The sequence below is a fragment of the Sagittula sp. S175 genome, from assembly GCF_049800975.1.
Classification (GTDB): domain Bacteria; phylum Pseudomonadota; class Alphaproteobacteria; order Rhodobacterales; family Rhodobacteraceae; genus Sagittula.
Window position 1 is genome coordinate 1 of sequence record NZ_JBNAGB010000009.1, and the last position, 115343, is coordinate 115343.

Below are 115343 nucleotides of genomic sequence, written 5' to 3' on the forward strand. Positions count from 1 at the left end.
CGAACGAGGCGATCGGCAGCGTCACCGCAGACGGTGCGTATGATACCCGCAAATGCCACGACGCCATCGCTGACCGCGGTGCCCATGCCGTCATCCCACCCCGCAAAAACGCTAAGTCGTGGAAGGCCGTCACCGCGGGTGCGGTGGCCAGAAACGAGGCCCTGCGAACTTCGAAATACCTCGGCCGCGCTATCTGGCGAAACTGGAGCGGATACCACCGCCGAAGCCGCGTCGAGACCAAGATGCACTGCGTTAAACTGCTGGGGCAGCGCCTCATGGCGCGGGACTTCGACCGACAGGTCGCTGAGCTTCAGGTCCGTATCGCCGTTCTGAACGGCTACACCGCCCTTGGCATCCCTGTCACAGAAGTCGTGGGATAAATCCGTCCGGGGAAAGGGGAACTCCGCTCAGAGACGGTTTTGTGCAACAGAGTCCATCAAAGGAGCGACATCAAACCGCGACACGTCCAGCCTGCGCCGGATGCTTATGCGAGCCATTGCGATCAGCCGTTTCCATTGCCCGCGATGCTCGCGCAGTTCGGGTTCGGTGACGAGATGTGCCAGTTTGGGCCGTGACGGGTCCATGCCGTAGGTTTCGACACGCCGCAGCCAGCTGTTCGCGATGAATCGAGTTCGACCCTGTACGGATCACGCAGGCCGAGGTCGATTTTCTTGACGAGGTCCAGACCGAGCATCTTATCCTCCCTACAGCCGCTGTGTTCCAAGTTGACTATCGCCCGGGATTTGCGCCGAGAAAAGCCCGTGAACGCGAGTCCGACCCGAGCGGCCAGTGTACGGGAGGATATCAGGCGTATTGATAGCGCTGCATCATGCTGTGAAACCGCTTGGGCAGCCCTGCAATTTGTGGCTCTGATAGGGTGCGTGCCCAGCCACCTATGGAGCGCGGAGTGATCGGCTCGAGAACTGCAGCGTGGTGCTCACGGACGGTCACATCACCCAGTCGCGCCGGAACCTCGGTCAGGTAGCGCGGATCATAGTCCAGTCCGGCCCAACCAAAGATCCGTTGCATCGCCGCCTCGGGGGTCTGGACGATCTCTTCGTAGCGCATTTGCAGGCTGTTTCGCGCCGGCAGACAGCGTTCGCAGATTTCGTTGGCCTGCACCCAGCGGTGAGCGGCTTCGCCAAGATCGCGCATGTCGGCACGAAGTTGCGACGCAACCGAGTCGCGGCCGTCACGGACGAGATGAAGATAAAGCCCATCTGGATAGAAGCGGGTGATGGCCTTCAGGTGGATTGTATTCCATGGCGTCTTGTCGCCCCAACGCGCGTCGGAAAATCCGTGAGACCGTGCCATGAAGCGATAGAACCCGTCGATCAGGGCGCGCAGGTTGCGGCGCGCGGCTGGCCACTGGACGGCATCTTCGGCGAATGGCGAAAGGCTGTCCAAGTCCAATTCTGCGCGATGCGGGTGGCGGTCAAAGTAGGCACAAAACAGCCAGACCTTTTGTTTCCATGTCAGGAAGAACCAACGCGGCCAGTCCTTGATCAATTCGCCAAGCACGTAGGTTTCGGGCGGGATGTAGATCTGCCCCGAAGCCATCAAGACACGTCTCACCAGCGTATTGCCGGAGCGTGGTGCACCCACGATGATGAGCGGTTGATCGGCGGTCATGTCAATTGCTCCTGTCGGCGAAGGCGTCGCTGGAAACCGATCCACTTTCGGGCCGCGCAAAGCGGGTCGCGACTGCGATCCGTGGACAGGCTCCCGCGGGATGCGGGGGTGGTCATAAGGCGACCGAGGCGGCTGGCCGCAGCTTGTGCATCAAACTGCGCACGGCACCACTTTGATGCGCTTGTCGCCCGATCAATGTGGGGCAGGGGGGCGCTGCGGATTTGCTGCAAGATCGCTGGCACATCGTCCGGACGTGGGTACAGGGCATGCGGTCCAAAAGTCGGGCGCAGCTCTGGATCTAAAAGACACGGGACCTGCATCATCATCGCCTCTGCCACCGTGCGCCCGAAGGCTTCTCGCCACTGCGCAGAGTGAAAGTAAGAGAACACGTCCAGGCTGTCGAGAAAGGCGGCTGGTGGTTCGCTGCCGAAAGGCAGGATCTCCCAATTTCGGGTATCCACGCCCTTTTGGGCAAAGAAGGCGGGGTCGGCTCCAAGCACGCGGACATGGATGTCCGGCGCAGAGGGCAGAGTCGCTGCGATGGCCATGGCAGTGTCCGGCCACTTGGCGGGATCCGCGCGACCATGGCGGCCAATGGTCAAGGTTGGTCCCGTCAGGCGAGGACGGCTCGGTTGCCATTGTTCGGTGTCGAAACTGTTTGGCCAGTCTTCGGGCGAAAGCTTCAGCAGCGGCTGGAAACTGTTCAACTGGTGACGGACAAGGCCAGAGACGGGGAGCCACTCGAGAGAAGACCGCGCCATAAGACGACGATTGATTGCACGCGTGGTCGTCAGGGGATCGTAGCAAAGCGCCCCGTCACCAAGGAACGGGGGGTGGTGCGCGACAATGAAGGTGCGAGGAGCGCTCGGCAGTTGCAGTCGCAGGTCCATCGAAGCGAGTTGCGCCGCTCCAAAGATCTGCGGATTGTGAAGAAATAGCGCTTTGGTGCGCTGCGGCGCGCGCTCGATGCCCGGAAGATCCAATAATTCGAGAAGGGCAGGGTTGTCTGCATCGGTCGCCCGAAAAAACTGCCCGCAGTGGAAGAACATCAGCCCGACGCGGAGACCAGCGTCGAGAAAGGCCCGCACATCGGTGCGAAACGCCTGAGCGGTGCCGCCCATGAAGCGCGGGTCGGTGACGAGAGTGACGTCGGTCATCGTTGTCGTGGGCATGATGTCGTCCTCAGGGCGTATACCCCAGCAATTCGATGTCCTTGCGATACATGTGCGCCACGCGATCGTAGGTGTCGTCGTCATAGTAACTGCGCCAATCGCGGCTGCGGCTGCTGACGTTGCGCTTTGGCAGGGCAATGTTGAGGTTGAGGGCCTTCGATATCTCGGCAATATCTTCTGACAGAGACTCGAAACGCCCGATCTTTGTGACCATTTGGCGGTCATTCTCGTCAAAGAGAAAAGAGCTTTGCAGGCGCAGGAAATTTTCTTCTCTGTAAAGCACGTAGTCCCGCAGGCCGTTGAATTTTTGAACGATCTTGTGATCCGGATTGGCGCGGGTCTGCCGGGCGTAATGATAGGCGGACACCGTCCAGTCCCAAGGATTCCGGACAAAACCAAAGGAGTAGGCCTTGTCGAAGGTGCCGTCGGGCATGATGCCGCGAATATCGCGCGCCATCAGATGCTGGCCATGCACCAGATACGGCTGCCAGCCTATGTTACGCGCCAAAAGCTCAGGGCTTTCCCGCAGGAGCTTGGTTGCCACGCGGCTGCGGAACAGCGGGTCGCAATATCCGCGCAAAGCCTCGACGATGGACTCCCCAGCCGTCTTCCATACGTGGACGAAAACGAAATTCTTCGAGCTTGAATAAAGCATGTTGCATCCAGACCAATTCGTTTCGAAACCGACGATCCTTTGGCCGTCGCCTACAATGCAGCGCCATGCGGCAACTTTCGTCAAAGAAGAACCTGCCCGGATCGCTGAGGCCGTGGCTTGGCGCTGATTATTTGCGCAGGAGGTGTTTCGCATGTGCGAGATTGAAAAACATGAACTCTGCAAAGGCGAGCCGTAACATCGCGAAATACAGGGCGATTCCCAACAGGATGAGTGCCGCCAAGCGGAGTGGCGCAAAGGAGATCATCGGTTCGATCAATGGCTGGCACACCGCCAGAGCGCCGGCCATGACCAGAGACGCCACCAGTGGCGGGATCATGTGTTCGGCCTGTTGGCGAACCGTTTGCTTCAACAGGCGGGCAATTTCCACCTGGTACGGGACAAGAAGGATGACGTTGGCAATGCTGTAAAAAATCGCGAGCCATAACGTCGACTCCATCCAGACCCCAAGCACAAAGCTTGGCAGGAAAACGCAAAAGCGCAGGATCGCCCAGATCAGAAGGCGGTCGGCATGGCCGAGCACTTTGAAAACATCACCGCCGCCCGCGACGAACGCCTGCGCCAGTCCGGCAACCGCCAGAAAGGCAAAGGTCGGCGCGATGGTCACCCACTTTTCGCCGAGCAGGGTCAGGATCAGCGGCTCTGCCAGAACGCTCAGTCCGATCATCAGGGGAAAGGCGAGGAACGACATGGCGCCCAACTGCTTGAGGTAGAGCATGGACAGCCAGTTCCGATCATGCGCAACGCGGGCCATGGCAGGGTAGCTGGCGAAACCAAGGCCCTTTGCAATGACCTGGTTCGGCAACTGCATCAGTTGGAAGGCGCGGCTGTACATGCCCATCATCTCGGCGCCGAGATAGCGGCCGATCAGTATGGAATCGCTGCGGCGGTTGAGGAACGCCACGAAACTGGCACCGGTAAGGCTCAGTGAAAAGCCGAGCAGGGGGCGGACTTCATGCCAGGCGAAATGCCATGTGACGTGTCGATCGAACCGCGCGAGGCCATAGGACAGGGCAAATCGCGAGGCCCCAAGTACGAGCTGCTGGATGACCAGCGCCCAGACTCCGTAGCCTGTCAGGCCCATCCAGATGGCTATGATGCCGGAAAGCACGACAGACAGAGTTTCGGCCAGGGCGACATGCCCCAGTTTCTGTTCCCGCTGCAGCCAAGCGATGGGGATGGAACAGATGGTCTGGAACAGGATTGCGTACCCCAACACGCGGGCGAGCGGCGTGATTTCGGGCTGGTTGTAAAAGTCCGCCAGAAACGGGGCTGTGATATGGGACACCGCGGCAAAGCCCACTCCGATGAATACCGTCATCCAAAACGCCGACGTCCAGGTTTCGGAGGTACTGGAGCGGTCGCGGATAAGCGCAGGGGGCAGTCCGGCATCTCCAAAGACAGAGAGGAAGAGAAAAATCGTCATCGCCATGGCCGCAAGGCCGAAAATGTCGGGCCCGAGCACGCGTGCCAGAATGGGCACCACGACAAAGATGTTCAATCCGAGCTTGAAGAGAGTGGCGACGATGTTGATCGCTGCGCCGCGTGCGGTGGTTCTGGCCTCGCCCATCTGGGGCCTTTCCTTCTTTTTCGGCAAGCGCTTCCGAACGGCCCGCCCGGGCAGCGCTTTCCTTTGACACGATGATTTCGCAGGTGCAGCATCGGTGGCAACTGAAATCGCCCATTTTTCGGAGGCCGAGCGAGCAATGGCTCAAGTCAGTGTCATTTTACCGACCTATAATCGCGCGCATCTGATTGGAGAGACCATCGACAGCCTTTTGGCGCAGACCCGAAAGCCGGACGAGATTCTCGTGATCGATGACGGATCGGAGGATGGTGTGGCCGACGTTCTGTCTCGCTTTGGCACGTCGATCCGTCTTGTACGGCAAGACAATGCCGGAAAGGCCGCGGCGCTGAACCGCGGATTGGAAATGGTGAAAGGTGACCTGATCTGGATCTGTGACGACGATGATATCCTCCTGCCGGAGGCATGTGCGCTGCTGGCGGGTACACTGGAAGCAGATCCGATGCTGGAATTCTGCGCTGGACGTCACCTGGACTTTACGCACTATCCCGATGGTGGAGCCAAGCATTTGCGCCCGCCAGGCTACATGCGGGCGTCGCCTTCCGAAAGGATCTTCGCTGACCTGCTGGAGGGGTGCCATATTTTCCAGCCCGGGTTGATGGTTCGCCGCGAAGTGTATGAAGCCGTCGGGCCTTTCCGGAAGGATCTTGTGCGATCGCAGGACTATGAAATGCTGTTGCGTATCGCCCGTCGCCAGAAAGGCCTGCAACTGGATCAGGTGACCTTTTGGCACCGTGACCACGATGGAGTGCGCGGGCAGGCAGGGCAACATTTCTCGGCCGTTAGCAATGCGGACCGCTGGGCGGAGTACAATGCATTGATCTTTCGCGCCTTGCTCGATGATCTCGCGGATCATGAGCTTTTTGCTCGTTCGGAATGGGAGAGCATGGCCGTAGCCGAGCGACCGCGGCTGGCCCGCGTGGCGCGTGCGACTGTCGAAGCGCGTCAGCGGATGTGGGATGATGCTCTTGCTGATTTTGAACGTGCGGCACAGAGTGATCGCACCCCATTGACGGAAGCAGAACGCGCCCGCGTGGCGCGCGCAACGCTCACCAGTCTTGGTACGGGCAACCTGCTGGCTGATACCCGACTACACCATCGGCTGCGCCGGTTGGGGCATGTCAGTGTGGCTGGACGGGAAATGCGCCGAGGTATTCGCCGATCCATGCGCTGGCAGTTCCGTCAGGCTCTGGCTGCGCGGGATCGGGCAAAGTTGAAAGCGTTGGCACGATTTTACCTGGCTTCCTGACCGGCGATTCCGCCCGAGTCGACGCTCTGGGAGGGATTTCATACCGCCAAAATTCTTACCATTTGAGTGTTTTTCCTGTGCGTATGTCTGCTTTTTAATCGGACATTCTGAGCTGAAGCGGCCAAAGCGCGGGTGCTTGAAGATTGTGGTGAAAGAATGGTGGAATTCTGCAGTGCAGCGACTACCGTAGATTTTACCACAAGGGGGCCGACCGCTGACGTGATCGAGAACATCCCAGACGGGCAGTTCGAACTTGTTTATTTGGAGAAAGACATGGCAATGAATCTCTCCCGTCCAATTCAAGGCGGTCAGGACTTTTGGCGGATCGTTGCGCCTTCTGGCGAAGGCGTTTCCAAGATGTCTGCTTCGTTCCCGGTCGGTGGCGTGATAAAGCGTCTGCTTGATGTGGCAATTGTTATTTTGATTTGCGTACCGTTTTCCGTCCTTTTCGTTGGTCTGATCGTGATGATGAAGGTGACTGACAGGGGGCCTGTATTTTACGGACACAAGCGTATCGGTTTCAATGGTCGCCATTTCAGCTGCTGGAAGTTTCGGACCATGGTGGTGAATGGGGACGAGATTCTTGATGCATATCTCAATGAAAACCCGGAGCAGCGCGAGATTTGGTTGCGCGAGCGAAAATTGGAACAAGATCCACGTGTGACGCCGATTGGACGTGTCTTGCGCAAACTGAGCCTCGATGAACTTCCGCAGCTATACAATGTGCTGCGCGGAGACATGAGTATCGTCGGCCCGCGTCCCGTCGTCCTTGACGAGTTGAACAACTATGCAACCTCTCGCCAACATTACCTCAGCGCGCGACCCGGTGTGACTGGGCTGTGGCAAGTCAGTGGGCGTTCTGACACGACGTACCGCGAGCGGGTTAAACTGGATCGTTACTACGTCTCCAATTGGAATGCGCTTCTGGACATCTGGATCCTCCTGCGGACGGTGCCTGCTGTTCTCGCCTCGCGTGGCGCATGCTGACTGATCGTTGACCAAGCGGATAAAACCGCTTGGTTACCCTGATCCCGGAAAATCAAGGCCTACCGATCGCAGCGCGTGTCGGTAGGCCTTCTCTTTTGGCGCGCAAGACGGGAGCCCACGAAATCATCATTCAATTGGAAGCAAGTAGCGCTTGTCAGGCATCAGTGCTGCGGGCTTACCGCTGACGGCCTCCATCTTGTCACGCAATATGCCGCGGACAATCGGAAACAGGTTCCTGGGAGGCATGACCGCTTGCCGAGCCGCCTGAACAAGCCCTTGTTCCCATTTGGTTTCTAGGAAAGCATGCAAAAGCTGGCGGCTGCGCAACGCGCGAAGATAGTCCTTCATGGCCTGCGCTTCTGCCTCGGTGTTTTGGCATGATGCCCTCAGACTCTCAGAGGCATTGAGCAAGCAAAGAAGGTCCCGTGCGCTGTGCCGACCGGACAGGCTGTTCTGCCGTACCCGTGCCACGTAGCCGATCTGTGGCATCAGGCGGAACCGGGCACCTTTGGCGAGCATCTGGACATAGAGTTTGAAATCCTCGCCCAATCGAAGGTCCGGGTCGTAGGCCAGCCCATGCGAACGCAGGAAGTCACGTGACATCAGGGGTTTGAGGAAGCCGAGTTCTCCCCTTTGCGCATTCTTGTCGGGAATGTTGCCGCGCAGGAATTCTGCGATTCCAACTGAAGTGGTTGCAGGGGAGGTCGGCTTGTCGACCTCGGAGGACAGAAGGATAGATGCGCGGCTTTCGGGTACAAATACGATGTTGTCGGCCACGATATCCCAGTTTGCCTCCTTGAGAAGCGGGGCAAACCGGTCGGGAAGAAAGTAATCATCCGCATCCAGCAGGGCGATCAGCGGAGTTGTGCCCCGCGCAATGGCAAGGTTGCGGGCGCGTGCCGGACCGACGTTGCGGTTAAGTTGGAGGAGTACCAGGCGCGGGTCTCCCTTGGCCGCAGCCAAGGCCTGCGCCGGTGTGTCGTCATGCGACGCGTCATCGACGACAATCACTTCGCCGACAGCAGCCTGATCGAGGGCGGACCGGACGGCGATCCCGATGGACTGCGCCGCATCGTGCGCCGGGATGATGACCCCGACCGGCCGTGTTGTGTCTGTGCTCATCTTGGGCTCCCAGCGAGGTGACGTTTGACATCGAGACTCCGACGCAACACTTCCGAGGCGACGAACCTCGCATTCTCAACGCGATACCGCGCCCGCTGCGTACCGCAAAGCTCGTACAGAATCTGCCTGCGTCGCGGCCAGGGCAGGCCTGCGATCCAAGGCGTCGCAATCATCCTCTGCAGCGAGTTTTTTCCAATGTTCTCGAACGGATGAGGTGCAATCCCCAGACCGGGCGTGTCCGGAAAGAAGGCGGCCACGACGCTCAGGGCCAGACCAAGAACGTGATCCTGACGCGTCGTCTTGGCTAACTGGCCAAGCGCCGCAGTCTCGTTTTCAAGCCCGTTCAACGCCTGCCGGATGTCGATGACGGTACTCAGAACCGGCTCCCGTGCCAGGAAGGCTTTGGCCAAGGCATGGGACATCAGGAGCACGCGCCCTGCGGCGTCCGGGACTGGCATGCGCATGTCCCCCACGACCATCGTTGTTGCCGTTTCGAAGAAAATGTTCAGGTTGTGGGATAGGGGCAGGCCAGGTTGACGAAGCGCGTGATGCAGATCGATCATTGCTCCGGTTTGGGGGTGGCGGAAGTGCTGCTCGCCTAGGAACCGGGTCCACCAGAATGCGTTGTGCGGCTCCAACGTTCTGTAGCCTTCTGCATAAAGGCATTCGGCGGCAGCGCGGCGTTGGTGAGGGCGTACCAGGATGTCCGTGTCGGCGCTGGGTTTCCGATGGTAATGGCCGTACAGGGCAATCTGTTGCAGGGGGCCTTTAAGGTGCAAATGCCCTATTCCGCGCTCATTCAGCTTCCGCGTGATGTCGATACCGGACAGCAGGCCCTTGTGGTTCATCGAAGCCGTGGCCAGCGTCACTCGCGCGAGTGTGTTTTGCAGGTCGGAACAGCTGTCCGGCAACTCGGTGGCACGGGCAGGGAGCAAGGGAAGGACCTTGTTCAGCCGGGCGAGTTCGAACAGCCGTGTCGGAGATATATGACTTTCGGAAGGGTCACAGGGCTGCCGAGCGCCCACAAGAGATAGCAGGTATTCAAGCTCCGCAGCACAGTCATTATCATGTAGCAGAGAATATTCCTCTTTCGAGAATGCCACGACGACCTCTTTCTGCATGATTGCATCTCCTGCTTGGCCAAGAAATGTCTCAAGCTGGATGGAATCACTGGAAATATGAGATTCAAACTATAAACACGGGGCGAGACTAACAATTTAATGCAATCTCAAGTTGTTATGGGTTCGGAAAATTTTGAACGTGCTGCCATATTTTGAGACGGTTTGCCCAATTAGGTGGCGAACATCGACGCTTCTGCGCTCATATGATCTTTGCGAATGCGGATTTTGAAATATAAATTTCGGGTTTGTTGACTCGTGCGCCATTGCCCTCATCATCTGTTATGGCAGTCCGCCAAATCTGATTTGGAGATACGTGCATGAACAGAAAACCTTACTCTGCGCCGCAGTTGATCGCGCATGGAAAACTTGAAGATCTGACGCATGGCAGTGTGACCACGCCGAAGAGGACGGACATGGCTTTTCCGTCCGGAACGCCGATCCATTCGTTTACTTTTACGTGATTTGCGCAAGCGTCAGCGGGGTCTTTTCAAAGGAGCCTTCCGGGGCGTTGATCGCGCCCCGGATCCGAATGCGACCACTTTCGAAAGGGGGTAGCCAATGATTTATCGAGCCAGTGCACAGTCCGTGGCATGCGCCTATGGAGATGGGGTTGCGATCCTGAGTCTTAAATCCAACCGCTACTTCAGCTTGGATCCGGTCGGAACCGTTGTCTGGACGCAATTGGAAAAAGATGCGGATATCAACGGCTTGGTGGAGGCCGTTACACAAGAATTCGACGTCGAGCCTGAAGTCTGCCGAGAGGATATCGAGCAGTTGCTGGCCTCGATGCTGAATGCGGAGCTGATCGAGAGCAGGGCCTGATTGTGCTTTTCGGGCGTGGATTTCCGTCCTTACACGCTCAAAAACTGTTGCTAGAGGCCGCAATGGTGCTCGTGGCCGTTCGCCTGTTGCTGACGTTGCGGCAAATTTCCCGGTTGAACGCGCGTATCGCGCGTCTGCAGCGACAAGGGGCTGTCCCTGATCGTCGGTGGCACGATCTGCGAGAGATCGCTTGGTCAGTTCGTGCTGCATCGGTTTTGGTGCCGGGTGCCACTTGTCTGACGCAAGCCATGGCAGGCGCGTGGCTTCTGGCCCGACGCGGTCGGAATGGGGAGGTCCATTTGACGCTGCCTGCGTCCTCAGCCTTCGATGACACGGCTTTCCGACCACATGCCTGGCTTTTCTGCGGCGAAACGATTGTATTGGGCGGCACGCCTGAAGACTTCGCAGCCCACAGGCTGTTTGCGAGGCCATCGGACCGCACCCAACTTCCGCAAGGCCTTTTTTCGGTGGGGGAACCACCCGAATGACCGGATTTGCCGCTGCCCTGTCTTTCAAGCCGCGCCTCGGATCCTGTATGCACCTGTTGCGGGACCCGATGGCCGCGATGGCCTATCGAGCCACCGGCCCAAGCAAGTCCTTTTCGGATCAAGACGCGTGCTTCACTTCCTTTGATGCGTTGGCGCATGCCCGCCCCGGTGGCCCGGTCCTCTGCGGCGATCTGTTCATCCTGAACGGACCCGAGCTGGCAGCTGCAGCCGATCAGCCTTACGTCAATGACGCACACGCCATCCTGGCCGCCTATGATAAATGGGGGGCGGGCCTTGGCGACAAGATTGAAGGCGAGTTCGCCTTTGTAATCTGGGATCCGTCGCGACGGCGGATGTTGGCGCTCCGTGACCGCTTTGGCGTGAAGCCTCTGGCGTACAGCGCCACGAAGTCAGCCGTGCTGGTGGCGAGCGAAACGCGTGCCTTGGCTCGGGACGACACCGACATCGATCCTGTCTGGGTGGCGCAATACCTTGCCGCGGAAATGAATGACGCAGGCCGGACTCCTTTTCCGACGGTGCGGGCGGTGCCACCGGGGCACATGCTGATTTGCGAGAATGGGGCCGCAAAAGAACAGGAATGGTATCGGCTCCGACCGGTGACGTTGTCAGAACAAGAGGCACCCGAGGCGCTGGCAGAGGCGTTGGAGCGTGCGGTCAAGGCACGATTGGATTCAGGGACCGCGACGTTGCTGAGCGGCGGGATTGACTCCGGTTCAATCACCCGATTGGCCGCAAGCGCCTCTCCAAAGCCGCTCAGGGTTGTTTCGATGCGGTTCCCTGCCCACGCGATGTTGGATGAAGGGGCCTATATCGCGGCTGTTCGGGCAAGAGGGAATATCCTTGGTCTTGATATTCCAACGCAAGCCAAAGCGAGTTTGGACGACATAGAGTGTATGCTTCGCTGGCAAGGGCAACCTGTGTTCGCGCCGAACCATGCATTGCTCTCAAACGCGTATCGGTCAGTCGCCAGCAGTGGTGCGCGAAATCTATTGGACGGTCATGGTGGCGACGAGGTCATCGGGACCGGCGGTTGGTACTTCAGCGAGTTGGCGCACCAGCGCAGGTGGCGTACGCTGTGGCGCGAGGCGCGCCGGTTCGAGGCTGCGGGAACGGCGGACTTTCGGGCGTCTGATATCATCTTCGCCGCGCTGGCTCAGTACGGACCGCGACCCTTGCGGGGGCTGGCTGGTCGGGTGAACCGTTCCGCCGACCCGCCATGCCTCCTTTCCTTCGAAGCGCAACGTCTTCTTCAGGACGTCGGCGAGGGGGGGGCGCAATTGCGGCACGATCATCTTGAGCCTTACACTCGGGTCCACGCCCGGCTTTTGCTGAATCCCGGCACGTCGGTCGCTTTTGAATTCCTTGATCGGGTGGCAAGACGGCACGGGATCGAAGCCCGCTTTCCGTTTTACGACCGAAGTGTCGTGGAAATTTGCATCGGGCAGCCGACAGCGGTGAAGATCGCGCCGGGCCTTCCGCGAATGCTTTTGCGAAATGCCATGAAGGGCGTCCTGCCGGAAAAGGTCCGTCTCAGGCGGGACAAAACCGATTTTACGTCTGCTGTCGTGTCTGAGTTCAGGTCGGTGCAACTGCCGTTCTTGCAGGCCTACGCCAACAAAATACCCGACCGGCTGCGTCCCTACGTCGATCAAAGCAAGCTGCAACGGGTCGTGACGGATTTCGACAATCTGGAGATACAGCCAGAAGCCATGGCGCAGCTGTCGCGTGTTCTTTCCCTCAATCTTTGGTTGGCCCAGCGTGAGGGCGCAGCTGTCACGGCAAGGAGCATGGAAGCTTGAATTCCCTTGTGCACAAGACACTTGCCTACACGGCATACGGTATGCCCATCCATTCGCAGCTGGCGTTGCCCGAACTCGGCGCGCCAATGGCGCTGCGGACGAATTCAGTGCCGCTGAGAATAGTCAATGCGACGGTTGATGTCCCCGACGACAAAGTGACGCCGCACGGAGGCTACTTCTTCGATGAAACCGGGTCCACGTTCTGGTGGGACCAGGTCGGAAAGTTTCACGTTTCGACCGATGGCACCATCGTGCGGGTCGAACGGGCGGACGGTGTCTCGGACGAGCTTCTGGCGTTTCCGCTTCTTGGGCCTGTCTTTTCGGAAGTTCTGCGCTACCGCGGATTTTTCGTTCTGCATGCAAGTGCCGTGTCGATTGACGGTATCGCAGTTGCGGTGATGGCAGACAAAGGTGTGGGCAAGTCCTCTTCGGCGGCGGCCTTGTTGCGCGGCGGGGCCGCCTTGCTGGCAGATGATCTTGTCGCAGTCGATGCCGACCGTGGCGACATTGTGCCTGGGTTTGCACAGATCAAGCTGTCGGAGGGCAATCTGGGCCACCAGTTGCGCGGAACGGACTGGGTCGTGCGCCCACATGTCCACGACCAGATCGACAAGGTGCGGGTCCGGGTGCCATCCGGAACGGCTCTGAAGCACGCACCCTTGCGCCGTCTCTATGTCCTTGAGCGGGGCGAGGGGCGGTGCGCGACCTTCGTGCGTGTCCCGCCGGAGGAGGCCCTTCCGTTGCTGCTACGGTTCGCATATGCGCCGCGCTTCGGTGATCAGGCCTTGCGGGGGGAGAATGCCGCCCGCCATTTCCGCGCTGCAGTGAAGCTTTGCAGCAAGGCCGAGGTTCGTCGCCTGCAGGTTTCGCAGGGGATCGAAAAGTTGGATCATCTGATAGACGCCATCAGGGCTGATTTGGTGGCTGAGTGACAGATCTGACGGATCCCAGCGTTCAGGTGTCACGCGAGACCTCCCGACAACGGGAAGGGCGAAAGCGGCTCACGGAAGATCTGCGCGAAATATTGTCGGCGCTGCGAGACCAAGGTCCGGGGCGGCTCCGCATCGCCATGGTGCTGGTGGTCGTTGGAGGGTTTACGGAGGGCATTTCAATTCTCATGCTCCTGCCGATCCTGCACGTACTTCTGGAAGGGCAGGGCGCCGCTGAGGAGATGGGGCACCTCGAAATGCTCGCAGTTCAAGCCGGCTTGCCGGTGCTTCTGGCGGGGATGGTAGGCTTGGTGCTGGCGCAGGTTGTGTTCGCACGGGTCAAGGCGACCTATCTCAACGACCTTTTGTTCGATTTCACCAATGCGGTGCGCTTGTCCCTTTTCCGTGCGCTGGCCCGGGCGCGATGGGATCGCATCATGTGCATTCCGGGCAGCGAGTTGGAACACGCGCTGACGAGCGAGGCGGAGCGCATTTCGACCTGCGCCTATTTCATCCTTGCCATTGCTCAGGCGGTCCTGATGCTCGCGGTCTACTCTGCGCTGTGCATCTGGGTTTCCCCGCTCATGACGATCGTGATCCTTACAGCAGGTGTGACAATCCTGATCCTGATGGCTCCGTTCCGGCGTCGCGCTGCCAGATACGGCGAGCTTTTACAGAGTGCACGGCAACGCCAGTTCGCCACGGTTTCGGATTTCCTGGCGGGGCTCAAGATCGCGCGGGCCACCAACAAGGAGGACCGATTTTATAACGAATTCAAAACCCATCTGTTGGATGCAAAGCAGGACACCACGGCTTTTGTCCGGGACAATGCCGTGGGGACCGGGATCTTCCAGGTGCTTGTCACCTTGGGTGCTGCGCTGTTCATTTACGTGGCTGTGGATGTGATCCAACTGCCATTTGCCTCTCTGGTTGTCATGTTGCTTATCGCCATGCGCATTGCACCTCGGTTCATGGCTTTGCAGATGCAGATCCAGCAGCTGCTTCCGGATCTGGCGGCGTGGCGGCAGATGCAGCGACTGGAAGGCAACCTGCGACAGGCAGAAGATGCTTCGGCCCGTGAAACGCAGGAGATCGCACGCATGAAGACAGGCGTGAAACTGGAGCGCGTGAGCTACCGTTACGAAAAAGCGGCTTCCCCCGCGCTCGACGGTTTGAGCCTGGACATTCGTGCCGGGCAGGTGACAGCCCTGATCGGCACCTCGGGGTCAGGGAAGAGCACGGTCGCGGATATCGTCACAGGGCTGCTGCATCCGGCGGATGGGATGGTCCGCTTCGACGGCAGACCGCTGTCGCCGTCGGAGTTGCGCGGTTGGCGGGATCAGGTGGCGTACGTCGCGCAGGACAACTTTCTATTGAACCGGACCGTGGCCGAGAATCTGCAACTGATGGTGTCTTCGCCGGTGTCGGACGCAGAGATGTGGCGCGCACTCGAGCAGGCTGCCGCTTCGGAATTCGTTCGGGCCCTGCCGGACGGATTGCACACTGTCATCGGACGCCGTGGCGTTCAGCTGTCCGGTGGCCAACGCCAACGACTCGCGCTGGCGCAGGCCTTCATCCGCAGCCCTGCGCTTCTGGTGCTCGACGAGGCCACCAGTGCGCTGGACTGGAAGACACAGGATCAGGTGGCCCAGGCGGTGAAGGCACTGACGCGACAAGGAATGACCGTGCTCACAATCGCGCATCGCCCGTCAATGGTGTTGTTTGCTGATCACGTGTATGCGCTGCAGGGCGGAAAGGTGGTCGAGGAAGGACCATTGGATGCACTGCGTTCTCGGCCCGGCGGACTCCTGGCGAACATGCTGCGGCACGAGCAAGGGGATATCGTGCAAGAGGGTTCGATGCCCTCGGGGCAGTCCGCGACTGAAAACGGGTCAGGCGCTGTTCTCGTCCAGCGCCGGATCGATGGGACGACGAACGGCCTCGTCGTCCGCAGCCGCCGATTTCGGCGTCGCGGCTTGTTCCTTTCGAACCATGGCGGCGATCACAACCAGGTAGCAAACCTGCGCAAGGACCAGGGCGAGTAAAGCCAGCCCGAGGATCGTCCAGCCTCCGAAACCGAAAGCCCACGCCCCGACCGACTGCACGGCCAGATAGCAAATCAGCCCGACAACGAAGGATTTGAAAGTCACAGTAAGCCTCCCGATAGGGAATACTTACTGGTTCGACCTGCCGGGTGTAAACCTCAAAGCCCCTCTCAAACTGTGTCAGGCCGCCGTTTCCGGTGGTTTGGCATGACATCATCCAGAGTAGTATTCGCGGTAATCCTCACTGTAGGCCGCACTGTCGCCTTCATCGGAATAGGCACGCAGCCGCCGCAGGTTCACGCGGTTCAACACGACCCCCAGAACCTTTTCTGCGACGCGCGGATCTGAATGGATGAGCTTGTCGAGCAGCAGTTTCCGCGTTTTGCCCCACTCTGCAATCATGACGACATAGTCGATGTCGTCGATCATCGCCCGGACGTCAGATACCGCTCCCATCGGAGCCAGATCCACGATGATGAAATCGTAGAATTCCCGCAGGTCATAAATCAACTGGCCAAAAGCCGAGCTGGAGAGCAGTTCTTGGGGATGCAGGAACTCTTTCGGCATTTGGCCGGGGATCAGATCCACGCCGGTTTCGCCGACTTGCTTGCGGGCTTGCATCCAGTCCATCTGTCCGGTGAGCACTTCCAGAAGGCCGGTCCGCCGGCGTGGACCAAAGAGCCGCGACAAACCGCTGCGATGCGGGTCTGCGTCAATCAGCATGACGGAGTAGCCTCCTGCGGCGATGGATGTCGCAAGGTTGTAGGCCGTCAGCGTCTTCCCCTCGTTGGGCCGCGACGAACATATGCCCAGGACCACCGACTTCGAGCCTCGCCCAACAATCTGGCTGCTCAGTCGGATGCTGCGGAGGGTCTCCGAAAATGGCGAGCGCGGATACTTGAGCGCGTAACTCGGGGGCGTGTCGAGCACTTCGACACAGCCGTCAGTTTGGTCGGGCGAGGGTGTCAGTTCGTCCTGGATCACCGCGCGCATCCGGCTGCGTTGCGCCACGGCTGCCGCGGGAAGTTCAGGCAGGTAACCAAGAAAGCGCACGCCGATCTCATCTGTGGCCTGCTCGGCCGAGTACAGGAAACGATCGCGCCATTCACGGATCGCTGCGAGGCACAGGCCCGTTATCAGGCCGAGGATGATGCACAGCGCCAGTGCGGTTTTTGCGCTGGGGCCGGCAGCAAACTGCGGGATCTGTGCGGCATTCAGCACCCGGACATTGGAGACCGGAAAGCTCTTTTGCTGTTCGATTTCCTGAAATTTCGTCAGGAAGTTCTGATAGAGCGCGGTCAGCGTGGCGGCGCGGTCTTCCAGCGCGCGAAGATCCACCTGCATCCGGCCGGCCTCGACATCATTGCTGACCGCGTCGTTCAGACTCTCTCGCAGCGCGTTCGCCCGCGCTTCGAACAGCGAGGCTTCGCCCCGTGCCTGTTCCATCTGGATCTTGATCGCAGAGAACAGCCGTTCTGCCGCGTTCTGAACGCGGACTTCCCAGCTGCGGATCGTGGCTGGCGAGGCGTCCGGAACCCGGCGCACGCGTTCGAGGTTTGTCACCAAGTTCGTCAATTCGTTCTGGATCTGCTGGAATTCCGGATCACCAATCGGTGGCAGTCCCGCGGGAACACCGTCGCTCACGAGGGAGCCCAGGCCTCGGTCGACGACCTGTTCCAGCGCGCTGACACGTGCGCGGGCGCGGGCTGTATTGGCAATGGCGTCAGTCAGGTCCGTGTTGAGGGCAGAAACAGCGTTCTGGGACATGCTGGTGTTGTTGGTATTCACCAATCCATTCTCTGCGCGGAACGCCTCTGCCGCGCGGGCAGCCGCACGGGCATCGGACTCGAGCATGTTCAGACGGTCCTGCATCCATGTCGTCATGCGCTCCGTCGCCTCGAAGTTGGCGTTGAGCACGTCAGAGACGTAAACCTCGGCAAAAGCATTCACCACGGCGGCCGCCAGGTGTGGATCGGTCGACCGATACGTTATGGCAAAGGCCGAGCTCTGGCCGATGCGGTAGACCCAGATTTCCGATTGCAACGCCTGGATGGCCAACGCGCGCTCCTGCGCGGCGATCAGCTCCGGCGAAATATCCATTGGGGCCTGCGCGGTCGCCCCGGTCAGATCGAGGTTCGTCACCTGCTCGGATTGTGCCCGCAGCCAGACCATCGGCAGTCGGGCATAGCCGATTATCGTGCCAAGGATCTGTGCCGTCATGGAAATCGGTGGGTTCATGAAAGCTGCGTTGGTCTGCAGGTCCAGTTCGTCAACCACGCGCCCGGCAATCTGGTCCGACGCGATCACAAGCCGCGCGCTTTCCATTGTCGAGTCGGTGATTGTCAGATCGGTGGTCGAAGTGACCTGTGACAGAGTGCGCCCGATGTTGGCATCCAGCATGACCTGAACGCTGGCGTCATAATATCGCGGCGTAGTCAGGACATAGAACAGGCCAAGAAGGCACCAAACACCCACGGCACCAAGGATCGTCCAGCGGCGCCGCCTGAGCGCGTTCATGACCCGCGTCAGGTCAAGGGTCTGGCCGTTTTGGGTCAGGTCTTCGCGCAGTTCCAGCGGTCCATCGTGAAATTTCAACATATTGGTCATAACTCCGCAGGTCAGCCCTTGTCCGTTGTCGGGGCAGGCGCGGTGCCGGGAGCACCGTAGATTTGCAGGTGTTGGCCACCAAGGCAGCCGGAGATTGCGCCGACGTGAAGCGCTCCGCGCATCAGCGCGCGGTTGCGTTTGAGCGCATCCGGGGACGCCGCAGTGATAAGGCAGTAGCCTGCTTTTGCGGTGGCCAACACGGATTGCCGGATAATGCCGGCCAGCCCCAGCCCTTCGCAGATCAGCCCGCCATGCGTTTGCCCCATGCGGTAGCGGCGGCGCAGCAGCCACGACAGGCGCGCGCGATCCTCCGGGACAGTTTCCCGGACCACTGCAGCTGGGGCAAAACCAATCTGCCCGCCCGCCTTCAGGTATCGCGCGAAATAGGCGGTGTCCTCGCCGCCGCTCTGGCCTCGATCAAGGTCGAAACGCAGGGCACGCAGGCGCGCATCCGAACGGTCCAGCAGCAGGTTGCAGGTGTAGCCCGTGTGCGCGCGCGCTTCGGTGTCGATGTCCGGCTCCGTGTCATGCACGTTGCCGTGCCGCATCCACTCCGGTGCGCCGGGACCGTAGTCCGCGCGCACGGGACCGATCACGGCACCGCAACCGGTGTCTTCGTGGCAGGCCAGCAGGGCCTTGAGCCAACCGGGCGTGACAGTCTCGTCATCGTCGATGAAAGCGAGGAATTGCGGATCGACCTGCTCCGCATGGTCGAGGATCGCATTGCGCGCAACCGAGATATTGCGTTCCGGCGCATGGAGGTAGTCTACCCGGAAAGGCAGGTTGCGTGCATACTCGGTCACGCGCGTCCGCGCGACGGGGGTGGTGTCGTTGTCCGCTATCACGACTGAAAGTTCCACATTCTCCGGCAGGTCAAGCTCGGCAAGCGATGCGAGCGTTGCCCCCAATGTGTCGCGACGATAGGTGCAGATCCCGACGAGGACATTCGTGTTCATGGCGTGCCCCGCCCGGTTGCCGGTGCAAGTTTTTGCCGCCAGAATCCCGCCGACCATGACAGTTGCATGAGGCCCGCCACTGGTCCGGCCAGAATATTGCGCGGGCTGCGGCTCTCGCGGATAATCAGGACCCCCGCAGCAATACAGCCCAATATCCAGAACATCAGCGGCAAGGCAAAGACGGGATGGACCGGGGTCAGCAAAGACAGAAGCAGCGCCGGAGCCAACGCCGCCACGAGGGACTGCCTTCGGGCGGGTCTTGCGTGATGTTTGGCTAGGTTACGGGCGCGACCACGGCCAAAGCGGAAATATTGCAGCATGAGCCCGGATAGGGTTGCGCGCGGGAAGTATTCGATCCCGGTTTTTGCTGTGAGCCAGATGCGGAATCCAGCCTGACGCAAACGATAGTCCAGTTCGGCGTCTTCATTGTGGCTGAAGTCGGGATCATATCCGCCCACTTGTCGAAATGCGGCGATCCGCATCAGCGCGTGGTGCCCATGATCGACCCAAGCGCCTTTTGTCCGGTTGCGATGCGCCGAAGCGCCGTTGCCAAATCGCGAGTTCTGCGCGGCCGCAACGATGCGTTGCAGCGGTCCTTGCCCAATCGCATGCATGGTCACGACGACTGAGTCTGCCCCGGTGGTGGAAGCCTCCCGAAGCAGGACCTCGCAGAAGTCGGAGGGGTAGGCGGAATGCGCGTCGAGGCGGATCAGCATCTCGCAATTTGTGCCATGGGTCTCGACCGCGAGATTGACTGCTGCACTCTGGAAACGAAGTGGATTGTCCAGAAAGTGAAGGTGCTCTGTTTGCAAGGCGCGCTCGGTCACGATGGCACGGGTGCCGTCGGTCGACCCCCCATCCGCCACAACGATCCGCGCGTCGTGAGAGGCAGCGAAACCGGCAATCCCGTCGAGGACCGCGCCTATATGCGCTGCTTCATTGAGTGTGGGGATTACGATGAGGGTGGTCATGAGGTCGGCTCCTCGCGAAGGGAAAGCTTGCCTTTTTGCGCTTGGCTGTGCAGCGCTCCCAGCCCGCGCAAGGCGTCAACGAGCGCGTTGCATTCTTCTTTATCCGTTTGCCAAAGGCTGCGGGGGAGAGCCGCGAGGCACTCACGCATGGCGCTCAGGGTTTCGGCAGAGAGAGTTGACAGACTGGCGGTCACTGCCGCGAGCTCGGGTGTCGCGACATGCAGGCCACACCCCATATGCGCGGTGCGGCGGTCGACCTCCGTGTTGCAAAGGGTAATCGGCACGGCGCCATGCAGGCCACCTTCGTAAAGGCGATTGGGCAGCAGCCAGTCTGAATTGGCGCCTGCGTCGTATCGGTCGATCAGCCATGCCAGATCACAAGCACCGTAAATGTCAGGCAGATCTTCAGGCCAGCGGTAGGCGCCGCCGAATTCCATGTCGGGATTTGCCGCCACGACCCGGTCGAAATCGGGCAGGACATCCATTTGCGGTCGGCCCCTGAGCAAGATCCGGTATCGACCGGGCGCGGCACGGGTCAGAGCGTCCAGCGTGTGCAGCGACCAGCGGCAGCGCAGGATACCAAACCAGCCGATCGTGATCCGCCCTTTCTCGGCAGGGAGCAGCCGGGTCGTCACCACTTCGGTGGCAAACGGCTTGTTTTCCACCAGCCGCCTCGGCGTGTGCGGCAAACGGTAGGGCCGCAGGTATTGGCTGTCAAAACCGGGCGAGGAAATCCACACCTCGGCGGCGTGGCGCATCAGTCGCGCCTCAAGCCCGCGCAGCATCCGCGACGGCAGCCGGTCGCCCAGCATGACCCGATGGACATCGAGCAGCTCGTAGACCAACGCCGGTTGCGCGCTGAAGGCCTGCATGCAGGCACGCCCCAGTAGCAACATCTCGAGATTGCGCGCCAGAATGACCTGAGGGGCTGCATCGGCACAACGTTCGGCCAGGATGCGCCCGATCTTCGGCAACCAGCGGGCGACGCTGACGGCCCGTGCCACCAGCTTGCCATCTTGGGTCTGGCCAAGCGTCAACGCCTCCTCCCCGAGCGGCGCGGTCCCGCGTCGAAACCCTGCCAAGGTCACGTGCGCGCCACCTTGGCGCAGCATCCGCACCCTTCGCCAGATCGCGGCATCGTCGAGGTCATGGGCAAGGTAGAGGATGTTCATGCAACCACTCCTCGAAAGCGGACTGCGCGCGATACGGATACCGGCGGTCGCAACACGCGGCGCGCGTAGACAGCGGCCATGATGGTCAGGATTGAAACCGGCTCAAACTGTGTGAAGAACACGACCTCCGAATTCAGCAGAGCAAGCTGACGGATCATGAAACCGGCCAGAAAGAGCGATTCTGCCGACGGCTTGGCGATGGCCCAACCGATCAGAACGAAGCCGGCTCCTCCGACGATGGCGATCTGGAGGGCGACACCGATCAACCCGATCTCGACCGCGTTGGAGATCAGCGAGTGATGAAAGTGAAAGCCGATCTTTGAATCGATACCGAATTGTGTCCAAAGCGCTTCGGCCGTCGGGTTGCCAGGAACCCAGAACCCCTTGAACCCCTGCCCAAGCAGCGGATGAGCGGCGATTTCCTGAAAGGCGATGCGCCAGAGGTCAGTGCGTCCGGTCAGGGTCAGGTCCTTGCCCGTGGCTGCGAGGAATGCCCGTGTGAAACTGTCGAAAAACCCCGCAATCAGGACGATCAGGATGGCACACAACAGGGCGGCCATCAGGATGCCAAACAGTTTCTGCCAGCCGCTCAGACGACGCATCAGAGAGAAGCTTACCATCGCCAGCGCGGTCAGCATGGCCGCCAGAAGTGCCCCGGCGGACCCGGCCTTTACCAGTGACAGGACGCCCAGCGCCACGGTCAGTACCCCAAGCAAGCGCCACGCACCGCGCCAGCGAGGATCCAGCAGAACCGCCAGACCCGCGATGACGCAAACCGTGCAGAATTGTGCAAAGGCATTTTTCGATGCGTAGATCCCGACCCAATGACCTACGGGCGTCTGACGACCAATGGCCAACGACAGAAGGAGCGTCAGGAAAGACGTTACCAGAACGACCCGCAATACCGAGCTGATCGACAGTCGCGACGCCGCAGCGACAGCAATGGCAAAGGTCAGTGTCAGCTGAATGGCATTGCGAAGCGTTTGCCCCGGTGCATATGACCAAAGCGTCGACAGAAGGCACCAGAGCGCCAGCGCCCAGATCAGTCCTGCCGCCTGTGTTTCGGCCAGCAGGTTGCCGGGACGCCGCAGTACCAAGGCAAGACATGCTATGAGAAAGATCAAGGCAGCTTTTGAGCCGCCCAGCGTCACGACGTTCAACGCCATGAGCGCCACTCCCAGCCAAAGCGCCGTCGGGCGCAGCAGTATATCGCCTGTCCGGCTGGTCACGGTGCCTCGCAGGTAATCGACCCGGGGAAAACGCAACGTTGACCCAATGGCGTGAACGAAAACTGCGCCACGGTCATACGGTTTGGCGTGGCACTGGGCGCGTATCGCCCCATCCATCCGGGAAAGCTGTCACTGCCCCAATGGCTGAAATAGACTTTCATCGGATGTGTCGGGATGTGCTCGGTTTCCTCGCGGGCCAGCACGCCATCGACGTACCACCGCAGACGACCCGGTTCCCAGCTGATGGCGAGATGGTGAAATCCGTCAGCTGTCGGTTTCGCCTGATATGCCTGTCCGGCGCCCAGATCATTGCCATCCACGTAGCGGTTCAGCCAGACAAGATCCGGTGCTTTTGTCAGAAGCTCAAAGTCTATCTCGTCATGTGGCTGGTCATGGACCTGCCCGGTATACAGGAAAAACGCGGCATTCAGACCCGGCCCTGCATCGTTGGCCCGGATATGAGCCTCGAAGGTGCCGTACTGGTAAAAAGCCTTTGTCTGGAATTCGCCACACAGGGCTTCTTGTCCGTCCGCTTCCGGCAAGTATGTCAGCACCGCCCCGGTGCCGGGAACGGCCTCAATTGCCTTTCTGGACCAGGTGCAATTCTGATGGTTCCCGTTGCGCCAGCCATCTGAGACATACCATGTCTTGCGATCCAGAACGGCCAGATCGGTCCAGAAGGCTTCTGTGGATGGCGTGATGTCGGCCGCAGAAGAGGGGCCGGACGAAAGCATCAGTACACCGGCCAAAGTCGCAAAAATCGTCTTCCAGTCGTGCATCGGCAGCCCTTTGCAGCGTGTCAGGTCTGAAGGCTAACACGCGCCTTTGCTGATGCTGCATTGCAGAACGGAATGCGGTGGGTTTCCTGCCGAATTCGCCGTGGGGTGCTTAAAAACGCGCCAAATGCCTGAAAATGCGCAGGGCTTGGGGGTGAGCGAGGCTTGCCGCACACGCAAAAAGGCTGTTTCGATTCGATTGGTCTATGGAAGGGCGAACCGATGACGATCTCCGTAATCATGGCCAACTATCGTGGCGCAGCCTTTCTTGATGCGGCCATTGGCTCGGTTCTTGGGCAGACCGAGGCCGATCTGGAGTTGCTGGTGGCAGACGATGCATCTGGCGATGGCTCCGTCGACATCATAAAGGCATGGCAGGCACGCGACGCTCGTGTGATCCTGCTCGAGGCGCGGACCAATGGCGGTGCAGCTGCCGCCCGCAATCGCTGTCTGGATATCGCACGAGGGGACTGGATCGGCGTCGTGGACAGCGACGATATCCTCCATCCGGATCGCTTTCGGCGGTTGCTGATTGCTGCGGGGCGGCTGTCAGCGCAGATGATCGCCGACGACATGGTATTCTTCTCCACGGCGCCGGATGGGGCCGGCCGGACGCTGCTTCAAAGTCTGAACCTGACCGCGCCGCATTGGTTTACCGCCAATGATCTCGTGGTGTCCGACATTCCCGGTAGCGCACTTCCGCCGTTCGGCTACCTGAAACCCTTGATCGCCCGCGACCTGATTGATGACCTGCGCTACGACGAAAGCCTTCCTGTCGCCGAAGATTTCGACTTCTATCTCAAGGTGCTGGCGCGCGCGGGGAAGGCTGTTGCCTTGCCCGATCCGATGTATCTCTATCGCCGTCACTCCGCCTCGCTCTCACACCGTTTGAGCGTCGATGCCGTGCAGCGGATGATCGACGCGCAGTCGGTCATGGAGAAAGACTGCGCCCCCGAATTGGTCGCAGCCTTCCAAAGCCGGGCAAAGGCATTGCGACACAAGCTTGCATTCGAACAGCTCGTCGCGGATGTGAAGGCGCGCAATCCCGGCAGGGCGTTGTCCGAGGTGCTGCGGCGGCCCGCGTTGGGTCTTGAACTGGCGCGCAGCCTGAAAGAGCGCCTTGCACGGCGCAGCGCGACATCTGCGCCCCGGACGCCGCTTGCGCTGACGCTGGGGCATGGGCCGGCGGGCGGTGCGACCATAAGTTTCCCGCAGGTGCCAGAGCCTGACGGCGTCTGGACGACACCGGTCGCACCTTTCGCGGCTAAACTCACGTCACTCGCGGCACAGCACGAACTGGCGATCACTGCAGAAGGTCCGGAGGCTCATTGGGCGCTCTGGTTGGTTCCGGATTGGGTCAGCGTCTCGCTGACGGACGGAAGGGACGATCTGCCCCAACCGCCGCGGGAACGGTCGGATCAGGCTGCACGTTTGGAACCTAATGCGATGGCGGTGGCGTAAATCCCCGCAACCACGATCGACGCCGCAAGCATCGACAACAGCACGGCGATGGGCATCGGCCAGCCGGGAAGGGTTTGGGTCAAGAGGGCAGGCAGTTGACCGGTGGCAAGCCAGACCCAAAGCAGCCCGAGCTCGGTCAGGACGATTGTGGCCAGCGCCACTGCGGTGGCGGTCCGAATTGCAAATGGCATTCTTCTTCCGCCCAGCGCCCGCCGCAAGCTGCCCAAAGCGTGACTCGCATCTGACTGGATGACCAGAAGGGACGGCACCAGGAACAGCACGACAAAAAAACCGACCGACAATCCGTAGACCAAGGTGACCACGGTTGGCTTCAGAAACAGCGACTGGCGGCTTTCCTCGTACATCAGTGGCGCAAGGCCCAGCACTGTCGTCAAGGTCGTCAGCAGGATCGGGCGCAGGCGATCGCTGGTCCCCTGTACGACGGCCTGAACGATCGGCAGACGCTTTGCATGGTCGCGCACAGTGGTCACCAGAACGATTGCATCATTGATGATGATGCCGGACATGCCAATGAGTCCGATGATGGTGAACAGCGACATGGCAAGACCGAAATGGGCATGGCCCCAGATCGTGCCGATCAGGCCAAACGGAATGACGGCCATCACGATCAACGGCTTCAGCCAGCTGCCGAAAACCCAGGCCAGGACCATGTATATACCGAGGATGCACAGCATCACGCCGCCCATGACGTCATCGAAGAAGTCATCCTGCTGCAGCGCCAGCCCGCCGAGGTCCCATGACACGTTGTGGCGACTGGCGATGGCAGGAAGGATCTCGTCACGCATTTGGGCCGCGATCTCCGCGGCACGGACAGGGTCGTCCTCGGATAGTGCGCCGGTGACGCTAACCAGCCTGCGACCGTTCTCGCGAGTGACGGTCGAGAAGGCACCGGTACTGTCTATGTGGACGATCTCGCCAAGAGGCACCCAGTCTCCGGACGGCGTGCGCATCAGGGTGGTGTCCAGGAAATCTGCGTGCAGTTCCCCTTCGGGCAGTTGCACAGTGACCGCAGTGGTGCGCGTGCCTGCCGGGAATTCCACTGCCGTGATGCCATTCAGCCGACCAAAGAGCTCCGCCCCGATCGCTGCTGTTGTAAAGCCCAGCGCCTCGCCTTGCGGAGTCAGTTGCAGCACCATGTCGTCTTTGCCCCAGGGGAGACTGTCCTGAAGGCCTGTCACCTCGGGGTAAGCGCCCAGTGCGTTCGTCAGGTCAGTGGCCGCAGCCTTGAGCGCTCTGCTGTCGGTCCCATAGAAATTCACCGCCAGCGAGTCGCCCGACGGCCCCATGCCTTGCGTGCGAAAACTGAGCACCGCGATCCCGGCTGGCCGGTCAATCTCGGCATTGAGGTAGCGGACGAAATCTTGCGCCGAGAAATCCCGCAGATCGGCGCCAACCAGCCCGATGTCGATTGATCCAAGGGTGTCTGGGTCCATCGTCTCTTCGCCCGGGATGCCCTTGGCGGCGGTGCCGCCGACCTGTGTCAGCACATGAACAACAGGATAGATACCCGTGTCGGTCTTGATCTGTCGGGCCACTTCCGCGACCGCGCGTTCCAGTTCCTGCGCCATGGCCAGGGCATCGCTGCGTCTATGGCCCGGTAGAAAGGCAAAGTTGCCGGTGACGGAGGCGCGTTCGGGTGCCGTGTAAAATGCCCAGGGGACCTCTCCCGTGATGGCTTTTTCCGCGGCGAGGGCCAAAAGCAGCAGCATTGCCGCCACCACGGGGTAGCGTAGCCGGATGACCCAGGTCATGAGCGGTCGAAACACCGTCTGCACCATCCAGGCAAAGCCACGGTTGAACTGCCGGGATGGCCAGTCGTACCAGGCCTCCCGAGCGCCTGCATGCAAGGCGTGTCGCATGTGGTTCGGCAGGATCAGAAAACTCTCGATCAGCGAGGCTGCCAGAACGGCTGTCACCACCACGGGAATGTCACCGACAAGCGAGCCGAACTCGCCGCCGATCAAAAGAAGCGCGATGAAGGCAAGCACGGTCGTGATGGTCGAACTGAACACCGGCCCCAGCATCTTGCGCACGGCAGAAACCGGTGCCACGTCGGCGCTTTCGCCCATGGTCCGGTGCCGATAGTCCGCGTGCTCCGCCACCACGATAGCATCGTCCACAACGATCCCAAGCGTGATGATAAGTGCAAAAAGCGACATCATGTTGACTGTGTATCCTGCGAGATACATCACGCCCACGGCGGCCAGCATCGAGACAGGGATACCCATGGCCACCCAGAACGCCGTGCGGGCCGACAGGAAAAGAAACAGGACCACAAGCACGAGGATCAGGCCGGAGAATCCATTGGACATGAGGATGTTCAGACGGTCGGTGATGTCTTGGGCACGAGCGTTGATCAGGGTGATCTGCACCCCTTCCGGCAGCTCGGTCTCCATGGCGGAGGCGAGTGCGCGAACCTCCGCCTCCATCCCGATGGCATCGCCTTCGGCGGTGCGGTCCACGCGGATCAATACCGCCGGTTCGCCACCCATGTAGTAGGCCTGTCCGGCATCGCTGCGCGTCACGCTGACGGTGCCGAGGTTGCGCACGTACAATTTCGAACCGTCCGGGTTCACCTTCACCGTGATATCCCGGATGGCGTCGGCTTCGCGGGTTTCCACCCCGGCGCGCAGGCGGGCATTGGCTCCGGCGACATCTCCGGCCGGGCTCGTGTCGACCTCGCGTGCGACGGCCAACGCAATATCCTTCAGGGCCACGTCGTGACGGACCCGGGAGGCTTCTGGGACAGTGATCTCGATCTGCGGTGCGGCTATGCCTGTAACTGTCGTGCGCGTGATACCGGCGCGGAAGAGCCGGGCGACGAAGTCGTCGCCGATCCGGGCGATCTCGTCGGGCGCAGCCGGGCCGTGAATAACGACATCCGTCACCTTGTCGCGCCAGACGCCACGCCGGACGACCGGTTCCTCGGTGCCCTCGGGCAGGGTGCGCACGCTTTCGACCGCGCTTTTGACATCCTCGGTGGCGCGCGCCATGTCCCAGCCGGGTTCCAGCGTCAGGGTGATGGTGGTGGCGTCTTCCTTGCTCACGGCGGTTGAAGTCGCCACTCCTTCGACGCTCTGCAATGCTGGTTCCAGCAAGGCGACCACGGCGCTGTCCATCTCCTCCGGTCCGGCGCCGTTCCACTTGACGCTGACCGTGACAGTGTTGATGACCACGTCCGGAGAAAACTGTGATCTGATCTTGGTCGTCGCGGCAAAGCCAAGGATCAGCATCAGCACCATCACGAAACTGGCCGCCGTGCGATGCGTGGTGAAATAGCCGAGGACGCCGCCGGTCTTCTCGCTGCGCATTTACTGGCCCTCCGCCATCTTGGCTTCGAACTTCTCGACCGTGGCGGCGGGCACCAGCGGGCGGCGCATTTCCTCGAGGAACTTCTCGCGCATCTCCGGCTTCATTTGCTCCGAGCCTTCGATGAAGGCGATGATTGCGGCGCGTTTCGTGTCATCAATCTCGACACCGTCCGGTTCTGCGGCAACCTCTGGCAGAGCAGCGACTGCGCGAGCCTCAGCCTCGGTGGCGCTTATCGGCGTGACCGTGATCCCGGCGTTCAGCTGCACCGCCCGGGCGGTGACGTATGACGCCCCAAAGGGGACGTCGCCCACAATGACCCGATCACCCTGTCGTCGCAGCATGCTTGCCTGCACCTCCTCCAAACGGTTCTGGTCATCGAGCACCAACAACCGCCCATCCGCCGTAAGCGCCGAGGCGGGAATCTCCGCCACGCCGTCCATCGGCCGTTCGGGAATGCTGACCGTGACGAAATCCCCCGGACGGACCACAGTGGGATCTGCCTCGACCATCTTGGCGTAGACCAGCCGCCCGACTGTCGTCGCGTCGGTCTCGGCGCCAACACGGTCCAAGGTGGCCGAGGCCTCTATCACTTTGCGTCCCTGCTGGATGCCAATCACGGCTTCGGTCTTGCGCAGGTCCCCGGCACCATTCAACAGCCGCGCATATTGCGTCGGTGTCACGCGAAAGACGACCTCCATGTCGGTGGGATCTAGCAGAATGGCCAATTGCTCGTTTGCCGTCACCAGCCGCCCTTGCACTACTGTTACAGAGGCCAGAACCCCGGCAAAGGGCGCTGTGATCTTGGTGTCCTCCAGAGCCTTCGTCGCGTCATCGCGCTGAATGAGGCTGCGCGCCAGAGTGATGTCGGACTGGGCCAGCCTCGCTTCGGCACCCGCCACCACCTGTCGACGGTTCACAAGCGTTTGCTGTGCCGCGGCCCGCGCGAGTACAGCGCCTTCCACATCTGCCTCGGTCGCTACGCCGCGGTCCTTCAACCCTTTCTGTCGCGCCAAAGACTGGTCACGGATCGCCAGCTGATCCTCGGCGGCAGAGGCCTCCAACCGGGCCAGTTCCAGCGCCGACGCGGCTTCGGTCACCCCGGCTTTCGCCTGTGCAACGTCGATTTCGGCCATCGCCAAAGCGGTTTCGAACCGCGCCGGGTCGATGCGATACAGCAGGTCGCCTGCGGCCACCATGCCGCCGTCGCGCATCACGGGAGAAAGCTCCACGATTTGCCCCGCAAGGGCCGCGCGCAACTCCAGCACCTGACCGCTGGTGGTGTGTCCATAGACCTCGATGCGCGGCGTAACGGACGCCGCTGTCAATGTATCGACCTCGACCGTGTAGGCCTTGACCTTTGGCGTCTTCGCAGCCGCCCCGGCGGTGCCGCCATCGCGCCATGCGGTGTACGTGATGCCTCCAGCCGTCGTCAGCAAAGCCGCAGTCGTTCCTGCCAGCAAAAGGCCCACTCCGGCCCGCACCAAGGTCGCCATGCCCGGTTCTCCATTCCTGTGACGGCGCGCGCGCCGCATTTGGTCAAACCGACGGTGCGTCTTTACAGACATTCAAACAATGGACTATGTCAAAGTCCGCTCTGGCGCGACGTTCTGCCTCAGGTTGCTGCGGGACATGCACGTCTGACGTGACCTCTTGACGACCGGGTGACAGAGTGTCCTGCTTGGGTGGCTGGAGGCAGTATGGTCAGGGTCAACATCATCGGAACAGGCAAGGTCGGTCGGACCTTGATGATGCTCTTTGGGGCAAGCCAACATGTCGAGGTCATCGACGTGCTGGCTCGTACACCCGAAAACGTCGATAGGGCGGTCGCTCAGACGGGCGTGGGCAGGGCTGTCCATGACCTGGCGGACATGCGCGCCGCCGACGTCTGGATACTTTCGGTGCCGGATGATGCCATTGCCGATGTGGCACAGGGATTGGCCGAAACGGTCGTCCCGACAGAGGGCGCGGTTGCCGTTCACTGCAGCGGCTTCCTGTCTTCCGAAGTTCTGGCGCCGTTGCGCTCAGAGGGCTGGGCCATCGCCAGCTGTCACCCTGTCCTGAGCTTCGCCGACCCGGTGATCGCGGCGCGCATGTTCCCCCGCATCTGTTGCGCGGTAGAGGGCGATGAAGGGGCGGTGGCTGTCGTGTCGGACCTGGTGCGCCTGTTGGAGGCGACGCCTTTCGTCGTCGATACTGCGCAGAAGGCGCTGTATCATGCGGCGGCGGTGTTCTCCAACAACTTCACCACGGTCATGCAGGCCGTCGCGCGCGAGGCTTGGGAGGCTGCGGGCGTCTCACCGGAGATCGCGGATCGGCTGGGTTCCACGTTGCTGGACGGCACGGCAGAGGCGGTTGCGCAGTTGGGGCCCGCGGCGGCGCTGACCGGCCCGGCGGCGCGGGGCGATCGGGAAGTGATGGAGAAGCAGCAGGCCGAGGTGGCAGCCTGGCATCCGGAGGCGGGGGCGCTTTACGAGGCGCTGAGCGCGCTTGCGGTGCGGCTGAAGGCAACCGGCATGACGCGGCCCTAGCTGCCCGGTTTGCGGAACAGGCGGGTTTCCTCGAACAGGCCGTCGAGCTTTTCGAACCGTTCGCGGGTGACCGGCCATGCCTCCTCCTGCGCGGCGGCGATGAGCGCCTCGAGCAGCATCATGGTGGAGATGTTCGAATCCCAGGCCGAGGGGATTTCCACCCAGCAGTTGAAGCTGCGCGTGGCGACCTCGGCGATGGGGCTGGACCACTGGTCGGTGATGAGGATCACGTTCACACCCTTGTCGCGCGCCATCTGCGCCAGCCGCAGCAGGCTGGATTCGTAGCGGCGGATGTCGAACATCAAGAGGGTGTCGCCCTCGGCCATGTCGAGCATGTAATGCGGCCATGTGGCGGAGGAGGACGTCAGGTGGATGACGCGCGGGCGCACCGCCTGAAGATGGGTAAAGGCGTAGTCGGCCAGCGCATGGGTGATGCGCCCGCCGACGATGTAGAGCGTGTGTTCCGTGTCGGCCAGCAAATGCGCGGCGGCGTCGAAGCTGTCCGATGAGACGTTGGAAAAGGTCGTCTGGATGTTCTGCGTCACGGCCTGTGCAAAGCGGTTCAGCAGGTGACCCTCGGGCGCCTCTGACGCCCAGTTGGCGCGGCGTTCGGTCGGCCCGGAGACCTGCGCCTGCAACTCCTGCCGCAGCGCCTGATGGAACTGCGGAAAGCCCTTGAACCCCAGCTTCTGCACCATCCGCGCGATGGTCGGCGTGCTGACGCCCGCCTGTTCGGCCACGATGGTGATCGAGGCGAGGCCGGCCGCCGGGTAGTTCTCCAGCAGGGCATTGGCGACCTTGCGTTCCGAGGCGGTCAGGGCGGCGTAACCCTCGCGGATCAGCTCGCGGACGGTAGGGGTAGGTTGGGTCATGCGCGCTCCCTGCGGTCCTCTGCACAGCTCTTGGGCAGGGGTTTCCTATCGGCAACGGGAAATCACCGATACCCCCTTGAAGAGATATTGACACAACAGGGGTGGATGTGGAGAGTTTTTTACAGAACGGGGAGAAATGAATGTCTGACGGTCCGCGCGAAGACCTGGATCAGGCGGTCGAAGTGGTGAATGCACAGGGGCAGGGCGGTGTCCTGATACTGTGCGAACACGCGTCGAACGCGATGCCGGAACGCTACGAGGGGCTTGGCCTGTCCGAAGAGGTGCGCGTCAGCCACGCCGCCTGGGACCCGGGCGCGCGCGATCTGGCGGTGGTGCTGTCGGCGGCGCTCGATTCGCCGCTGGTGGCGGGGCGGGTGTCGCGGCTGGTCTACGACTGCAACCGTCCGCCAGAGTCCGAGACGGCCATGCCCGCGCGGTCGGAGGTCTTTGACATTCCCGGCAATGCGGGGCTGGACGCGGCAGAGCGGGCGGAGCGGACCGAGGCGGTCTATGTGCCGTTTTGTGCCGCCGTCGACGCGCAGGTGGCGCAGGCGCGCGCCCTGGTGACGGTGCACAGTTTCACGCCGCTCTGGCATGGCACCCCGCGCGAGACCGAGATCGGCATCCTGCACGACACGGATTCACGGCTGGCGGACGCCATGCTGACGCGCGCGCCGCAGGGCAGGGCGGTGCACCGCAATCGCCCTTACGGGCCGGAGGATGGCGTGACCCATTCGCTGAAGCTGCACGCCCTGTCGCGCGGTCTGCCCAACGTGATGATCGAGGTGCGCAACGACCTGCTGACGACCCCCGAGGACATCCAGACCGTCGCTGCCGAGCTGCTGGCGATGCTCTCCCCCGCGCTGGAGGCTATGGATGCCTAAGGCGCTGATTTCCTTCGTCCGCGCGATCGAGGCGATGAACCGCGTGATCGGGCGCATGGCCATGTATCTGATCTTTGTCCTCATCGGCGTGCTGATGTGGTCGTCGATTTCCAAGGTCGCCTTCCTGCCGTCGCTCTGGACGCTGGAGACCGCGCAGTTCGTGATGGTTGCCTATTACATCCTCGGCGGGCCGTACTCGATCCAGCTGGGTTCGAACGTGCGCATGGACCTGTTCTACGGCAACTGGTCCTACAGGACGAAGGCCTGGGTGGATGCCTTCACCGTGCTGTTCCTAATGTTCTACCTCGGCGTGCTGATGTACGGCGCGCTGGGGTCGCTGGCCTACGCCATGGGCTACTTCGGGATGCAGCCGCTGGAGTATTTTGCCGAGTTCTTCGGCGCGCTGTTCACCGGCGGGTTCGAGGCGGCGGGCGAGAAGCTGGGCTACCTTGAACGCTCGTCGACCGCATGGCGGCCCTTCCTGTGGCCGGTGAAGCTTGTCCTCGCCTTCGGCATCTTCCTGATGCTTCTCCAGACACTTGCCGAGTTGATCAAGGACATCGGCCGCATTCGCGGGGTAGACCTCTGATGTCCTATGAAATGATCGCCGTGGTGATGTTCGCGGGCATGATGCTGATGCTCATGACCGGGCAGAGGGTGTTCGGGGCCATCGGCTTCGTGGGGGCGCTGGCGGGTCTGCTGCTGTGGGGGACGGGCGGCGTGGACGTGCCCTTTGCCGCCGCGATGAAGCTGATGAAGTGGTATCCGCTGCTGACGCTGCCGATGTTCATCTTCATGGGCTACGTGCTGTCGGAATCGAAGATCGCCGACGATCTGTACAAGATGTTCCACGTCTGGATGGGGCCGGTGCGGGGCGGTCTGGCGATTGGCACGATTGGCCTGATGGTACTGATTTCCGCCATGAACGGCTTGTCGGTCGCGGGCATGGCGATCGGCGCGACCATCGCGCTGCCGGAACTGCTGCGGCGCGGCTATGACAAGATCATGGTGACCGGGGTGATCCAGGCGGGGTCAAGCTTGGGCATCCTCGTGCCGCCCTCGGTCGTGCTGGTGCTTTACGCGATGATCGCGCGGCAGCCGGTGGGGCAGTTGTGGCTGGCGGGAGTGATCCCGGGCCTGATGATGGCCGCGATGTTCATCCTGTATATCTACGTGCGCTGCCGACTGGACCCGAAACTCGGCCCGCCGCTGCCCCCGGAGGAACGCGACATTCCCCGCGCCGAGAAGTTGCGTCTGCTGCGCGCGGGGGCCCTGCCGCTGGTGATCTTCTTCGTGATGATGTTCCCCTTTGTCAAAGGCTGGACCTCGCTGGTCGAAAGCTCTGCCATCGGGGCCATGGCGGCCTTTGTCGCGGCGGTGCTGAAGCGGCGCATGACGCGCGAGGTGTTCGAGAACTCGGTGCGCAACACGCTGGCGATTTCCTGCATGTTCATGTGGATCATCCTCGCGGCGCTGGGCTTTGGCGCGATCTTTGACGGCCTCGGCGCCGTGCGCGCGATCGAGAACCTGTTTACCGAGCAGCTGGGCCTGTCCCCCTGGATGATCCTGATCCTGATGCAGCTGAGCTTCATCATCATGGGGACGTTCCTCGACGATACCGCCATGCTGGTGATCGTCGCGCCGCTGTATGTGCCGCTGGTGGGGGAACTGGGGTTCGACCTGATCTGGTACGGGGTGCTGTATACGATCACAACACAGATCGCCTATATGACGCCGCCCTTTGGCTATAACCTGTTCCTGATGCGCGCCATGGCACCGCCGCAGATCTCGTTGACGGATATCTACCGCTCCATCGTGCCCTTTGCGCTGGTGATGGTGGTGGCGCTGGCGCTGGTCATGGCCTTCCCGCAGATCGCGCTTTGGCTGCCGGATTACGTCTACGGAAAATAACCCTGAAGAGCCTCGTGACAGGGGCCGCCCCATTCAACAAGGAGAGAAGATATGACGACCTCACGCAGAAAGTTCCTGAAGACCGCCGGCGTCGGCATGGCTGCCGCCCCGCTGGCCGCCCCGGCGCTGGCGCAGTCCACCATCACATGGCGCATGCAGACCTACGCGGGCGCGGCGCTGGCCGAGCACGTGGTGAAGCCCGCCATCGACACCTTCAACGCCATCGCGGGCGACCGCATGCAGATCGAGCTGTACTATGCCGACCAGCTGGTCCCCACGGGCGAATTGTTCCGCGCCATGCAGCGCGGCACCATCGACGCGGTGCAGTCGGATGACGACTCCATGGCCTCGCCGACCGAAGTCACCGTGTTCGGCGGCTACTTCCCCTTCGCCTCGCGCTACTCGCTGGACGTGCCGGTGCTGTTCAACCAGTACGGCCTGAACGAGATCTGGGCCGAGGAATACGCCAAGGTCGGCGTCAAGCACATCAGCGCCGGGTCCTGGGACCCCTGCCACTTTGCCACCAAGGACCCGATCAACTCGCTGGCCGACCTTCAGGGCAAGCGGGTGTTCACCTTCCCGACGGCGGGCCGTTTCCTGAGCCAGTTCGGCGTGGTTCCGGTGACCCTGCCGTGGGAAGACATCGAGGTCGCGGTGCAGACCGGCGAGTTGGACGGCATTGCGTGGTCGGGCATCACCGAGGATTACACCGTGGGTTGGGCGGATGTGACCAACTACTTCCTCACCAACAACATTTCCGGCGCGTGGATCGGGCATTTCTTTGCCAACATGGGCCGGTACGAGGAACTGCCCGAGGATCTGAAGCTGCTGCTGAAGACCTGCATGGAGCAGTCGCACTACTACCGCCAGTGGTGGTACTGGGGCGGCGAGGCGTCGCTGCGTGTCGACGGGACCAAGATGCAGCTGACCTCGATCCCCGATGCGGAATGGCAGCAGGTCGAGGATGCGGCCCACAAGTTCTGGGACGAGATCGCCGCCGAGTCCGAGACCAAGGCGAAGGTCGTGGAAATCTTCAAGAAGTACAACGCGGACATGGCCAAGGCTGGTCGTCCCTACCGTTACAGCTAATATCGCGCCGAACCATGCCCCGGCGCAGCCTTTGCGCCGGGGTCCCTTGTATCTGAAAGGACACTGAAATGCCCGGCCCCCTTACCTTTGACGCCCTGAAACAGCAGGTGAGCGAAGGCACCGTCGACACCGTTCTGGTGTGCGCCATCGACATGCAGGGTCGCCTGATGGGCAAGCGATTCCACGCCCAGCATTTCGTCGACAGCGCGTGGGAGGAAACCCACTGCTGCAACTACCTCTTCGCCACGGACCTCTCGATGGCCACGCCCGAAGGGTATGCCTCGACCTCGTGGGAGAAGGGCTATGGCGACTACGTGATGAAGCCTGACCTGACCACGCTGCGCCCGATGCCTTGGCTCGACGGCACGGTGATGGTGCTGTGTGACATCCTGGACCACCACACCCACGAGGAAGTGCCGCATACCCCGCGCGCCATGCTGAAAAAGCAGGTGAAGCGGGCCGAGGCGCTGGGCTTTACCCCGATGATGGCGACGGAGCTGGAGTTCTTCCTCTTCGAAAAGTCCTTTGACGCGATCCGTAAGGGCGGGTTCCGCGACCTCGAGACCCTGTCGGGCTACAACGAGGATTACAACATCATGCTGACCTCGCGCGAGGAGCATGTGATGCGGCCCCTGCGCAACCACCTGTACGCGGCGGGCCTGCCCATCGAGAATTCCAAGGGCGAGGCCGAGACCGGGCAGGAAGAGCTGAACATCAAATACGCCCCGGCGCTGGACACGGCAGATTTCCACACCATCGCCAAGCACGCGACCAAGGAGATCGCCCACCAGCAGGGCCACGCGGCGAGCTTTTTGGCGAAATGGCACCAACACAAGGTTGGCTCGTCCAGCCACGTGCACATGTCGCTGTGGCAGGGGGATGCCCCGGCGTTCTTCGACAAGGACGACGCCCTCGGCATGTCCGGGCTGATGAAGCACTACGTGGCGGGCCTGCTGAAATACGCGCAGGATTACACGTACTTCCTTGCCCCCTACGTCAACAGCTACAAGCGGTTCGTGGCGGGGACCTTCGCGCCCACCCGCGTGATCTGGTCCATCGACAACCGCACCGCGGGCTTCCGCCTGTGTGGCGACGGGTCCAAGGCCGTGCGCATCGAGTGCCGCATCGGCGGGTCGGACCTGAACCCCTACCTTGCCATGGCGGCGCTGCTGGCGGCGGGCCTGAAGGGGATCGAGGACAAGCTGGAACTGGAACCGGCCTTTACCGGCGATGCCTATGCGGGCAATGCCGCGCGCATCCCCGGCACCCTGCGCGATGCGCGGCGGACGCTGCTGAACTCCGACATGCTGAGGGAGGCCTTCGGCGAGGAGGTGATTACCCACTACGCCCGCGCCGCCGAGGTGGAGATCGACGACTACAACCGCGTCGTGACCGATTACGAGATCGCGCGCGGCTTTGAAATGGCCTGAGGGCCGATTGTCAGAGGATACCATGACACACGTTCTGAAATGCATCTCGCCGATCGACGGATCGGAGTTTGCGACCCGCGAAACCCTGTCCCTGGATGCCGCCCGCGACGTGGCGCGGCGGGCGCGCGTGGCGCAGGCCGACTGGGCCGCGCGGCCCTTGCAGAAGCGCATCGACCTGGTGATGGCGGGCGTCGCCGCCGTGGGCGCGATGAACGACGAGATCGTGCCCGAACTGGCCCATATGATGGGCCGCCCGGTGCGCTATGGCGGGGAATTCAGGGGGTTCAACGAGCGCGCCAGCTACATGGCCGAGATCGCGGAAACCGCGCTTGCGAACATTGAGGTGGGCGAGGACGCGACCTTCAAGCGCTACATCCGGCGCGTGCCGCTGGGCGTGGTGTTCGTGATCGCGCCATGGAACTACCCCTACATGACGGCGATCAACACCGTCGCGCCCGCCCTGATCGCGGGCAATACCGTGGTGCTGAAGCACGCGACGCAGACCCTGCTGGTGGGCGAGCGCATGGTGCGCGCGTTCGTGAGTGCGGGCGTCCCTGAGGACGTGTTCCAGAACGTGTTCCTGTCGCATGACACCACGTCGGAGCTGATCGGCTGCAAGGCCTTCGATTTCGTGAACTTCACCGGCTCGGTCGGCGGTGGTGCTGCCATCGAACGCGCGGCGGCGGGGACCTTTACCGGCACGGGGCTGGAACTGGGCGGCAAGGACCCGGGCTATGTCATGGAGGACGCCGACCTCGACGCCGCCGTGGACACGCTGATCGACGGGGCGATGTTCAACTCGGGCCAGTGCTGCTGCGGGATCGAGCGGATCTATGTGCATGAATCGCTGTACGACGCCTTTGTCGAAAAGGCCGTGGCCATCGTGAAGGGCTACAAGCTGGGCAACCCGCTGGACGCCGAGACCAGCATCGGGCCGATGGCCAACGTGCGGTTCGCCGAGGAAGTCCGCGCCCAGATCGCCGAGGCCATCGACATGGGGGCCATCGCGCATATCGACACCTTCCCCGAGGATGACGGCGCGGCCTACCTCACGCCGCAGATCCTGACCAATGTCACCCATGACATGCGGGTCATGCGCGACGAATCCTTTGGCCCCGTGGTGGGGATCATGAAGGTCGCCAATGACGAGGAGGCGATTGCCCTGATGAACGACAGCGAGTTCGGCCTGACCGCCTCGCTCTGGACCGCCGATCTGGCGCGCGCGCAAGCGGTGGGCGGCCGGATCGAGACGGGCACGGTGTTCATGAACCGCGCCGATTACCTCGACCCCGGCCTGTGCTGGACCGGCTGCAAGCAGACCGGGCGCGGCGGTGGCCTGTCGGTGATCGGCTACCACAACCTGACACGTCCGAAATCCTACCACATGAAGAAGGTGACCAAATGAGCCTGACAGGGAACTGGTCCTATCCCACGGCCATCAAGTTCGGCGCTGGCCGTATTTCCGAACTGCCCGGTGCCTGCGCGCAGGCGGGCATCACGCGGCCCCTGCTGGTCACGGATCGCGGTCTGGCGAACATGCCGATCACGGTGCAGACGCTGGACATCCTCGAACAGGCGGGCCTTGGCCGCGCGCTGTTCGCCGAAGTCGATCCGAACCCGAATGAGAAGAACCTCGACGCCGGTGTCGCGGCCTACCGCGACGGGGGCCATGACGGGGTGATCGCCTTTGGCGGTGGCTCGGGTCTGGACCTGGGCAAGATGGTCGCCTTCATGGCGGGGCAGACGCGGCCCCTGTGGGATTTCGAGGATATCGGCGACTGGTGGACCCGCGCCGATGCCAGCGCGATTGCGCCCATCGTTGCCGTGCCGACCACCGCCGGGACCGGGTCCGAAGTGGGCCGCGCCTCGGTCATCACCAACAGTGAGACGCATGAGAAGAAGATCATCTTCCACCCCAAGGTACTGCCTTCGGTCGTGATCTGCGACCCGGAGCTGACCGTGGGGATGCCGAAGTTCATCACCGCAGGCACGGGGCTTGACGCCTTTGCCCATTGTGTCGAGGCGTTTTCCAGCCCCTTCTACCACCCGATGTCGCAGGGCATCGCGCTGGAAGGCATGCGGCTGGTGAAGGACTACCTGCCGCGCGCCTATGCCGATGGCACGGATATCGAGGCCCGCGCGCAGATGATGAGCGCGGCGATGATGGGGGCGACGGCGTTTCAGAAGGGCCTCGGCGCGATCCACGCCATGAGCCACCCGATCGGGGCGCATTTCAACACCCATCATGGCACGACCAACGCGGTCTGCATGCCCGCGGTGCTGGACTTCAACGCCGATGCGATCCGTGCGCGCTTCGACATGGCGGCGGCCTATTTGGGGATCGAGGGTGGCTTTGACGGTTTCCGGGCCTTTGTGCAGGAGCTGAACGACTCGCTGGGTATCCCGCGCAAGCTGTCCGATCTGGGCGTGACCGAGGAGGCCATCCCGGCGCTGGTCAAGGGCGCGATTGTCGACCCGTCCTGTGGCGGCAATCCGGTGGAACTGACCGAGGACAATCTGACGGCGCTGTTCAAGACGGCGCTTTGAGAGGCATATGTTTGGTTCGGCCCGGCCTGTGATGGGCCGGTCCTCTGCGCGGCATTGCAACCGATGTGAGGCCGCGCCACTCTGCCCTGACAGGTAGAGGGCAGGCACATGACATTCGATCTGATCGTGAAGGGCGGGACGCTGGCGGACGGCACCCGCGCCGATATTGCCATCACGGGCGACCGCATCGCAGAGGTCGCACCGGAGATTGACGCGGAGGCGCGCGAGGTGATCGACGCCTCGGGGAGGCTGGTCACACAGCCCTTCGTCGACTGCCATTTCCACATGGACGCCACGCTCAGCTACGGCACGCCGCGGGTGAATGCCTCGGGGACGCTGCTGGAGGGGATCGCGCTGTGGGGCGAGTTGAAGCAGCTACAGACGCGCCAGGATATCGTCGCCCGAGCGCTGGCCTATTGTCGGCAGGCTGTGGGCAAGGGGGTGCTGGCGATCCGGTCCCATGTGGACGTGACGGATACCTCGTTTCGCACGGTGGAGGCGCTTCTGGAGGTGCGCGAGGCGGTGCGCGATGTGTTGGACCTGCAACTCGTGGCCTTTCCGCAGGACGGCTGGTTCCGCGCCGAGGGGGCCGAGGGGCAGGTGATCCGGGCTTTGGACGCTGGTGTCGACGTGGTCGGCGGCATCCCGCATTTCGAACGCACCATGGCGGATGGCGCGGCCTCGGTCCGGGCCGCTTGCGAATTGGCGGCTGAACGCGGCCTGCGGGTGGACCTGCATTGCGACGAGTCCGATGATCCTCTGTCGCGGCATATCGAGACGCTGGCGGCGGAGACCATCCGTTGTGGCTTGCAAGGGCGGGTGGCGGGGAGCCACCTGACCTCGATGCATTCCATGGACAATTATTATGTCGCGAAACTGCTGCCCCTGATCGCAGAGGCGCAGGTGGCGGCGATCCCCAATCCGCTGATCAACATCACGTTGCAGGGGCGCATGGACACTTACCCGAAGCGGCGGGGGATGACACGGGTGCCGGAATTGCGCGCCGCCGGGGTGACGGTGGCCTTTGGGCAGGATTGCGTCATGGACCCGTGGTATCCGCTGGGCTCGGGTGACATGCTGGACGTGGCGCATATGGGGCTGCACGTGGCGCTGATGACCGCGCCCGACCAGATGCACGCGGCGTTCCAGATGGTGACGGAGACCGCGGCGCAGGTGATGGGGCTGGAGTTTGGCCTGCGGAAAGGGGCGCGGGCGAGCCTCGTGGTGCTGGACGCCGCCGATCCGATCGAGGCGCTGCGCCTGCGGCCAGCGCGGCTGGCCGTGGTGTCGCATGGCCGGGTGGTCAGCCGGACGGTGCCGGCGCAGGTCGGGGTGGACTGTGGATTTTAAACCCTCAGAAGCGCCTTCAGCGGTGCGACGTCCCCGGCGGTCAGGCGACCGTCCCGTTCGATGAAGACCCCGCGCCGCTCATGGCCCTCAAGAAGCAGGCGTTCGCCCACACGGGCGCTGTAGGCAATGTCGAAGGCGCGGCCCGACCATGTGATCGCGTCGATGCTGTAGGTCACTGTCTGCCCTTCGAGACCGGGGGAGCGGAAGGAGAGCTTGGCTTCCATCAACCCGATCCCGCGCGAGCCAAGTTGGTCACACAGCGTCGCGTGACCCCCGGCGCGATCCGCGAGGAAGGTGTGAAAGCAGGTGTCCATCCATTTGAAATAATTCGGATAATATACGATCCCCGCCGGGTCGCAATCGCCGAAGCTGATCCAGTGGTCGCGGGTGAAAAGGCTCATGTCTGTCCAATCTGGTGCACGCGCGGGGCGACGGCGCAGACCTCTTGCGCGATGTCGACCACGTGGCGGTGGTGGGTGAGATAGATCGCCTGACCGCTGCGGCCGATGCGCTCCATCAGGCGGCAGGCGGCGCGGGTGCGGTCCTCGTCGAAGGTCTCGAAGATGTCGTCGCAGAAGAACGGCAGCGTGACCCCCTGCGAAACAAGTTGTTCGTAGGCAGCGGCGCGCAGGGCAAGGTACAGCTGGAAACGCGTGCCCTTGGACAGGTCGGCCACTTGTTTCGCCGTGCCCTGGGCGTCGATCACCTGAAGCACCTCGCCGCTTCCTTCGGGACGGGCCAGAAGGCGGGCATAGGCTCCATTCGTCAGCTCGGCAAAGGCGCGCTCGGTGGCTTCCATCATTCCGCTGCGGTGCGTGTCGCGGTAGCGGCGGATGGCCTCGTCAGCGAGGCGCAGGCCGAAGTCCAGCTCGAGATAACGCCTCGCGGTGTCTTCGATTTCCAGTTCCAGCGTGGTGCGGCGTTCGACCAGAACAGCAATCTCGGCGTCTCCGGTGACGGCGTCCAGATCGCGCTGGGCGTTGGCGCGGGCGGCCGTGGCTTCGGTCATGGCCTGTTCCGCGCGTTGCAAGTCTGTGACCAGACCGGCGGCCTCCGCCTCCAGGGCTGCGGGCGTCAGGCCCTCCAGCCGGGTACGCGCGACGTCAAGATCCGGAACGGCAAAGTCCGCCAGCAACGCCCGATCGAGCTCGGCCAGCCGGGACCGTCGGTCGTTCACGTCGCGTGCCGTGGCGAGTGTACGGCGCAGATCGTCGAGCGTCTCTGTCGGCACGTCCTCGGGGAAGGACCTGGCAATGGCGCGCGCTTCCTCCGCGATGGTGCTCAGCGCCTCGCGGGCGGCATCCCGTGCCTCTGCCTGTTGGTCGCGCTGCGCTGTCAGGGACGCGCGGCGCGCCAGGGCCGCAGCCGCCGCGTCGGCCTTCTGGCGCAGGGCGTCGAACGTTTCGAGAGGAGCATCACTTGCTCCCCCGGCAAGGATCGCCATCTCCTCGGCAAAGGCTTTCTGGTCGGCCTCCATGGCCGTGATCTGGCGTTGTGCCTGCACACGGTGGGCTTCGTGTTCGCGCAGCGTCTGAAGCGGTGCCAAAGAGACAAGCAGCGTCTCGGGCCTGAGCGCACCGTTGAAACACGTCGCGACGCGCGCTTCCCAGGTGGCACGGGCGGCTTCGGCCCGAGCCTGAACGCGGTCATGCGCAGCGCGACGGGCTTCGCGGTCGGCAATGAGACGTTGCAGCCCGTCCTCGGCACTTGCAAGCCGTGTCGCATGGCTGCGCAAGTCATGGGCCAAGGCGCGCGCATGGTCCAGCGCACTGGACAGATCCGGATCGTCGAGCGGTAGCAGCGGGCGCAGGAGTGTCAGTAGCTTATCAGCGCGCTCAAGCACCGGGGCGTGATCATGGGTGACGTGCTCCAGCGCGCGTTGTGCATCGGTGGCGGTGGCGTGGTGTGCCATCCAGTCATGCAACGCCGCCGGAGCCATGGCGGGCAGGCCCGCTGTCGTACAAGCGCGGCGTATGCGCTCCGTGATGTCATCTCGCCGCGCGAGGAGCGTTGCACAGCGTTCGGCAGCCTGCCGGGCGCGGGTCTCGGCATCGACCTGTGACCGGGTGATCTCGCGCAGTTGGGCCAGGGTGTTGGCGTGGTTCAGGCGCGTGTCCGAAAGCTGGTCGTGGCGTGCCATGGCTTGTGCAAAAGCCGTGGCCGTTGCTTCTGTCAGGGCGGTGCGATGCGTGACCCAGCGCGAGTCCCGCTCTGCACGCGCAGTCTGCGCCTCGGCATCGCTGGCTGGGCCGTTGGCGGTCAATACGTCGGCCTGTGCCGCATGCCGCTCAGCGTCTTCGAGGGCGCGGAGACGGTCCTCCTCGGCGCGGTCAGCCTTGTCTGTCAAGGCCTTGTGCTCCTCTGCGAGGGCTTGGGCCGTGGCGCGGTCCATCGGGGCATCGGGGAGGGTGTCGAACCGATGCGCCCCCAGAGTGAGCGCTGTGAGGGCGTCATCACGGGTGCGTGTCGCGGCGCGCAGGGCGGCCATGGCGCTGGCATGGGCCGGGGCGAGGCGGTCGGCCTCGTAGCGGGTCAGCAGGTCGGAGACGGCCGCGTGCGGCGGGGCGCTGGCGGCCAGCGCGTCGCGTGCCTGTTGCGCTTCGGTCAGCCGCGCATCCATGTCCGCGACCTCGCAGGCCTCGCGCTCTGCGGCGGCGATGGCATCGCGCAGGTCTTCGCGCGCGGCCTCCAGCCCGGCGAGGTCGGCGGGGCTGAGGACCAACCGCTGCGGATCGGTGCCCTCGGGCGCGCCAAGGTCGCGGGCGGCGCGGGCCATGTCAGCCTGCGCGTCCGCAAGGGCTCGTCGACGCTTCGGCAAGTCAGGTGTTTCCGAGACGTGGCGGCTGCGTAGCGTGTCCAGTGCATCGAGCCTCTCTCCAAGGGCAAGGTCCGCCGTGTCCACCGTCAGCGCGTCAAGTGCGGCCTGCGTATCCGCGATCGCTGCTGACAGCCGGGTCAGGTCGGCTGCAGCGCGGGCTTGCCGCGTGGTCAGGTCAACCAGATGTTCGGGATCGAGGTCGAGCCGCTCCGGGTAGGCGTCGAAGGCCGCCAGTCCGTCGGCCAGAGTGTCCCGTTCCGCAAGCCGGGGCAGGGCCCGGCGGAGTATGGCCACTTCTGCAGCGCGGGCCTGAAGGGCATCGCGGGTGGCGCGGGCCTCGGTTTCAGCGGCCTGCGCTGTGGCCAGCGACTTCTTCAGGGCCTTCCATGCCGAGGCGGTGGTGTCCTTTTCGCGGATGCCCCTTTCAACGTCGGCGAGTTCCTTTTTCAGCGTGGCCATCGCGGTGGTGCTGGCCCGCTTGCGATACAGCGTGTCGGCCTCGCTGCGCGCCTGATCGAGCACGGCGTTCAGGTCAGCGATGCCCGCCGCGGCAGAGAACAGCAGCTTGCCTATGTCGCCGCGCGCGTTGGCGATGTCTTCGCCGCCGGTCTCGATGGTTTCGTCGTCCAGGCACAAGAGTGCACGGTAGTCCTGTTCGGTCAGCCCGCCGAGGTGGGCGGACAGCGCGCTTTCAGGGATCGGGATGCCGCTGGCGTCCAGGAGCGGTGCCTTGCGCGACGGTACGCGGGTGAAGGTCTGAGGCTTGCCATCAATGTCCAGCACGCCGGAAAGGCGCAGGTTCGCCTTCTGGTGCTGGAAGTCATAGGGGTCGCGGTGTGGAAATCCGTAAAGAAGGCGCAGCGCGGCCTCCATCGTGGTGGTCTTTCCCGCCTCGTTTGGACCGTAAATGATGTGAAAGTCGCAATCCGTGCCGTCGCCGAAATTGTAACGGCGGTCAGTAAAGTGTCCGAACAGATCAAGCGAGAGGGTGCGCAGGCGCATCACGACACCCCCTTCATGCGGGCGAGGATCGAATGCGCCCCGGCGCGGGCGATCTCGTCGGTGAGGCTCTCTGCCGTAGCGGCGTCTGGCAGCAGTGCCGCGCGGCGGCTGGCGGGAAGCTCAGAGAGCAGCGCCTCCATCTCGACGCGCAGCTGGCCTTGAAAACCGGGTTCCGCACGCAGGTCGTCCATGAGGCGCGCGAGGTCGTCGGTGGCACTGGAGGACGGCGCAGCCAAAGGGTCGGAGAGGTCGAACGCAACCTTCTCGATCCAAAGGGTGCCGGTATCGCGGGCCATCTCGCGGGCAGTCTCTTCCCAGACATCACGGTCTCGCACCATTTGCCAGCGCAGCGGCGTAGCGCCGGTAAAGGTGAGACGGAGTATCGTGATCTCTGCGTCCGAAGCAGCGGCCAATCGGCGGACGTGAGCGCGCAACGCGTCCCGAACTGCATCTGTCGTGGCGAGATCGGAGAGGTTAAAATTGTCAGCTGACAATCGTGCTATGGATGTGCTTATTTCGCTGACGCTCGTAATGCGGTTGTCGTGGTCGGAAATCTCGATCAGGGTCGCGGATTTCGGGCCGGCTTCGCCCATGTCGCGGCCTTGGGGACAGCCGGGCATGACGATCCACGGAGCCTCGGAATGCAACTGCCTTTTGTGGACATGGCCCAACGCCCAGTAGTCAAAGCCCATCGCGCTCAGGTCCGCCAAGGTGCAGGGCGCGTAGACGTCGTGTCCGGCGGCCCCTGCCAGCGAGGTGTGCAGCATTGCAATGTTCACTGCGCCGGGAACCGGGGCGGGAAATTTTGGCAAGAGGCTTTCTGGAGCGTGTTTTCCGGAAAAACTCACCCCGTGGACAAAAATGTTATGGGCAAGTTGGTCCTTTCCGCCGTGACCGGTGAAGACATGCACGTTGTCGGGCAGGGTGAGTTCGCCGGTGATGGGGTTCTCGGCGTCGTGGTTGCCCTTGATGTAGTAGACCTTGATCCCCGCCGCGCGCAGGCGGTCAAGCTGTGCGGTGAGGAAGGCGCCGGTGCGGGCGCTGCGCTCGGCCCCGTCAAAGAGGTCGCCCGCGATCAAGACGGCCGCGACCTCTTCGTCCAGCGCCGCATCGACGATGCGCGCGAAGGCTGTGCGGGTCGCGGTCATGACGTGCTCGCGCAGGTCGGGGTCGCGCAGGGCCAGCGATTTCAGGGGGGAGTCCAGGTGGACGTCCGCGGTGTGGATGAGTTTCGTCAAGGGTCTGCTCCTGGCCTCGGGCGACTATGGCGCGGGGGCGGGGCAGGTGCAACGTGTGGACGATTCGCTGCGGCGGGAATCGCCGCGTGCTCCGGGTGCCGCGCTGCGGCGGGGGCAAGGGTTGTCTGCTCAAGTTTTGCGCAGGTTTTGCCTGGGTGGGTGCGATTTTCCGAAAATCGCAGGGGTTCGGCGCGGCGGTCATTGCGCAGGCGCAGCATTCGCGGCTAACGATTCGAACAAGGCGACCGTGAACGCACAGGTCCCAGCCGCAACGGCGCGGCATCTTCCGTCAAACGCCCCTGAACGGGGTCGCAGCAATGGCGCTGCTTGTTCACCCCGAACGGGGTCTATGAGCGCGGGTCCATCCGCATCTGACTGAATTTGCCGCGAACCGCTCTGCCGGTTTCGCAAGGAACCGGAGGGACGACATGTCCAAACAGAAACTGGTCATCATCGGGAATGGCATGGCGCCGGGGCGGATGCTGGAGCATCTGTTCGAGGCGTCGGACGCCTTCGATGTGACGATCTTCAACGCCGAGCCGCGCGTGAACTACGACCGGATCATGCTGTCGCCGGTGCTGTCAGGCGAGAAGTCGTTCGACGATATCGTCATTCATGACGACGCCTGGTACGCCGACCACGGCATCACCCTGCACAAGGGCGAGAAGGTCGTGCATGTGGACCGCGAGGCGAAGACCGTGCGGTCCGAGGGCGGGATCGAGGCGTCTTATGACAAGCTGGTCTTTGCCACGGGGTCCAATCCCTTCATCATCCCGGTGCCGGGCGATCAGCTGAAAGGCGTCTGCGCCTATCGCGATCTGGCCGATGTGGACCAGATGAAAGCGGCGGCGGCCAAGGGCGGGCGCGCCGTGGTGATCGGCGGTGGTCTGCTGGGGCTGGAAGCGGCGGCGGGCCTGCGGATGCAGGGCATGGAGGTGACGGTTCTGCACCTGATGCCGACGCTGATGGAGCGCCAGCTGGACCCGGCGGCGGGCTACCTGCTGGAGAAGGAACTGGCGGGCCGCGGCATCGACATCCGCTGCAAGGCCAACACCAAGGCCATTCACGGCGTCGATCATGTCGAGGCGGTGGAGCTGGAAGACGGCACGATCATCGAGGCGTCGCTGGTGGTCATGGCCGTGGGCATCCGTCCGAACGTGGCGCTGGCGCAGTCCTGCGGGTTGGAGGTCGGGCGCGGAATTCAGGTCGGCGCGGACATGGTGACCTCGGACCCCGATATCCTGTCGGTGGGCGAATGTGCCGAGGTCGACGGGATGGTCTACGGCCTTGTCGCGCCGCTCTACCAGATGGCGCGGGTGGCGGCGGCGACGCTGACCGGGACCGAGGCGGCGTTCAAGCACAACGAGACCCCGACGAAGCTGAAGGTGACGGGGGTCAACCTCTACTCGGTCGGTGAGTTCGGCGAGGATCCGGCGCTGGAAGACATCGTCCTGCGCGATGCCAAGCGCGGCACCTACAAGCGCGTGATCCTGCGCGACAACAAGGTCGTCGGCGCGGTTCTGTATGGCGATGTGGCAGACGGTGGCTGGTACAACGAGTTCCTGAAATCGGGCGACTGTGTCGAGGAGATGCGCGAGACGCTGATCTTTGGCCAGGCGCATCAGGGGGGTGCTGCGGCGGACCCGCTGGCGGCGATTGCGAACCTGAGCGATGATGCGGAAATCTGCGGCTGCAATGGCATCTGCAAGGGGCAGATCGTGCAGGCGATCACCGACAAGGGGCTGACGTCGCTGGGGGAAGTCCGGGCGCATACGAAGGCCTCGGCCTCCTGCGGGACCTGTACCAACCTCGTCGAGGGGGTGATTGCCCTGACGCTGGGCGATGCCTTCGAGAAGAAGGTCGAAGGCATGTGCGGCTGCACCGACCTTGGCCATGGCGACGTGCGTATCCTCATCAAGTCGAAGGGGCTGAAGTCGATCCCGGCGGTGATGCAGGAGTTGGAGTGGAAGACGCCCGAGGGCTGCGCCAAGTGCCGCCCGGCGCTGAACTACTACCTCGTGTCGGACTGGCCGGGTGAATACGTGGATGACCAGCAGTCGCGCTTCATCAACGAGCGGGTGCACGCGAACATCCAGAAGGATGGGACCTACTCGGTGGTGCCGCGCATGTTCGGCGGCATGACCACCCCGGACGAGCTGCGCGCCATCGCGGACGTGGCGGACAAGTACAAGATCCCGAGCGTGAAGGTGACGGGCGGCCAGCGCATCGACCTGCTGGGCGTCAAGAAAGAGGACCTGATCCCGGTGTGGAAGGACCTCAACGATGCGGGCATGATCTCGGGCGCGGCCTATGCCAAGGGCCTGCGCACGGTGAAAACCTGCGTCGGCACGGACTGGTGCCGGTTCGGGACGCAGGACTCGACGGGTCTGGGGATCAAGCTGGAGAAATACCTCTGGGGGTCCTGGTCGCCGGCCAAGCTGAAGCTGGCGGTGACGGGATGCCCGCGCAACTGCGCGGAGGCCACCTGCAAGGACATCGGCGTGATCTGCGTCGATAGCGGGTATCAGATCGTCTATGGCGGTGCGGCGGGGCTGCACATTCAGGGCACGACCGAGTTGGGGCTGGTGAAGACCGAAGAGGACTGCATCCGCACCATCGGCGCGCTAACGCAGTATTACCGCGAGACGGGCTTCTACCTCGAACGCATCTACAAGTGGGCGGATCGACTGGGTTACGACCACATCAAGGACGTCATCTTTGACGACCTCGACAGCCGCAACGCCTATGCCGACCGCTTCGAGCACAGCCAGACCTTTGCGCAGATCGACCCCTGGGCCGAGCGCGTGCAGGGCGCGGAAGCCCATGAATTCACCCCGATGGCAGACCTGAAGCTGGAGGCCGCAGAATGAACCTTGCAGTCATGACCACATACGACTGGCGACTGATCGGACGTGTCGAGGACATCCCCCGCCAGGGCGCGCGCTGCGTCAAGAACGGCGAGATGACCATCGCGGTCTTCCGCACCTCGGACGACAAGGTGTTCGCCATGGAGGACCGCTGCCCGCACAAGAACGGGCCGCTGTCCCAAGGGATCGTGCATGCCGGATGCGTGACCTGCCCGCTGCACAACTGGGTAATCTCGCTGGAGACAGGCGAGGCCCAGGGGGCGGACGAGGGCCGGACGCAGACCTTCGAGGTGAAGGTCGAGGACGGCGAGGTCTACCTGAAGATTTAACCAATGACAGGCGCGGCAGGGAGAGGGTCGCGCCCTTGTTCTTTCATCCCAATCACCACCGCGACCCGGAGCCACGCGTTTCCGGGACCGGGACAGACTTGCCGGGCGACCGGCGCATCCAAATCAAGAAGAGGGACCAAACCATGTCATATGTCATGCCAAAGGAATTCGCGGCCAAGATGGTCGATGCCGGCGAATCCAAGATCTTCATGGCCACCAAGGACACGCTCATCCGGTCTTATATGGCCGGGGCGATCCTCGCGCTTGCGGCGGCCTTTGCGGTGACCATCGCGGTGCAGACGGGCAACTTCCTCGTCGCCTCGCTGCTGTTCCCGGTGGGCTTCTGCCTGCTGTACCTCATGGGTTTTGACCTGCTGACCGGCGTGTTTACGCTGGCGCCGCTGGCGGTGATCGCCAAGCGTCCGGGCTGCACCTGGAAGGGTGTCTTCCGCAACTGGGGCCTTGTGTTCTGCGGCAACTTTGCCGGGGCCATGACCACCGCCGTGCTTATGGCGATCGTCTTCACCACCGGCTTTTCGGCGGAACCGAATGCCGTGGGCCAGAAGATCGGCACCATCGGCGAGGCCCGGACGCTGGGCTATGCCGCTGCCGGCAGCGCTGGCCTGCTGACCGTGTTCGTCCGCGCCGTGCTGTGCAACTGGATGGTGTCGACGGGTGTGGTCGCCGCGATGATGTCGACCTCGACCTCGGGCAAGATCATGGCGATGTGGATGCCGATCATCGTCTTCTTCTACCTCGGCTTCGAGCACTCGATCGTGAACATGTTCCTCTTTCCCTCGGGCATCATGCTGGGCGGCAACTTCACCTGGTTCGACTACTTCGCCTACAACGAGATCCCCGTGGTCCTGGGCAACCTCGTCGGCGGTTTGACCTTCGTGGGCGGCATGATCTACGCGACGCACTTCCGCGAAAGCCCGAAGCGCAACGCGATCCCGGCGGCCGAAGCCACCCCGGCAGAATAAACAGACCGGAAGGCCCTGCCATGATGGCGGGGCCTTTCCCTTTCCCGGAGCCCACGCAATGCCAAAGGACACCATGGACAGGCTGACCGTCACTGTCGGACAGTATTCCTGTGCGGGGCGCAAACCGGAGAATCAGGATTTCCACGGGGTGAGCATCCCCGAAGGCGACGCACTGGCCCTGAAGGGCGTGGTGCTGGCCCTTGCCGACGGGATCTCGTCGAGCCGCATCAGCCGGGATGCCTCCGAGATCTGCGTGCGCGCGATGATGACGGATTACTACGACACGCCAGAGGCCTGGACGGTGCAAAGCAGCGCCGAGACCGTGGTGAAGGCAACCAATGCTTGGCTGCACGGGCAGAATTCCTCGGTCGATGACATCAATTCCGGGCGGGTGTGCACGCTGTCGGCCTTGGTGTTGAAGGGGCGGCGGGGGCATGTGATCCATGTGGGCGACAGCCGGGTGTCGCGGCTGGTCGGCGCGTCACTGGAGCCCTTGACGGAGGATCACCGGGTCGTGCTGTCGGCCGAGGAGAGCTACCTCGGGCGGGCGATGGGGGCGGATGCCACGGTCGAGGTGGACTACCGCGCGGTGCCGCTGTTCGTGGGTGACGTGTTCGTCCTGAGCACCGACGGGGTGCACGAGCATGTGACGGGGCGCGTGGTGCGCGAGGCGATCGCGGGTGCCGAAACGCTGGATGCGGCGGCGGAGGCTGTGGCGCAGGCGGCGCTGGATGCCGGGTCGGACGACAACCTGACGGTGCAGATCGTGCGGGTGGAGGGGCTGCCGCCCGAGGGCGAGGCGCTGGAGACCGACATGGCGCGGCTGCCGCTGCCGGTCCTTCCCAAGGCGGGGGGTATGCTGGACGGGTTTCGTATCTTGCGGCCCGTGCAGTCGACGGCGCGGAGCCACGTGTTCCTGGCGGAGGGGCCGAGCGGGCGGGTGGCGCTGAAGGTGCCGACGCAGGAGATGGCGCAGGATGCGGCGCATCTGCGGCGCTTTGCGCTGGAGGAATGGATCGCGCGGCGGGTGTCGTCGAGCCATGTGGTCGGGGCGGTCCCGTCAGGCGAGCGGACGGCGCTGTATGTCGTGACGGAATGGATCGAGGGCGTGACCCTGCGCCAGTGGATGGTGGACCACCCGCAGCCCTCGCTGGACGCGGTGCGCGGCATCGTCGAGCAGATCGCGCGCGGGCTGCGGGCGCTGCACCGGCGCGAGATGATCCATCAGGACCTGCGGCCCGAGAACGTCATGATCGACGCGGAGGGGACGGTGAAGATCATCGACCTCGGGTCGTGTTACGTGGCGGGGGTCGAGGAGGCCGCGCCGGGCACGCTGCCGCAACTGCCGGGGACCTTCCAGTATACCGCGCCGGAGTACCTCGCGGGGGATGCGGCCTCGGCCAGGTCGGACCAGTTCGCGCTGGGGGTCATCGCCTACGAGATGCTGACGGGGCGGCTGCCTTATGGCGCGCAGGTGGCTCGGGTGTCGTCACGACGTGACGTGGCGCGGCTGAGCTATGCGCCTGCGCGGGCCGAGGACAACGCCGTGCCGGACTGGATGGATGCGGCGCTGAAGAAGGCGCTGCACCCCGATCCGTTCCACCGCTACCCCGCCCTGTCCGAATTCGTCGCGGACCTGTCGCGTCCCGGCTCCGTCTACCGCGCCGGGCGGCATGTGCCGCTGGCGGAACGCAACCCGCTGCGCTTCTGGCAGGGCGTGTCGGGGGTGCTCGCCGTGCTGTGCGTGGTGCTGATCTACCTGCTCATCAACCAATAAGGAGGACTGACCATGAAAGACCTGATGACCGCCGAATACCTCGACAAGGAGGACGCCACGGCGCTGATCCTCGCGGCGAAGCGCAAGATGGGGCTGAGCTGGGAAGGCATCGGCGAAGCGATCGGCATGTCGCCGGTGTGGACGCATTCGGCCTGCATGGGGATGAACGCTTTTTCCGAGGAAAAAGCGGGGGCGCTGGTGGCGCTGCTGGAGCTGCCGGAGACGGCGGTGCCTGCCTTGGTGGAGAGCCCGACGAAGATCTGGGAACAGACCGTGCCGACGGACCCTTGCATCTATCGGTTCTACGAGATCGTGGGCGTTTATGGCCCGACGCTCAAGGCGCTGATCCACGAGAAGTTCGGCGACGGCATCATGTCGGCCATCGACTTCGACATGGAAGTGACGCGGATCGAGAACCCCAAGGGGGACCGGGTCGAGGTGAAGATGTCGGGCAAGTTCCTTGGGTATAATGCGTGGTGACGAGTGACCCTTCGGGGTATGGGTGAAGGGCCGCGCCGGGTGTTCCGGCGCGGTCTTTTCTTTGCGGGAGGACGTGGGATGGGGGCTTTGGAAGGATACGGGCCGTTGGGGCCGGAGGTGTGGCCCGAGGCGGTCGGCGACATGCAGGCGGGTTTTGCCGGGCGGCTGGATGTCTATCGGACCATGGCGCATCACCCGGCCTTGCTGCGCGCCTGGGGGCCTTTGCGCCAGCATGTGGTGCTGGACACGGCGCTGGGGGTTGAGCGGTCGGAGGTGGTGATCCTGCGCACCGGGGTCCGTTTGGGATCGGGGTACGAGTGGGCGCATCACGTGGTGCGCGGGCGGGCGGTTGGCCTGTCGGATGCGCGGATTGCGTCGTTGAGGGGGCCGTTGGAGGGGATGGCGGCGGAGGATGCGCTGCTGGCCGGCGCGGTGGATGCGTTGTTCGATGACAAGCGGTTGTCGGAGGGGCAGCTGCGCGAGGTGGAGGCCCTGGTGGGCAAGGAGGGGGTGTTCGACCTGATTGCGACCGTGGGGTTCTATTCCGTGCTGGGATTCATGCTGAACACATGCGGCACGGAGGTGGACGGTGACGTGGCGGCGGAACTGGCGGCGCGGCCGTTGAAATAGCGGTGCGCGGCGCGGCCGCGCGCTGGGTGTCTCGGCCCTTGCCGGCCTCGGGGTGCCTCCGGCGGAGGTATTTCCGAAACCAAAGAAGCAGGGGCGGGGGTCACAGGTCGTTGCGGTCGATGATGGTGACGCCGTCGCGCACGGCATCGCTTGGGTGCGTGACGATGAGGTCGCCTTCGGTCACGCCGTCGAGGATTTCGACCATGCGGCTGGAGCGGTGGCCGAGGGTGACGGTTTGTTCCCGGGCGAGGCCGTCAATGACGGTGAAGACGGCCCATCTGTCGCCGTTTCCGTCGGTTTTGCGGAAGAGGGCGCCGAGGGGGATTTGCAGGGTGGCGTCGGTTTCCCATTCCACGATGCGCAGGTAGACGGCGAAGCCATGGCCGAGGCCTGCGTGGGCTTCGATCGGTGAGGTGAAGGTGAAGATGGCGTCGACGCGCTGTTCTTCGATGCCGAGGGCGGAGACGCGGGTTTCGGCTGCCGGTTCGATGCGGTCCAGCGTGGCCTCGAGTGTTTCGGGGCCGCCCCAGCGTTCGACGCGGGCCTTGGTGCCGGGCGCGATGCGGACGGCGTCGGAGGACAGGAGGTCGGCGATGATCTCGAGGTTGTCGGGGTCGCCGATGGTCAGCAGCGATTGCCCGGCGGTGACGGGGTGTTCGCTGATCTGGGTGATGGACAGGACGACGCCGTCGGTGGGGGCTGTGAGGGTGACGCAGCATTGGCTGTCGGCCTCGGGGCCATCGGGGCCGAGGAGGGCCGCCTCGGCGCGGCTCAGCGTGCCTTCGGCCATGGTGACGGAGGCGCGGGCGGCGGTGACGGCGGCGTTGGCGAGGGTCACGGCTTGGGTGTCGGATTCCAGCTGGGTGAGGGTGGCGACGCCGCGGTTGGCCAGCGCCTTGGTGCGGTCGTATTGCATGGTGGCGAAGGTCTGCTGTTCCTCGGTGCGGGCCAGTTCGGTGCGGGCGACGTCGAGGGCGGCGCGGGCCTCGGCCACGGCGGCCTCGGCCTGGGCGCGGGAGCGGGCGTCGAGCAGCGAGGACGAGAGCGGTTGCAGGTTCGCGATGACGGTGACGCCCTGGGCCACGGGGTCGCCAACGGCGACGGGGGCGCGCTGGGCGGTGCCGGAAATGGGGGCAGAGATCTCGTAAAGGTCGCGGATGCGGGTCTTGCCGTCGGCGTCGATGGTGACGGCGAGGGGCGCGCGGGTGACGGGGACGAGGTCCACCGGGACGGGCGTGTCGCGGAAGGCGACCCATGCGAGGCCACCGATCATGGCGGCCCCGGCGGCGGAAAGAAGCGTGGTGCGCGTGGTCCAGACCATGGGTCTACTCCCTTGTTTTCATGACGGCCACGAGGTCCATCCGGTCGAGGCGGCGGCGCACGACGAGGACGGAGGCGAGGCTTGCGGCCAGCACGATCAGGCTGGCGCGGGCGAAGTTTGCGGGCTCCAGAACAAGCGGGATGCCGTAGAGGTCCGAGGTGAAGCTGTTCGACAGGGCCTGTGCGATCCACGCCCCAAGCAGCCAGCCGATGGGTTGGGCGGCGATGGCGAGGAGCATGGTTTCGGCGATGAGGACAAAGGAGACCTCGGCGCGGGTGAAACCGAGGATGCGCAGCGAGGCCAGTTCGCGGGCGTTTTCCGACAGCTGGATGCGGGCACCATTGTAGGCGACGCCCACGGTGATGAGGATGGCGATGGCGGCGTAGACGCCGTTGATGACCGAGACGTTCTGGTTGATCGTCTCCTCGAAGGCGCGGCGGTTCTCGTCCATCATGATGAGGCCGGAGAGGGCCGGGGTGTCTTGAAGGGCGGCGTGCAGTTCGGGGAGCTGCGTGTCGTCCAGCAGGAGGTTGCCGACGTTGATCTGCGGGCTGCGGCGCAGCAGGCGGTCGAGCGTTTCGGTGGCGACATAGGCGCCAAGGCCGAAGTATTGCTCGACCCGCCCCGCGACGGGCATGTCGTGGGTCTCGCGCAGGCCGGTGAGGAATTCGACCTCGATGGTCTGGCCGGTCTGCACATCGAGCGCCGTGGCGAGGCGGTCCGACAGCAGGATGCCGCCCTCGGGCGGGGTGATCGGCTGACCATCGGTGCCAAGCGCGCGGGAGAGGTCGGCCCCCTCGGGACGGGCTTCCAGCGAGACGCGCTTTTCCAGCGGGCCGTGGCGGAGGATGACGGCGTGGAACTGCTGACCTTCGACCATGAGCACGCCGGGCAGGCGGGAGAGGTCGGTCAGCGCGCTGTCGGGCACGTCCTGGGTGAACAGCACCATGGCGTCCTGACGCATGGACTGGTTGAAGGCGGTGTCAACGATCTTGCCCAAGGCATCGCCCATGAAGCCCGAGGCGATGACGGAGGCCGTCGCCGCGCCGAGGCCAGCGGCGGTCAGGGCGGACCGGATTGGCCAGCGCAGCAGGCGGCGCAGCACCATGATGGTGGTCTGCTTCAGCCGGAAGGCGGTCATCAGCACGTCGAGCAGGCTTCGGCGGAACACCGGGGGCGCGGGCGGCTGCATGGCGATGGCGGGGGCGAGGCGCGCGGCCTTGAGCGCGGCGTTCAGCGCGCCGAGCATGGTCGTCAGCAGCGCGGCGAGGCCGGAGGCGGCGTAGACCCATGCGGGGACGCGGAAGATCAGGTAGGGGAATTCGAAGAATTGCGCGTATTGCCAGGCCATGAGGCGGGCGAGCAGCGTGCCGAGGCCCCAGCCAAGCGCGATGCCGATGAAGGCGATGAGCACGGCGAGCAGTTGGTAATGGATCGAGATTTCAAGATCGGAGTAGCCGAGCGCCTTCAGCAGTCCGATTTCCGACCGTTCGAGGGCGACGATGCGGCTCATGACCATGCCGACGAGGAAGGCGGAGATGGCAAAGAAGATCGGCGGGACGACGCGGGCCATTCCCGCCAGTTGGTTGATCTCGGACGTCACGAAAGCGTCGGACATTTGCAGGTCGCGGCCATGGGCGCCCTGTCCGCCGTAGGGGTCGAGCAGGTCGTCGAGGCGGTCGAGCACGTCCGCCTGCACGGCATCGGCCGAGAGTTTCAGCGCGAGGTGGTTGAAGGCCCCGGCCATGTCGAAGGCGGCCTCCATCTGCGATTCAGGCATCCAGATCACGCCAAAGCCCTCGTTGTCGGGCATCAGCGCGCCGGGGCCGATGGTGTAGATGAACTCGGGGCTGAGGGCTGTGCCGGTGATCGTCAGGGTCCGTCTCTGGCCGGAGAGGTTGGCCGAGAACTGTGCGCCGATGTCGAAGGCATTGGCCTCGGCGAAGCTGGTCGTGACCATGACCTCGCCGGGTTTTTCGGGGTAGGTGCCGGTCTTCAGCAGGGGGACGTTGAGCAGCGGGTCGTTGTCGGCGGGCCAGGACAGGAACTGGCCCATGGCGACCTCGTCACGGTTCGGCAGGTCCAGCGTGGCGAGGCCCTGCACGCGGGGCTCCACGGCGTAGACGCCGGGGAGGGCGGCGATTTCCGGCAGCAGGCTGTTCGGCGCGCGGCGGGCGTCGGCAAAGACATCGGCAAAGCGGTTGCGCTCGTAATAGGCGGCGCGGGTGTCGGTCAGGGCGGTGTGCATGCCAAAGGCGGTGAGCAGGATCGCCACGCCGCAGGCCAGCACCACGGCGATGGCCACGCCCTGTATCCAGAGGCGTTCGAAGTCGCGCAGGAGCTTTATGTCGAGCGCCTGCATGGGGTTACCACGCGATCTCGTGCGGGGCGATGCGGGTCTCGTTGACTTCGACCCCGGCGATGCGGCCATCGGCGAACCGCACGACGCGGTGGGCCATTTTGCGGATGCCTGCGTTGTGGGTGATGACCACGGTGGTGGTGCCGAATTCGTCGTTGATCTGTTTCAGGACCTCCAGCACCTGCACGCCGGTCTTTGAATCCAGCGCGCCGGTGGGTTCGTCACACAGCAGCACCTCGGGGCGCTTGGCGATGGCGCGGGCGATGGCGACGCGCTGCTGTTCGCCGCCCGACATCTCGGCCGGGTAATGGTTCAGCCGGTGGCCGAGGCCGACACGCTCCAGCGCCTCGGCGGCGGGCATGGGGTTGGGCGCGACGTCGGTGACAAGCTGCACGTTCTCGCGCGCAGACAGCGAGGCGACAAGGTTGTAGAACTGGAAGACAAAGCCCACGTGGTCGCGGCGATAGCGCGTCAGGGCGCGGTCGCCGAGGGTGGTCAGCTCGGTCTCGCGGAACCAGACGCGGCCCGCTGTGGCGTGATCCAGCCCGCCGAGGATGTTCAGCAGCGTGGACTTGCCCGAGCCGGAGGCGCCTAGCAGCACGGCCAGTTCCCCGGCATAGAGGTCGAGGTCCACGCCGGCGAGGGCGTGCACCTGCACGGCGCCGGTGGTGTAGACCTTGGTCAGGCCTTGGGTGCGAAAGACGGTTTCGGGCATGGGGCCTCCTGTCGTCTCCCGTATCGCATAAGGCGAGTCGGCGCTGCATGATCTGGCGCAAGGTGCCTGCCTTTGGGGCGCATGGCTGCCATGCACGTTGCACTCGTTCCCCGGACGGGTGATGGTCTGCCGAACCGATTTGGAAAGGACCCTTGGACATGGCGAAACGGCACGGCGGGCGGCTTTTGGTGGAATGCCTCGTGAACCTCGGGGCGACGAAGGCCTTTGGCGTGCCGGGGGAGAGCTACCTCGCGGTGCTGGATGCCCTGCACGACACCGGGGGCGCGCTGGACTATGTGCTGTGCCGCAACGAGGGCGGCGCGGGCTTCATGGCGGCGGCCTGGGGCAAGCTGACGGGGCAACCGGGCATCTGCATGGTGACGCGCGGGCCGGGGGTGACCAATGCCTCGATCGGCATTCACACGGCGATGCAGGATTCCGCGCCGATGTTGGTCTTTGTCGGGCAGGTGGGCACCGACATGAAGGGGCGTGAGGCCTTTCAGGAGATCGACTATCGCGCGGTCTACGGGACGGTCGCCAAGTGGGCGGTGGAGATCGACCGGGTCGAGCGCATCCCCGAGATCATCGCCCGCGCCTGGGTGACGGCGACCACGGGGCGACCCGGACCGGTGGTGATCGCGCTGCCCGAGGACATGCTGTCGTCGGAAACCGATGTGCATGCGATCAGTGGTCCGGCGCGGATCGCCGCGCCTGCGGTGGCCGTGGATGCCGAGAACGATGCCCGCGATCTGCTGGAGGGGGCGAAGCGCCCGCTGATCGTGTTCGGGGGGAGCAACTGGAGCGATGTCGGGCGGCGGGCGTTGCAGTTGTTTGCCGAGGAGAACGAGATCCCGGCGGTGGCGGTGTTCCGCTACAACGACCAGTTCGACAACCACTCGCCTGCCTTTGCCGGGCACGCGGGGGTGGGGATGTGGCCCTCGACCAGAAAGCTGATCGAGGAGGCGGACGTGATCCTCGCGATCAACATCCGGTTCGGCGAGAATTCGACCATGGGGTACACGCTGCTGGACGTGCCGGAGCCGAAGCAGCGGCTGATCCATGTGCATGGCAGCGACCGCGAATTGGGCAAGGTCTACCAGCCCTTGCTGGGCATTCAGGCGGACCCGTCCGAGTTCATGATGACCATGGTCGAAGGCGGGCCGCTGGAGCGTGAGGATGACGGCTGGTACGGAGCGGCGCGCAAGGCGTTCGAGGCCGGGTTCGAGCTGCCGCCGCAGCCCTCGCCCGTGGACATGGGGCAGGTGATCGCGCATTTGCAGGAGGTGCTGCCGGACGACGCGATCCTGACCAATGGCGCGGGGAATTTCGCGGTCTGGCCGGGGTATTTCTTTCGCTTCGGGCCGAAACAGCGGCTGCTTGCACCGCAGTCGGGGGCCATGGGGTATGGACTGCCCGCGGCGATTGCGGCCAAGGTCGCGGACCCCGAGCGCTGCGTCATATGTTTTGCCGGGGACGGCGATTTCCAGATGAACTTGCAGGAACTGGCGACGGCGCGGCAGGCTGGGGCGACGCCCATCGTGCTGATCCTGAACAACGGGATTTACGGCACGATCCGCGCGCATCAGGAACGCCATTACCCGGCGCGGGTGTCGGGGACGACGATGGTCTCGCCGGATTTCGCGGCGCTGGCGCGGGCCTATGGGTTCCACGGCGAACGTGTTGAAAGCACGGCGGATTTCGCGGCGGCTTTTGCGCGGGCGCTGGAGTCCGGGACAGGGGCGGTGCTGGACCTCAATATCTCGGAAGAGGCGCTGACGCCGAGGGTGACGCTGAGCCAGATGCGCGAGGCGGCGCAGAAGGCGGGCAAGTAGATCGCCCAAGGGTTGTGGCGCGAAGCAAGTTGATTTTTTCCGCGCGACAAGTAACGGTAAAGCCAATGGCAAAGAAAAAGGTGCCGCAGGCAAGCGGCGCGGAGGACGACTGTACGCATGAGCGACGTGAAGATCAGGAATATGGAAGAGTTTGCGGCGGTCAGCGGCATCTCGCGCCCGACCGTCTCGAAATACTTCCACGATCCCGAGAGCGTGCGCCCGTCGACCCGCGCCAAGATCGAGGCGGCGCTGGAGCAGTATGACTACCGGCCCAACATCTTTGCCATCAACCAGAACCGCAAGCAGACCAAGACGGTGGGCATCCTCGTGCCCTACCTCGCCGACCCGGTGTTCGCGGAATTCGCCCGCAACATCGAACAGCGCTGCGTCGAGATGGGGTATCGGCCGACGATCTTCTCGGCCCATGGCGAGACGGCGACGGAGAACGATATCCTCGACAACCTGCGTGCGCTGAAACCGGCGGGGGCACTGCTGGCGCCCTTGGGGCGTGCCTCGGACGTGGCGGCGGTGAAGGCGTTCTGCGACGAGGTGCCGACGGTTCTGTTCGATTCCAACATCGTCGATACGGGGCTGGCCTTCGTGGGCTCGGACAACCCGCAGTTCACACGGCTGATCGTGGATTACCTGTGCCGGACGGGCGAGCCGCCCTGTTTCTTCGAGATGAAGACGCCCGCGAACCCGAACGCGCGCAAGCGTCGGCAAAGCTACATCGACGCGATGGAGAGCGTCGGGCTGGAGCCGCAGATCTTCAGCGTCGAAGGCATCGGCTGGCATTTCGAGGAGATCGGGCGGCAGGGCGGTCACCGCGTGCTGAAGTCCGGCGAAATGAAGACCAACACGGTGCTGTGCTCGAACGACCGACTCGCCATCGGTTTCTTAACCGCTTGTTATGAGTCGGGGCTTAGCGTCGGGCGAGCCGAGGGCTGCGCGATTCGAGTGGCCGGTCAGGATGACCACCCGTTCTCGCGGTATACCTGCCCCCCGCTGACGACCATCGCGCAGGACTACGACAGCGTGTCGAGGGAGGCGGTCGCCACCCTGTTCCGGGCCATCGAGGGAGAGGAATTTTCCTACGAGGTCAAGCTGTTCGAAGGCAAGCTTGTGATGCGGGAGTCCGCGTGACCTGCGGCTTGCTCATGTGAATTGCTGCGAGTGCAAAATAGAAAATTATCGCGCGTAAAAATTTTATTGACGGCGCGGCATGTCCCCGGCTAGGGTCCTTTTGTCACATCTGAACCAAAGGGAGGAGCCGGATGTACCTTCGTAACGCACTTCGTGCGGCGACTGCGCTTACGCTTATTGCGGGCGCATCTCACGCAGAGACCATCACCATCGCGACCGTGAACAACGGCGACATGATCCGCATGCAGGGTCTGACGCAGGACTTCACCGACAAGACCGGGCACACGGTCGAGTGGGTCACGCTGGAAGAAAACGTGCTGCGCCAGCGCGTCACCACCGACATCACCACCAAGGGCGGTGCTTTCGACATCATGACCATCGGCATGTACGAGACCCCCATCTGGGGTGCGAACGGCTGGCTGGTGCCGCTGGACGACCTGTCCGAAGGCTATGACGTCGAGGACATCCTGCCCGCGATGGCAGGCGGCCTGTCGCACGACGGCACGCTGTACGCGGCACCGTTCTACGGTGAATCGTCGATGATCATGTACCGCACCGACCTGATGGAGAAGGCCGGTCTGTCGATGCCCGAGGGCTCGCCGACCTGGGAATTCATCCGCGAGGCCGCAGCGGCGATGACCGACCGCGACAACGACATCAACGGCATCTGCCTGCGCGGCAAGGCCGGTTGGGGTGAGGGCGGTGCCTTCATCACCGCGATGTCCAACTCCTTCGGCGCACGCTGGTTCGACGAGGACTGGAAAGCCCAGTTCGACCAGCCCGCATGGAAAGAGACGCTGACGTTCTTCTCGGAGATGATGAACGAGAGCGGTCCGGCAGGCTATGCCACCAACGGCTTCAACGAGAACCTCTCGCTGTTCCAGCAGGGCAAGTGCGGCATGTGGATCGACGCCACGGTGGCGGCGTCCTTCGTGACCAACCCCAACGACTCGACCGTGGCGGACAAGGTGGGCTTTGCCCTCGCACCGCACAAGGACGGCGTGAACAAGAACGGCAACTGGCTGTGGGCATGGGCGCTGGGCATTCCGGCAGGCACCCAGAAGGTCGATGCGGCAAAGCAGTTCATCGAATGGGCAACCTCGAAGGACTACATCGAGCTGGTCGCCGCCAAGGAAGGCTGGGCCAACGTTCCCCCGGGCGCACGCACCTCGCTGTACGAGAACCCCGAATACCAGAAGGTTCCCTTCGCTCAGATGACGCTGGACTCGATCCTGTCGGCTGACCCGAACAACCCCACGGTCGACCCGGTTCCCTACGTCGGCGTGCAGTTCGCCGCGATCCCGGAATTCGCAGGCATCGCCACCGAGGTGAGCCAGGAATTCTCGGCGGTTTACGCGGGCCAGCAGTCCGTTGACGAAGCGCTGGAGAAGGCGCAGGCCATCACCACCGACGCAATGGAAGCAGCCGGATACTAAGGGCTCCTCCCGGGCCGGGGGGCGGCAGGTCTGCCCCTCGGCCTTTTCTATTCCGCATGGGTAGTGACGGTGTTCATCGCCTGTGTGAAGACCACGGAGACCCGGTGCCGCGCACCGCTGCGCTCCGGTTCATTCGAAAACAGATCAAACCTTTGAAGGCGGGCGTGCAAGGTCCGTCAACAGGGAGGAAGCCCCCGATGGCCACCCAGCATTCCCGCTCGGCCGCCCGGCTGATGATGGCCCCCGCGGTCATCCTGCTGCTCGGTTGGATGCTCGTCCCGCTTACCATGACTTTGTATTTCTCCTTCAAGAAATACCTGCCGCTGCGCGGCGGCGACCTCGGGTGGGTGGGCTTTGAAAATTACGTCCGGTTCGTGACATCCTCGGCCTTCTGGCCCTCGATCCAGACGACGCTGGTGATCGTCGGCGGCGTGCTGATCATCACCACGGTGCTGGGCATCCTGCTGGCGCTGCTGCTGGATCAGCCGATGTGGGGGCAGGGGCCTGTCCGCATCCTGGTGATCGCGCCGTTTTTCGTCATGCCCACCGTGTCGGCGCTGGTCTGGAAGAACTTCTTCATGGACGCCAACTACGGCCTGTTCGCACACCTGTGGACCTTCTTCGGCGCGCAACCGGTGGAATGGGTCAGCCAGGCGTCGTTGCAGTCGATCATCCTGATCGTCAGCTGGCAGTGGCTGCCCTTTGCGACGCTGATCCTGCTGACCGCCATCCAGTCGCTCGACAGCGAACAGCTGGAGGCGGCGGAGATGGACGGCGCGCCGTCGCTGAAGCGGTTCTGGTACATCATCCTGCCGCACCTTTCGCGCGCCATCTCGGTCGTCATCCTGATCCAGACGATATTCCTGCTGGGGATCTTTGCCGAGATCTTCGTCACCACGGGCGGTGCCTTTGGAACCAAGACGCTGACGTACCTGATCTTCCAGCGCGTGCTGGAAAGCCAGAACGTCGGACTGGGGTCCGCGGGCGGTGTCTATGCCATCATTCTCGCCAACATCATTGCCGTCTTCCTGATGCGCATCGTCGGCAAGAACCTGGACAACTGAGGTAGACCATGGCTCGTTCCGTTACGACACAACGCAAGGCGGTCAACACCGTCATCGCCTGGGGGATCGGCCTGCTGATCTTCTTCCCGATCCTCTGGACCATCCTGACCTCGTTCAAGACCGAGGCCGTGGCCATCGCCGATCCGCCGGTGTTCTTCTTCTTCGACTGGACGCTGGAGAACTATTCGGTGGTCATGGAACGGTCGGACTACGGCAAGTTCCTGTGGAATTCGATCGCCATCGCCGGTGGGTCGACGCTGCTGGGGCTGATCATCGCGGTGCCCGCCGCCTGGTCGATGGCCTTCGTGCCCTCGCGCCGGACCAAGGACATCCTGATGTGGATGCTCTCGACCAAGATGCTGCCGGCGGTGGGGGTTCTGTATCCGATCTACCTGCTGTTCATCAAACTCGGGCTGCTGGACACCAAGCTGGGCCTGATCGTGGTGCTGATGCTCATCAACCTGCCGATCATCGTCTGGATGCTGTATACCTACTTCAAGGAAATCCCCGGCGAGATCCTCGAAGCGGCGCGTATGGACGGGGCCGGTCTGAAGGAAGAGATCCTTTACGTGCTGACGCCCATGGCACTGCCGGGCATCGCCTCGACGCTGCTGCTGAACCTCATCCTGGCGTGGAACGAGGCCTTCTGGACGCTGAACCTGACGGCGGCCAAGGCAGCACCCCTGACGGCATTCATCGCCTCCTACTCCTCTCCCGAGGGGCTGTTCTTCGCCAAGCTTTCGGCGGCGTCCACCATGGCCATCGCGCCGATCCTCATCCTTGGCTGGTTCAGCCAGAAGCAACTTGTCCGCGGCCTGACATTCGGCGCGGTGAAATAAGGGGGAATTGACCCATGGGACGCATCGTACTTGAGAAAGTGGTCAAGCGCTTCGGCGAGGCCGAGGTCATCCCGCCGCTGGACCTGACCATCGAAGACGGCGAATTCACGGTCTTTGTCGGCCCGTCGGGCTGCGGTAAATCCACGCTTTTGCGGCTGATCGCGGGGCTGGAGGACACCACCGACGGGCGGATCGTGATCGACGGCACGGACGCCACGGCGCTGCCGCCCGCAAAACGCGGTCTGGCCATGGTGTTCCAGTCCTATGCTTTGTATCCGCATATGTCGGTCCGCAAGAACATCGCCTTTCCGATGAAGATGGCGGGCATGGACCAGGCAGAGCAGGACCGGCGCATCGCCAAGGCGGCCGAGGCGCTGAACCTGACCGACTACCTCGACCGCAAGCCGGGGCAGCTGTCCGGGGGCCAGCGCCAGCGGGTCGCCATCGGGCGCGCCATCGTGCGCGAACCGCAGGCCTTCCTGTTCGACGAACCGCTGTCGAACCTCGACGCGGCGTTGCGGGTGGGGATGCGGCTGGAGATTTCCGAGCTGCACAAGCGGCTGAACACGACGATGATCTACGTGACGCACGATCAGGTGGAAGCCATGACCATGGCCGACAAGATCGTCGTGCTGCGCGCCGGTCATGTGGAGCAGGTGGGCAGCCCGCTGGAGCTGTACCGAACGCCGCGGAACACCTTTGTCGCGGGCTTCATCGGGTCGCCCAAGATGAACCTGATCGAGGGTGCAGAAGCGGCCAAGCACAATGCGCATACCATCGGCATCCGCCCCGAGCATATCGACGTCTCGGGCGAAAACGGGCTGTGGTCGGGGGTCGTGGGCGTGGCCGAGCATCTGGGCAGCGACACGTTCTTCCACATCCACGAGACGGGTTTGGCAGAGACCATCACCGTGCGTGCCGATGGCGAGGTCGGTCTGAAGCACGGCGACCGGATCTACCTGACGCCGCGGTCGGACGTGATCCATCGTTTCGACGCTCAGGGGCTGCGGATCGCATGACGCGGCTGGCCGGGAAAACAGCGCTCATCACCGGTGCCGCACGCGGCATCGGTCTGGCCTTTGCCAAGCGTTACGTGGCCGAGGGCGCGCGGGTCTGCATCGCGGATATCGACATCGACCGCGCCCTGCGTGCGGCGGAAGAGATCGGCGCGGCGGCGATCGCAGTGCGGATGGACGTCACCGATCAGGCCAGCATCGACGCGGCGGTGGCCGAGACGGTCGAGCGTCTGGGGCAGATCGACATCCTCATCAACAACGCGGCGCTGTTCACCGCAGCGCCCATCACCGAGATCACCCGCGCGGACTATGACCGCGTCATGGCGATCAACGTGGCGGGGCCGCTGTTCACCTTGCAGGCCGTGGCGAAGCACATGATCGAACGCGGCATCAAGGGGCGCATCATCAACATGGCCTCGCAGGCGGGGCGTCGCGGCGAGTCGCTGGTGGCCGTCTATTGTGCCTCCAAGGCGGCGATTATCTCGCTGACCCAGTCGGCGGGCCTGAACCTGATCCAGCACGGCATCAACGTGAACGCCATCGCGCCCGGCGTGGTGGATGGCGAGCATTGGGACGGCGTGGATGCGTTCTTTGCCAGGTATGAAAACAAGGCCCCCGGCCAGAAGAAGAAAGAAGTGGGCGAAGCCGTCCCCTTTGGCCGCATGGGGACTGCGGAGGACCTGACCGGCATGGCGGTCTTCCTCGCCTCGGATGACGCCGCGTATATCGTCGCCCAGACGTACAACGTCGACGGCGGCAACTGGATGAGTTAACGGGGCCAACCCGTAAAGGACACTGATATGAACCTCTCGAACGCCACCCTCGACGACCTGCCCAAGGGCATCAAGCGCCCGACCTATGACCGGACGGCCCTGACCCCCGGGATCGTGCATATCGGGCTTGGCAATTTCCACCGTGCGCATCAGGCGTGGTATCTGCATCGACTGATGCAGCTTGGGCGGGCGCAGGATTGGGCGATCCTCGGCGCGGGTGTGCGGCCCTATGATGCCGCCATGCGCGACCGGCTGAAGGTGCAGGATTGCCTGACGACGCTGATCGAACTGGACCCGAAGGGGCAGTCGGCCGAGGTCACCGGCGCGATGATCGACTACATCGAGATCGTCGAAGGCAACGGGCCGCTGATTACTGCCATGTCGCGCGAGGAGATCCGCATCGTGGCGCTGACCGTGACTGAGGGCGGGTATTACGTCACCGCTTCGGGGGCGTTCGATTCCGCGCATGAGGATATCCAGCACGACGCTGAGAACCCCGATACGCCGCGCACGGCCTTTGGGGCCATCGTGGCGGCGCTGAAGGCGCGCCGGGCCTCGGGGGCAGGTCCGTTCACGCTGCAAAGTTGTGACAACCTGCAAGGCAATGGGGAGGTGCTGCGGCAGACGGTCGTGGGGCTCGCGCGCCTGTCGGACCGCGATCTGGCGGCTTGGATCGAGGAAAGCTGCACCTTCCCGAATTCGATGGTGGATTGCATCGTGCCTGCCACCGGGCCGAAGGAAATCGAGCTGGTGCAGGGGCTTGGGATCGACGATGCCGCGCCGGTCACGCATGAGAACTTTCGCCAGTGGGTGATCGAGGATACGTTCTGCGCAGGCCGGCCCGAATGGGAACTGGCGGGCGCGACCTTTACCGACGATGTGCATTCCTACGAGACGATGAAGATCCGCATCCTGAACGCAGGTCATCAGGTGCTTGCGAATGCCGGGGAAATCCTTTCGCTGCCGACGGTCGCCTCCTGTATGCAGGACGCGGATGTGGCCGCCTTCTTTGCCAAGGTCGAGAAGGATTGCATTGTACCTTACGTGCACGCGGTGCCGGGGATGGAGCCGGGGGCCTATGCCGAGCTGATCGCGCAACGCTTTTCCAACCCGATGATCCACGACACCGTGCGACGCGTGGCCTTTGACGGGTCGTCGCGGCACACCGGCTTCGTGCTGCCGATCCTGCGCGATGCACTGGCGGCGGGCGGCACCATCGAGGGGCTGGCGCTGGTCGAGGCGCTTTGGGCGCGGATGTGCATCGGGGTGCGCGAGGATGGCACGAATATCGAGCCGAACGATCCGGTCTGGGGCGCGCTGTCGGACGCGGCGCTGGCCGCCAAGAACGAGCCCGCGGCCTGGCTGGCGCAGGAGCAGATCTACGGCGACCTCGGGCAGAACAGCGCGTTTGTCGCGGCCTTTGACAAGTGGCTGACGATGCTCTGGGCCGATGGCACGCGCGCAACGCTGCAAGCGTATCTGGCGGGCTGAACTGTATCCTCCCCTGCCGGGTCCAAGGCACGCCCCACAGAAGTGAGGCGTGCCTTGGCGTTTCTTTGGCGCTAATGTGTCGGGATGAACGACACCAGTTTGTCCGTGATTTCCGCCTTCAACGCCGCGCTGTTCGATGCGGGGGGCGGCACCTTTCCCGTCGAGGCACTGGCCGCTCTGCCGGATGCGGCACGGGTCGTTGTCGTGTCCGACCGCAGCGGTTTCCTGCGCGGGGTGCGGGCGGCGTTGCGGCTGAGCCCCGCCGAGATCGCGCTGGACCAGGAGCGGTTCAGCGCCGAAGCGGTGTCGGCGGCGCTGCGACGCTGGGCCGGAGAGGGGCCGACGCGGCTATTGCTGGACATGCGCTGGGTGTCGCGGCTGCCGCAGGGGGCAGAGGGGATTGCGCGGTGGGGCGAGGTGGCCCAAAGCCTGTCGGCGCAGGAGGTGTCCGTTGTCTCGTGCTATGACGGGACGATGTTGATCGACGCGCAGGTGCCTGTCGCGTTCCGCGCACATCGCCAGTTCCTTGCGCCATCGGGGCTGTATGAAAACCCGTACTGGATGCCGCCGGAGCAAAGGCGCGCTCCGGTGGGCGAGCAGATGTCATGGCTGCTGGGCCGGATCGTGCCGGATTACGAGGGGCAGGGGGTCTTTGCCCGCGATGACCGGTTCGCGGCCCATGGCGGGGCGCCGGATTGGCTGGGGCAGGCCCAGAGCGTGTCGACCGAGGCGGGGGGCGAGAGCTGGCAAATATGCTGTCTTGGCCAGCTGCGTGTTTATCGCGGTGGCGAGCGGGTGGACTGGAAGCTGAAAGGCGGCGCGCCCAAGAAGACTCGGACGCTGTTCGCCTACCTGCTGACCAAGGGCGAGACTGGGGCGCATTCGGACCGGTTGGCAGAACTGCTCTGGCCGGGGGAAGGCGACGAGGAGGGCAAGCGCGCCCGCCTGCATCACACGGTGGCCATGCTGCGCAAGACGCTGGGCGATCCGAAATCCATCCTGCGGACGGGCGATTTCTACCGGCTGAATGCGCCCGAGGGGTCATGGGTCGACATCACCAGCTTCGAGCAGCTGTGTCGGCGAGGTATGTCCCTGTCGCGACGCGGGCAGCGCAAGGAGGCGCTGGAGGTCTATCACACGGCCGAGCAGCTTTATACCGGGGACCTCTTTCAGGACCTGCCGGTGGGCTATGTCGAGGACGAGCAGGAGGACTGGTGCCTGCCGCAGCGCGTCTGGCTGCGGGAGATGGCTCTGAAGCTGCACAGCCAGATGTCGGCACTGTGGCGCGAGGAGGGGCGGCTGCGGCGCGCGCTGGAGCATTGCCAGAAGGCGCTGGCCATGGACCCGCTGTCCGACGATGCCCATGCCGAGACGCTGCGGGTCTACCATGCGCAAGGCCGCATGGATGCCATGGCGCGGCAATACCGGGCCTACAAGACCGCGCTGGCGCAGATCGATTCAAGCGTCGAGGGGACAGAGATTCAGGCGCTCTATCTCGCGTTAACAAGGCGTTAAGAGAAAACCAAAGAGGGCCAAAGAAAAACCAAAGCGGTTTGTCTACCTTGATTCGAAAGCTCTCGAACAGGGCTTCCCGCCCGAGGAGGGGCGGGCAAGGGAGGACAGCATGACCGTTATGGAACCCGTTCGCGGGACGGATGCCTTTGATCCGTTCGATCTGAACACGCCGCACGCGCAGTGGCACGAATTCCGCGAGGAAGCGCCGATTTTCTACCACGAGCCCTCGGGCTACTGGGTGGTGTCGCGTTACGACGACATCAAGGAGATCTTTGACGATTTCAAATGCTTCTCGTCGGAGAACGCGCAAAAGCCGATGCGGCCCATGTGCGAGGCAGGGCGCAAGGTGCTGACCGACGGGGGCTTCACCGCCTACAGCGGCCTGACCGCCCGCGTGCCGCCGGATCACACCCGCATCCGCAAAGTGGCGCAGGGCTGCTTTGGCCCGCGCCGGTTCAAGTCCATCGCGCCGCAGATCGAGGAGATCGTCGCGCGCCATCTGGACAAGCTCGAAGCAGCGGGCAAGGCGGGCCAGCCGGTCGACTTCTGGGAAATCGTCGCCTTCCCGGTGCCGGCCTTCGTGCTGTTCACGCTGATGGGCATCCCCGACGAGGACGTGCCGAAGATCAAGCAATACGGTGCTTCGCGGCAGAAGATGACCTGGTCGGACCTGACCGACGAGGAGCAGATCCCCGTCGCCCACGACATGGTCGCCTACTGGAAGTACATCCACAACCTGCTGGACATGCGCTCGGAAAACCCCGGCGACGACTTCCCGTCGGACCTGCTGAAGGCGCAGGCCGAAGGCGCTGACATCACCCGCGACGAGATCGCCGGTATCCTCTATTCTACGCTGTTTGCCGGGCACGAGACGACCTCGACCTTCATGGGCAACTACGTGCTGGCGATGATGCAGAACCGGTCCGCATGGGACGCAGTCATCGCGGATGAGAGCCTGATCCCCAACGCGGTCGAGGAAATGCTGCGCTTCATGCCCTCTGTCGTAGGTTGGCGGCGCAAGGCGCGCTATGCCCGCACCGTCGGCGGCGTCGAGCTGCCCGAGGGCGCGGAGGTGCTGATGCTGACCGGCTCCGCCAACCGCGACGAGCGCCAGTTCGAGAATGGTGAAACGCTGGACATCACCCGTCAGAACGCCCGCACGCACCTGTCGTTCGGCTATGGCATCCACTACTGCCTCGGCTTCCAGCTGGCCAAGATGGAAGCGGTCGCGCTGGTCAAACAGCTCTCGGCGCGTTTCCCCAGCTTGCGCCTCGCGCCGGGGTTCGAGCCGCATTACCTGCGCTCGATCACCTTCCGCGTGCCGGAATCTGTCATGGTCGAATGGGACGGGATGGCTGACAAATGAGCCTTTATACGCTGAACTTCAACGAAATCTCCCATGCCGACTTCAACCGCGTGGGGGGCAAATGTGCCTCGCTGGGCGAGATGACACAGGCCGGTGTCGCGGTGCCGCCAGGCTTTGCCGTGACCACCGAGGCCTATGCGGCGATGCTGGACCATCACGGGCTGAAGGCGGAAATCACCCGCCATTTCAATGCCATCGACCCGGATGACATCGACAGCGTCGACAAGGCGGCGCAGGCGATCCGCATTCGCATCCGCTCGCACCACCTGCCGGCGGAGGTCGAACAGGCCATCCGCGAGGCTTATGCGGCGATGGGGAGCGTTCCGGTTGCGGTGCGGTCTTCGGCCACGGCCGAGGACCTGCCGGATGCGTCTTTCGCGGGACAGCAGGACACCTACCTGTGGGTGCAGGGCGCCGATGACGTGGTCTCCCACGTCCGCGATTGCTGGGCCTCGCTCTATACAACGCGCGCGGTGGCCTACCGGGCGAAGAACAAGATCGACCAGCTGAACGTGCTCATGTCCGTGGGCGTGCAGAAGATGGTCAACGCCAAGGCGGCTGGCGTCGCCATGACGTTGGACCCGGGCACAGGCGACCGCACCCGCATCGTGATCGACGCGGCATGGGGTCTGGGCGAGACGGTCGTTTCGGGTCTGGTGACGCCGGACAACTACACGGTAGAGAAGGTTCTCGAAGAGATCCTGAACCGCAAGATCTCGGACAAGCACGTCGAACTGGTGGGGGATCCGGAGGCCGGTGAGGCCATCGAGCGCGAGGTGCCGGAGGATCGCCGCAAGGTCTCCAGCCTGACGGATGCGGAGGTGATGGCCGTGGCGCGACTGGCGAAGCGTCTGGAAAAGCAGAACAAATGCCCGCAGGACGTGGAGTGGGCGATTGACGCCGACCTGCCCGAGGGCGAGAACCTGCTGGCGCTGCAATCGCGCCCGGAAACCATCTGGTCGCAGAAGAAGAAAGAGGCCCCCAAGTCCTACATGACGGGGATGCTGGGCATCGTGAACACGTTGAACAACCCGCTGGCCGCGAAGGGCTGACCGGACCCGAGTACCCCGGACGCGGCAGGAGGAGCCGCGCCCGGGTTTGCCCCGTTCGGGGCCAATGCCATTCCCAGGGAGGAAACAAGAATGGACGTAATGAAGCCGATGTTCCCCAGTGCCTTCGAGGTGCCGACGCCTGCCGGTGCCGAAGGCTGGGAGAGCCTTTACCCCTATTACACGCACTTCCAGGCCGCGCGCCGCGAGCAGGAAGACAACACCTTCTGGTTCTGCAACTCGCAGCACTGGCCGACGCCGTTCCGTCCGTTTGACACGGTGATGCTGGACTTTGCGATCAAGGGTCTGGGCCAGTACAACACCCGTCACCTGCTGGTGCCGCCCGCCAATGGCGTCGATTACCGCATCCTGAACGGCTACGTCTATTTCTCGCCGGTCGCCGTCGCGCCCGAGAAGATCGAGGCACGGGTTCCGCAGTTCATGGAGCGCGCGGGCCATTACTTCATGAACTGGGGCGACCTGTACGCCCAGTGGAAGGACAAGGTTCTGGCGAAGATCAAGGAGCTGGACGCCCTAAACTTCGCAGAGCTGCCCGAAGTCGAGGACATCGACGTGGTGACCGGCGGCGTCGGTCTGGATTCGACGAACCAGTTGTTCGACCAGTACGACAAGGCGATCGAACTGGCCTACAAGATCTGGCAATACCATTTCGAATTCCTGAACCTGGGGTACGCTGCCTACCTCGACTTCTTTGGTTTCATGAAAGAGCAGTTCCCGACGATCCCCGATCAGGCCATTGCCAAGATGGTGCAGGGCGTCGATTCCGAGCTCTTCCGCCCCGATGACGAGATCAAGAACCTCGCCAAGCTCGCCGTCTCCCTCGGCGTCGCCGACGCGCTCAAGACCGGGACCGTGGACGAGGCGCTGGCCGCCGTCGCCGCACAGCCCAGGGGCGCGGAATGGATCGCGCGCTGGGAAGAGGCCAAGGACCCGTGGTTCAACTTCACCTCCGGCAACGGATTCTACTCGACCGACAAGTACTGGATCGATCACCTGGATATCCCTTTCGCCTACCTGCGCGACTACATCGAGCGCGTGGAAGAGGGCGAAGAGATCATGCGTCCGACCGCCAAGCTGTTGGCCGAGCGTGACCGCATCACCGGCGAATATCGCGACATGATGGACGAAGAGGCGCAGGCGGTCTTTGACGGCAAGCTGGGCCTTGCGCGGACGGTGTTCCCCTACGTGGAAGACCACAACTTCTACATCGAGCACTGGGCACTGGGCGTCTTCTGGCGCAAGATGCGCCAGCTGTCGTCGCTGCTGGCCAAGCAGGGCTTCTGGGAGAACGAGGACGACATGTTCTTCCTCAACCGCAACGAAGTGCGCGACGTGCTGTGGGATTATTCCTCCAGCTGGGCGATCGGCGTGCAGACGCGCGGGGCGATCCACTGGCCGGACGAGATCAAGCGTCGCCGCAAGATCTACGAGGCCCTGTCGGCGGAACGCCCGCTGCCCGCGCTGAACAACCCGCCGGAAGTCATCACCGAGCCGTTCACCATCATGCTCTGGGGCATCACCTCGGACGCGGTGAAGCGTTGGGTGAAGACGGACGATGCCTCGGGCGACCTCGAAGGCATGGCGGCGGCCCCGGGCTGCGTCGAGGGTGTCGCGCGCGTGCTGTCCTCGCCGGACCAGCTGGGCGAGCTGCAGAAGGGCGAGATCCTCGTGACGCCGGTGACGGCACCGTCCTGGGCGCCTGTCTTCGGCAAGATCGGCGCGGCGGTCACCGACATCGGCGGCATGATGAGCCACGCGGCCATTGTCTGCCGTGAATACGGTCTGCCCGCCGTGACCGGCACCGGCAACGCGTCGTCGCGGATCAAGACGGGCATGAAGCTGCGCGTCGATGGCAATGCGGGAACGGTGACGATCCTCGACTGATCCTCCCCGGGGAGGGGCCTTCGGGCCTCTCCCCACATTCATACCGGACCACTCCTGATGATCGATCTGACTCGCTACGACCCCGTCTGGCGCAGGGCCGAACCCTACATGCGCGCGCGCAAGAACGACGTGCACATCCCCTTGAGCTTCGCCTGGGCGGTGAAGCTGGTGGAGGCGCACCCGGAGGCCGACCCGGACGTCTGCCTGCTGGCAATCCTGCTGCACGACATCGGCTGGTATGCCATTGATATGGAACGCATCGTGGCGGAGGGTTTCCGGTCGGAGAACCCTTTGCAATCGGACGTGCGGTATCTGCACGAGGCCGAGGGCGTGCGGCTTGCCGTGCCCGTGCTGAAGGACTGCGGCTGGGCCGAAGAGGTCATCGCGCAGGTTTGCGAGATCATCGACGGCCATGACACGCGGCCCCATCCGCACCACCTGAACGACCGCGTGGTGCGCGACGCGGACAAGCTGTGGCGGTTCGAGGTGACGGGGATTTCCGTGGCCTCGGATTGGTTTGGCATGACACCCGGTGACTACGCCCGAAAGCTGGCGGGTGAGACCGGGAAAGTGGAAACGGAACAGGGGCGGCGTTGGGCCGCCGAGACGCTGGCGGACAGCCACAAGTGTCTGATGTTGCACGTTCTTTAGGAGGCAGGGATGGAGATGTTCATCGACGGCGCCTGGCACGCCAGCGACGCGCCCCGGATGCCGGTGACGAATCCGCGCGATGGGTCGCAGGTCGATACCGTGCCCGATGGCGCGGCGGGGGATGCCGAGGCGGCGGTGGCGTCGGCTGCGCGGGCGTTTGAGGCATGGCGGCAGGTGCCGATGACGGAACGCGTGCGCATCCAGAAGGCCTGCGCCCAGGCCATGCGGGACAGCGCGGCCGAGGTCGGACAGCTGTTGCACCTCGAATTGGGCCGCCCGCTGGAGGCCTGCATCGGCGAGATCGCGCGGTCGGCGGACCTGCTGGACATCTACGCCGAGGAAGGTCTGCGCTTGCAGGCGACCATGCCGCTGGGGTCTGCGCCCGGTGAAAAGACCATCGTGACCCGTGATCCGGTGGGAGTCGTCGTGGCGATCACGCCCTTCAACTACCCGATTACATTGCTGATGTTCAAACTCGGCGCAGCGCTGATCGCCGGGTGTACCGTGGTGGCAAAGCCGCACGAGGACACGCCGCTGTCGACGCTGAAACTGGCGGAAGTGTTCCATGCGGCAGGCCTGCCGGCGGGCTGTTTCAATGTGGTGACCGGGACGGGGCGCGGGATCGGCGCGTCGCTGGTGGCGCATCCGGTGCCGCGCAAGGTGGCCTTCACCGGGGGTACGGCGGCGGGCAAGGCCATCGCCGCGTCAGCCGTCGGCACGATGAAGCGGTTGACGCTGGAGCTGGGCGGCCAGAGCGCCGCCATCGTCTGCGCCGATGCGGATATCGGGAAAGCCGTCGCCGCCATCGCGCGCCATGGTTTCGCCAACACCGGCCAATTCTGTTACCGCGTTAACCGTGTTTACGTGGAGCGGCCCGTTTACGACGAATTCCTGAACAGCATGGTGGCGGCAGTTGGTAAATATACCCTTGCCGCACCGGGCGGTGAGGGGGACCTCGGGCCATTGGTGAACGACCGCATCCGCGCCAATTCTGAAACGCAGGTCGCGGACGCTCGGGCCAAGGGGGCGCGGGTGCTTTGCGGCGGTGCGCGCCCCTCTGGGGCCGCGTTTGCCGGTGGGTCCTACTACGAGCCGACCCTGATCGCCGATGCCACGCACGACATGCTGATCCTCACCGAGGAAACCTTTGGCCCGGTGGTGGGCATCTGCCCGGTGGACAGTGCCGCAGAGGCGCTGCGCCATGCCAATGCCTCGCGCTACGGGCTGGCGGGCTTCGTGTTCACGCGCGATCTGGCACGCGGATTGACGCTTTGCGAAGGGCTTGAGGCCGGGTCCGTCTGGCTGAACGACATCCAGCGCTCGTCCCACCACGTGCCCTTTGGCGGGATGAAGGAAAGCGGTCTGGGCCGCGAAAAAGGTCGTTACGGTGTAGAGGCTTACCTGGAGTACAAGACCATGTACCTGAGCTACGAGGTGCCAGCATGACGTTCAGTGCGCGTGATCTGCCCCTATGGGAGGCGGCTAGACCCTACCTCGATGTGCGCAACAACGACGAGCACACGATCATCGCTTACGAGATTGCCAAAGTCCTTTTGGCGCAGATCCCGGAGGCGGATGAGAGCGTCGTGTTGCCCGCCATCTTGCTGCATGATGTGGGCTGGAAGCGGGTGCCATCGGAACTGCTGCTGCTGGCGGTGGGGCGTCGCCCGTCGCGGCCGGACCTAGTGCGGGATCACGAGCTGTACGGGGTGGAGATCGCGCGGGAGATCCTCGAACGCCTGCGCCCCGAGGGGGTCGATATCGACGCAGTCTGCGCGATCATCGACGGCCACGATACCGAGAAATTTGCCAAGGATATCAATGACGCCGTGGTGAAGGACGCCGACAAAGGCTGGCGGTCGACGCCGCACGGGATGCGGACGATCGCGGGCTGGTACGGAATCCCGTTGTCGGAGGTGATCCTGATGCTCGAAGAGCGGTCGAACCCCCTGATGCTGACGGCGGCGGGACGCGCGCTGGCAGAGGGGCAGACCCGGGCGGTAAAGGCAGAAGCCGAGATCATTCAATACCTTGGGCGTGGACCGGAGTTCCCGGTGGTGCGCGAGACGGAGAATACGTCATGGACCAGCTGAAACTGGATAGGAAACGGGTCGTGGTCACCGGGGCGGCCGGGGGGCTTGGACGGGCCTTTGCAGCGGCTTTCGTGGAGGCCGGGGCGCATGTTCTGGTGGCTGACGTGAATGCGGCGGGTGTCGCGGAAACCGCTGAAATGCTTGGGGAAAACTGCCGCTCGGCGGTGGTGGACGTGACTGACTTCGACAGCTGCGCGGCCTTGGCGGCGGAGGCGGGGGCGTGCGACGTCTTGGTGAACAACGCGGCGCTGTACGCGGGGCTGCCGAGAGGGCCGTTCGAGGAGATCGACGAGGCGGTTTGGGACCGGGTGATGCGGGTCAACATCAAGGGCGTGTGGCAGATGTGCCGGGCATTTTCTCCTTTGTTGAGAAAGAGTTCCGGGGCGATCGTCAACGTGGCGTCGGCGACGGTGCTGTCGGGGTCGCCGCAGTGGATGCATTATGTGGCGTCCAAGGGCGCGGTGATTGCGATGACGCGGGTGATGGCGAAGGAAATGGGGCCAGATGGCGTGCGGGTGAATGCGCTGGCGCCGGGGTTCACCTTGACCGAGGCGAGCCTCGATCATATTGATAATGCTAAGGAATATGGCGCGGATCGGGCGGCGTTGAAGCGCAGTGCAGAGGTCGCGGATATCGTCGGAGGGGCGCTGTTCCTGGCGTCGGGGCTGGCGTCGTTCACCACCGGGCAGACACTGGTGGTGGATGGCGGGAAGCAATTTATCTGAGGAAAAACAGATGGTTAGAGTGACGTTTGTCGAGGCGGACGGGACGCGGCGCGAGGTCGAGGCCAAGGAGGGCGAGCCGCTGATGTACGCTGCGCGGGACGCGGATGTGGCTGGAATCATTGCGGAATGTGGCGGGTCGGCGATGTGCGCGACGTGCCATTGCTATGTCGTGGAGGCACCCGAGGGGGCGCTGCCGGAGCCGCTAAATGATGAAGCGGATACGATCGAGTTCATGGCTCATGAACCCAAAGAAAACAGTCGGTTGATGTGCCAGGTGAAGGCCTCGGCGGCGCTGGAGGGCGCGGTTTTCGCGGTGGCGACGGGGCGCTGAGCAAGCTTTGTGACTTAATTGGTAACGGGGGCCTGCGGGCCCCTTTTTTCATGGCCGCCGCAAAGGTTACCCGACCGCGCGCCGCAAGATGTTGTGTGGGGCCCCGGGTGGGCCACTTCGCCCCGATGGGGGTTGGGCCCGGATTCATGGTTTGTCAGGGGGTGAACCGGCCGGTTTCAGGGGTGGTTCCGGCCGGTTGTTAAGGGTTTGGGGGAGGGAGGAGCGGGAGAGGATTGGTTAACGGTAAGGTTTGGCGTTAACCGGGGCGGTTCCGTGCGGATCAGGTGCGTGAGATCACGCACCCTACGGTGATCGGCAAAGATTATTATGCGCTTTGGCGTATAAATTCACAATATACGCTATTCCGTATAAGTTTGTTTTATGCGTTTTGGCGTATATTGACGAAATATTTGGTGTGGCGTATATTGAGGGCCATGGATGACATCGCCCGCACCCCCAAACAGATCGGCACCGCCATCCAGCGCGCCCGGAAGCAGCGTGGCTGGACACAGACGGAGCTTGCCCGGCGGGCGGGCCTGCGTCAGGGCACCGTGTCGGATATCGAAACCGGGGAGAAACCGGCCAAGATGGCCTCTGTCCTGTCGCTGCTGGCGGCACTGGAGCTGGAGTTTCGTATCGGTCCGCGTGACAGGGGCGGGCCGGATGACATCGCTACGCTGTTCTGATGGGGCGCAGACCGGCGTACCGTCCTTTGGCGGTCTTCCTCAACGGGCGTCGCGTCGGCACGCTGACGCGGGAGGCCAGCGGCGCGATCCAGTTCGCCTACCATGCGGACTGGCTGGGATGGGCGCCCGCCATGGCGGTGTCGCTGTCCATGCCCTTGCGGGAAATGCCCTATCGCGGCGCGGTGGTCAGCGCGGTTTTCGAGAACCTGCTGCCGGACTCGGAGGCCCTGCGCAGGCAGGTGGCGGAGCGTGTCGGCGCGCGGGGCATCGGTGCCTTTGACCTGCTGAGCCGGATCGGGCGCGACTGCATCGGCGCCTTGCAGTTCCTGCCGGAGGGCGAGGTGCCGGGCGTGCCGGGGGCCATCGAGGGCGAAACGGTCGACGGTGCCGCCATCGAGCGCATCCTGAACGGGTTGGCGCGCGCGCCGCTGGGGCTGCGGGGCGACGATGACTTTCGCATTTCGGTGGCCGGGGCGCAGGAGAAGACGGCCTTGCTGAGGCATGACGGGCAGTGGAAGCGGCCCTTCGGCACGACACCCACGACGCATCTGCTGAAGACGCGGGTCGGGCAGTTGCCCGGCGGGATCGACCTGACGGACAGCGTCGAAAACGAGTTCTATTGCCTGAAATTGGTCGAGGCCTTTGGTCTGCCGGTCAACGTGGCATGGATGGAGACGTTCGGCGAGACGCAGGCGCTGGTGATCGAGCGGTTCGACAGGCTCTGGGCGCGGGACGGGCGGCTGCTGCGGGTGCCGCAGGAGGATCTGTGCCAGTCCCTTTCGGTGCCGCCGACGCTGAAATACCAAGGGGATGGCGGGCCGGGGGCCGTGGACGTGCTGCGCGTGCTGGAAGGCAGCGACCGGCCGACCGAGGACCGGGAGCGGTTCCTGAAGACATTGGTGATCTTCTGGCTGATCGGCGCGCCGGACGGGCACGCGAAGAATTACAGCCTGTTCCTGAGGCCCGGTGGCGGCTATGCTGCGACGCCCGTCTATGACGTCCTGAGCGGGCAGCCTGCGCTGGATGCGGGGCAGGTTCGGCATGGCCAGTTCCGGATGGCCATGAGCCTTGGGGACCGGCGGCATTACCGTTTCGATGCCGTCACGGGACGGCATTTCGTGCAGACGGCGGTGGCCGGGGGCCTGTCGGCGGAGCGCGCGCGGGCGCTGGTCGAGGCGGTTGCCGAAGCGGTTCCGGAGGCGCTTGAAGGTGCGCGGGCGGTATTGCCGGCGGGGTTTCCGGAGGCCCTGGTGGCCTCGGTCGAGGCCGGGGTGCGGGCGCGGCTGGGTCGGTTGACCATCGCCGCGCCCTGAGGCGTCAGGACGCGCGTTTGGCTGCGAAATCCACGAACCAGTCCAGTGCCTGCGGGTTGCGGCAGGCGTCGCGGCTGGCGACTTTGGCGAGGGGGAGGCCGAGGAGGAGTTTGCGGATGGGGACTTCCATCTTTTTGCCGGTGAGGGTGAGGGGGATGGCGGGGGCTTCGATGATCTCGTCGGGGACGTGACGGGGGGAACGCTCGGTCTTCAGCCTTTGCCGGATCTCGGCGGTGCGGGTGTGGGTGAGTTCGTGGCCCGGTGCCATTTCGAGGAAGAGGGGCATGTAGAAGCCGCCGTCGGGCAGTTCGATGCAGACGATGAGGCTGTCGGCGATCTGGGGGAAGGTTTCGAGCGTGCGGTAGATCTCGGCCGAGCCGATGCGGACGCCGTAGCGGTTGAGCGTCGCGTCGGAGCGGCCCAGCACATGCGCGCCGCCGTGGTCGTTGAAGAGCACGCGGTCGCCGTGGCGCCAGATGCCGGGATAGGTGTCGAAGTAGCTGTCGGTGTAGCGGGTGAAGTCCGGGTCGTTCCAGAGCATCAGCGGCATGGAGGGCATGGGTTTCAGGATGCAGAGTTCGCCGGGTTCGTTGGTGACCTGCTGGCCGTCCTCATCGAGGGCCACGGCATGGGTGCCGAGTGCCGGGGCCTGGATTTCGCCTGCCCGCGTGGGCAGCAGGGGGGAGCCGGCGAGGAGGCCGGAGCAGACCTCGGTCCCGCCGGATTGCGAGGTGGGCCAGACGGTGGGCGAGACGTGTTCGAGCGTCCAGTCGAAGACCTCGGGCGTGGCGGGGGAGCCGACGAGCATGACGGATTGCAGGTGTTTCAGCGCGAAGCGGGCGCGGGGCGAGATGCCCTGTTGGCGCACGATCTGGATGTAGGTGGGGGAGACGCCGAGCGTGGTGGTGCCGGTCTTGTCGGTGATGTCCCAGAGGAGCGAGGCGTCCGGATGCGCCGGGTGGCCGTCGTAGAGCACGGCGCGGCCGTTCATGAGCGGCCCCCACATCAGCGTGTTCCAGACCATCCAGCCTGTCGTGGAGTAGAAGAAGAGCGCGCCGTTCTCGGGGATCTCGAAGTGGAAGGCGGCGGATTTGTAGTGTTCGACGAGGATGCCGTGGTGGGTGTGCGTGATGGCCTTGGGCAGGCCGGTGGTGCCGGAGGAGAAGAGGACCCAGAGGGGATGGTCGGAGGGCACGCGTTCGAAGCGGAAGTCCTCGGGCGGGATGGCGGGGCCGGAGAGCATGTAGCGCCAGGTGAGCGTTTCGCCGTGGAAGGTCGGGGTTTTGGCACAGTCGGGGTGGTAGTCGAGCATCACGAGGTGCTGGGTGTCGGGGAGGTGGGAGAGGATCTTGGTGAGGTCGTCGGTGCGGTCGAAGTCCTTGCCGCCGAAGCGGTAGCCGTTGGTGGCGAAGACGAGTTTGGGTTTGATCTGGGAGAAGCGGTCGATGACGGTTTGCGACCCGAACTCGGGGGCGGCGGAGGACCAGGTGGCGCCGATGGCCGTGGTGGCGAGCATGGCGATGACGGTTTCGGGGATGTTCGGCATGTAGGCGCAGACGGTGTCACCGGGGCCTATGCCCATTTCGCGAAGGGTGCTGGCGAGGCGGCGGGTGGCCTGTCCGATCTCGCCCCAGGACATGGTGGAGAGGGGGCGCAGTTCTGACTGGTGGTGCAGCATGGTGCGGGTCGGGTCGTCGCCCTCGTGGCGGAGGACGTGTTCGGCGTAGTTGACCCAGGTGCCGGTGAACCAGCGGGTGCGGGGCATGGGGTCGTCGGTCATGACCTGCTCGATCTGGCCGTCGTGGAGGATGTCGAAGTGGTCCCAGATGGCCTGCCAGAAGGCGGCGGGGTCTTCGACGGACCAGTGCCAGAGGTCGGTGTAGCCGGTGAAGGCGTGGCCGCGGGCGTTCAGCCACTGGATGAAGCGGGTGAGGTGGGAGGCCTGTTTGCGGGCGTCGGAGGCTTGCCAGATTATTTCACCGGATTGGGTCATGAGGCGCGGTCTTTCCTGTCGGGCGGGGTGTGGGGCCCCGGATGTTGGTATATTGTGCGGCTGTGCCGCGCTGGGTGTCTCGGCCTGCGGCCTCGGGGGCTGGATGTCTCGGCTGCGGCCTGCGGCCTTCGCTTCGGGGTGGGGGCGCTGCCCCCATTGTCTGCGCGACGCGCGCAGACCCCCCGCGGTATTTGTATCAAGATGAAGGGGCGGTGAGGCCCCGGGGCGTGCGTGGGGCGGTCAGTTGGTGAGCGTGTCGAGCAGCGCCGGGAAGGTTTCGAGAGAGGGCAGGACGTGGTGGGCGCGTTCGGCTTCGGGGGAGGAGTTGAAGGCCGCGGTGTCGGAGATGCCGGTGGTGACGCCGATGCAGAGGCTGCCTGCGCTGCGGCCCATGCGGATTTCGAGGTTGGGGTCGTCGCCGATGACGATCATGTCCTCGGGCTGCGTGCCGGTAAGGTCGGTGACCATGGCGAGCCCTTCGGTGGAGGGTTTGCCGAAAAGGGCGACCTCTTGTCCCGTAGTGTATTCGACCGCTGCCGAGAGCGCGCCGGAGATGCCCAACGTGCGGCCCTTGGCCCCGGCGAAGAAGGGGGCCTTGGATCCGGCGAAGGGTTTGGCGCCGTTCCAGACCGCCTGAATGACGGCCTCCAGCTGTTCGGCGTTGAAGTCGCGGGTGTAGCCCATCAGCACGGCCTCAACTGGGGGTGCGTCGGCTGTGGGTTTGATGACCTCCAGCCCGGCCTCTGTGCAGGGGACGGTGGTGCCGTCGCCGCCGAGGACCATGACGCGGCTGTAGCCCATGGCCTTCAGCCTTTGGGCCGCGACATGGGCGGGGGTGAGGATGTGGCCTTCGTCGAAGGTGATGCCAGCCTCGGCCAGCAGCGGGTAATAATGCGCGGGCGGGAAGAAGGTGCCGTTGGTATAGGCGACCGGGGTGATGCCGTTGGTGCGGCAATACGCAAGGGCGTCGAGCGCGCCGGGCAGGGCGGTGAAGGTGTTGGTCGTCTTGTCCATCAGGGCAAGCGTTCCGTCGATGTCGAAGACGGCGGCGGTGTGGCGGGGCATGGCGGGCCTTTCGCGGCGTGAGGGTCGGGGAGCGTGGCGTGAGGCCCCGGCGCGAGGCCGGGGCGTGGTCCGTGCGCGGGGTCAGGCGGTGCCGGTCTTGAGTTCCAGTTTGAAGCCGGGTTTGTCGATCTTCACGCAGCCCAGCCCCTTGCGGGAGGTCAGTTCGCGGATAAGGTCGAGGGCCGGCTTGGTCTTCGGATTGTAGCTGCGGCGCGCGGGGCCGGATTTGACCATGGCGTCGACCTGGTCGGCGGGCATGGTGGCGCGCAGCAGGAATTCCTCGTCGCTGTAGTGTTTGCCGATCTTGGCGCGCAGCTCCGAGAGCGGGGCCATGCGCGGCTCGTCCTCCAGTTCCCTTGCGCGTTTGCTGTCCCGGATGCGGGCTTCGACCTCCTTGTCCATGGGCATGGCGGGGGTGCCGAAGCGACCGAGGACGTAGCGGGTGACCTCGTCGGGGACGACCTTGTAGCGTTCCTCGGAGGTGACGTTCAGCATGGCCTGCGTGGCGACGAGCTGGGAGAAGGGCGTGACCATGATCGGGTAGCCGAGGTCGGCGCGGACGCGGACGACTTCCTCGAGCACCTGCGGGATGAGGTGGTCGCGCTTGGTTTCGCGCAGTTGGCGGATCATGGTGCCCATGACGCCGCCGGGGATCTGGTGGCTGAAGTAGCGCCGGTCGTAGTCGCCGGGGCCGCGGGCGGAGAGGTTTTCCGCCTTTGCCAGCGTGGTCATGTAGCTGTCGTAGGTTTTCACCGCCGCGTCGTCGACGTCGACGGTATGGCCCATGTCGCGCAGGTTGCCGATGGTGGTCAACATGTCCGGCTGGCCGGTGCCATTGGCGGCGGCGGAGGCGGAGGTGTGCAGGCAGGGGGCGTAATCGGCGGCTTCGAGATAGGAGAAGGCGGCGAGGCCGATGGTGGTGTGGCTGTGGAATTCCAGCGGCACTTGGCCTGCGGCCTGTTTCAGGGCGGGGAAGAGGGTCTTTGCGCGGTCCGGCGAGATGAGGCCGCCGGGGTCCTTGACGTAGAGCTTGTCGAATTTTCCGCTGGCGCAGAGGGTCTGGGTTTTCTCGACCCAATGGGCATCGTCATGCACCGGGGAGAGGGTGAAGGTGAGGGCGGCGACGATCTGTTCGCCGCCTGCCTTGCGGGTGATCCCGGCCATGTTGAGCATGGCGGGCGTGTTGTTCATCGGGTCCATGACGGCGAAGCGGCGGATGCCGTTCTTGACCAGCAGGCGGAAGGCGAAGTCCATCATCTCCTCAGATGCGACTTCCCACGAGATGAAGCGCATGCCGGTGGTGAGGAAGGAGAGGGGGGTGTTGGGTGTCGCTTCGGCAAACAGGCGCAGGCGTTCCCAAGGGTCTTCCCTGGTGAAGCGGGTGGCCACGGCCATGTGGGTCGAGGTGGTGAAGTCGATGGCTTCGAAGCCGATGCGGTCGATGGTCGGCGCGATTTCCAGCATCATGCCGGTGTCGAGGCCGGTGGCGCCCCAGTTGGACTGGTTGCCGTCGCGCAGCGTGGTGTCGATGAGGGTGACGTTGGTCATGATGCGTCCTTTGCGAGGAGCGTGGGCAGGTAGGTGGTGTCGACGCCGCCCTGCCGGAAGGTGTCGTCCGCCATGATGCGGGCGTGCAGCCCCGCGTTGGTCGTGATGCCGGTGAGGCTATGGCAGCGCAGGGCGGCCTGCATGGTGGCGATGGCCTCGGTGCGGGTGGGGCCGTGGGTGATGAGCTTGGCCACCATGGAGTCGTAGAAGGGCGGGATCATCGCGCCGCTTTGCATGTGCGTGTCGACGCGCAGGCCGGGCAGGGGCGGGAACCATGCCAGCGTGACGCGGCCCGGGGAGGGGGCGAAGTCGCGGTCGGGGTCCTCGGCGTTCAGGCGGCATTCGATGGCGTGGCCGTGCAGGTGGATGTCTGCCTGGGTCATCGGCAGCGGTGTGCCTTCGGCGATGCGGATTTGCAGGGCGATGAGGTCGAGGCCGGAGATGGCCTCGGTCACCGGGTGTTCGACCTGCACGCGGGCGTTCATTTCAAGGAAGTAGAAGGCGTTCCTTTCGACGTCGACGAGGAATTCGACGGTGCCGAGGGAGCGGTAGCTGATGTGGCGCGCGAAGGCGATGGCGGCGGCGTGGATCTCGGCGCGGAATTGGTCGGAGAGGCCGGGGGCCGGGGCTTCTTCGACGACCTTCTGGTAGCGGCGCTGGACGGAGCAGTCGCGTTCGCCCGCGTGCAGGATGGTGTCGCCGTCGGAGAGGATCTGCACCTCGACGTGGCGGCCGGTGGTGACGTAGCGCTCGATATAGACGCGGTCGTCGCCGAAGCTGTTGGCGGCTTCGGACATGGCGAGGTCGAGTTGTGAGGCCAGGTCTTCGCGGCGGTCGACGCGTTTCATGCCCTTGCCGCCGCCGCCCGCGACGGCCTTGATGAGCAGGGGGAAGCCGATGGCGTCGGCGATGCGGGCCGCGTCCTCGGGGGTCTCGGCGGTGCCGCCGGGGACGAGGGGAACCTGCGCGGCCTCGGCATGGGTGCGGGCGGTGAGCTTGTCGCCCACGGCGGCGAGGTTGTCGGGGCTGGGGCCGATGAAGATCAGATCGTTCTCGGCGCAGGCCTGGGCCAGCGCGCGATTTTCGGACAGGAAGCCGTAGCCCGGGTGGATGGCGTCGCAGCCGGTGCCCTTGGCGGCCTCGATCACGGTGCCGACCTTCAGGTAGCTTTGCATGGAGGGCGCGGGGCCGAGCACCACGGCGCGGTCGGCGAGTTGCGCGCCGAGGCTGTCGCGGTCGGCCTGAGAGACGCCGAGCACGGTTTCGATGCCGAGGGCGCGGGCGGTGCGGATGATGCGCACCGCGATCTCGCCCCGGTTGGCGATGAAGATGCGGTTGATTTTCGTCATGGAAATAACGGCTTACGCGGGCTTCACGCGCAGCAGGCACTGGCCGTGCTCGACCAGTTCGCCGTTGGAAGCGGTGATCTCGGTCACGATGCCCGCGATGCCGGCCTCGACTTGGTTCATCAGCTTCATGACCTCGATGATGCCGATGACGGTGTCGGGCTGGACGCGGTCGCCCACCTGCACGAAGGGCGCGGCGCCGGGTTTGGCCGCGTGGTAGAAGGTGCCGAGCAGCGGCGCGGGCACGTCGAGGCCCTCGGGGTTGGCCTTTGGTGCGCTGGCGGGCGCGGCGGGTGACGGGGCAGAAGGCGCTGCCGCCGCGGTGGGCGCGGCAGCAGCTTGCGCAGCGGGAGCAGCGGGAGCGGGGGCCGCCCCGGGCTTGCGCAGTTCGAGTTTCAGGTCGCCCATTTCCAGTTTCAGCTCGTCAAAGCTGCTGCCGTCGATCAGCTTCAGGATGTAGTCGATGTCGTCGCGTGTCAGTTCGCTCATGTGGCGTATCCTCCCGGTCGCGCTGTCGGCGCGTCTGTCCTTGCGCAGACCGTAAGGGGAGAGCGCCGCGCCGCTCAATCGCTGCAGGATCGGAATTTCATCTGGTGAAACATGTGCCGCGAGTCACGAGCGGACCGGTCGCGCGGCCCCCCTGCGTCCGTCGGCCTGCGCGGGGCGGTCCACCTTCGGCGCGCGGCCGGGTTTGCCCAGCAGCAGCACGCGGGTCGGCGCAAAGGCGTCAAAGACCCGATGCGCCGCGACGCACAGCACCACGGTCAGGATGAACCGGCCCCAGGGGCTGTCCAGCCCGGCGGCCAGCAGGGTCAACTGAACCGGCATGTGCAGGTACATGATCGTCATCGAAGCCACCCCGCAAGCGATCGCCGGGGTGGCAAGACCGGGTCGCGATGCGACGACGCCGCCGATTGCCGCGAGGCAGGTCGTGCAGGCGAGGGCGGCCAGCAGCGTCAGCAAGGGCACGCCATAGGCCGCGCGTTTCATGGTCATGGTCGGCAGGTCGACCAGTGCCACGGCGGCCAGCGTCGCCAGGGCGATCACGGCGCAGGCCCACAGTAGCTGCCGGTCCGGGCGAAAGATCCTTTCGCCGAAGGTGACGCCGATGTGCAGCATGGGAATGGACATGGCACAGACGTTGAGGGCCCAGGGCAGCCATGCGTCGGGAAAGAGCAGCTGGTTGGCGTAAGCCGCCGTCAGCAGACCAGCCGACGCGACCCAGATCGCGCGGGGCGACAGGCGACGGGAGAGGGCGTTGTAAATCACCACCGTCAGGAAATAGCAGGTGGGAAACCAGAAGACGGTGAGCGGAGAGACCAGCTTTTCGCCGCCAAGTGCCAGTTGCCGGATGCGCCAGAGGGCCTCGGAGAGCTGGGCCTCGCGCAGGGGCGCGATGAGGTTGGGCAGCGAGAACAGCAAAAGAAAGACGAGGTAGGGCACGATCAGCTGCCGGAAGCGGCGCAGCAAGAGTGGCCCGTCCGGGCTGCTGCGGAACAGGTGGCCCCCGACGAAGAAGAAGAACGGCATGTGGAAGACGTAGATCATGCTCTTGGCCGGGTCGGGGAAGATATGCCCGGCCACGACGGCGACGATGGCGATGCCCCGCGCCACGTCGAGGCCATGGTCTCGGCTCAGGTGCCGGGGCGCGTGGGGAGGGATGGTGTCCTTGGGCATTGCGGATCTCCCGAAGGGTTGGGCGGCCCTGCCGATGCGGGTCTGCGGTCGGCGCATGCGGAGGTGCGATGTCGGGCCGATTGCCCGGGTTAAGTTTTGGGTCCGGCTTCCCGGTCGATCCTGACGCGGTCAGAGCGGGACACGAGTCATTTCGCGGTAATGGTCGCGGCGGGCGAGTCGGACGCTGAATTCCTAGACCCGAGGCGTCTTGATGGCGTCAAAACAGGCAGGGGCGGGGCGTCAGGCGGATTTCTGCCCGCATGGCAGGGCGATGCAGGTCGCGGCATCCCTGGCCGTGTGCACGCAGGATCCTGTGGGCGGTCCATGGCGCCGCGCGCCTTTGGGGCGGGCTTGTCAGCGGATGGGGTGGTGCCTAGGGTCGCGCATGATCTTTGCCGTGTTTTTGCTTTTGGTATCCTTGGGGGCTGTCGCGGCATCCGTCGTCGTGGCTGGGGCGGGGGACCTGCTGCTTCTGGCCGGGCCGGGGGTGCTGGCGGCGCTTGTGCTGCTGTGGCGGGCCTGGCGTGGCAGGCGGGCGCTGCGTCCTGCCGTAGTGGATGGCTCCAACGTCCTGTTCTGGCGCGGCAACACTCCCCGGCTGGAGACGGTGCGCGAGGTGGTGGATGCGCTGGTGGCACGAGGCTGGACGCCCGCCGTCGTGTTCGATGCCAATGTGGGCTACAAGATCGGGGACCGCTTCCAGGGCGATGCGGCGCTGGCCCGCGCGCTGGGGCTGCCGCAGGACTGGGTGACTGTCGTGCCGCGGGGCGAACCGGCGGACCCGGCGATCCTGACCTTGGCCCGCGACAGGGGGGCGCGGGTGGTGTCGAACGACCGGTTCAGGGATTGGCAGGAGGCCTTTCCCGAGGCGGCGGGGAAGGGGTTTGCGCTGCGGGGCGGATACCGCAAGGGGCGGCTCTGGCTCGACCCGGCTTAGGGTGCTGAGGAACCCGTCAGCCGGAGCGCCACATCCGAGGCGGCCTGCCTCACCGCATCGGCAAAGGTGGCCACGGCCTTGTCGCGCGTGAAGGCGCGTTTCGTCCAGGTGATGTTGATCGCGCCGGGGCAGTGGTTGCCGAGGCGGATGGCGACGGCGAGGCTGTCGCGCTTGTCGTCCACCGTGGCGCGGCCCGCGTCGAAATCGCCGCCGAAGTCCGGGTCGCGCAGGGCAAACCCTTGGGAGCGGGTCTCGGTCAGGAGGCGGTCGATGTAGTCGGGGCTGTGGGCGAAACGGTCTCCGGGACGCCGGGACTGGCGCAGGCGGTTGAGGGTAGCGTCGCGGATCGGGTCTTCGCAGGCGGAGAGCCAGGCACGACCCGAGGCGGAGCGCAGCATGTTGACCTGAAAACCCACCGGCCCGAGCGGTATGGAATCGATGCGGGCGCGGGAGGCGTTGGTCTCGATCACCTCCATATGGGTGAGGCGCGGAACGGCCAGGACCGAGGGCCACTGCACCTGCTCGGACAGGCGGGCAAGGATCGGAGAGGCGGCCTCCACCAGTTCGGACTCGCGGTCCATGCGGGCAGCGAGTTCGGTGAGGGTGAACGATGCGACATAGGCGTTGTCCGCCATGCGCTGCCAGGCAAGGCCGTGTTCCATCAGGGTTTTCAGGATGCGCAGCAGCGAGGCCTTCGGGATGCCCGACAGCCGGTGCAGGTCGGCGAGGGTGAGGGCGCCGGAGGTTTGCAGCAATTGCAGCACCTCGAGCCCGCGGGCAAGGGCGCGGATGGATTTGACCTGTGGCGTGCGTGTCGTCATGGCGCGGACGTTATGGGGCGCCCGGGCGGGCGGCAATGGGGGAATCGGCGCGACGGGGATGCCGTTTGACCCACGCCGGGGGTTCGCGGGGCATCCCTGTCTTCTTTGGTTTCAAAAATACCGCGGAGAGCACGAGAGGCAGCGCCTCTCGTCGCGCCCGGCACGGGCGCGCCCCCGGTCGGCCTGTGCAGCAGGCCGAAACCGCTCAACTCGGCCAGCGCCCACCGGAGTTCTCGGTGATTTCGCGGGCGGCCTCGACGACGGTGGCCCCAAGCGACCATGCGCGGTCCGGGGCGAAGCGGGCGGTGGGGCCCGAGACCGAGATGCCCGCGCAGGGATGGCCTTGCTCGTCGTAGATGGCGGCGCCGATGCAGGACATGCCGGGGTGGCGTTCCTCGCGGTCATGCGACCAGCCGCGGGCGGCGATCTTTTCCAGGTCGCCGGTCAGCAGGTCGGGCGTGGCGAGGGTGGAACCGGTGTAGGCCTCGAAGGTCAGGCGGGCAAAGGTGCGGGCGCGGGCCTCGGGCGAGAGCGCCGCGAGGATGGCCTTGCCGGTGCCGGAGGCATGCATCGAGGTGCGGGTGCCCGGGGGAAAAAAGGCGCGGATCGGGTTCGGCGTCTCGACCTGGCCGATAAAGACGACCTCGGCCCCGCTGCCGGTCATGTCGGCCACGGCGAGGTTGGCGGTCTCGCCGGTTTCCTGCATGAGGCGGCGCATGACGGGGCGGCCGACTTCGGCCACCGAGGTGCGGGCGAGGAAGGACAGGCCGGTGCGGTAGGCCTCGATCCCGATGCGCCATTCCTGACGTTCCTCGTCGAAGACCGTGTAGCGGCTGTTTTGCAGCGTGGTCAGGATGCGGTGGGTGGTGGCGGTGGGGATGTCGGTTTCGCGCGCGAGGTCGGAGAGCGTGGCGGAGGTGCGCCGCGCCACCGTAGAGAGCAGCATCAGCGCGCGGTCGAGCGATTGCAGGGACCCGGCGGAGCTTTCCTTGAACTGCGATTTCGGGCGGCCGCGGGGCTTGGTCTCGGGCTTTCGGTCGGCGGGCATGGGGCGTCCTTTTTCCGGGGGCGGGGCGATTTTTCCACCGAAAAATCGCCTCTGCGCTGCGGCGTGGTTTGGAAATGAGAAATGGATTTCCTCGGTTTGACAGTCGGTTGCGTGTATTTTTCGCTCAGTGAAAATGTTTTTCAAGAAAATTGCAAGTGGCGTGGCCGGGGCGCATGCTGGGGGCAACGGAGGATTTATCATGACCCATCAGAACCCTGTGTTCATTCCCGGCCCGACCAATATGCCCGACCGCCTGCGGGTGAAGATGCTGGCCCAGACCATGGACCACCGCGCGCCGGATTTCGCCGGTGTGTTCAAGCCCATGCTGGAGGACACCAAGCGCGTCTTCGGCACCACCGAGGGCACGGTCATCACCTTCCCCGGTTCCGGCACCGGCGGCTGGGAGGCGGCGGTGGCCAACACGCTGTCCCCCGGCGACAAGGTGCTGGTGGCGCGCTACGGCATGTTCAGCCACAAGTGGATCGACCTGTGCCAGAAATTCGGCTTGGACGTGCAGGTGGTCGAGACGCCCTGGGGCGAGGGGGCCCCGGCGGACCGGTTCGAAGAGATCCTGACGGCGGATACTTCGCATCGGATCAAGGTTGTGCTGGTGACGCATAACGAGACCGCGACGGGCGTGCTGTCGGACGTGGGCGCGGTGCGTCGGGCGATGGATGCGGCGGGGCATCCCGCGATGATGTTCGTGGACTGCGTGTCCTCGCTGGCCTCCGTGCCGTTCTGCTTTGACGACTGGGGTGTGGACGTGGCGATCTCCGGTTCGCAGAAGGGGTTCATGCTGCCCGCCGGCATGGCGATCTGCTGTGTCTCGCCCAAGGCGCAGGCCGCGATGGAGACGGCAAAACTGCCGCGCTGCTACTTCGATTTCCGCGATATGGCGGCGAACAACGGGCGCGGGGGCTTTCCCTATACGCCGCCGCTGCAGCTGATCTACGGCATGGGCGAAAGCCTTGCCATGCTGTTCGAGGAGGGGCTGGAGAACGTCTATGCCCGCCACAACCGGCTGGCCGAAGGCGTGCGTCGGGCGGTGTCGGCCTGGGGCATGGAGCTGGTGGCGAAGCGGCCCGAGTTGTACTCGGACACCGTGTCGGCGGTGCGGGTGCCGGAGGGCTTTGACAGCAACGCGCTGACGGATCACGCTTACAACGCTTACGGCGTGTCCTTCGGCGTGGGTCTGGGCGAGCTGAACACCAAGGCGTTCCGCATCGGGCACCTTGGGTCCTTGACGGACGTGATGGTTCTGTCGGGGCTGGCGACGATCGAGATGGCCATGGCCGATCTGGACTATCCCGTCACCCTGGGCAGCGGCGTGGCGGCGGCGCAGGAGTTCTATCGGACCTCGCGGGCGCCGGCATTGGCGCAGGCTGCGGAATAAGGGGGCTGCGATGCTGGATGCACTGACACTGGCCGAGACGCTGACCATCGACGATGTGCGCGCCGCCTATGACCGGATCAAGGGGCATGTGCGCGAGACGCCGGTGATGCGGTCGGATTACCTCGACCAACTGACCGGGGCGCAGCTGTTCTTCAAATGCGAGAACCTGCAGGAGGCGGGGGCGTTCAAGGTGCGTGGCGCGTCGAACGCGGTCTTTGGCCTGAGCGAGGAGAAGGCGGCAAAAGGGGTGTGTACGCATTCCTCGGGCAACCATGCGCTGTCGCTGTCCTGGGCAGCGGGTCGGCGGGGCATTCCCTGCAACGTGGTGATGCCGCGCACCGCGCCGCAGGCCAAGAAGGACGCGGTGCGGCGCTACGGCAGCACGATCACCGAGTGCGAGCCCTCGACCAGCTCGCGCGAGGCGGTCTTTGCCGAGGTGCAGGCGGCGACGGGGGGGGAGTTCGTCCACCCCTACAACGATCCGCGCGTGATCTGCGGGCAGGCGACCTGTTCGTGGGAATTGCTGAAACAGGTCGAGGGGCTGAACGCCGTGGTCGCGCCGATTGGTGGCGGTGGCATGGTGTCGGGCACCTGCCTGACGCTGTCGAACCTCGCGCCCAACGTGGAGATTTATGCCGCCGAGCCGGAGATGGCCGACGATGCGGCGCGGTCCTTCCGGGCGGGGCATATCATTGCCGATGACGCGCCCGAGACGGTGGCCGATGGCCTCAAGGTGCCTTTGAAGGAGAACACCTGGCATTTCGTGAAGACCTTCGTGACCGATGTGCCGACGGCCTCGGAGGAGGAGATCGTCAACGCGATGAAGGTGACGTGGAAGCATCTGCGGGTGGTGATGGAGCCGTCCTCGGCGGTGCCCTTGGCGGTGATCCTGAAGAACCGCGAACGCTTCGCGGGCAAGCGCGTGGGGGTGATCGTGACGGGTGGCAACGTCGATCTGGACAGGTTGCCGTGGATGGCGGGGTGAAAGGTGGGTTGAAAACCCACCCTACGCATGCCGGTGGGTTTCAAACCCACCCTACGGATTGATGCGCCGGTTGGCGCGTGACGGACAGCAGGGAGATGATACGATGAAAGACATGAGCGATCTGGACGGGTTCGAAGTGGGGTATGACATTCCGGCGCTGCCCGGGATGGACGAGGCGCAGGTGCAGACGCCTTGCCTTGTGCTGGACCTCGATGCGCTGGAGCGCAACGTGAAGAAGATGGGCGATTACGCGGCGGCGCACGGGATGCGGCACCGGGTGCATGGCAAGATGCACAAGTCGGTGGACGTGGCGAAGTTGCAGGTCGAGATGGGCGGGGCCTGTGGCGTCTGCTGCCAGAAGGTGTCGGAGGCGGAGGTCTTTGCCCGCGGTGGCATCAAGGACGTGCTGGTGTCGAACCAGGTGCGTGATCCGCTGAAGATCGACCGCATGGCGCGCATTCCGCTGTTGGGCGCGCGGACGCTGTGCTGTGTCGATGATCTGGAGAACGTGGCCGACCTGTCGGCGGCGGCGCAGCGGCACGGCACCGAGATCGAGTGCCTTGTGGAGATCGACTGTGGCGCGGGGCGCTGCGGGGTGACGACGACTCCGGCGGTGGTGGAGATCGCCAAGGCGGTGGATGCAGCGCCGGGTTTGAAGTTCGCGGGCATCCAGGCCTACCAGGGTGCCATGCAGCACATGGATGTCTACGCGGATCGGAAGGCGAAGATCGACATTGCCGTGGCGCAGGTGAAGGATGCCGTGGATGCGCTGAAGGCCGAGGGGCTGGAGTGTGATATCGTCGGCGGTGGCGGGACGGGCTCGTATTACTTCGAGTCGACCTCGGGTGTGTACAACGAGCTGCAGTGCGGGTCTTATGCTTTCATGGACGCGGATTACGGCCGCATCCTGGACGAGAACGGCCAGCGCATCGACCGGGGTGAGTGGGAGAACGCGCTGTTCATCCTGACCTCGGTGATGAGCCATGCCAAGGCGGACAAGGCCATCGTGGATGCGGGTCTGAAGGCGCAGTCGGTGGACAGTGGGCTGCCGGTGGTGTTCGGACGCGATGACGTGGAATACGTCAAGTGCTCGGACGAGCATGGCGTGGTGATGGACCCGACCGGCGCGTTGAAGGTCAACGACAAGCTGAAGCTGGTGCCGGGGCACTGCGACCCGACCTGCAACGTGCATGACTGGTACGTGGGCATGCGCGGCGGCAAGGTGGAATGTGTCTGGCCGGTCTCGGCACGCGGAAAGGCGTACTGAGAGGGTGCGGACCGAACAGGGGGCGGCATTGCGGTGCCGTCCCCGCGATATTTCCGGGAGGATGCGATGAAGGACGTGGAACAGGCAGCGGGGATCCTGCTGGTGGGCGAGGAGGCCTGCGCCGAACTGGTCGGGCGCAAGGATGCCTTTGACGCGGTCGAGGCGGTGTTCGGCGCGATGGCGGCGGGGGATGCACGCAACTTCCCCGTGGTGCGCGAGGCGCTGGGGCACGAGGGCGCGCTCTATGGGTTCAAGTCCGGGTTCGACCGGGCGGGAATGGTGCTGGGTGTGAAGGCCGGGGGCTATTGGCCGGGCAACATGGAACGGGGCCTGACCAACCACCAGTCGACGGTCTGCCTGTTCGATTCCGACACGGGGCGGTTGTCGGCGCTGGTGGGTGGAAATTACCTGACGGCGGTCAGGACGGCGGCGTCTTCGGCGGTGTCGATCGCGCATCTGGCGCGCAAGGATTCACGCGTGCTGGGCATGATCGGCGCGGGGCACCAGTCGGCCTTCCAGTTGCGGGCGGCGGTGGAGCAGCGGTCGTTCGAGCGGGTCGTGGCCTGGAACCCGCATCCCGAGATGCTGCCGAAGCTGGGGGCGGTGGCGGCGGAGCTTGGGCTGCCGTTCGAGGCGGTGAGCGCGGAAGAGGTCTGTGCGCAGGCGGATGTCATCATCACGATTACCTCTGCCTTCGAGCCCTTGTTGATGAAAGACTGGGTGCGGCCCGGCACGCATATCGCCTGCATGGGGACCGACACCAAGGGCAAGATGGAGGTCGACGCGGCGCTGGTGGCGGCGGCGACGGTTTTTACCGACGAGGTGGCGCAATCGGTTTCGATTGGTGAGGCGCAGCACGCGGTGGCGGCGGGACTCTTGGGCGAGGTGGATATCGTGCCGATTGGTGCGGTCATCAACGGCGCGCATCCGGGACGGGTCACGGACGCGGAGATCACGTTGTTCGACGGCACCGGCGTGGGCTTGCAGGATCTGGCGGTGGCCTCGGTTGCGGCGCGGTTGGCGCAAGAGACCGGGAAGGCGTCGCGCGTGGTGCTGTAGGAGCCTCCGGCGGGAGGTATTTGGACCAAGAAGAAGCAGGGGGCGGCGCATGTGCGGCCCCCGTTTTGCGTGGAGGGACAGGCATGAAAAAGGTTCTGGTGACGCGGCGCTGGCCAGAGGCTGTGGAGCGGGCGCTTTCGGAGCGGTTCGAGGTGAGCTTCAACGAGGTGGATCAGCCGATGTCGGCGGAGGCCTTGCGGGCGGCCTTGCTGGAGTTTGACGCCCTGTGTCCGACGGTGACGGATGGCATGGGCGCGGAGGTGTTCGACGGGCTGGACGCGGTGCGCTGCAAGGTGCTGGCGAATTACGGTGTCGGCTATTCGCACATCGACGTGGCGGCGGCGCAGCGGCTGGGGATCGTGGTGACGAACACGCCCGACGTGCTGTCCGATTGCACGGCGGATATTGCCATGACGCTTTTGTTGATGGCAGCGCGGCGCGCCGGGGAAGGTGAGCGCGAGGTGCGGGCCGGTCAGTGGTCGGGCTGGCGGCCGACGCACCTGGTGGGGACGAAGGTCAGCGGCAAGGTGCTGGGGATCGTGGGCTTTGGCCGGATCGGGCGCGAGATGGCGCGGCGGGCGCATTTCGGGTTCGGGATGGAGATCGTCGTCTATAATCGCTCGGCGGTGGCGCCGGAGGTGCTTGAGGCGTTTGGCGCGCGGCAGATGGGGTTGGAGGAGGTCCTGGCGGCGTCGGATTTCGTGTCGCTGCATTGCCCGGGCGGCGCGGAGAACCGGCATCTGATTGGTGCGGAGGCCATGGCTGCGATGAAGCCGGGTGCGTTCCTCATCAATACGGCGCGGGGCGAGGTGGTGGACGAACTGGCGCTGGTTGCGGCGGTGCGCTCGGGGCATCTGGGGGGCGCGGGGCTGGACGTCTTTGACGGGGAGCCGGTGGTGCGTCAGGAGGTGCTGGATTGTCCGGGGCTGGTGCTGTTGCCGCATCTGGGAAGCGCCACGGCGGAGACGCGGGATGCCATGGGGTATTGCGCCCTGGACAACCTGACGGCGTTTTTTGAAGGGTACGCGCCGCCGAACCGGGTGGCGTGACCGTCAGTCGAGGCCCCAGAAGGCGGTGATGCGGCGGATGGCGCAGATGTCGACGTCGGACATGTGCTCGGCCATCAGGCCGCAGCCGGTGTCCGGGTCGATGGGGACGGCGTGGCCGAAGCCTGACAGCTCCCATGTCTCGAGGCGCGGTGTGCCGGAGGTGTCGGTGTAGGTGCGGCGGGTGGCGGCGCCGATCGTGTCGGTGCTGGCGGGCGATGCGGCGAGGCCCATGACGGTGGTCCATTGCTCGGTCAGTTCGGTCAGGTTGCGCGGGTCGACGGTGTCGTCGTCGGCGCCTTGCCAGATCGAGAGCAGGGGCCATTGGGCCGGGGAACTGCCGACCTCGGTGATGTAGCTGGCCCATGTGTCGGGGCTGCGGTCGGTGCGGCTGTAGCCGTAGATGCCGCAGGCGTAGATCGCGTCGAGGCCGTCGAGGCCGAACCAGTTTTTCCAGTACCATGCCGTGTCCCAGAGGCTTGCCGGTCGGTTGCAGCCGTAGGGTACGCCCGCAATGATCGCCCCCCCGGCGAAGCGGTCGGGGTGGTTGGCGAGCATCACGGCGCTCATGCCGCCGCCGCCGGAGAGGCCGAGGACATGGACCTTGGCCGGGTCGGCGCCCTGCGTGGCGAGGACGTGGTCGATCATGGCCATGATGGAGGCGCTTTCGCCCTGGCCCGGCTGGTTGTCGTCGGTGTCGTAGAAGCGAAAACAGCGGTTCGACATGTTGTCGGGGTCCTGTTCCGGCAGGAGCAGGAGGAAGGGCGTTTCGTCCGCCAGCCGGGTCAGGCCGGTTTCGTCGTCGAAGCGGTCCGCCTTGAGTGTGCAGCCGTGCAGGGCGACGACGAGGGGCAAGCCGGTGGCGTCGCCCGGTGGGGTGTGCAGGAACATCCTCAGCGCGCCCGGATTGGGGCCGAAGTCGGTGATTTCCTCCAGCGCGAGGGCGGTGGTCGGCAGCAGCAGGAGGGCGCAGAGGAGACGGAGGAGGGGCATGGACGTGCAATCTATTGGTGTGAATTGGCGTCATCCTCAACCCTGTGTTCAGTGGGGTCAATGTCTGGCGGAGGGGATGGGTGGATGCGGGGACGAGTGGCGCGACGTTGACGCCTGCTTTGGTGGCAAAATGCCCGTTTGCTGCCCGGTAATGAGGCCAAGTTTTGTGGCGCTGCTTTACATTGCGGCCCATGGCTGGCCAATTGATCGTTAACGCATCGACTTCGAGGGCTCCATGGCGATCACCGCAAGCATCCGTCACCTGACGCATTACAAGTATGACCGGCCGGTGACGCTGGGCCCGCAGATCATCCGGCTGCGGCCGGCGCCGCATTCGCGGACGCGGGTGATCTCGCATTCGCTGAAGGTCGGGCCGGAGCCGCATTTCGTCAATCACCAGCAGGATATCTATGGCAACTGGCTGGCGCGGTTCGTCTTTCCCGAGCCGGTGACGGAGCTGCGCATCGAGGTCGACCTGGTGGCCGACATGACGGTCTACAACCCGTTCGACTTCTTCCTCGAGGAAGGGGCGCGGGAGTGGCCGTTCGAGTATCCGGCAGAGCTGGAAGGCGATCTGGGCATGTACCGCAAGGCGGTGGAGATGACGCCGCTTGTGAAGAAGTGGGTCGACTCGGTGCCGCGCACGCCGACGGGGACCGTGGATTTCCTCGTCGATCTGAACGCGCGGCTGGAGAAGGAAATCGACTACCTGATCCGCATGGAACCCGGCGTGCAGACGCCGGAGGAGACGCTGGAAAAGGGCTCGGGCTCGTGCCGGGATACCTCGTGGTTGCTCATCAACATCCTGCGGCACCTGGGGTTTGCGACGCGATTTGTCTCGGGCTACCTGATCCAGTTGAAGCCGGATCTGGAGGCGCTGGACGGGCCGTCGGGGACGGATCACGACTTTACCGACCTGCATGCTTGGTGCGAGGTCTACCTGCCGGGGGCGGGGTGGATCGGGTTGGATCCGACGTCGGGGCTGCTGACCGGGGAAAGCCATATTCCGCTGGCCGCCACGCCGCATTATGCCAATGCTGCGCCGATCGTGGGCGGCTTTACCGGCGATCCGAACACGCAGACGGATTTCAACTTCGAGATGGAGGTGCACCGGGTCGCGGAGCATCCGCGCATCACCAAGCCGTTTTCCGAGGAAAGCTGGCAGGCGCTGGATGCGCTGGGGCGCGAGGTGGACAAGGTGATGGAGGCCGAGGACATGCGGCTGACCATGGGCGGTGAGCCGACGTTCGTGTCCATCGACGATTTCGAGAGTGCGGAGTGGAACACCGCCGCCGTGGGCCCGACGAAACGTGACCGCGCCGACCAGTTGATCCGGCGGCTGAGGACGCGGTTCGCGCCGGGGGGCTTCCTGCATTACGGGCAGGGCAAGTGGTATCCGGGCGAGACCCTGCCGCGCTGGACGTTCAGCCTGTTCTGGCGGCGCGACGGTGAACCCATCTGGAAGAACCCCGACCTGGTGGCGCCGGAGACGCAGACCGGGGCGACGGCAGAGGATTCCGAAGCCTTCATGGAGACCTTTGCAGCCACGCTGGGGATCGACGCGGAATACGTGCGACCGGCCTACGAGGACCCGGCGGAATGGGTGCTGAAAGAGGCGGGGCTGCCGATCAACGTCACACCCGACGATCCCAAGCTGAAGGACCCGGAGGCGCGGGCGCGGATCGCACGGGTGTTCAATCGCGGCCTGACGAAGCCTGCGGGACACGTGTTGCCGATCCAGAGATGGCAGGGCAAGGCGCGGAAATCGAACTGGATTTCCGAGAAGTGGAAGACGCGGCGGGGGCATATCTTCCTGATCCCGGGGGACAGCCCGGTGGGGTTCCGTCTGCCGCTGGGGACGCTGCCGTTCATTCCAGCGTCGTCCTATCCCTATACCTATACGGCTGACCCGAGCGTGCCGGTCGCGGCGCTTCCGAACTTTCACGCGGAGATCGAGGAGCGGCGGCGGCTGATCCTGGAAGAGTTGGAGCGGATCGCGAAGGAAGAGGCCGACGTGCTGCCCGAGGTCACGTCGCAGCACACCCAGCCCGTATCGGGTGTGAAACCCGAAGAGGGCGGGCGGCAGTCGCGGCAGAACCCGATGAGCATGGAGGGGGTCGATCCGGCCCTGGGCTACGTGCGCACGGCGATTGCCATCGAGCCGCGCGACGGGAGGCTGTGCCTGTTCATGCCGCCTGTGGGCCAGCTTGAGGATTATCTGGAACTGTTGGCGGCGGCAGAGACCACCGCCGAGGAATTGGGACTGCCGATCCATATCGAAGGCTACGCGCCGCCCTCGGACAGCCGTCTGAACGTGATCCGCGTGGCGCCCGATCCCGGCGTGATCGAGGTGAACATCCACCCGGCGCAGAATTGGGGCGACTGTGTCGCCATCACCGAAGGGGTCTACGAGGAAGCGCGGCAATCGCGCCTTGGGGCCGACAAGTTCATGATCGACGGCAAGCATGTGGGTACGGGCGGCGGCAACCACGTGGTGGTGGGCGGTGCCACGACCTATGACTCGCCCTTCCTGCGGCGGCCTGACCTGTTGCGGTCCTTGATCCTGTATTGGCAGCGGCATCCGGCGCTGTCCTATCTGTTCAGCGGGTTGTTCATCGGTCCGACCAGCCAGGCGCCCCGGATCGACGAGGCGCGGCATGATACGCTCTACGAGTTGGAGATCGCGCTTGCGCAGATCCCGGACCCTTGGGACGACTACCCGACGCCACAGCCCTGGTTGGTGGATCGGCTCTTGCGCAACATGCTGATCGACGTGACCGGCAACACCCACCGCGCCGAGCTGTGCATCGACAAGATGTTCTCGCCCGATGGGCCGACGGGGCGATTGGGGCTGCTGGAGTTCCGGGGCTTCGAGATGCCGCCGGACCCGCGCATGTCTTTGGCGCAGCAGTTGCTGATCCGGGCGATCCTTGCGCGGCTGTGGAAGGCGCCGATCAAGGGCAAGCCGGTGCGCTGGGGGACGCAGTTGCACGACCGATTCATGCTGCCGCATTTCGTCTGGGCCGACTTCATGGACGTGCTGCGCGACCTGCGCGAGAACGGATTCGAGATGCGGCCCGAGTGGTTCGAAGCGCAGCGCGAGTTCCGCTTCCCTTTTGCGGGCGAGGTGACTTACGACGGCGTCACGCTGGAAGTGCGGCAGGCGCTGGAGCCCTGGCATGTGCTGGGCGAGCGCGGGGCCATCGGCGGGACAGTGCGGTACACGGATTCGAGCGTGGAGCGGATGCAGGTGCAGCTGACCACGCTGAACCCGGATCGCTACATCGTCACGGCGAACAAGCGGCCCGTGCCGCTGGTCGATACGGGCACGAGCGGTGTGAAGGTGGGCGGCGTACGCTTCAAGGCGTGGCAACCCGCCGAGGCGCTGCACCCGGTGCTGGGCGTCGATGCGCCGCTGGTCTTCGACGTGTTCGACACCTGGTCTGGTCGCGCGCTGGGCGGGTGTACCTACCACGTCGCGCATCCGGGCGGGCGCAATTACGACACCTTCCCGGTGAACACCAACGAGGCGGACGCGCGGCGTCTGGCGCGGTTCGAGAAGTTCGGTCATACTCCGGGCTCTTATTGGCCCGCGACCGAAGTCCCGCATCCGGAATTCCCGATGACGCTGGATCTGAGGCGCTCTCCCGGGATCTGACCGGGGTCTGAACTTGGGACTGTGACATGGCTGACGGTGGCAGCGAGGACAAGCGCCCGAACGCGCTGGCAGGGTATCGGCCCCCGGACGGGGTGGCCGATGAACTGCTGCGTGCCGATGGGACGCTGCGGCCCGTCTGGCAGCCGCTGATCGACCACCTGTCGAAGCGCGGACCCGAGGCGCTGGCGGCGGATTTCGCGCGTGGCGACCAGTACCTGCACGACGCGGGGGTCTATTACCGGCAGTACACCGGGTCGGAGTCGGATGTGCGGGACTGGCCGCTGAGCCACCTGCCGGTGATGATCGCCGAAGACGAATGGAACGGGCTGGCCGATGGTCTGGTGCAGCGGGCCGAACTGCTGGAGCGGCTGATGGCGGATCTGTATGGCCCCGCCGAGGTGGTGGCGAAGGGGCTGCTGCCGCCCGCGCTGATCGCGCAGAACCCCGAATGGCTGCGGCCCCTTGTGGGGGTCACGCCGCGCTCGGGGCATTTCCTGCATGTGCTGGCGTTCGAGGTGGGGCGGTCTCCGGACGGGTCGTGGATCGTGCTGGGGGACAGGACACAGGCGCCTTCGGGGCCGGGGTTCGCGCTGGAAAACCGGATGGCCACGACGCGGGTCTTTCCGGAGCTGTTCCCCAAGGCCAACGTGCATCGGCTGGCGGGGTTCTTTCGCGCGCTGCGGGACGAGTTGCAGGCGTTGCGGGGGCCGGGGGGCGGTCATGCGGCGATCCTGACTCCGGGCCAGCATACCGATACCTACTTCGAGCACGCCTATATCGCGCGCTATCTGGGGATGCTGCTGCTGGAATGCGCCGACCTGACGGTCACGGACGACGGGCTGATGGTGCGCACGGTGAACGGGCTGGAGCCGGTGAGCGTGTTGTGGCGGCGGATGGATGCGCGCTTTGCCGATCCACTGGAACTGGACGAGACCTCGGCCATTGGCACGCCGGGGATGGTGTCGGCGCTGCGCGCGGGCAAGGTGTCGATGCTGAACGCGCTGGGGTCGGGCGTGCTGGAGGCGCGGGCGCTGATGGCCTTCCTGCCGCGCATCTGCCAGCAGCTGACGGGCGAGGCGCTGAAGCTGCCCAATATCGCGACGTGGTGGTGCGGGCAGACGCGCGAGCGGATGCATGTCAGCGAGAACCTCGAACGGATGATGATCGCGCCGGCGATGTCGACGGCGCTGCCCTTCGAGGTGGATGGCTCCACGGCCTTGGGCGGGCGGTTCCGCGACACGGCGCGCGGCGCGGTGCGAGACTGGCTGGAGGCAAACGGTGCCGATCTGGTGGGGCAGGAGGCGGTGACGTTGTCCACCACGCCCGCGATGATCGAAGGCAAGATGGTGCCGCGTCCCATGGTGATCCGCGCCTTTGCGGTGCGCACGGGCGCGGGTTGGGAGGTCATGCCGGGCGGCTATGCGCGCATCGGGCGGACCGATGACCCGACCGCGCTGGCGATGCAATCGGGCGGGTCGGTGGCGGACGTCTGGGTGGTGTCGGACAAGCCGGTGACTGCGGTGACGCTGAGCGGCACACCCGACGCGCCTTTCACGCGGCACACGCCGGAGAGGCTGCCCGCGCGGGCGGCGGACAACCTGTTCTGGCTGGGGCGCTATGTCGAGCGGGCGGAACATGCGGTGCGCTCGCTCAGGGCGTATCACCTGAGGGTGGCCTCGACCGGGCTGACGGCGGGGACGGGGACCGTGGCGCCGCCGCTGGTGGCGCGGATGCGCGGGATGCTGGACGGGCAGGGGCTGGGCGAGGGCGCGGTGCCTTCGGAGCTGCTGGGGCTGTTCGACGCGGCGCTGGGCTGTGTCGGTCCGGTGCGGGACCGCTTTTCCGACGATGGCTGGCACGCTTTGAAGGAGGTGCAGGGGCTGGCGCGCGACCTGGCGCGGCAACCGCTGGAAGGCGACGGCGCGGCGCGGGCCATGAGCCAGCTTCTGCGCAAGCTGGCGGGGTTTTCCGGCCTCGTGAACGAGAACATGTTCCGCGCGGCGGGCTGGCGGTTCATGAACATGGGCCGCGAGGTGGAGCGCGGCACGCAGGTGGCGCTGATGCTGGCGGATCTGGCCGACCCGGAGGCGGCGGCGGGCGCGCTGGATGCGGCGATCGAGATCGGCGACAGCGTGATGGCGCATCGGCGGCGCTATTCGTCGGTCACGCGGCGCGAGAGCGTGGTGGACCTGATGGCGCTGGACCCGGACAACCCGCGCGCGGTGGCGTTCCAGGTGTCGCGGCTGGTGAAGGATCTTTCGCGCCTGCCGCAGCCCTATGACAGCACGCAATTGGGCGGGGCGGCGCGGGCGCTCTTGACCCTGTCCACCGATCTGGCCGTGGCGGAGCCGGGCGAGATGGACAGCGACGGGCTGCGCGACGTGGCGGCGCGACTGATGGTGATTTCGGACCTGTTGACGCGGCAGTACATGAGTTGACCATGTTGTATGACCTGACGCTCGCCATCCGATACCAGTACGAGACCCCGGCCTCGGCGGCGCGGACGGTGCTGCGGATGCGGCCCTTGGACAATATGCGGCAGCGGGTGCTGTCGGGCGTGGTGACCTGCGAGCCTGTGCCAGCGTCGCGGTCGGAAGAGGTGGACTTCTTTGGCAACGCACTGACGGCGGTGATGTTCTCGCAGCCGCTGGACGAGGTGACGTTCCGGTTCGAGGGGCGGGTGGAGTGCATGGCGCGCGATGTCGTCATGGACCTGTCGCCGCCGCTGGGGCTGCTGGGGCAGGAGGTGGCATCGGAGATCGGGCTGGGGGCGTTGTCGCCGCATCATTTCATGGGCGCTTCGGCGCGGGTGGTGCCGGGGGGCGAGATCGCGGCCTTTGGGCATGAGGTGACGAACGTGGCGCAGACCGCCTTGGAGGCGGTGGACGCGGTGAGTCGCGCCCTGCACGATTGGTTCGATTTCGACGCCACGGCGACGGATGTGACGACCGACCCGGTGGAGGCTTTCGTCAAGCGGCGCGGCGTCTGTCAGGACATCAGCCATGTGATGATCGGCGCCCTGAGGGCCGTGGGGGTGCCTGCGGGCTATGTCTCGGGTTTCTTGCGGACCGAGCCGCCGAAGGGGCAGCCGCGGCTGGAGGGAGCGGATGCGATGCATGCCTGGGTGCGCGCCTGGTGCGGGGTCGACGTGGGCTGGGTGGAGATCGACCCGACCAACGACATGCGCGCGGGGCTGGATCACGTCGCGGTCGCCTATGGGCGGGACTATGCGGATGTGGCACCCGTCAAGGGATCGCTGCGCAGTGCCGGGGCCCATGTGACTGAACACGCGGTGGACATGGTGCCGGTTCTGGAGACGGCCTGAGGGTTTTTCCGGGGTGTTTCGCTTTGGCTGCGCCAAAGCGACCGGCGCGCGGCCTGCGGCTGCGCGTGGTTTGGGGAGTAAGGCCGCTAACCCGTCTTTGGTTTGTCATGCATCATATGATGGGTGTGGGCGCTGCCCCCTCACCCAACTGTTGTTTGTCATGCAAAGCATGACAGTGTGGGCGCTGCCCCCACACCCCCGAGGTATTTGCAAAACCAAAGAAGCAGGGGCGTTTCAGGTGTGACGCCGGGCCGGGGGGAAGGTCAGGGTGATGGTGGTGCCTTTGCCGGGGGCGGTGTCCACCGTGAGGGTGGCGTTCATGCTTTCGGCGGCGCGGGCGACCGAGGTGAGGCCGAGTCCCTGACCGGGGCTGTCCGGGCCTTTCTGACCGGGTTCGAGATAGCGGGCGGCGTCCCCGGGGGACATGCCGCTGCCGGTGTCGGTCAGGCCGATGGCGGTGGTGCCGTCGGGAGTGGCGCGGGCGAAGAGGTGGAGTTCGCCCGAGTCGGTGTGGCGCAGGGCGTTGACGATCAGGTTGGAGAGGCTGCGGATCAGGAGGACCGGGTCGCCCTTGATCGGCGTGTCCGAGCGGGTGTAGCGGAAGGTGAGGCCTTTGGCCGTCACCTCGTCCTCGAACATGGCGTGGACGTTGTCGAGGACGGTCGCGGCGGGTAAGACCTCGTGTCCGTCGGCGTCCGGTGCGGGCAGATGGGCGGCGTGGCGGTCGCCCGAGTCTGGGACTGGGTCGGGATCCGAGTCGGGGACGGTGTCCCTGAGGCCGGAGGCCACGGATTGCAGGTAGTCGATGGCCTGCCTGAGGTGGTCGCGGCGCGTGTCGTCGAGGGCACCGTCGCGGCTGACGGCGGTGCGCAGCGCGGCCAGAGGTTGCACGAGGTCGTGGCCGAGGGTGGCGTAATGCGTCTGCCTGCGCTTGGCGTCGCGGCGGAAGCGGTCGTAAGCGCGTTCGCGGTCGCGGAGTTCGCGGGAGAGGCGGAGCTTCTCGGTCGAGGCGGCGAGTTCGGCGCGGATGGCGCGGTCGCGGGCCTTGCGGATCTCGGCCACGCGCCCGATCAGGGCAAAGCCGAAGGCCATGGCAAAGATCGACAGGAGGGAGCGGTTGACCTCGTGGGCCTCCATGCCGGGGGGCGTGTTGTCGAAGGCGATGCGTAGAGTCAGGGAGACACTGGCGATCAGGAGCGCGCCGGTGAGGATCGGCCAGCCGCCGCCTTGTCGGCTGCGGATGGCGTGCAGGCTGGTGAGGATGAAGGTGGCAAGGCTAGCGGCGAAGGCTGTTTGGGACAGCAGGTCGATGGTGGTGAGCCTCGGCAGGAGCAGGCAGAGCAGGGCCGTGGCGGCCTGAAACGCGAGGTTGGCGCGGACCGGCGTGGTCCAGCGGTCCAGCCGGAACATCAGCAGCAGGAGCGTCAGCCCGCCCGCGTAGGTCAGGTGCAGGAAGACGTAGGCCAGCCGCAGGGCGGTGAACTGGTTGTCGACCAGCCCGAGTTGGTGGAGCGCGCCGGACTCCGCGAGCGACCAGAGCAGGCCGGAGAGCATGAGACCGGCAAAGGCGAAGCTGATGGCGCGGCCGATCAGGGGCATGGACATCAGGACAAAGACGATCACGCCGAGCATCGAGCCGTAGAAGATACCGGACCAGAGGAATTTGCTGCTTTCCGAGGCCCAGACCGGGTCGAAGGCGGCGATGCGGAGGTCGATGGGGGCGGATTGCAGCGGGTCGAGCCGCATCAGAATCGTGGTGGTCTCGCCCGGGGCGAGGGTGAGGTCTGTCATGACGTGGCGATGCGGGACGGGGCGCGCGGTGAAGGGTGAGGAAAGATCGAGGCTCAGGAGGGGTTGCGGGGCGCCTTGAGTGGTCTGCCAGATCGAGACGCCGCGGAAGCGACTGGTGCGGGTGTCGATCAGCCAGCGGCCATGACGGTCGAGCGTGTTCCGGACGCTGAAGCGGACCCAGATGGCGGCGGCGTTGCCTGCGGGGCGGAGCCTGTCCGGGTGCAGGGTTTCCGTTGCTTGGGCAGACCATTCGGTCGAAGCGGCTGCCTCGGTGGGGGAGAGGCAGCAGATGGGCTCGACCAAAGCCTGTGCGGCGGGGGTGATGTGCTGCCAGAAGGTGCCGCTGTCGTCGGTCAGGAGGATCGGTGCCGGGGCAGGCAACTGCTGCGCGGCGACCGGCAGGGCGAGCCACAGCGGGAGGAACAGTGCGAGGAGGCGGATGAGGTGTGTCATGGGACCAGTGAAGCAGCACGGGGCGCGCCGGGACATGGGGGGGATTCCCCATAGGGTCGCGGGAGAGGCGCGGGGCGGCTCAGAGCTGGCGTTCCTGATCGAGCAACCCTTCGCGCAGGGCGTAGGCCAGAAGGGCCGCGAGCGAGTTGACGTTGAGCTTTGTCATCAGGCTGGTGCGGTGCTTTTCGACGGTCTTTGGACTGATGCAGAGCCGTTCTGCGATGCGCGCGGTCTGGTGACCGGTGGCGATGAGAGAGAGGACTTCGAGTTCGCGGGCGGTCAGGGTCTGGGTGACGGAGGCGGCTTCGAGGATCTCGGCCACGGCGCGGGCCAGGTAGTTGCCACCGGAGAGGACCGCGTGCAGGGCTTCGGTGATGTCCTCGGGGGGGCAGGTCTTGAGCAGGATGGCGTCGACCCCTGCGGCCAGCCAGTCGTTGAAGATGCCCGCCGAAGTGAAGCCGGTGAACAGGATGACGCGGGTGTCCGGGCTCCAGCGGCGGGTGTCGGTCAGAACCTCGATGCCCTTGGCGTAGGGCATGGCGGCGTCGAGGAACAGCAGGTCGGGCTTGTGTTTCTTCACCTGCGCAATGGCTTCGAGACCGTTGCGGGCCTCGGCCACGACTTCGGCGTCCGGCAGGCCGGAAAGGATGGTGCGGAGACCGCCGCGCACCACGTCGTGATCGTCTGCCAGAATGATGCGTATCAAATGAATGTTTCCCAAGGGGTTACGGCGGGTTCTTGCGGCAGGTTAGTCAAAGCGGGGCCACAGGCCAAGCCCGCAAGGCTGGATGACGCGCGGGCTGGGCACGGACGGGCTTGCGCGGAAAATCAATGCTGACCACAGAATATGCGCTGTTTCCCGCCGAAATCGGCTTTTTGCCCTGTGCCGGGGGGCAAAGTGAATTACAGTACAAAGTAACGAAAAACAAAGCGGTGTGCGGGGGCCTGAGGGCATATGAAACGGGTGGGTCTGACCTGCGTGGCAGCGGTGCTTGGGGCGTGGCCGATTTTGGCGGGGGCCTTTCCGGCGCTGGATTTCCAGTTTGCCACAGGGACGAAGGACGATCTGAAAGACAGTCTCGAGGCGGTGTCGGTTCTGACAGAACTTAAGTCGCGCGAGGATGTGGTGCCTTCGGATATCCTTGCGGCGGCGCAGGGCGATTATACCCGTCTGGTGGAGGCGCTTTATGCCCAGGGCTACTATGGCCCGGTGGTGCGCATCCTGCTGGACGGGCGCGAGGCGGCGACGATCCCGCCCTTTGAGGCGCCTGCGCGTGTGCAGCGGATCGAGGTGAAGGTCGATCCGGGCCGGATCTTTGATTTCGGATTGGCGCGGGTGGCCCCGCAGGCCCCGAATACACCGGAAACCGAGGGCTTCGACACCGGCGAACCGGCGCGGGCGAATGCCGTGCGCGCGGCGGCGCAGGATGCGGTGGAGGCCTGGCGACAGGTGGGCAATGCCAAGGCGGAGATTTCCGGGCAGGAGATCACCGCGCGCCACGATGACAGGCTGCTTGACGTCGATGTGCGGATTGATCCCGGTCGGCGCTATACCTTTGGCGACGTTCGGGTGAAGTCCGAGAGCGCGGTGAAGGATGCGCGCATCCGGCAGATCGCGGGTATTCCGCGCGGCGAGGTCTTTGACCCCGACGCGGTGGAAAAGGGCGCGGAGCGGCTGCGGGCGACGGGGACCTTTCGGTCCGTTACCCTGGACGAGGTGGCGCAGGACGGCGACCAGCTGGATATCGAGATCGACGTGACGGACCGCAAGCCGCGCCGGATCGGCGCGGGCGCGGAGCTGTCGTCGAACGAGGGGCTGACGCTGTCCGCCTTCTGGATGCATCGCAACCTGCTGGGAGGGGCCGAGCGGTTCCGGATCGACGGCGAGGTCCGCCAGCTGGGCGGCGCGGGCATGAACCCGGATTATGAAATCTCGACCCGGTTCGAGAAGCCCGCGGTGTACGGCGCGGACACTCTGTTTTTTGCCACGGCATCGGTGGCCTACGAGGACGAGCCCGATTACATCAGCGAGCGTGTCGAACTGGGGATCGGGGTGAACCAGGAGTTTTCCGACACGCTGACGGGCGAGTTGGGATTCACCCTGTCGCGGTCGAACATCACCGACCTTTATCTGCCCGGAGAACCGGAGCGGCGGCTGGATGTCTTTGCCATGCCGACGGCGCTGACATGGGACACGCGGGACGTGGCTCTGGATGCCACCGAGGGTTTCTACGTCCGCGCGGATGTCGAGCCCTTCACCATCGTGTCCGGCAATGACAGCGGCGCGCGTCTGATGCTGGACGCACGCGCCTATCGCGGCTTTGGCGAGGACAACGCGGTGGTTGCCGCCGCGCGGTTCCAGCTGGGTGCGCTGAGCGGTCCCACCGCGGCCGTAGCGCCGCCGGATTACCTTTTCTACTCGGGCGGGGGCGGGACCGTGCGCGGCCAGCCTTTTGAATCGCTCGATGCGGATTACGGCGGGACGCGGCTGGGCGGGCGCAGCTTCGTCGGCCTGTCCGGCGAGTTGCGGGTCGACGTGGCGCGCAACATCGGCGTCGTGGCCTTTGCGGATGCGGGCTACATCGGCGGCGAAAGTTTTTATGACGGCAGCGGCAACTGGCATTCGGGTGCCGGGTTGGGGCTGCGCTACGATACCCCCGTCGGGCCGATCCGGCTGGACGTGGCCGGGCCGGTGGGCGGCGATACCGGCGACGGGGTGCAACTTTATATCGGGATCGGACAGGCCTTCTGATGCGGCTTCTCATGCTTTGCCTTTGCCTGTTGTGGCCACTCAGCGCGATGGCTCAACAGGATGACCGGGGATTCATCCAGGGACTGCTGGAGGATTCCCTGTCGAACGACAACATGACGGTGCGGCTGGAAGGCTTTGCCGGGGCGCTGTCGTCGCGGGCCACCGTGGAACGCATCACCATCGCCGACCCGCAGGGCGTCTGGCTGGAGGCCGAGGGCGTGGGCCTGCAATGGGACCGTTCGGGGCTGTTGCGCGGTCGCGTGGATATCCAGGAAATCTCCATGGCGCGGCTGAACATGCCGCGTTTGCCGCAGGCCCCCGCCGAGGCGCCGACGCCCGAGGCGAAGTCGTCCTTTGCCCTGCCGGACCTGCCGGTGTCGCTGGTGCTGGAGGAGTTGCGGCTGGACGAGGTGGTCCTTGGCGAAGCGGTCATGGGCGAGGCGGCTGTGCTGTCGGTCGATGGCTCGGCCGCGCTGGCGGGCGGCGAGGGACAGGCGTCCCTGCAGATCGAGCGGCAGGATGCCGGTGGGTCGATCTCGCTGGATGGCAGCTACAGCAATGCGACGCGGGTGCTTGGGCTGGACCTGTCGGTGTCCGAGCCGGAGGACGGTCTGGTCGTGAACAAGCTGACGGTGCCGGGGCGGCCCTCGGTGGTGCTGACGCTGAAGGGCGAGGCGCCGATCGACGATTTCGAGGCGCAGATGTCGCTGGCGACCGATGGCGAGCAGCGTCTGGCCGGCACGGTGATCCTGCGCGCCGATGGCGATGCGGGCACACGGCGGTTCCGCGTCGACGTGGGCGGCGACGTGGCGCGGCTGGTGGCCCCGGAGTATCGCGATTTCCTTGGCGACGAGGTGGGTCTGGCCGCCGAGGTGGTGCAGGCGGCGGATGGCTCGGTCGAGCTGTCCGAGATGACGTTGAGCGCGCAGGCGCTGACGCTGGAAGGCTATGCCAAGGTGGGCGCGGATGGCTGGCCCGAGCGGCTGGATCTGAACGGACGCATTACGCCGCCGGATGGCGAGCGGGTGATCCTGCCGCTGGGCGGGGCCGAGACGAGCGTCGAGGGCGTGATGCTGACCGGTGTCTTTGACGCGTCGAACGGCAATGGCTGGCAACTGCGGGCGCAGGTTTCCGGCGCGCAACGCGAGGGGCTGGGGCGGCTGGACCGTCTGTCCTTTACCGGCGCGGGCGAGATCGCGCGCGAGGCACAGCGTGTGAGCGGGGTTCTGGACCTTGACGCCAGCGGGCTGGCGCTGTCGGATCAACGGCTTGCCGGGGCCGTGGGCACGGCGCTGCGCGGGCAGATGGGGTTTGACTGGCAGAACGGCGCGCCGCTGGTGCTGCGCGAGATCGACCTTGCCGGGGCGGATTATGGCCTGACGGGGCGGGTGACGGTGATATCGGACGACCCGCTGAACCCGGTTGTGGAACCGGACCTGCGGTTGCGCGCCGATGACCTGACGCGTTTTGCCGAGCTGGCAGGGATTGCGCTGGACGGTGCGGCGGAACTGTCGATCAGCGGGCAGGCGCTGCCGACCACCGGCGGTTTCGATATCGTGCTGGATGGCACGACACGCGGTCTGGCAACGGGAATCGACGCAGTCGATCCCTTGCTGGAAGGTGTCGGGTCGCTGCGGCTGGAGGCGCGGCGCAACGAGACCGGCCTGTATGCCGATCTGTTGCGCGTGGCGACGCAGGCGGTGCGCATCGACGGCACGGCTCAGGTGGCGAGCGGCACGGGCAAGGCCGATCTGGACGTGGTGCTGAACGACACGACCAAGGTGTTGCCCGGGGTCGAGGGCGAGACGCAGTTGACGCTGAAGGCCGAGCAGGGCGCCGAGGGCTGGCAGATCGACCTGAACGGGGTGATCCCGGACGTGGCGACGCTGTCCTACGTCGGTGTCGTCGACACCGGGCGGTCGGACGGGCCGGATGTGTCCGGGCGGCTGAACGCGCAGGTGGCGCGGCTCTCGCCGTTTTCGCAGGTGGCCGGGCGGTCGCTGACCGGCGCGGCGAACCTGACGGTGACGGGTGAGGGGCGCGTGGGCGCACAGACTTTTGACGTGGCGGTCGAGGCGCGGACGGTGAATGTCGCGGTCGGGCTGGCGACGGTGGACCCGCTGCTGGACGGCGTGTCGGAGCTGACCTTCTCGGCGCGGCGGGGCGTGGACAAGGTGTTCGTCTTGGAGAACCTGGATTACTCGGGTCAGGGGACAATCGTGCTGGATGGCACGGTGTCTGGCGCCTCGGTCGACGATCTGGCGGTGGACGGTCGGCTGGAGGTCAGCGAGATGCGGCTGGCGGCGCTTTCCGGCGTGGCGGGGCGTAATTTGGCGGGGCGGTTGAGCGCTGCGCTTGATGCACAAGGGCAGGTGCTGGACGGGCCGCTGACGCTGTCTGGCAATGTCAGCGGCGAGGGCATTGCCCTGTCGATCCCGGCGGTGGATCCGCTGGTGGGCGGGGACGTGGGGCTGGTGGTGGACCTGTCCCGCGATGCGGCTGGCCTGATCGACGTGCGGCGGCTGGAACTGACGGGTCCCGCCTCGGCCTCGTTCACCGGCACCGTGGCGGGGCTGCGCGAGGATCAACTGCGGGTCAATGGCCGCGCCGAGGGGCGTATTCCGAACCTGTCCGCCTTGTCCGGGCTGACCGGGCAGCGGCTGTCGGGGGCCGTGCGCTTTGACACGGATGTGGCGCTGGTGCAGCCGGATGGGCCGGTGAATGTGACCGGGCAACTTGTGGCGCAGGACCTGGGGATCGGGAATGCCTCGCTGGACCCGTTCCTGCGAGGGACCACGTCGGTCGATCTGAGCCTTGAGCGGACGGCGGGTGGCGCGCTGCGCATCCAGCGGTTGACGGTGGACGGATCGTCGATTGACGGGTCTGTCACCGGGTCGCTGGCGTCGAGCGCGGCGGACCTGTCGGTGAACGTGACCGTGGCCGGGATCGAGCGGCTGGTGCCGGAACTGCCGGGCGCGCTGCGCGTGTCCGGTACGGCGAGCCATTCCGGGGGCGACTGGCGGCTGAACCTTGACGGCACAGGGCCGGGAGGGATCGGCGCGCAGGTGAATGGCACCGTGGCGCAGAATTTCCGGACGATGAATGTCAGCCTGAACGGCTCGGCGCCGCTGGCGCTGGCCAACGGGCGGTTGGCGCCGCAGGTGGTGTCGGGCGTTCTGGTTTTTGATGTGGCGGTGCGTGGCGCGCCTGCGCTGTCCTCGGTCAGTGGGCGGTTGTCGACGACGGGCGCGCGGTTCGCCGCCCCGGCGCTGGACATCTCGGTCGAGGATCTCACGGGGGGCGTGTCGCTGACGGCGGGGCGTGCGCAGGTGGACATGGCCGGACGGCTGTCCACCGGCGGGCAGGTCGTCGTCACTGGCCCGATCACGCTGAGCGCGCCTTTCCCGGCGTCTCTGGTGGTCGAACTTCGGCAGGCGGGACTGCGCAAGGCGGATATGTTCGACACGACGGCGAACGGGCGGATCACCGTGGACGGCCCGCTGACCGGCGGCGCACGCATCGCGGGGCGCATCGACCTGGGGCAGGTCGAGGTGCGGGTGCCCAACATCGGCCCGAGCTATTCGGCGCTGGACGGGCTGAAGCATGAGAACATGCCCGCTGACGTGCAGCGGACGCTGATGTTCGCGGGCCTTGGTCCCAAGGCGCAGGCGGCGCAGCAGGGCGCGTCCTTGCCGCCCTATCCGCTGGACATCCTCGTCAGCGCACCGAACCGGATTTTCGTGCGGGGCCGGGGGCTTGATGCCGAGTTGGGGGGCAGCCTGCGTCTGACGGGCACGTCTGCGGATATCGTGCCGGTGGGGCAGTTCGACCTTGTGCGTGGCCGTCTGGACCTGCTGGGGCGGCGTCTGGACCTGACCACGGGTGAGGTGTCCATGCGTGGCAGTTTCACGCCTTTCGTGAACTTCGAGGCGACGACCACGATCGAGGATACCGAGATCACCATCCGTCTGTCGGGCGAGGTGTCGCAGCCGGAATTGACGGTGACCTCTTCGCCGGAACTGCCTGAGGACGAGGCGCTGGCGTTTTTCCTGTTCGGGCAGTCGGTGACAGAGCTGTCGCCCCTGCAGGCGGTGCAGCTGGCTGCTGCGGTGCGGACGTTGTCCGGGCAGGGCGGTCTGGGTATCCAGGAGAATATCCGCTCGGGGCTTGGGGTCGATGATCTGAACGTCGGGACAAACGCGGACGGCACGATCGAGGCGAGCGTGGGCAAGTATATCTCGGAAAACGTCTATACGGATGTGACCGTCAATGCCGATGGCCAGAGCGAGGTGAACCTGAACCTGACGTTGACGCCCAGCGTGACGGTGCGTGGGCGCGTGTCGTCGGATGGGACCAGTGGTCTGGGCGTGTTCTTTGAGCGGGATTATTGAGCGCCGCGCTGCGCGCGGGTGGGGGCTCTGCCCCCGCCTCTCCTGCGGAGCGACTCCCCCGAGGGTATTTGGATCAAGATGAAGGAGCGGGGGCGTGTCCTTGCCGGCGGTGAGCGGTGCAGGGACACGCGGAGTGGCGGGGGCCGGGCCCCGCCGGTGTCATTCCGCGTCGGGCTGGTTTGGCGGCGCGGCGTTGCGGAAGGCGTGCAGCACGTCGCAGGCCGCGAAGATGCGGGCGATGGTAGGCCAGTTGTCCAGCGGTATGCCGAAGCGTTTGTTGTTCCAGACCTGCGCGTACAGGCAGATGTCAGCCAGCGTAGGCGTGTCGCCGATGCAGAAGGTGCCGGTCTCGGGTGCGGCGGCGAGCATCGTTTCCATGGCCTGAAAGGTTTCGGCCACCCAATGGGTGAACCATGCCTTTTGCGCGTCGGCATCAGCGCCGTAACCTGCCGCGATGTGCTGGAGGACGCGGAGGTTGTTGAGCGGATGGACCTCGCAGGCGATCATGTAGGCGTAGGCGCGGGCCTTGGCCTTTGCCAGAGGATCGGCGGGGAGCAGGGCCGGTTCTGGGTGTACCTCGTCGAGGTATTCGATGATCGCGAGGCTTTGCAGCAGCATGGTGCCGTCGTCAAGCTCCAGCACCGGCACGAGGCCTGCGGGATTCTTGCGCAGGAAATCGTGCGATTTGTGCGCCTTTTCCCGCAGGGGATAGGCGGCGTAATCGTAGGGCAGTCCCTTGAGGTTCAGCGCCACGCGCAGCCGCGTCGAGGTCGACGAGCGGAAGTAGTTGTGCAGAATCATGCCCGGTCTCCGATGGTCGTGGTCAGGTCAGGCAGGCCCGCAATGGAGACGGTGACCGTGTCGCCGGGTCTGAGCGCGCCAACGCCCGCCGGGGTGCCGGTCATGATGAGGTCGCCCGGTTTCAGGGTCATGGTGCGCGAGAGGATGGCAATGACCTCGGGGGTGGACCAGATCATCTCGGACAGGTCGGCGTCCTGCTTGACGGTGCCGTTGACCGACAGCCTGATTGCGCCGTCGGGGAAGTGTCCGGTCGCGCTGACCGGGTGGATCGGGCCGATGACGGCGGAATTGTCGAAGGCCTTGCCCCAGTCCCACGGACGGCCCATGTCCTTGGCGGTCTGTTGCAGGTCACGGCGGGTCAGGTCGTTGCCTGCGGCGTAGCCCCAGACGTGGTCCAGTGCCTCGGATTCGGGGATGTTCACGCCACCCCGGCCGATGGCGACCACCAGCTCGGCCTCGTAATGGAAGTTCTCCGTCTCGGGCGGGTAGGGGATGGTCGCGCCGTTCTCAATCACCGCGTCGGCGGGTTTGGTGAAGAAGAAGGGCGGTTCGCGGTCGGGGTCCTTGCCCATCTCGCGGGCGTGGGCGGCGTAGTTGCGCCCGACGCAGAAGATGCGGCGGACGGGGAAGCGGTCTTCGGTCCCGGCCACGGGCACGGAGGGTTGCGGTTGCGGGTCGATGACATAGGCCATGGGAAGGGTCCTTGTGGTTCGGCGTCTTGGGTCGGGGACTTTTGGTTCAGCTTCTGGCCGACCCTAGCCAATTCCGACGGGAGGGACAGCCCTCTCGGGGCTTCAACCGGCGCGGATTTGCGGGAATAGTCGGGAGAGGGAAGACAAGGGAGGAACCATGCTGGTGTCGGGGGTGGTGGCCGTGGTGTTCATCGTCGGAACGGTGATGATCTCTTGGGCGGTGTATTTCGGGATGCGGCGTGTGATGGGCGAGGATTTCGCCGAGGACACCCAGACGCTGGCGGGGTCGGTCATCATCCGCGTCGCTGCGCTGCACGGGCTGATCCTGGCGCTGGTCTTTGCGCAGGAGCTGGTGGATTACACGCAATTGCAGGGCAACCTGACGGAGGAAGCCACCGCCATCGCGGATGTCTGGAACGATGCCGGGCGCTACGGAGAGGCGGTGGCTGCCGAGGTGCAACCGGCGCTGCGGCGCTACACCCAGTTGGTGATTCACGAGGAATGGGAGGTGCTGGCGCGCACCGGGCGGCTGGCACCAGAGGGCTGGCAACTGCGCGAGGTGATCTATCAGGCGGTGCTGGACCTCGACCCGGCCACGCCGCGCGAAAGCGACCTGCGGGCGCATATGGTGCACAAGGCGCAGGCCATCGCGGAACTCAGGCAGGCGCGCGAGAACACGGCACTGCACGCGGTCAACCCGCTGTTCTGGCTGGCGGCGCTGGCCGGGCTGGTGCTGGTGGCGGTGCCCTATTTCGTCTTCAGCCCGACGCGGCTGCACATGGTGCTGCTCAGCGTCTACGGCGCGTTCAGCGGGTTGGTGATGTTCGTGATCTACGCCTTCTCGGACCCGTTCGCTGCGCCGGGCGTGCTGGAGCCGCTGGCGTTTGAACGCTTGCTGGAGACGGAGATCGGTCAGCAAGTGGACTGACGCAGGGACGGCGGAGTGCGCCCCTGCGTCTGTGGTTAGTGCCGTGGGGGAGACGAAGCCCTGTTGCGACGGCCCCCGTCTCTGCGCGCCGTCAGTTGACGGGGGTCGAGAGGTCCTCGCCGTTCAGGAAAGCCGTCACGTTGGCCAGTTGCAGTTCCGCCATGGCGCGGCGGGTCTGCACCGTGCCCGATCCCTGATGCGGTTGCAGGTGCGCGTTGGTCAGCGCGCGGAAGCGCGGGTCGATGTTCGGCTCGTTGTTGTAGACGTCGAGCGCCGCGCCGCCGAGCTGGCCGCTTTCCAGCAGGTCGAGCAGCGCGCCTTCGTCCACGGTGGAGCCGCGCGAGATGTTGACCAGAACGCCGTCCGGGCCGAGCGCCTGAAGCGCGTCGCGGCCCACGTGGTTGACCGTCTCCGGCCCGCCGACAAGCGCGATCACCAGCCAGTCGACGGCCTTGGCCATGTCCACCACGTCGGCGTGATAGGTCCAGCCGGGGGTCTGTTTTTCCGAGCGCGAGGTGTAGTGGATATCCATCTTGAAGGCGGCGAGGCGGTCGGCGATCTCGCGCCCGATGCGGCCAAGGCCGACGATGCCCACGGAGGCACCGGACATCTTGCGGTTCAGGGGCAGGGCCTGCTCGGCCCATTTGCCCGAAGCGACCAGCAGGTGACCGCGGACCATGTCGCGGGCAAAGCCCAGCATCATGCCGACGGCGAGGTCGGCCACGTCGTCGTTCAGCACGTCGGGGGTGTTGGTGACCTTGATGCCGCGCTCGGAGGCCGCCGCGACGTCGATGGCGTCATAGCCCACGCCGAAGTTGGCGATCACCCCGAGGTTCGGCAGCGCGTCCATGGCGGCGGCGTCGAAG

Annotated in this window: 92 protein-coding genes (1 of these 92 running past the window's edge); 56 read left to right on the forward strand and 36 right to left on the reverse strand. The window is 64.8% G+C overall.

Annotated features, from left to right (window positions below; all coding sequences use genetic code 11):
* Positions 1 to 380, forward strand: a 380-nt coding sequence (locus tag ACP16H_RS12985; protein WP_425070187.1) for a transposase, incomplete at its 5' end; no start/stop codon positions are given.
* A 122-nt stretch (positions 381 to 502) separates the two neighbouring features.
* Here the strand turns inward: ACP16H_RS12985 and ACP16H_RS12990 are convergent.
* From ACP16H_RS12990 to ACP16H_RS13010, 5 genes are all read right to left on the reverse strand, one after another.
* Entirely contained in the window at positions 503 to 694 is a 192-nt protein-coding gene (locus ACP16H_RS12990; RefSeq protein ID WP_425072733.1) for a hypothetical protein, read from the reverse strand.
* A gap of 110 nt (positions 695 to 804) precedes the next feature.
* Entirely contained in the window at positions 805 to 1632 is an 828-nt protein-coding gene (locus tag ACP16H_RS12995) for a sulfotransferase family protein (protein ID WP_425072734.1), read from the reverse strand.
* The gene (locus tag ACP16H_RS13000; protein ID WP_425072735.1) at positions 1629 to 2804 is read right to left on the reverse strand and encodes a glycosyltransferase family 1 protein; all 1176 of its coding nucleotides are present in this window, start codon (positions 2802 to 2804) and stop codon (positions 1629 to 1631) included. Before ACP16H_RS13000 ends, ACP16H_RS12995 begins: the two co-directional genes overlap by 4 nt.
* A gap of 10 nt (positions 2805 to 2814) precedes the next feature.
* Entirely contained in the window at positions 2815 to 3459 is a 645-nt protein-coding gene (locus ACP16H_RS13005) for a sulfotransferase family 2 domain-containing protein (protein WP_425072736.1), read from the reverse strand.
* 127 nt (positions 3460 to 3586) lie between these two features.
* Positions 3587 to 5047, reverse strand: a complete 1461-nt coding sequence (locus ACP16H_RS13010; RefSeq protein ID WP_425072737.1) for a lipopolysaccharide biosynthesis protein — start codon at positions 5045 to 5047, stop codon at positions 3587 to 3589.
* A 94-nt stretch (positions 5048 to 5141) separates the two neighbouring features.
* Between ACP16H_RS13010 and ACP16H_RS13015 the strand changes: the two genes are divergently transcribed.
* Entirely contained in the window at positions 5142 to 6311 is a 1170-nt protein-coding gene (locus ACP16H_RS13015) for a glycosyltransferase family 2 protein (RefSeq protein WP_425072738.1), read from the forward strand.
* Between the two features lie 219 nt (positions 6312 to 6530).
* Positions 6531 to 7298: a sugar transferase gene (locus tag ACP16H_RS13020; RefSeq protein ID WP_425072739.1), complete on the forward strand. Its 768-nt coding sequence runs from the start codon at positions 6531 to 6533 to the stop codon at positions 7296 to 7298.
* A gap of 126 nt (positions 7299 to 7424) precedes the next feature.
* Here the strand turns inward: ACP16H_RS13020 and ACP16H_RS13025 are convergent, their stop codons facing one another.
* Positions 7425 to 8420 (reverse strand): glycosyltransferase family 2 protein, encoded by a 996-nt coding sequence (locus ACP16H_RS13025; protein WP_425072740.1) that lies wholly within the window; start codon positions 8418 to 8420, stop codon positions 7425 to 7427.
* On the reverse strand, positions 8417 to 9541 hold the full coding sequence (locus tag ACP16H_RS13030; RefSeq protein ID WP_425072741.1) for a nucleotidyltransferase family protein: 1125 nt from the start codon (positions 9539 to 9541) through the stop codon (positions 8417 to 8419). The genes ACP16H_RS13025 and ACP16H_RS13030 overlap by 4 nt, the downstream gene beginning before the upstream one ends.
* A 317-nt stretch (positions 9542 to 9858) precedes the next feature.
* Here ACP16H_RS13030 and ACP16H_RS13035 point away from each other — a divergent pair, with 317 nt between their 5' ends.
* The 6 genes from ACP16H_RS13035 (at position 9859) to ACP16H_RS13060 (ending at position 15645) form a co-directional block, all read left to right on the forward strand.
* Positions 9859 to 10002, forward strand: coding sequence for a lasso RiPP family leader peptide-containing protein (locus tag ACP16H_RS13035; protein WP_425072742.1), 144 nt, complete (start codon positions 9859 to 9861; stop codon positions 10000 to 10002).
* 97 nt (positions 10003 to 10099) lie between these two features.
* On the forward strand, positions 10100 to 10363 hold the full coding sequence (locus tag ACP16H_RS13040; RefSeq protein ID WP_425072743.1) for a PqqD family protein: 264 nt from the start codon (positions 10100 to 10102) through the stop codon (positions 10361 to 10363).
* 2 nt (positions 10364 to 10365) lie between these two features.
* Complete coding sequence (locus ACP16H_RS13045) at positions 10366 to 10851, forward strand: lasso peptide biosynthesis B2 protein (RefSeq protein WP_425072744.1); 486 nt, start codon at positions 10366 to 10368, stop codon at positions 10849 to 10851.
* Positions 10848 to 12671, forward strand: coding sequence for an asparagine synthase-related protein (locus ACP16H_RS13050; RefSeq protein ID WP_425072745.1), 1824 nt, complete (start codon positions 10848 to 10850; stop codon positions 12669 to 12671). The genes ACP16H_RS13045 and ACP16H_RS13050 overlap by 4 nt, the downstream gene beginning before the upstream one ends.
* Positions 12668 to 13603 carry a hypothetical protein gene (locus tag ACP16H_RS13055; protein WP_425072746.1) on the forward strand — a complete coding sequence of 312 codons (936 nt, stop codon included), beginning with the start codon at positions 12668 to 12670 and terminating at the stop codon, positions 13601 to 13603. The genes ACP16H_RS13050 and ACP16H_RS13055 overlap by 4 nt, the downstream gene beginning before the upstream one ends.
* Positions 13600 to 15645 carry an ABC transporter ATP-binding protein gene (locus ACP16H_RS13060; RefSeq protein WP_425072747.1) on the forward strand — a complete coding sequence of 682 codons (2046 nt, stop codon included), beginning with the start codon at positions 13600 to 13602 and terminating at the stop codon, positions 15643 to 15645. Before ACP16H_RS13055 ends, ACP16H_RS13060 begins: the two co-directional genes overlap by 4 nt.
* A 213-nt stretch (positions 15646 to 15858) precedes the next feature.
* On the opposite strand, the gene ACP16H_RS13065 is transcribed toward ACP16H_RS13060, so the two are convergent.
* Genes ACP16H_RS13065 through ACP16H_RS13090 form a run of 6 tightly spaced genes read right to left on the reverse strand, consistent with a single transcriptional unit; the run spans position 15859 to position 23359 of the window.
* The gene (locus ACP16H_RS13065; protein WP_425072748.1) at positions 15859 to 18252 is read right to left on the reverse strand and encodes a Wzz/FepE/Etk N-terminal domain-containing protein; all 2394 of its coding nucleotides are present in this window, start codon (positions 18250 to 18252) and stop codon (positions 15859 to 15861) included.
* Positions 18253 to 18263: 11 nt separating this feature from the next.
* A complete protein-coding gene (locus ACP16H_RS13070) occupies positions 18264 to 19208 on the reverse strand; it encodes a glycosyltransferase (RefSeq protein ID WP_425072749.1) in 945 nt (314 codons plus the stop codon).
* On the reverse strand, positions 19205 to 20179 hold the full coding sequence (locus tag ACP16H_RS13075) for a glycosyltransferase family 2 protein (RefSeq protein ID WP_425072750.1): 975 nt from the start codon (positions 20177 to 20179) through the stop codon (positions 19205 to 19207). The genes ACP16H_RS13070 and ACP16H_RS13075 overlap by 4 nt, the downstream gene beginning before the upstream one ends.
* Positions 20176 to 21351, reverse strand: a complete 1176-nt coding sequence (locus ACP16H_RS13080) for a glycosyl transferase (RefSeq protein WP_425072751.1) — start codon at positions 21349 to 21351, stop codon at positions 20176 to 20178. The genes ACP16H_RS13075 and ACP16H_RS13080 overlap by 4 nt, the downstream gene beginning before the upstream one ends.
* A complete protein-coding gene (locus ACP16H_RS13085) occupies positions 21348 to 22580 on the reverse strand; it encodes an O-antigen ligase family protein (RefSeq protein WP_425072752.1) in 1233 nt (410 codons plus the stop codon). Before ACP16H_RS13085 ends, ACP16H_RS13080 begins: the two co-directional genes overlap by 4 nt.
* Positions 22577 to 23359, reverse strand: coding sequence for a family 16 glycosylhydrolase (locus tag ACP16H_RS13090; RefSeq protein ID WP_425072753.1), 783 nt, complete (start codon positions 23357 to 23359; stop codon positions 22577 to 22579). Before ACP16H_RS13090 ends, ACP16H_RS13085 begins: the two co-directional genes overlap by 4 nt.
* A 162-nt stretch (positions 23360 to 23521) precedes the next feature.
* Between ACP16H_RS13090 and ACP16H_RS13095 the strand changes: the two genes are divergently transcribed.
* Positions 23522 to 24817, forward strand: coding sequence for a glycosyltransferase family 2 protein (locus ACP16H_RS13095; RefSeq protein ID WP_425072754.1), 1296 nt, complete (start codon positions 23522 to 23524; stop codon positions 24815 to 24817).
* On the opposite strand, the gene ACP16H_RS13100 is transcribed toward ACP16H_RS13095, so the two are convergent.
* Together ACP16H_RS13100 and ACP16H_RS13105 are read right to left on the reverse strand one after the other, a co-directional pair.
* Positions 24775 to 28149 carry an efflux RND transporter permease subunit gene (locus ACP16H_RS13100; RefSeq protein WP_425072755.1) on the reverse strand — a complete coding sequence of 1125 codons (3375 nt, stop codon included), beginning with the start codon at positions 28147 to 28149 and terminating at the stop codon, positions 24775 to 24777. The genes ACP16H_RS13095 and ACP16H_RS13100 overlap by 43 nt on opposite strands.
* Positions 28150 to 29643, reverse strand: a complete 1494-nt coding sequence (locus ACP16H_RS13105) for an efflux RND transporter periplasmic adaptor subunit (protein ID WP_425072756.1) — start codon at positions 29641 to 29643, stop codon at positions 28150 to 28152.
* A gap of 204 nt (positions 29644 to 29847) precedes the next feature.
* On the opposite strand from ACP16H_RS13105, the gene ACP16H_RS13110 reads away from it, so the two are divergent.
* Positions 29848 to 30678 (forward strand): Rossmann-like and DUF2520 domain-containing protein, encoded by an 831-nt coding sequence (locus ACP16H_RS13110; RefSeq protein ID WP_425072757.1) that lies wholly within the window; start codon positions 29848 to 29850, stop codon positions 30676 to 30678.
* Here ACP16H_RS13110 and ACP16H_RS13115 read toward each other — a convergent pair.
* On the reverse strand, positions 30675 to 31550 hold the full coding sequence (locus tag ACP16H_RS13115; RefSeq protein WP_425072758.1) for a MurR/RpiR family transcriptional regulator: 876 nt from the start codon (positions 31548 to 31550) through the stop codon (positions 30675 to 30677). The genes ACP16H_RS13110 and ACP16H_RS13115 overlap by 4 nt on opposite strands.
* A 140-nt stretch (positions 31551 to 31690) precedes the next feature.
* Between ACP16H_RS13115 and ACP16H_RS13120 the strand changes: the two genes are divergently transcribed.
* The 8 genes from ACP16H_RS13120 (at position 31691) to ACP16H_RS13155 (ending at position 40761) form a co-directional block, all read left to right on the forward strand.
* Positions 31691 to 32434, forward strand: coding sequence for an N-formylglutamate amidohydrolase (locus ACP16H_RS13120; protein WP_425072759.1), 744 nt, complete (start codon positions 31691 to 31693; stop codon positions 32432 to 32434).
* Complete coding sequence (locus tag ACP16H_RS13125; protein WP_425072760.1) at positions 32427 to 33023, forward strand: TRAP transporter small permease subunit; 597 nt, start codon at positions 32427 to 32429, stop codon at positions 33021 to 33023. The genes ACP16H_RS13120 and ACP16H_RS13125 overlap by 8 nt, the downstream gene beginning before the upstream one ends.
* Positions 33023 to 34345, forward strand: coding sequence for a TRAP transporter large permease (locus ACP16H_RS13130; RefSeq protein WP_425072761.1), 1323 nt, complete (start codon positions 33023 to 33025; stop codon positions 34343 to 34345). The genes ACP16H_RS13125 and ACP16H_RS13130 overlap by 1 nt, the downstream gene beginning before the upstream one ends.
* A gap of 51 nt (positions 34346 to 34396) precedes the next feature.
* Positions 34397 to 35434 carry a TRAP transporter substrate-binding protein gene (locus tag ACP16H_RS13135; protein ID WP_425072762.1) on the forward strand — a complete coding sequence of 346 codons (1038 nt, stop codon included), beginning with the start codon at positions 34397 to 34399 and terminating at the stop codon, positions 35432 to 35434.
* Between the two features lie 68 nt (positions 35435 to 35502).
* The gene (locus tag ACP16H_RS13140) at positions 35503 to 36864 is read left to right on the forward strand and encodes a glutamine synthetase family protein (RefSeq protein WP_425072763.1); all 1362 of its coding nucleotides are present in this window, start codon (positions 35503 to 35505) and stop codon (positions 36862 to 36864) included.
* A 22-nt stretch (positions 36865 to 36886) separates the two neighbouring features.
* Positions 36887 to 38269 carry an aldehyde dehydrogenase family protein gene (locus ACP16H_RS13145; RefSeq protein ID WP_425072764.1) on the forward strand — a complete coding sequence of 461 codons (1383 nt, stop codon included), beginning with the start codon at positions 36887 to 36889 and terminating at the stop codon, positions 38267 to 38269.
* On the forward strand, positions 38266 to 39411 hold the full coding sequence (locus ACP16H_RS13150) for an iron-containing alcohol dehydrogenase (RefSeq protein ID WP_425072765.1): 1146 nt from the start codon (positions 38266 to 38268) through the stop codon (positions 39409 to 39411). The genes ACP16H_RS13145 and ACP16H_RS13150 overlap by 4 nt, the downstream gene beginning before the upstream one ends.
* Positions 39412 to 39519: 108 nt before the next feature.
* A complete protein-coding gene (locus tag ACP16H_RS13155) occupies positions 39520 to 40761 on the forward strand; it encodes a cytosine deaminase (RefSeq protein WP_425072766.1) in 1242 nt (413 codons plus the stop codon).
* On the opposite strand, the gene ACP16H_RS13160 is transcribed toward ACP16H_RS13155, so the two are convergent.
* The 3 genes from ACP16H_RS13160 to ACP16H_RS13170 are packed head-to-tail and all read right to left on the reverse strand — an operon-like array spanning position 40758 to position 45819.
* On the reverse strand, positions 40758 to 41162 hold the full coding sequence (locus tag ACP16H_RS13160; protein WP_425072767.1) for an acyl-CoA thioesterase: 405 nt from the start codon (positions 41160 to 41162) through the stop codon (positions 40758 to 40760). The genes ACP16H_RS13155 and ACP16H_RS13160 overlap by 4 nt on opposite strands.
* A complete protein-coding gene (locus ACP16H_RS13165) occupies positions 41159 to 44581 on the reverse strand; it encodes an AAA family ATPase (protein ID WP_425072768.1) in 3423 nt (1140 codons plus the stop codon). Before ACP16H_RS13165 ends, ACP16H_RS13160 begins: the two co-directional genes overlap by 4 nt.
* Positions 44581 to 45819: a metallophosphoesterase family protein gene (locus ACP16H_RS13170; RefSeq protein ID WP_425072769.1), complete on the reverse strand. Its 1239-nt coding sequence runs from the start codon at positions 45817 to 45819 to the stop codon at positions 44581 to 44583. The genes ACP16H_RS13165 and ACP16H_RS13170 overlap by 1 nt, the downstream gene beginning before the upstream one ends.
* 428 nt (positions 45820 to 46247) lie before the next feature.
* On the opposite strand from ACP16H_RS13170, the gene nirB reads away from it, so the two are divergent.
* From nirB to ACP16H_RS13200, 6 genes are all read left to right on the forward strand, one after another.
* Complete coding sequence (nirB, locus tag ACP16H_RS13175) at positions 46248 to 48689, forward strand: nitrite reductase large subunit NirB (protein ID WP_425072770.1); 2442 nt, start codon at positions 46248 to 46250, stop codon at positions 48687 to 48689.
* Positions 48686 to 49015: a nitrite reductase small subunit NirD gene (gene nirD, locus ACP16H_RS13180; RefSeq protein WP_425072771.1), complete on the forward strand. Its 330-nt coding sequence runs from the start codon at positions 48686 to 48688 to the stop codon at positions 49013 to 49015. The genes nirB and nirD overlap by 4 nt, the downstream gene beginning before the upstream one ends.
* A 143-nt stretch (positions 49016 to 49158) precedes the next feature.
* Positions 49159 to 49998, forward strand: coding sequence for a formate/nitrite transporter family protein (locus ACP16H_RS13185; RefSeq protein ID WP_425072772.1), 840 nt, complete (start codon positions 49159 to 49161; stop codon positions 49996 to 49998).
* A gap of 58 nt (positions 49999 to 50056) precedes the next feature.
* Positions 50057 to 51775, forward strand: coding sequence for a protein kinase domain-containing protein (locus tag ACP16H_RS13190; RefSeq protein ID WP_425072773.1), 1719 nt, complete (start codon positions 50057 to 50059; stop codon positions 51773 to 51775).
* A gap of 12 nt (positions 51776 to 51787) precedes the next feature.
* Positions 51788 to 52255 carry a cyanase gene (cynS, locus tag ACP16H_RS13195; protein ID WP_425072774.1) on the forward strand — a complete coding sequence of 156 codons (468 nt, stop codon included), beginning with the start codon at positions 51788 to 51790 and terminating at the stop codon, positions 52253 to 52255.
* A 78-nt stretch (positions 52256 to 52333) separates the two neighbouring features.
* Positions 52334 to 52885: a carboxymuconolactone decarboxylase family protein gene (locus ACP16H_RS13200; RefSeq protein ID WP_425072775.1), complete on the forward strand. Its 552-nt coding sequence runs from the start codon at positions 52334 to 52336 to the stop codon at positions 52883 to 52885.
* A 100-nt stretch (positions 52886 to 52985) separates the two neighbouring features.
* Here ACP16H_RS13200 and ACP16H_RS13205 read toward each other — a convergent pair whose 3' ends face one another.
* From ACP16H_RS13205 to ACP16H_RS13215, 3 genes are read right to left on the reverse strand one after another with little or no spacing between them, the layout of a single operon-like run.
* Positions 52986 to 54206 carry an efflux RND transporter periplasmic adaptor subunit gene (locus tag ACP16H_RS13205; RefSeq protein ID WP_425072776.1) on the reverse strand — a complete coding sequence of 407 codons (1221 nt, stop codon included), beginning with the start codon at positions 54204 to 54206 and terminating at the stop codon, positions 52986 to 52988.
* A 4-nt stretch (positions 54207 to 54210) separates the two neighbouring features.
* Positions 54211 to 56568, reverse strand: a complete 2358-nt coding sequence (locus ACP16H_RS13210; RefSeq protein WP_425072777.1) for an ABC transporter permease — start codon at positions 56566 to 56568, stop codon at positions 54211 to 54213.
* A 4-nt stretch (positions 56569 to 56572) separates the two neighbouring features.
* On the reverse strand, positions 56573 to 57280 hold the full coding sequence (locus ACP16H_RS13215) for an ABC transporter ATP-binding protein (RefSeq protein WP_425072778.1): 708 nt from the start codon (positions 57278 to 57280) through the stop codon (positions 56573 to 56575).
* 158 nt (positions 57281 to 57438) lie between these two features.
* On the opposite strand from ACP16H_RS13215, the gene ACP16H_RS13220 reads away from it, so the two are divergent.
* The 19 genes from ACP16H_RS13220 (at position 57439) to ACP16H_RS13310 (ending at position 78508) form a co-directional block, all read left to right on the forward strand.
* Positions 57439 to 59112 (forward strand): thiamine pyrophosphate-dependent enzyme, encoded by a 1674-nt coding sequence (locus ACP16H_RS13220; RefSeq protein WP_425072779.1) that lies wholly within the window; start codon positions 57439 to 57441, stop codon positions 59110 to 59112.
* Positions 59113 to 59229: 117 nt separating this feature from the next.
* Positions 59230 to 60255, forward strand: a complete 1026-nt coding sequence (locus tag ACP16H_RS13225) for a LacI family DNA-binding transcriptional regulator (RefSeq protein WP_425072780.1) — start codon at positions 59230 to 59232, stop codon at positions 60253 to 60255.
* A 131-nt stretch (positions 60256 to 60386) separates the two neighbouring features.
* Positions 60387 to 61691: an ABC transporter substrate-binding protein gene (locus ACP16H_RS13230; RefSeq protein ID WP_425072781.1), complete on the forward strand. Its 1305-nt coding sequence runs from the start codon at positions 60387 to 60389 to the stop codon at positions 61689 to 61691.
* A gap of 197 nt (positions 61692 to 61888) precedes the next feature.
* Complete coding sequence (locus ACP16H_RS13235) at positions 61889 to 62755, forward strand: carbohydrate ABC transporter permease (protein ID WP_425072782.1); 867 nt, start codon at positions 61889 to 61891, stop codon at positions 62753 to 62755.
* 8 nt (positions 62756 to 62763) lie between these two features.
* Positions 62764 to 63594 carry a carbohydrate ABC transporter permease gene (locus tag ACP16H_RS13240; protein ID WP_425072783.1) on the forward strand — a complete coding sequence of 277 codons (831 nt, stop codon included), beginning with the start codon at positions 62764 to 62766 and terminating at the stop codon, positions 63592 to 63594.
* Between the two features lie 14 nt (positions 63595 to 63608).
* Positions 63609 to 64613 carry an ABC transporter ATP-binding protein gene (locus ACP16H_RS13245; protein WP_425072784.1) on the forward strand — a complete coding sequence of 335 codons (1005 nt, stop codon included), beginning with the start codon at positions 63609 to 63611 and terminating at the stop codon, positions 64611 to 64613.
* Positions 64610 to 65383, forward strand: coding sequence for an L-iditol 2-dehydrogenase (locus ACP16H_RS13250; RefSeq protein WP_425072785.1), 774 nt, complete (start codon positions 64610 to 64612; stop codon positions 65381 to 65383). Before ACP16H_RS13245 ends, ACP16H_RS13250 begins: the two co-directional genes overlap by 4 nt.
* A 27-nt stretch (positions 65384 to 65410) precedes the next feature.
* A complete protein-coding gene (locus ACP16H_RS13255; RefSeq protein ID WP_425072786.1) occupies positions 65411 to 66874 on the forward strand; it encodes a mannitol dehydrogenase family protein in 1464 nt (487 codons plus the stop codon).
* A gap of 84 nt (positions 66875 to 66958) precedes the next feature.
* The gene (locus tag ACP16H_RS13260) at positions 66959 to 68389 is read left to right on the forward strand and encodes an AfsR/SARP family transcriptional regulator (protein ID WP_425072787.1); all 1431 of its coding nucleotides are present in this window, start codon (positions 66959 to 66961) and stop codon (positions 68387 to 68389) included.
* Between the two features lie 109 nt (positions 68390 to 68498).
* Positions 68499 to 69755: a cytochrome P450 gene (locus ACP16H_RS13265; RefSeq protein WP_425072788.1), complete on the forward strand. Its 1257-nt coding sequence runs from the start codon at positions 68499 to 68501 to the stop codon at positions 69753 to 69755.
* Entirely contained in the window at positions 69752 to 70807 is a 1056-nt protein-coding gene (locus ACP16H_RS13270) for a PEP/pyruvate-binding domain-containing protein (protein ID WP_425072789.1), read from the forward strand. The genes ACP16H_RS13265 and ACP16H_RS13270 overlap by 4 nt, the downstream gene beginning before the upstream one ends.
* Positions 70808 to 70897: 90 nt before the next feature.
* Positions 70898 to 72709 (forward strand): PEP-utilizing enzyme, encoded by a 1812-nt coding sequence (locus ACP16H_RS13275; protein ID WP_425072790.1) that lies wholly within the window; start codon positions 70898 to 70900, stop codon positions 72707 to 72709.
* 57 nt (positions 72710 to 72766) lie between these two features.
* Complete coding sequence (locus ACP16H_RS13280) at positions 72767 to 73360, forward strand: HD domain-containing protein (protein WP_425072791.1); 594 nt, start codon at positions 72767 to 72769, stop codon at positions 73358 to 73360.
* A gap of 9 nt (positions 73361 to 73369) precedes the next feature.
* Positions 73370 to 74806, forward strand: a complete 1437-nt coding sequence (locus tag ACP16H_RS13285) for an aldehyde dehydrogenase family protein (RefSeq protein WP_425072792.1) — start codon at positions 73370 to 73372, stop codon at positions 74804 to 74806.
* Positions 74803 to 75453, forward strand: coding sequence for an HD domain-containing protein (locus ACP16H_RS13290; protein ID WP_425072793.1), 651 nt, complete (start codon positions 74803 to 74805; stop codon positions 75451 to 75453). Before ACP16H_RS13285 ends, ACP16H_RS13290 begins: the two co-directional genes overlap by 4 nt.
* On the forward strand, positions 75441 to 76178 hold the full coding sequence (locus ACP16H_RS13295; protein WP_425072794.1) for an SDR family NAD(P)-dependent oxidoreductase: 738 nt from the start codon (positions 75441 to 75443) through the stop codon (positions 76176 to 76178). Before ACP16H_RS13290 ends, ACP16H_RS13295 begins: the two co-directional genes overlap by 13 nt.
* Positions 76179 to 76188: 10 nt before the next feature.
* Positions 76189 to 76509, forward strand: coding sequence for a 2Fe-2S iron-sulfur cluster-binding protein (locus ACP16H_RS13300; protein ID WP_425072795.1), 321 nt, complete (start codon positions 76189 to 76191; stop codon positions 76507 to 76509).
* Between the two features lie 434 nt (positions 76510 to 76943).
* Positions 76944 to 77195 carry a helix-turn-helix domain-containing protein gene (locus tag ACP16H_RS13305; RefSeq protein ID WP_425072796.1) on the forward strand — a complete coding sequence of 84 codons (252 nt, stop codon included), beginning with the start codon at positions 76944 to 76946 and terminating at the stop codon, positions 77193 to 77195.
* Positions 77195 to 78508 carry a type II toxin-antitoxin system HipA family toxin gene (locus ACP16H_RS13310; protein ID WP_425072797.1) on the forward strand — a complete coding sequence of 438 codons (1314 nt, stop codon included), beginning with the start codon at positions 77195 to 77197 and terminating at the stop codon, positions 78506 to 78508. Before ACP16H_RS13305 ends, ACP16H_RS13310 begins: the two co-directional genes overlap by 1 nt.
* A gap of 4 nt (positions 78509 to 78512) precedes the next feature.
* On the opposite strand, the gene ACP16H_RS13315 is transcribed toward ACP16H_RS13310, so the two are convergent.
* The 6 genes from ACP16H_RS13315 to ACP16H_RS13340 all read right to left on the reverse strand — a co-directional run bounded on the left by ACP16H_RS13315 (position 78513) and on the right by ACP16H_RS13340 (position 86137).
* A complete protein-coding gene (locus ACP16H_RS13315) occupies positions 78513 to 80501 on the reverse strand; it encodes an acetoacetate--CoA ligase (RefSeq protein ID WP_425072798.1) in 1989 nt (662 codons plus the stop codon).
* Positions 80502 to 80741: 240 nt separating this feature from the next.
* On the reverse strand, positions 80742 to 81566 hold the full coding sequence (locus tag ACP16H_RS13320) for an HAD-IIA family hydrolase (RefSeq protein WP_425072799.1): 825 nt from the start codon (positions 81564 to 81566) through the stop codon (positions 80742 to 80744).
* A gap of 81 nt (positions 81567 to 81647) precedes the next feature.
* Entirely contained in the window at positions 81648 to 83114 is a 1467-nt protein-coding gene (locus tag ACP16H_RS13325) for a hypothetical protein (RefSeq protein ID WP_425072800.1), read from the reverse strand.
* A complete protein-coding gene (locus ACP16H_RS13330; RefSeq protein WP_425072801.1) occupies positions 83111 to 84463 on the reverse strand; it encodes an acetyl-CoA carboxylase biotin carboxylase subunit in 1353 nt (450 codons plus the stop codon). Before ACP16H_RS13330 ends, ACP16H_RS13325 begins: the two co-directional genes overlap by 4 nt.
* Positions 84464 to 84475: 12 nt before the next feature.
* Entirely contained in the window at positions 84476 to 84949 is a 474-nt protein-coding gene (gene accB / locus ACP16H_RS13335; RefSeq protein WP_425072802.1) for an acetyl-CoA carboxylase biotin carboxyl carrier protein, read from the reverse strand.
* 123 nt (positions 84950 to 85072) lie between these two features.
* Entirely contained in the window at positions 85073 to 86137 is a 1065-nt protein-coding gene (locus tag ACP16H_RS13340; RefSeq protein WP_425072803.1) for an acyltransferase family protein, read from the reverse strand.
* 397 nt (positions 86138 to 86534) lie between these two features.
* Between ACP16H_RS13340 and ACP16H_RS13345 the strand changes: the two genes are divergently transcribed.
* Positions 86535 to 87074: an NYN domain-containing protein gene (locus tag ACP16H_RS13345; protein WP_425072804.1), complete on the forward strand. Its 540-nt coding sequence runs from the start codon at positions 86535 to 86537 to the stop codon at positions 87072 to 87074.
* Here ACP16H_RS13345 and ACP16H_RS13350 read toward each other — a convergent pair.
* Both ACP16H_RS13350 and ACP16H_RS13355 read right to left on the reverse strand, forming a co-directional pair.
* Complete coding sequence (locus tag ACP16H_RS13350) at positions 87071 to 87895, reverse strand: helix-turn-helix domain-containing protein (protein ID WP_425072805.1); 825 nt, start codon at positions 87893 to 87895, stop codon at positions 87071 to 87073. The two genes, ACP16H_RS13345 and ACP16H_RS13350, sit on opposite strands and share 4 nt — an antisense overlap.
* 205 nt (positions 87896 to 88100) lie before the next feature.
* Positions 88101 to 88943 carry an IclR family transcriptional regulator gene (locus tag ACP16H_RS13355; RefSeq protein WP_425072806.1) on the reverse strand — a complete coding sequence of 281 codons (843 nt, stop codon included), beginning with the start codon at positions 88941 to 88943 and terminating at the stop codon, positions 88101 to 88103.
* 199 nt (positions 88944 to 89142) lie between these two features.
* Between ACP16H_RS13355 and bhcA the strand changes: the two genes are divergently transcribed.
* From bhcA to ACP16H_RS13380, 5 genes are all read left to right on the forward strand, one after another.
* On the forward strand, positions 89143 to 90336 hold the full coding sequence (gene bhcA, locus ACP16H_RS13360; protein WP_425072807.1) for an L-aspartate--glyoxylate aminotransferase BhcA: 1194 nt from the start codon (positions 89143 to 89145) through the stop codon (positions 90334 to 90336).
* Positions 90337 to 90346: 10 nt separating this feature from the next.
* On the forward strand, positions 90347 to 91321 hold the full coding sequence (gene bhcB / locus ACP16H_RS13365; protein ID WP_425072808.1) for a beta-hydroxyaspartate dehydratase BhcB: 975 nt from the start codon (positions 90347 to 90349) through the stop codon (positions 91319 to 91321).
* 103 nt (positions 91322 to 91424) lie between these two features.
* Entirely contained in the window at positions 91425 to 92588 is a 1164-nt protein-coding gene (gene bhcC / locus ACP16H_RS13370; RefSeq protein WP_425072809.1) for a 3-hydroxy-D-aspartate aldolase BhcC, read from the forward strand.
* A 66-nt stretch (positions 92589 to 92654) separates the two neighbouring features.
* Entirely contained in the window at positions 92655 to 93647 is a 993-nt protein-coding gene (gene bhcD / locus ACP16H_RS13375; protein WP_425072810.1) for an iminosuccinate reductase BhcD, read from the forward strand.
* 83 nt (positions 93648 to 93730) lie between these two features.
* Positions 93731 to 94696, forward strand: coding sequence for a 2-hydroxyacid dehydrogenase (locus tag ACP16H_RS13380; protein ID WP_425072811.1), 966 nt, complete (start codon positions 93731 to 93733; stop codon positions 94694 to 94696).
* A 3-nt stretch (positions 94697 to 94699) separates the two neighbouring features.
* On the opposite strand, the gene ACP16H_RS13385 is transcribed toward ACP16H_RS13380, so the two are convergent.
* Positions 94700 to 95686, reverse strand: coding sequence for an alpha/beta hydrolase family esterase (locus tag ACP16H_RS13385; RefSeq protein ID WP_425072812.1), 987 nt, complete (start codon positions 95684 to 95686; stop codon positions 94700 to 94702).
* Positions 95687 to 95921: 235 nt separating this feature from the next.
* Here ACP16H_RS13385 and ACP16H_RS13390 point away from each other — a divergent pair, with 235 nt between their 5' ends.
* Genes ACP16H_RS13390 through ACP16H_RS13400 form a run of 3 tightly spaced genes read left to right on the forward strand, consistent with a single transcriptional unit; the run spans position 95922 to position 102669 of the window.
* Positions 95922 to 99344, forward strand: coding sequence for a DUF2126 domain-containing protein (locus tag ACP16H_RS13390; protein WP_425072813.1), 3423 nt, complete (start codon positions 95922 to 95924; stop codon positions 99342 to 99344).
* A 26-nt stretch (positions 99345 to 99370) separates the two neighbouring features.
* Positions 99371 to 101782 carry a circularly permuted type 2 ATP-grasp protein gene (locus tag ACP16H_RS13395; RefSeq protein WP_425072814.1) on the forward strand — a complete coding sequence of 804 codons (2412 nt, stop codon included), beginning with the start codon at positions 99371 to 99373 and terminating at the stop codon, positions 101780 to 101782.
* A 2-nt stretch (positions 101783 to 101784) separates the two neighbouring features.
* A complete protein-coding gene (locus ACP16H_RS13400; protein WP_425072815.1) occupies positions 101785 to 102669 on the forward strand; it encodes a transglutaminase family protein in 885 nt (294 codons plus the stop codon).
* A 234-nt stretch (positions 102670 to 102903) separates the two neighbouring features.
* On the opposite strand, the gene ACP16H_RS13405 is transcribed toward ACP16H_RS13400, so the two are convergent.
* Positions 102904 to 104913: an ATP-binding protein gene (locus ACP16H_RS13405; protein ID WP_425072816.1), complete on the reverse strand. Its 2010-nt coding sequence runs from the start codon at positions 104911 to 104913 to the stop codon at positions 102904 to 102906.
* A 79-nt stretch (positions 104914 to 104992) separates the two neighbouring features.
* Entirely contained in the window at positions 104993 to 105619 is a 627-nt protein-coding gene (locus ACP16H_RS13410) for a response regulator (protein ID WP_425072817.1), read from the reverse strand.
* 249 nt (positions 105620 to 105868) lie between these two features.
* Here ACP16H_RS13410 and ACP16H_RS13415 point away from each other — a divergent pair, with 249 nt between their 5' ends.
* Complete coding sequence (locus tag ACP16H_RS13415; RefSeq protein ID WP_425072818.1) at positions 105869 to 107665, forward strand: autotransporter assembly complex protein TamA; 1797 nt, start codon at positions 105869 to 105871, stop codon at positions 107663 to 107665.
* Positions 107665 to 112056: a translocation/assembly module TamB domain-containing protein gene (locus tag ACP16H_RS13420; RefSeq protein WP_425072819.1), complete on the forward strand. Its 4392-nt coding sequence runs from the start codon at positions 107665 to 107667 to the stop codon at positions 112054 to 112056. Before ACP16H_RS13415 ends, ACP16H_RS13420 begins: the two co-directional genes overlap by 1 nt.
* Before the next feature lie 159 nt (positions 112057 to 112215).
* On the opposite strand, the gene maiA is transcribed toward ACP16H_RS13420, so the two are convergent.
* Both maiA and ACP16H_RS13430 read right to left on the reverse strand, forming a co-directional pair.
* The gene (gene maiA / locus ACP16H_RS13425) at positions 112216 to 112857 is read right to left on the reverse strand and encodes a maleylacetoacetate isomerase (protein ID WP_425072820.1); all 642 of its coding nucleotides are present in this window, start codon (positions 112855 to 112857) and stop codon (positions 112216 to 112218) included.
* Positions 112854 to 113549, reverse strand: a complete 696-nt coding sequence (locus ACP16H_RS13430) for a fumarylacetoacetate hydrolase family protein (protein ID WP_425072821.1) — start codon at positions 113547 to 113549, stop codon at positions 112854 to 112856. Before ACP16H_RS13430 ends, maiA begins: the two co-directional genes overlap by 4 nt.
* A gap of 157 nt (positions 113550 to 113706) precedes the next feature.
* Between ACP16H_RS13430 and ACP16H_RS13435 the strand changes: the two genes are divergently transcribed.
* The gene (locus ACP16H_RS13435) at positions 113707 to 114477 is read left to right on the forward strand and encodes a hypothetical protein (RefSeq protein ID WP_425072822.1); all 771 of its coding nucleotides are present in this window, start codon (positions 113707 to 113709) and stop codon (positions 114475 to 114477) included.
* Positions 114478 to 114568: 91 nt separating this feature from the next.
* Here ACP16H_RS13435 and ACP16H_RS13440 read toward each other — a convergent pair whose 3' ends face one another.
* Positions 114569 to 115343, reverse strand: the 3' portion of a protein-coding gene (locus ACP16H_RS13440) for a 2-hydroxyacid dehydrogenase (protein ID WP_425072823.1). The gene runs 164 nt beyond the window's last position; only the last 775 of its 939 coding nucleotides appear in the window; its start codon lies beyond the right edge, outside the window — the gene reads right to left on this strand; the stop codon is at positions 114569 to 114571.

Bases quoted from the DNA above. Each gene is read 5' to 3' on its own strand.
- ACP16H_RS12990 (WP_425072733.1), bottom strand. From the start codon at position 694: ATGCTCGGTCTGGACCTCGTCAAGAAAATCGACCTCGGCCTGCGTGAT.
- ACP16H_RS12995 (WP_425072734.1), bottom strand. From the start codon at position 1,632: ATGACCGCCGATCAACCGCTCATCATCGTGGGTGCACCACGCTCCGGC.
- ACP16H_RS13000 (WP_425072735.1), bottom strand. From the start codon at position 2,804: ATGCCCACGACAACGATGACCGACGTCACTCTCGTCACCGACCCGCGC.
- ACP16H_RS13005 (WP_425072736.1), bottom strand. From the start codon at position 3,459: ATGCTTTATTCAAGCTCGAAGAATTTCGTTTTCGTCCACGTATGGAAG.
- ACP16H_RS13010 (WP_425072737.1), bottom strand. From the start codon at position 5,047: ATGGGCGAGGCCAGAACCACCGCACGCGGCGCAGCGATCAACATCGTC.
- ACP16H_RS13025 (WP_425072740.1), bottom strand. From the start codon at position 8,420: ATGAGCACAGACACAACACGGCCGGTCGGGGTCATCATCCCGGCGCAC.
- ACP16H_RS13030 (WP_425072741.1), bottom strand. From the start codon at position 9,541: ATGCAGAAAGAGGTCGTCGTGGCATTCTCGAAAGAGGAATATTCTCTG.
- ACP16H_RS13035 (WP_425072742.1), top strand. From the start codon at position 9,859: ATGAACAGAAAACCTTACTCTGCGCCGCAGTTGATCGCGCATGGAAAA.
- ACP16H_RS13040 (WP_425072743.1), top strand. From the start codon at position 10,100: ATGATTTATCGAGCCAGTGCACAGTCCGTGGCATGCGCCTATGGAGAT.
- ACP16H_RS13050 (WP_425072745.1), top strand. From the start codon at position 10,848: ATGACCGGATTTGCCGCTGCCCTGTCTTTCAAGCCGCGCCTCGGATCC.
- ACP16H_RS13065 (WP_425072748.1), bottom strand. From the start codon at position 18,252: ATGACCAATATGTTGAAATTTCACGATGGACCGCTGGAACTGCGCGAA.
- ACP16H_RS13070 (WP_425072749.1), bottom strand. From the start codon at position 19,208: ATGAACACGAATGTCCTCGTCGGGATCTGCACCTATCGTCGCGACACA.
- ACP16H_RS13075 (WP_425072750.1), bottom strand. From the start codon at position 20,179: ATGACCACCCTCATCGTAATCCCCACACTCAATGAAGCAGCGCATATA.
- ACP16H_RS13080 (WP_425072751.1), bottom strand. From the start codon at position 21,351: ATGAACATCCTCTACCTTGCCCATGACCTCGACGATGCCGCGATCTGG.
- ACP16H_RS13090 (WP_425072753.1), bottom strand. From the start codon at position 23,359: ATGCACGACTGGAAGACGATTTTTGCGACTTTGGCCGGTGTACTGATG.
- ACP16H_RS13100 (WP_425072755.1), bottom strand. From the start codon at position 28,149: ATGCGCAGCGAGAAGACCGGCGGCGTCCTCGGCTATTTCACCACGCAT.
- ACP16H_RS13105 (WP_425072756.1), bottom strand. From the start codon at position 29,643: ATGGCGACCTTGGTGCGGGCCGGAGTGGGCCTTTTGCTGGCAGGAACG.
- ACP16H_RS13110 (WP_425072757.1), top strand. From the start codon at position 29,848: ATGGTCAGGGTCAACATCATCGGAACAGGCAAGGTCGGTCGGACCTTG.
- ACP16H_RS13115 (WP_425072758.1), bottom strand. From the start codon at position 31,550: ATGACCCAACCTACCCCTACCGTCCGCGAGCTGATCCGCGAGGGTTAC.
- ACP16H_RS13120 (WP_425072759.1), top strand. From the start codon at position 31,691: ATGTCTGACGGTCCGCGCGAAGACCTGGATCAGGCGGTCGAAGTGGTG.
- ACP16H_RS13125 (WP_425072760.1), top strand. From the start codon at position 32,427: ATGCCTAAGGCGCTGATTTCCTTCGTCCGCGCGATCGAGGCGATGAAC.
- ACP16H_RS13130 (WP_425072761.1), top strand. From the start codon at position 33,023: ATGTCCTATGAAATGATCGCCGTGGTGATGTTCGCGGGCATGATGCTG.
- ACP16H_RS13135 (WP_425072762.1), top strand. From the start codon at position 34,397: ATGACGACCTCACGCAGAAAGTTCCTGAAGACCGCCGGCGTCGGCATG.
- ACP16H_RS13140 (WP_425072763.1), top strand. From the start codon at position 35,503: ATGCCCGGCCCCCTTACCTTTGACGCCCTGAAACAGCAGGTGAGCGAA.
- ACP16H_RS13145 (WP_425072764.1), top strand. From the start codon at position 36,887: ATGACACACGTTCTGAAATGCATCTCGCCGATCGACGGATCGGAGTTT.
- ACP16H_RS13150 (WP_425072765.1), top strand. From the start codon at position 38,266: ATGAGCCTGACAGGGAACTGGTCCTATCCCACGGCCATCAAGTTCGGC.
- ACP16H_RS13155 (WP_425072766.1), top strand. From the start codon at position 39,520: ATGACATTCGATCTGATCGTGAAGGGCGGGACGCTGGCGGACGGCACC.
- ACP16H_RS13160 (WP_425072767.1), bottom strand. From the start codon at position 41,162: ATGAGCCTTTTCACCCGCGACCACTGGATCAGCTTCGGCGATTGCGAC.
- ACP16H_RS13165 (WP_425072768.1), bottom strand. From the start codon at position 44,581: ATGCGCCTGCGCACCCTCTCGCTTGATCTGTTCGGACACTTTACTGAC.
- nirB (WP_425072770.1), top strand. From the start codon at position 46,248: ATGTCCAAACAGAAACTGGTCATCATCGGGAATGGCATGGCGCCGGGG.
- nirD (WP_425072771.1), top strand. From the start codon at position 48,686: ATGAACCTTGCAGTCATGACCACATACGACTGGCGACTGATCGGACGT.
- ACP16H_RS13185 (WP_425072772.1), top strand. From the start codon at position 49,159: ATGTCATATGTCATGCCAAAGGAATTCGCGGCCAAGATGGTCGATGCC.
- ACP16H_RS13190 (WP_425072773.1), top strand. From the start codon at position 50,057: ATGCCAAAGGACACCATGGACAGGCTGACCGTCACTGTCGGACAGTAT.
- cynS (WP_425072774.1), top strand. From the start codon at position 51,788: ATGAAAGACCTGATGACCGCCGAATACCTCGACAAGGAGGACGCCACG.
- ACP16H_RS13200 (WP_425072775.1), top strand. From the start codon at position 52,334: ATGGGGGCTTTGGAAGGATACGGGCCGTTGGGGCCGGAGGTGTGGCCC.
- ACP16H_RS13205 (WP_425072776.1), bottom strand. From the start codon at position 54,206: ATGGTCTGGACCACGCGCACCACGCTTCTTTCCGCCGCCGGGGCCGCC.
- ACP16H_RS13210 (WP_425072777.1), bottom strand. From the start codon at position 56,568: ATGCAGGCGCTCGACATAAAGCTCCTGCGCGACTTCGAACGCCTCTGG.
- ACP16H_RS13215 (WP_425072778.1), bottom strand. From the start codon at position 57,280: ATGCCCGAAACCGTCTTTCGCACCCAAGGCCTGACCAAGGTCTACACC.
- ACP16H_RS13220 (WP_425072779.1), top strand. From the start codon at position 57,439: ATGGCGAAACGGCACGGCGGGCGGCTTTTGGTGGAATGCCTCGTGAAC.
- ACP16H_RS13225 (WP_425072780.1), top strand. From the start codon at position 59,230: ATGAGCGACGTGAAGATCAGGAATATGGAAGAGTTTGCGGCGGTCAGC.
- ACP16H_RS13230 (WP_425072781.1), top strand. From the start codon at position 60,387: ATGTACCTTCGTAACGCACTTCGTGCGGCGACTGCGCTTACGCTTATT.
- ACP16H_RS13235 (WP_425072782.1), top strand. From the start codon at position 61,889: ATGGCCACCCAGCATTCCCGCTCGGCCGCCCGGCTGATGATGGCCCCC.
- ACP16H_RS13240 (WP_425072783.1), top strand. From the start codon at position 62,764: ATGGCTCGTTCCGTTACGACACAACGCAAGGCGGTCAACACCGTCATC.
- ACP16H_RS13245 (WP_425072784.1), top strand. From the start codon at position 63,609: ATGGGACGCATCGTACTTGAGAAAGTGGTCAAGCGCTTCGGCGAGGCC.
- ACP16H_RS13250 (WP_425072785.1), top strand. From the start codon at position 64,610: ATGACGCGGCTGGCCGGGAAAACAGCGCTCATCACCGGTGCCGCACGC.
- ACP16H_RS13255 (WP_425072786.1), top strand. From the start codon at position 65,411: ATGAACCTCTCGAACGCCACCCTCGACGACCTGCCCAAGGGCATCAAG.
- ACP16H_RS13260 (WP_425072787.1), top strand. From the start codon at position 66,959: ATGAACGACACCAGTTTGTCCGTGATTTCCGCCTTCAACGCCGCGCTG.
- ACP16H_RS13265 (WP_425072788.1), top strand. From the start codon at position 68,499: ATGACCGTTATGGAACCCGTTCGCGGGACGGATGCCTTTGATCCGTTC.
- ACP16H_RS13270 (WP_425072789.1), top strand. From the start codon at position 69,752: ATGAGCCTTTATACGCTGAACTTCAACGAAATCTCCCATGCCGACTTC.
- ACP16H_RS13275 (WP_425072790.1), top strand. From the start codon at position 70,898: ATGGACGTAATGAAGCCGATGTTCCCCAGTGCCTTCGAGGTGCCGACG.
- ACP16H_RS13280 (WP_425072791.1), top strand. From the start codon at position 72,767: ATGATCGATCTGACTCGCTACGACCCCGTCTGGCGCAGGGCCGAACCC.
- ACP16H_RS13285 (WP_425072792.1), top strand. From the start codon at position 73,370: ATGGAGATGTTCATCGACGGCGCCTGGCACGCCAGCGACGCGCCCCGG.
- ACP16H_RS13290 (WP_425072793.1), top strand. From the start codon at position 74,803: ATGACGTTCAGTGCGCGTGATCTGCCCCTATGGGAGGCGGCTAGACCC.
- ACP16H_RS13295 (WP_425072794.1), top strand. From the start codon at position 75,441: ATGGACCAGCTGAAACTGGATAGGAAACGGGTCGTGGTCACCGGGGCG.
- ACP16H_RS13300 (WP_425072795.1), top strand. From the start codon at position 76,189: ATGGTTAGAGTGACGTTTGTCGAGGCGGACGGGACGCGGCGCGAGGTC.
- ACP16H_RS13305 (WP_425072796.1), top strand. From the start codon at position 76,944: ATGGATGACATCGCCCGCACCCCCAAACAGATCGGCACCGCCATCCAG.
- ACP16H_RS13310 (WP_425072797.1), top strand. From the start codon at position 77,195: ATGGGGCGCAGACCGGCGTACCGTCCTTTGGCGGTCTTCCTCAACGGG.
- ACP16H_RS13315 (WP_425072798.1), bottom strand. From the start codon at position 80,501: ATGACCCAATCCGGTGAAATAATCTGGCAAGCCTCCGACGCCCGCAAA.
- ACP16H_RS13320 (WP_425072799.1), bottom strand. From the start codon at position 81,566: ATGCCCCGCCACACCGCCGCCGTCTTCGACATCGACGGAACGCTTGCC.
- ACP16H_RS13325 (WP_425072800.1), bottom strand. From the start codon at position 83,114: ATGACCAACGTCACCCTCATCGACACCACGCTGCGCGACGGCAACCAG.
- ACP16H_RS13330 (WP_425072801.1), bottom strand. From the start codon at position 84,463: ATGACGAAAATCAACCGCATCTTCATCGCCAACCGGGGCGAGATCGCG.
- accB (WP_425072802.1), bottom strand. From the start codon at position 84,949: ATGAGCGAACTGACACGCGACGACATCGACTACATCCTGAAGCTGATC.
- ACP16H_RS13340 (WP_425072803.1), bottom strand. From the start codon at position 86,137: ATGCCCAAGGACACCATCCCTCCCCACGCGCCCCGGCACCTGAGCCGA.
- ACP16H_RS13350 (WP_425072805.1), bottom strand. From the start codon at position 87,895: ATGACGACACGCACGCCACAGGTCAAATCCATCCGCGCCCTTGCCCGC.
- ACP16H_RS13355 (WP_425072806.1), bottom strand. From the start codon at position 88,943: ATGCCCGCCGACCGAAAGCCCGAGACCAAGCCCCGCGGCCGCCCGAAA.
- bhcA (WP_425072807.1), top strand. From the start codon at position 89,143: ATGACCCATCAGAACCCTGTGTTCATTCCCGGCCCGACCAATATGCCC.
- bhcB (WP_425072808.1), top strand. From the start codon at position 90,347: ATGCTGGATGCACTGACACTGGCCGAGACGCTGACCATCGACGATGTG.
- bhcC (WP_425072809.1), top strand. From the start codon at position 91,425: ATGAAAGACATGAGCGATCTGGACGGGTTCGAAGTGGGGTATGACATT.
- bhcD (WP_425072810.1), top strand. From the start codon at position 92,655: ATGAAGGACGTGGAACAGGCAGCGGGGATCCTGCTGGTGGGCGAGGAG.
- ACP16H_RS13380 (WP_425072811.1), top strand. From the start codon at position 93,731: ATGAAAAAGGTTCTGGTGACGCGGCGCTGGCCAGAGGCTGTGGAGCGG.
- ACP16H_RS13385 (WP_425072812.1), bottom strand. From the start codon at position 95,686: ATGCCCCTCCTCCGTCTCCTCTGCGCCCTCCTGCTGCTGCCGACCACC.
- ACP16H_RS13390 (WP_425072813.1), top strand. From the start codon at position 95,922: ATGGCGATCACCGCAAGCATCCGTCACCTGACGCATTACAAGTATGAC.
- ACP16H_RS13395 (WP_425072814.1), top strand. From the start codon at position 99,371: ATGGCTGACGGTGGCAGCGAGGACAAGCGCCCGAACGCGCTGGCAGGG.
- ACP16H_RS13400 (WP_425072815.1), top strand. From the start codon at position 101,785: ATGTTGTATGACCTGACGCTCGCCATCCGATACCAGTACGAGACCCCG.
- ACP16H_RS13405 (WP_425072816.1), bottom strand. From the start codon at position 104,913: ATGACACACCTCATCCGCCTCCTCGCACTGTTCCTCCCGCTGTGGCTC.
- ACP16H_RS13415 (WP_425072818.1), top strand. From the start codon at position 105,869: ATGAAACGGGTGGGTCTGACCTGCGTGGCAGCGGTGCTTGGGGCGTGG.
- ACP16H_RS13420 (WP_425072819.1), top strand. From the start codon at position 107,665: ATGCGGCTTCTCATGCTTTGCCTTTGCCTGTTGTGGCCACTCAGCGCG.
- maiA (WP_425072820.1), bottom strand. From the start codon at position 112,857: ATGATTCTGCACAACTACTTCCGCTCGTCGACCTCGACGCGGCTGCGC.
- ACP16H_RS13430 (WP_425072821.1), bottom strand. From the start codon at position 113,549: ATGGCCTATGTCATCGACCCGCAACCGCAACCCTCCGTGCCCGTGGCC.
- ACP16H_RS13435 (WP_425072822.1), top strand. From the start codon at position 113,707: ATGCTGGTGTCGGGGGTGGTGGCCGTGGTGTTCATCGTCGGAACGGTG.